The organism is Mycobacterium sp. IDUB_24 (genome assembly GCF_055419385.1).
The window spans coordinates 283,397-395,201 of sequence record NZ_JBVAXO010000005.1 but is presented as its reverse complement, the minus strand read 5'-3'; the positions used below and the strand labels follow the sequence as shown (position 1 = coordinate 395,201).

Annotated in this window: 120 protein-coding genes, 1 pseudogene and 1 riboswitch; of the genes and pseudogenes, 46 read left to right on the top strand and 75 right to left on the bottom strand. The window is 66.7% G+C overall.

What is annotated here, in order from left to right:
• Positions 1 to 120: 120 nt before the first annotated feature.
• Both ACZYZF_RS19910 and ACZYZF_RS19905 read left to right on the top strand, forming a co-directional pair.
• Positions 121 to 1,182, top strand: a complete 1,062-nt coding sequence (locus ACZYZF_RS19910) for a 2Fe-2S iron-sulfur cluster-binding protein (RefSeq protein ID WP_463836589.1) — start codon at positions 121 to 123, stop codon at positions 1,180 to 1,182.
• A gap of 28 nt (positions 1,183 to 1,210) precedes the next feature.
• Positions 1,211 to 1,780, top strand: a complete 570-nt coding sequence (locus tag ACZYZF_RS19905) for a hypothetical protein (RefSeq protein ID WP_463836634.1) — start codon at positions 1,211 to 1,213, stop codon at positions 1,778 to 1,780.
• Positions 1,781 to 1,787: 7 nt separating this feature from the next.
• Here ACZYZF_RS19905 and ACZYZF_RS19900 read toward each other — a convergent pair whose 3' ends face one another.
• On the bottom strand, positions 1,788 to 2,249 hold the full coding sequence (locus ACZYZF_RS19900; RefSeq protein WP_463836588.1) for a hypothetical protein: 462 nt from the start codon (positions 2,247 to 2,249) through the stop codon (positions 1,788 to 1,790).
• A gap of 60 nt (positions 2,250 to 2,309) precedes the next feature.
• On the opposite strand from ACZYZF_RS19900, the gene ACZYZF_RS19895 reads away from it, so the two are divergent.
• Positions 2,310 to 2,951, top strand: a complete 642-nt coding sequence (locus tag ACZYZF_RS19895; protein WP_463836587.1) for a TetR/AcrR family transcriptional regulator — start codon at positions 2,310 to 2,312, stop codon at positions 2,949 to 2,951.
• On the opposite strand, the gene ACZYZF_RS19890 is transcribed toward ACZYZF_RS19895, so the two are convergent.
• Positions 2,940 to 5,069, bottom strand: coding sequence for an acyl-CoA dehydrogenase (locus tag ACZYZF_RS19890; protein WP_463836586.1), 2,130 nt, complete (start codon positions 5,067 to 5,069; stop codon positions 2,940 to 2,942). The genes ACZYZF_RS19895 and ACZYZF_RS19890 overlap by 12 nt on opposite strands.
• A 273-nt stretch (positions 5,070 to 5,342) precedes the next feature.
• Here ACZYZF_RS19890 and kstR point away from each other — a divergent pair, with 273 nt between their 5' ends.
• On the top strand, positions 5,343 to 5,948 hold the full coding sequence (gene kstR / locus ACZYZF_RS19885) for a cholesterol catabolism transcriptional regulator KstR (protein ID WP_164480958.1): 606 nt from the start codon (positions 5,343 to 5,345) through the stop codon (positions 5,946 to 5,948).
• A gap of 3 nt (positions 5,949 to 5,951) precedes the next feature.
• The gene (gene otsB / locus ACZYZF_RS19880) at positions 5,952 to 6,701 is read left to right on the top strand and encodes a trehalose-phosphatase (RefSeq protein WP_463836585.1); all 750 of its coding nucleotides are present in this window, start codon (positions 5,952 to 5,954) and stop codon (positions 6,699 to 6,701) included.
• Here the strand turns inward: otsB and ACZYZF_RS19875 are convergent.
• The 4 genes from ACZYZF_RS19875 to ACZYZF_RS19860 are packed head-to-tail and all read right to left on the bottom strand — an operon-like array spanning position 6,698 to position 10,417.
• Positions 6,698 to 7,798 carry a LacI family DNA-binding transcriptional regulator gene (locus ACZYZF_RS19875; protein ID WP_463836584.1) on the bottom strand — a complete coding sequence of 367 codons (1,101 nt, stop codon included), beginning with the start codon at positions 7,796 to 7,798 and terminating at the stop codon, positions 6,698 to 6,700. The genes otsB and ACZYZF_RS19875 overlap by 4 nt on opposite strands.
• Before the next feature lie 11 nt (positions 7,799 to 7,809).
• Positions 7,810 to 8,691: a metal ABC transporter permease gene (locus tag ACZYZF_RS19870; protein ID WP_463836583.1), complete on the bottom strand. Its 882-nt coding sequence runs from the start codon at positions 8,689 to 8,691 to the stop codon at positions 7,810 to 7,812.
• Entirely contained in the window at positions 8,691 to 9,467 is a 777-nt protein-coding gene (locus ACZYZF_RS19865; RefSeq protein WP_463836582.1) for a metal ABC transporter ATP-binding protein, read from the bottom strand. Before ACZYZF_RS19865 ends, ACZYZF_RS19870 begins: the two co-directional genes overlap by 1 nt.
• Positions 9,467 to 10,417: a metal ABC transporter solute-binding protein, Zn/Mn family gene (locus ACZYZF_RS19860; protein ID WP_463836581.1), complete on the bottom strand. Its 951-nt coding sequence runs from the start codon at positions 10,415 to 10,417 to the stop codon at positions 9,467 to 9,469. Before ACZYZF_RS19860 ends, ACZYZF_RS19865 begins: the two co-directional genes overlap by 1 nt.
• Before the next feature lie 57 nt (positions 10,418 to 10,474).
• On the opposite strand from ACZYZF_RS19860, the gene ACZYZF_RS19855 reads away from it, so the two are divergent.
• On the top strand, positions 10,475 to 11,605 hold the full coding sequence (locus tag ACZYZF_RS19855; RefSeq protein ID WP_463836580.1) for a GTP-binding protein: 1,131 nt from the start codon (positions 10,475 to 10,477) through the stop codon (positions 11,603 to 11,605).
• Between the two features lie 122 nt (positions 11,606 to 11,727).
• On the opposite strand, the gene ACZYZF_RS19850 is transcribed toward ACZYZF_RS19855, so the two are convergent.
• A complete protein-coding gene (locus ACZYZF_RS19850; RefSeq protein WP_463836579.1) occupies positions 11,728 to 11,856 on the bottom strand; it encodes a hypothetical protein in 129 nt (42 codons plus the stop codon).
• Between the two features lie 253 nt (positions 11,857 to 12,109).
• On the opposite strand from ACZYZF_RS19850, the gene bluB reads away from it, so the two are divergent.
• From bluB to ACZYZF_RS19835, 3 genes are read left to right on the top strand one after another with little or no spacing between them, the layout of a single operon-like run.
• The gene (gene bluB / locus ACZYZF_RS19845) at positions 12,110 to 12,769 is read left to right on the top strand and encodes a 5,6-dimethylbenzimidazole synthase (RefSeq protein WP_463836578.1); all 660 of its coding nucleotides are present in this window, start codon (positions 12,110 to 12,112) and stop codon (positions 12,767 to 12,769) included.
• 9 nt (positions 12,770 to 12,778) lie between these two features.
• Positions 12,779 to 13,540, top strand: coding sequence for a LamB/YcsF family protein (locus tag ACZYZF_RS19840; protein WP_463836577.1), 762 nt, complete (start codon positions 12,779 to 12,781; stop codon positions 13,538 to 13,540).
• 42 nt (positions 13,541 to 13,582) lie between these two features.
• The gene (locus tag ACZYZF_RS19835) at positions 13,583 to 13,765 is read left to right on the top strand and encodes a hypothetical protein (protein ID WP_463836576.1); all 183 of its coding nucleotides are present in this window, start codon (positions 13,583 to 13,585) and stop codon (positions 13,763 to 13,765) included.
• Here ACZYZF_RS19835 and ACZYZF_RS19830 read toward each other — a convergent pair.
• Genes ACZYZF_RS19830 through ACZYZF_RS19730 form a run of 21 tightly spaced genes read right to left on the bottom strand, consistent with a single transcriptional unit; the run spans position 13,726 to position 35,059 of the window.
• Complete coding sequence (locus ACZYZF_RS19830) at positions 13,726 to 14,937, bottom strand: MlaD family protein (protein ID WP_463836575.1); 1,212 nt, start codon at positions 14,935 to 14,937, stop codon at positions 13,726 to 13,728. The genes ACZYZF_RS19835 and ACZYZF_RS19830 overlap by 40 nt on opposite strands.
• Entirely contained in the window at positions 14,934 to 16,058 is a 1,125-nt protein-coding gene (locus ACZYZF_RS19825; protein WP_463836574.1) for an MlaD family protein, read from the bottom strand. The genes ACZYZF_RS19830 and ACZYZF_RS19825 overlap by 4 nt, the downstream gene beginning before the upstream one ends.
• Positions 16,055 to 17,170 (bottom strand): MCE family protein, encoded by a 1,116-nt coding sequence (locus ACZYZF_RS19820; protein WP_463836573.1) that lies wholly within the window; start codon positions 17,168 to 17,170, stop codon positions 16,055 to 16,057. Before ACZYZF_RS19820 ends, ACZYZF_RS19825 begins: the two co-directional genes overlap by 4 nt.
• On the bottom strand, positions 17,167 to 18,177 hold the full coding sequence (locus tag ACZYZF_RS19815) for an MlaD family protein (RefSeq protein ID WP_463836572.1): 1,011 nt from the start codon (positions 18,175 to 18,177) through the stop codon (positions 17,167 to 17,169). Before ACZYZF_RS19815 ends, ACZYZF_RS19820 begins: the two co-directional genes overlap by 4 nt.
• Positions 18,170 to 19,255 (bottom strand): MlaD family protein, encoded by a 1,086-nt coding sequence (locus ACZYZF_RS19810; protein WP_463836571.1) that lies wholly within the window; start codon positions 19,253 to 19,255, stop codon positions 18,170 to 18,172. Before ACZYZF_RS19810 ends, ACZYZF_RS19815 begins: the two co-directional genes overlap by 8 nt.
• A 12-nt stretch (positions 19,256 to 19,267) precedes the next feature.
• Complete coding sequence (locus ACZYZF_RS19805) at positions 19,268 to 20,737, bottom strand: MlaD family protein (RefSeq protein ID WP_463836570.1); 1,470 nt, start codon at positions 20,735 to 20,737, stop codon at positions 19,268 to 19,270.
• Positions 20,738 to 20,748: 11 nt separating this feature from the next.
• The gene (locus tag ACZYZF_RS19800) at positions 20,749 to 21,561 is read right to left on the bottom strand and encodes an MlaE family ABC transporter permease (RefSeq protein WP_463836569.1); all 813 of its coding nucleotides are present in this window, start codon (positions 21,559 to 21,561) and stop codon (positions 20,749 to 20,751) included.
• 1 nt (position 21,562) lies between these two features.
• Entirely contained in the window at positions 21,563 to 22,399 is an 837-nt protein-coding gene (locus tag ACZYZF_RS19795; RefSeq protein ID WP_463836568.1) for an MlaE family ABC transporter permease, read from the bottom strand.
• Complete coding sequence (locus ACZYZF_RS19790) at positions 22,396 to 24,024, bottom strand: fatty acyl-AMP ligase (protein WP_463836567.1); 1,629 nt, start codon at positions 24,022 to 24,024, stop codon at positions 22,396 to 22,398. Before ACZYZF_RS19790 ends, ACZYZF_RS19795 begins: the two co-directional genes overlap by 4 nt.
• Positions 24,021 to 24,305: an acyl carrier protein gene (locus ACZYZF_RS19785; protein WP_463836566.1), complete on the bottom strand. Its 285-nt coding sequence runs from the start codon at positions 24,303 to 24,305 to the stop codon at positions 24,021 to 24,023. The genes ACZYZF_RS19790 and ACZYZF_RS19785 overlap by 4 nt, the downstream gene beginning before the upstream one ends.
• 7 nt (positions 24,306 to 24,312) lie before the next feature.
• Positions 24,313 to 25,083, bottom strand: a complete 771-nt coding sequence (locus ACZYZF_RS19780) for an ABC transporter permease (protein WP_463836565.1) — start codon at positions 25,081 to 25,083, stop codon at positions 24,313 to 24,315.
• Positions 25,080 to 26,027: an ABC transporter ATP-binding protein gene (locus ACZYZF_RS19775; RefSeq protein ID WP_463836564.1), complete on the bottom strand. Its 948-nt coding sequence runs from the start codon at positions 26,025 to 26,027 to the stop codon at positions 25,080 to 25,082. The genes ACZYZF_RS19780 and ACZYZF_RS19775 overlap by 4 nt, the downstream gene beginning before the upstream one ends.
• Before the next feature lie 7 nt (positions 26,028 to 26,034).
• On the bottom strand, positions 26,035 to 26,787 hold the full coding sequence (locus ACZYZF_RS19770) for a hypothetical protein (RefSeq protein WP_463836563.1): 753 nt from the start codon (positions 26,785 to 26,787) through the stop codon (positions 26,035 to 26,037).
• Positions 26,784 to 27,290 carry a hypothetical protein gene (locus ACZYZF_RS19765; protein WP_463836562.1) on the bottom strand — a complete coding sequence of 169 codons (507 nt, stop codon included), beginning with the start codon at positions 27,288 to 27,290 and terminating at the stop codon, positions 26,784 to 26,786. The genes ACZYZF_RS19770 and ACZYZF_RS19765 overlap by 4 nt, the downstream gene beginning before the upstream one ends.
• 12 nt (positions 27,291 to 27,302) lie before the next feature.
• The gene (locus ACZYZF_RS19760; protein WP_463836561.1) at positions 27,303 to 27,962 is read right to left on the bottom strand and encodes a hypothetical protein; all 660 of its coding nucleotides are present in this window, start codon (positions 27,960 to 27,962) and stop codon (positions 27,303 to 27,305) included.
• The gene (locus tag ACZYZF_RS19755) at positions 27,959 to 29,458 is read right to left on the bottom strand and encodes a pyridoxal phosphate-dependent decarboxylase family protein (RefSeq protein WP_463836560.1); all 1,500 of its coding nucleotides are present in this window, start codon (positions 29,456 to 29,458) and stop codon (positions 27,959 to 27,961) included. The genes ACZYZF_RS19760 and ACZYZF_RS19755 overlap by 4 nt, the downstream gene beginning before the upstream one ends.
• Complete coding sequence (locus tag ACZYZF_RS19750) at positions 29,455 to 30,780, bottom strand: aminotransferase class III-fold pyridoxal phosphate-dependent enzyme (protein WP_463836633.1); 1,326 nt, start codon at positions 30,778 to 30,780, stop codon at positions 29,455 to 29,457. The genes ACZYZF_RS19755 and ACZYZF_RS19750 overlap by 4 nt, the downstream gene beginning before the upstream one ends.
• Positions 30,780 to 31,841 carry a fatty acid desaturase family protein gene (locus tag ACZYZF_RS19745; protein ID WP_463836559.1) on the bottom strand — a complete coding sequence of 354 codons (1,062 nt, stop codon included), beginning with the start codon at positions 31,839 to 31,841 and terminating at the stop codon, positions 30,780 to 30,782. Before ACZYZF_RS19745 ends, ACZYZF_RS19750 begins: the two co-directional genes overlap by 1 nt.
• Positions 31,838 to 32,818, bottom strand: a complete 981-nt coding sequence (locus ACZYZF_RS19740; protein ID WP_463836558.1) for an NAD-dependent epimerase/dehydratase family protein — start codon at positions 32,816 to 32,818, stop codon at positions 31,838 to 31,840. The genes ACZYZF_RS19745 and ACZYZF_RS19740 overlap by 4 nt, the downstream gene beginning before the upstream one ends.
• Positions 32,818 to 33,939: an N-acetyltransferase gene (locus ACZYZF_RS19735; protein ID WP_463836632.1), complete on the bottom strand. Its 1,122-nt coding sequence runs from the start codon at positions 33,937 to 33,939 to the stop codon at positions 32,818 to 32,820. The genes ACZYZF_RS19740 and ACZYZF_RS19735 overlap by 1 nt, the downstream gene beginning before the upstream one ends.
• 13 nt (positions 33,940 to 33,952) lie before the next feature.
• On the bottom strand, positions 33,953 to 35,059 hold the full coding sequence (locus ACZYZF_RS19730; protein WP_463836557.1) for a hypothetical protein: 1,107 nt from the start codon (positions 35,057 to 35,059) through the stop codon (positions 33,953 to 33,955).
• A gap of 182 nt (positions 35,060 to 35,241) precedes the next feature.
• Here ACZYZF_RS19730 and ACZYZF_RS19725 point away from each other — a divergent pair, with 182 nt between their 5' ends.
• The 3 genes from ACZYZF_RS19725 to ACZYZF_RS19715 all read left to right on the top strand — a co-directional run bounded on the left by ACZYZF_RS19725 (position 35,242) and on the right by ACZYZF_RS19715 (position 36,743).
• Positions 35,242 to 35,817 (top strand): Mce protein, encoded by a 576-nt coding sequence (locus ACZYZF_RS19725; protein WP_463836556.1) that lies wholly within the window; start codon positions 35,242 to 35,244, stop codon positions 35,815 to 35,817.
• A gap of 18 nt (positions 35,818 to 35,835) precedes the next feature.
• Entirely contained in the window at positions 35,836 to 36,357 is a 522-nt protein-coding gene (locus ACZYZF_RS19720; RefSeq protein ID WP_463836555.1) for a hypothetical protein, read from the top strand.
• 131 nt (positions 36,358 to 36,488) lie between these two features.
• Complete coding sequence (locus ACZYZF_RS19715; RefSeq protein WP_463836554.1) at positions 36,489 to 36,743, top strand: hypothetical protein; 255 nt, start codon at positions 36,489 to 36,491, stop codon at positions 36,741 to 36,743.
• Between the two features lie 21 nt (positions 36,744 to 36,764).
• Here the strand turns inward: ACZYZF_RS19715 and ACZYZF_RS19710 are convergent.
• Positions 36,765 to 36,848, bottom strand: a pseudogene (locus tag ACZYZF_RS19710) (DUF1490 family protein); the annotation flags it as partial.
• 79 nt (positions 36,849 to 36,927) lie between these two features.
• On the opposite strand from ACZYZF_RS19710, the gene ACZYZF_RS19705 reads away from it, so the two are divergent.
• Both ACZYZF_RS19705 and ACZYZF_RS19700 read left to right on the top strand, forming a co-directional pair.
• Entirely contained in the window at positions 36,928 to 37,938 is a 1,011-nt protein-coding gene (locus tag ACZYZF_RS19705) for a permease (protein WP_463836553.1), read from the top strand.
• Positions 37,935 to 38,663, top strand: a complete 729-nt coding sequence (locus ACZYZF_RS19700; protein WP_463744000.1) for a TIGR03943 family putative permease subunit — start codon at positions 37,935 to 37,937, stop codon at positions 38,661 to 38,663. Before ACZYZF_RS19705 ends, ACZYZF_RS19700 begins: the two co-directional genes overlap by 4 nt.
• A 3-nt stretch (positions 38,664 to 38,666) precedes the next feature.
• Here the strand turns inward: ACZYZF_RS19700 and ACZYZF_RS19695 are convergent, their stop codons facing one another.
• From ACZYZF_RS19695 to rpmB, 8 genes are all read right to left on the bottom strand, one after another.
• Positions 38,667 to 39,332: a (2Fe-2S)-binding protein gene (locus tag ACZYZF_RS19695; RefSeq protein WP_463836552.1), complete on the bottom strand. Its 666-nt coding sequence runs from the start codon at positions 39,330 to 39,332 to the stop codon at positions 38,667 to 38,669.
• Entirely contained in the window at positions 39,329 to 40,114 is a 786-nt protein-coding gene (locus ACZYZF_RS19690) for an ABC transporter ATP-binding protein (protein WP_463836551.1), read from the bottom strand. The genes ACZYZF_RS19695 and ACZYZF_RS19690 overlap by 4 nt, the downstream gene beginning before the upstream one ends.
• Positions 40,111 to 41,127 carry a FecCD family ABC transporter permease gene (locus ACZYZF_RS19685; protein WP_463836550.1) on the bottom strand — a complete coding sequence of 339 codons (1,017 nt, stop codon included), beginning with the start codon at positions 41,125 to 41,127 and terminating at the stop codon, positions 40,111 to 40,113. The genes ACZYZF_RS19690 and ACZYZF_RS19685 overlap by 4 nt, the downstream gene beginning before the upstream one ends.
• A complete protein-coding gene (locus tag ACZYZF_RS19680; RefSeq protein WP_463743996.1) occupies positions 41,127 to 42,098 on the bottom strand; it encodes an ABC transporter substrate-binding protein in 972 nt (323 codons plus the stop codon). Before ACZYZF_RS19680 ends, ACZYZF_RS19685 begins: the two co-directional genes overlap by 1 nt.
• A 43-nt stretch (positions 42,099 to 42,141) precedes the next feature.
• Positions 42,142 to 42,274, bottom strand: a riboswitch (cobalamin riboswitch).
• Entirely contained in the window at positions 42,275 to 42,538 is a 264-nt protein-coding gene (gene rpsR, locus ACZYZF_RS19675; protein WP_463743995.1) for a 30S ribosomal protein S18, read from the bottom strand.
• Positions 42,538 to 42,843, bottom strand: a complete 306-nt coding sequence (gene rpsN, locus ACZYZF_RS19670; protein ID WP_463743994.1) for a 30S ribosomal protein S14 — start codon at positions 42,841 to 42,843, stop codon at positions 42,538 to 42,540. The genes rpsR and rpsN overlap by 1 nt, the downstream gene beginning before the upstream one ends.
• The gene (rpmG, locus tag ACZYZF_RS19665) at positions 42,843 to 43,007 is read right to left on the bottom strand and encodes a 50S ribosomal protein L33 (RefSeq protein ID WP_463836549.1); all 165 of its coding nucleotides are present in this window, start codon (positions 43,005 to 43,007) and stop codon (positions 42,843 to 42,845) included. The genes rpsN and rpmG overlap by 1 nt, the downstream gene beginning before the upstream one ends.
• Positions 43,007 to 43,243 carry a 50S ribosomal protein L28 gene (rpmB, locus tag ACZYZF_RS19660; protein ID WP_463743993.1) on the bottom strand — a complete coding sequence of 79 codons (237 nt, stop codon included), beginning with the start codon at positions 43,241 to 43,243 and terminating at the stop codon, positions 43,007 to 43,009. The genes rpmG and rpmB overlap by 1 nt, the downstream gene beginning before the upstream one ends.
• A gap of 72 nt (positions 43,244 to 43,315) precedes the next feature.
• Here rpmB and mrf point away from each other — a divergent pair, with 72 nt between their 5' ends.
• From mrf to ACZYZF_RS19640, 4 genes are read left to right on the top strand one after another with little or no spacing between them, the layout of a single operon-like run.
• Complete coding sequence (gene mrf / locus ACZYZF_RS19655; RefSeq protein WP_463743992.1) at positions 43,316 to 44,494, top strand: ribosome hibernation factor-recruiting GTPase MRF; 1,179 nt, start codon at positions 43,316 to 43,318, stop codon at positions 44,492 to 44,494.
• Positions 44,491 to 44,745: a type B 50S ribosomal protein L31 gene (locus tag ACZYZF_RS19650; RefSeq protein WP_463743991.1), complete on the top strand. Its 255-nt coding sequence runs from the start codon at positions 44,491 to 44,493 to the stop codon at positions 44,743 to 44,745. The genes mrf and ACZYZF_RS19650 overlap by 4 nt, the downstream gene beginning before the upstream one ends.
• Positions 44,746 to 44,760: 15 nt before the next feature.
• Positions 44,761 to 45,681, top strand: coding sequence for an MBL fold metallo-hydrolase (locus ACZYZF_RS19645; protein ID WP_463836548.1), 921 nt, complete (start codon positions 44,761 to 44,763; stop codon positions 45,679 to 45,681).
• Positions 45,654 to 46,913: an SLC13 family permease gene (locus tag ACZYZF_RS19640; RefSeq protein WP_463836547.1), complete on the top strand. Its 1,260-nt coding sequence runs from the start codon at positions 45,654 to 45,656 to the stop codon at positions 46,911 to 46,913. The genes ACZYZF_RS19645 and ACZYZF_RS19640 overlap by 28 nt, the downstream gene beginning before the upstream one ends.
• Here ACZYZF_RS19640 and ACZYZF_RS19635 read toward each other — a convergent pair.
• The 6 genes from ACZYZF_RS19635 to carD are packed head-to-tail and all read right to left on the bottom strand — an operon-like array spanning position 46,900 to position 51,567.
• Positions 46,900 to 47,520: a GIY-YIG nuclease family protein gene (locus ACZYZF_RS19635; protein WP_463743989.1), complete on the bottom strand. Its 621-nt coding sequence runs from the start codon at positions 47,518 to 47,520 to the stop codon at positions 46,900 to 46,902. The two genes, ACZYZF_RS19640 and ACZYZF_RS19635, sit on opposite strands and share 14 nt — an antisense overlap.
• 3 nt (positions 47,521 to 47,523) lie before the next feature.
• On the bottom strand, positions 47,524 to 48,465 hold the full coding sequence (gene rlmB, locus ACZYZF_RS19630) for a 23S rRNA (guanosine(2251)-2'-O)-methyltransferase RlmB (RefSeq protein WP_463743988.1): 942 nt from the start codon (positions 48,463 to 48,465) through the stop codon (positions 47,524 to 47,526).
• Entirely contained in the window at positions 48,466 to 49,902 is a 1,437-nt protein-coding gene (gene cysS, locus ACZYZF_RS19625) for a cysteine--tRNA ligase (protein ID WP_463836546.1), read from the bottom strand.
• 19 nt (positions 49,903 to 49,921) lie between these two features.
• Entirely contained in the window at positions 49,922 to 50,398 is a 477-nt protein-coding gene (ispF, locus tag ACZYZF_RS19620) for a 2-C-methyl-D-erythritol 2,4-cyclodiphosphate synthase (RefSeq protein WP_463836545.1), read from the bottom strand.
• Entirely contained in the window at positions 50,395 to 51,075 is a 681-nt protein-coding gene (ispD, locus tag ACZYZF_RS19615; RefSeq protein ID WP_463836544.1) for a 2-C-methyl-D-erythritol 4-phosphate cytidylyltransferase, read from the bottom strand. Before ispD ends, ispF begins: the two co-directional genes overlap by 4 nt.
• Positions 51,076 to 51,078: 3 nt before the next feature.
• A complete protein-coding gene (gene carD / locus ACZYZF_RS19610; protein WP_003930663.1) occupies positions 51,079 to 51,567 on the bottom strand; it encodes an RNA polymerase-binding transcription factor CarD in 489 nt (162 codons plus the stop codon).
• A 273-nt stretch (positions 51,568 to 51,840) separates the two neighbouring features.
• Here carD and ACZYZF_RS19605 point away from each other — a divergent pair, with 273 nt between their 5' ends.
• The 3 genes from ACZYZF_RS19605 (at position 51,841) to disA (ending at position 55,029) form a co-directional block, all read left to right on the top strand.
• Positions 51,841 to 52,416: a copper chaperone PCu(A)C domain-containing protein gene (locus tag ACZYZF_RS19605; RefSeq protein ID WP_463836543.1), complete on the top strand. Its 576-nt coding sequence runs from the start codon at positions 51,841 to 51,843 to the stop codon at positions 52,414 to 52,416.
• Positions 52,417 to 52,482: 66 nt separating this feature from the next.
• Complete coding sequence (gene radA, locus ACZYZF_RS19600; protein WP_463743983.1) at positions 52,483 to 53,874, top strand: DNA repair protein RadA; 1,392 nt, start codon at positions 52,483 to 52,485, stop codon at positions 53,872 to 53,874.
• A gap of 75 nt (positions 53,875 to 53,949) precedes the next feature.
• On the top strand, positions 53,950 to 55,029 hold the full coding sequence (disA, locus tag ACZYZF_RS19595; protein WP_463744194.1) for a DNA integrity scanning diadenylate cyclase DisA: 1,080 nt from the start codon (positions 53,950 to 53,952) through the stop codon (positions 55,027 to 55,029).
• Between the two features lie 3 nt (positions 55,030 to 55,032).
• On the opposite strand, the gene ACZYZF_RS19590 is transcribed toward disA, so the two are convergent.
• A complete protein-coding gene (locus tag ACZYZF_RS19590; protein ID WP_463743982.1) occupies positions 55,033 to 55,797 on the bottom strand; it encodes a hypothetical protein in 765 nt (254 codons plus the stop codon).
• 73 nt (positions 55,798 to 55,870) lie between these two features.
• The gene (locus ACZYZF_RS19585) at positions 55,871 to 56,491 is read right to left on the bottom strand and encodes a carbonic anhydrase (RefSeq protein ID WP_463743981.1); all 621 of its coding nucleotides are present in this window, start codon (positions 56,489 to 56,491) and stop codon (positions 55,871 to 55,873) included.
• A gap of 25 nt (positions 56,492 to 56,516) precedes the next feature.
• On the opposite strand from ACZYZF_RS19585, the gene ACZYZF_RS19580 reads away from it, so the two are divergent.
• Together ACZYZF_RS19580 and ACZYZF_RS19575 are read left to right on the top strand one after the other, a co-directional pair.
• Entirely contained in the window at positions 56,517 to 57,389 is an 873-nt protein-coding gene (locus ACZYZF_RS19580; protein WP_463836631.1) for an HhH-GPD family protein, read from the top strand.
• Positions 57,390 to 57,489: 100 nt separating this feature from the next.
• Entirely contained in the window at positions 57,490 to 57,756 is a 267-nt protein-coding gene (locus ACZYZF_RS19575; protein ID WP_463836542.1) for a hypothetical protein, read from the top strand.
• Positions 57,757 to 57,760: 4 nt separating this feature from the next.
• Here the strand turns inward: ACZYZF_RS19575 and ACZYZF_RS19570 are convergent, their stop codons facing one another.
• Positions 57,761 to 58,732, bottom strand: a complete 972-nt coding sequence (locus tag ACZYZF_RS19570) for a helix-turn-helix domain-containing protein (RefSeq protein ID WP_463743979.1) — start codon at positions 58,730 to 58,732, stop codon at positions 57,761 to 57,763.
• A gap of 71 nt (positions 58,733 to 58,803) precedes the next feature.
• On the opposite strand from ACZYZF_RS19570, the gene ACZYZF_RS19565 reads away from it, so the two are divergent.
• Entirely contained in the window at positions 58,804 to 59,034 is a 231-nt protein-coding gene (locus ACZYZF_RS19565; protein WP_463836541.1) for a hypothetical protein, read from the top strand.
• Here the strand turns inward: ACZYZF_RS19565 and ACZYZF_RS19560 are convergent.
• The gene (locus ACZYZF_RS19560; RefSeq protein ID WP_463743977.1) at positions 59,017 to 59,778 is read right to left on the bottom strand and encodes an alpha/beta fold hydrolase; all 762 of its coding nucleotides are present in this window, start codon (positions 59,776 to 59,778) and stop codon (positions 59,017 to 59,019) included. The genes ACZYZF_RS19565 and ACZYZF_RS19560 overlap by 18 nt on opposite strands.
• Before the next feature lie 39 nt (positions 59,779 to 59,817).
• Here ACZYZF_RS19560 and ACZYZF_RS19555 point away from each other — a divergent pair, with 39 nt between their 5' ends.
• Complete coding sequence (locus ACZYZF_RS19555) at positions 59,818 to 60,135, top strand: antibiotic biosynthesis monooxygenase family protein (RefSeq protein ID WP_029108325.1); 318 nt, start codon at positions 59,818 to 59,820, stop codon at positions 60,133 to 60,135.
• Positions 60,110 to 61,474, top strand: a complete 1,365-nt coding sequence (locus ACZYZF_RS19550; RefSeq protein ID WP_463743976.1) for a serine hydrolase — start codon at positions 60,110 to 60,112, stop codon at positions 61,472 to 61,474. Before ACZYZF_RS19555 ends, ACZYZF_RS19550 begins: the two co-directional genes overlap by 26 nt.
• 18 nt (positions 61,475 to 61,492) lie before the next feature.
• Here ACZYZF_RS19550 and ACZYZF_RS19545 read toward each other — a convergent pair whose 3' ends face one another.
• From ACZYZF_RS19545 to ftsH, 17 genes are all read right to left on the bottom strand, one after another.
• On the bottom strand, positions 61,493 to 62,041 hold the full coding sequence (locus ACZYZF_RS19545) for a histidine phosphatase family protein (RefSeq protein ID WP_463836540.1): 549 nt from the start codon (positions 62,039 to 62,041) through the stop codon (positions 61,493 to 61,495).
• A 16-nt stretch (positions 62,042 to 62,057) separates the two neighbouring features.
• A complete protein-coding gene (locus tag ACZYZF_RS19540; protein WP_463836539.1) occupies positions 62,058 to 62,822 on the bottom strand; it encodes a CbtA family protein in 765 nt (254 codons plus the stop codon).
• A 25-nt stretch (positions 62,823 to 62,847) separates the two neighbouring features.
• The gene (locus ACZYZF_RS19535; protein WP_463743973.1) at positions 62,848 to 63,063 is read right to left on the bottom strand and encodes a CbtB domain-containing protein; all 216 of its coding nucleotides are present in this window, start codon (positions 63,061 to 63,063) and stop codon (positions 62,848 to 62,850) included.
• A 208-nt stretch (positions 63,064 to 63,271) separates the two neighbouring features.
• Entirely contained in the window at positions 63,272 to 65,800 is a 2,529-nt protein-coding gene (gene clpC1 / locus ACZYZF_RS19530) for an ATP-dependent protease ATP-binding subunit ClpC (protein WP_463743972.1), read from the bottom strand.
• Positions 65,801 to 66,091: 291 nt separating this feature from the next.
• Positions 66,092 to 66,433 (bottom strand): histone-like nucleoid-structuring protein Lsr2, encoded by a 342-nt coding sequence (lsr2, locus tag ACZYZF_RS19525; protein ID WP_036442478.1) that lies wholly within the window; start codon positions 66,431 to 66,433, stop codon positions 66,092 to 66,094.
• Between the two features lie 131 nt (positions 66,434 to 66,564).
• Positions 66,565 to 68,088, bottom strand: a complete 1,524-nt coding sequence (gene lysS, locus ACZYZF_RS19520; RefSeq protein ID WP_463836538.1) for a lysine--tRNA ligase — start codon at positions 68,086 to 68,088, stop codon at positions 66,565 to 66,567.
• Positions 68,089 to 68,222: 134 nt separating this feature from the next.
• On the bottom strand, positions 68,223 to 69,035 hold the full coding sequence (locus tag ACZYZF_RS19515; RefSeq protein ID WP_463743970.1) for a type III pantothenate kinase: 813 nt from the start codon (positions 69,033 to 69,035) through the stop codon (positions 68,223 to 68,225).
• Positions 69,035 to 69,451 carry an aspartate 1-decarboxylase gene (panD, locus tag ACZYZF_RS19510; RefSeq protein ID WP_463836537.1) on the bottom strand — a complete coding sequence of 139 codons (417 nt, stop codon included), beginning with the start codon at positions 69,449 to 69,451 and terminating at the stop codon, positions 69,035 to 69,037. Before panD ends, ACZYZF_RS19515 begins: the two co-directional genes overlap by 1 nt.
• Positions 69,451 to 70,395: a pantoate--beta-alanine ligase gene (gene panC / locus ACZYZF_RS19505; protein ID WP_463836536.1), complete on the bottom strand. Its 945-nt coding sequence runs from the start codon at positions 70,393 to 70,395 to the stop codon at positions 69,451 to 69,453. Before panC ends, panD begins: the two co-directional genes overlap by 1 nt.
• Complete coding sequence (locus tag ACZYZF_RS19500) at positions 70,392 to 71,363, bottom strand: Rossmann-like and DUF2520 domain-containing protein (RefSeq protein WP_463836535.1); 972 nt, start codon at positions 71,361 to 71,363, stop codon at positions 70,392 to 70,394. Before ACZYZF_RS19500 ends, panC begins: the two co-directional genes overlap by 4 nt.
• Positions 71,364 to 71,443: 80 nt before the next feature.
• On the bottom strand, positions 71,444 to 72,952 hold the full coding sequence (locus tag ACZYZF_RS19495) for a DUF6779 domain-containing protein (RefSeq protein ID WP_463836534.1): 1,509 nt from the start codon (positions 72,950 to 72,952) through the stop codon (positions 71,444 to 71,446).
• A gap of 79 nt (positions 72,953 to 73,031) precedes the next feature.
• Complete coding sequence (locus tag ACZYZF_RS19490) at positions 73,032 to 73,508, bottom strand: DUF3180 domain-containing protein (RefSeq protein ID WP_463743965.1); 477 nt, start codon at positions 73,506 to 73,508, stop codon at positions 73,032 to 73,034.
• Positions 73,508 to 74,044: a 2-amino-4-hydroxy-6-hydroxymethyldihydropteridine diphosphokinase gene (gene folK, locus ACZYZF_RS19485; RefSeq protein ID WP_463743964.1), complete on the bottom strand. Its 537-nt coding sequence runs from the start codon at positions 74,042 to 74,044 to the stop codon at positions 73,508 to 73,510. The genes ACZYZF_RS19490 and folK overlap by 1 nt, the downstream gene beginning before the upstream one ends.
• Positions 74,041 to 74,412, bottom strand: a complete 372-nt coding sequence (gene folB, locus ACZYZF_RS19480; RefSeq protein ID WP_463836533.1) for a dihydroneopterin aldolase — start codon at positions 74,410 to 74,412, stop codon at positions 74,041 to 74,043. The genes folK and folB overlap by 4 nt, the downstream gene beginning before the upstream one ends.
• Positions 74,405 to 75,244: a dihydropteroate synthase gene (gene folP / locus ACZYZF_RS19475; RefSeq protein WP_463836630.1), complete on the bottom strand. Its 840-nt coding sequence runs from the start codon at positions 75,242 to 75,244 to the stop codon at positions 74,405 to 74,407. The genes folB and folP overlap by 8 nt, the downstream gene beginning before the upstream one ends.
• Positions 75,245 to 75,258: 14 nt before the next feature.
• The gene (gene folE / locus ACZYZF_RS19470; RefSeq protein WP_463743962.1) at positions 75,259 to 75,876 is read right to left on the bottom strand and encodes a GTP cyclohydrolase I FolE; all 618 of its coding nucleotides are present in this window, start codon (positions 75,874 to 75,876) and stop codon (positions 75,259 to 75,261) included.
• Positions 75,877 to 75,895: 19 nt separating this feature from the next.
• On the bottom strand, positions 75,896 to 78,226 hold the full coding sequence (gene ftsH, locus ACZYZF_RS19465; protein WP_463743961.1) for an ATP-dependent zinc metalloprotease FtsH: 2,331 nt from the start codon (positions 78,224 to 78,226) through the stop codon (positions 75,896 to 75,898).
• Positions 78,227 to 78,420: 194 nt separating this feature from the next.
• On the opposite strand from ftsH, the gene ACZYZF_RS19460 reads away from it, so the two are divergent.
• The 4 genes from ACZYZF_RS19460 to ACZYZF_RS19445 are packed head-to-tail and all read left to right on the top strand — an operon-like array spanning position 78,421 to position 82,278.
• Complete coding sequence (locus ACZYZF_RS19460) at positions 78,421 to 79,347, top strand: alpha/beta fold hydrolase (RefSeq protein ID WP_463743960.1); 927 nt, start codon at positions 78,421 to 78,423, stop codon at positions 79,345 to 79,347.
• Positions 79,344 to 80,519, top strand: coding sequence for an LLM class flavin-dependent oxidoreductase (locus tag ACZYZF_RS19455; protein WP_463743959.1), 1,176 nt, complete (start codon positions 79,344 to 79,346; stop codon positions 80,517 to 80,519). The genes ACZYZF_RS19460 and ACZYZF_RS19455 overlap by 4 nt, the downstream gene beginning before the upstream one ends.
• Entirely contained in the window at positions 80,519 to 81,529 is a 1,011-nt protein-coding gene (locus ACZYZF_RS19450; protein ID WP_463836532.1) for a zinc-binding dehydrogenase, read from the top strand. Before ACZYZF_RS19455 ends, ACZYZF_RS19450 begins: the two co-directional genes overlap by 1 nt.
• 20 nt (positions 81,530 to 81,549) lie before the next feature.
• Positions 81,550 to 82,278, top strand: coding sequence for an SIMPL domain-containing protein (locus ACZYZF_RS19445; RefSeq protein ID WP_463743957.1), 729 nt, complete (start codon positions 81,550 to 81,552; stop codon positions 82,276 to 82,278).
• Positions 82,279 to 82,358: 80 nt separating this feature from the next.
• Here ACZYZF_RS19445 and ACZYZF_RS19440 read toward each other — a convergent pair whose 3' ends face one another.
• Genes ACZYZF_RS19440 through dacB form a run of 5 tightly spaced genes read right to left on the bottom strand, consistent with a single transcriptional unit; the run spans position 82,359 to position 88,663 of the window.
• Positions 82,359 to 84,584, bottom strand: coding sequence for a molybdopterin oxidoreductase family protein (locus tag ACZYZF_RS19440; protein WP_463836531.1), 2,226 nt, complete (start codon positions 84,582 to 84,584; stop codon positions 82,359 to 82,361).
• A 45-nt stretch (positions 84,585 to 84,629) separates the two neighbouring features.
• Positions 84,630 to 85,208: a hypoxanthine phosphoribosyltransferase gene (hpt, locus tag ACZYZF_RS19435; RefSeq protein WP_463743955.1), complete on the bottom strand. Its 579-nt coding sequence runs from the start codon at positions 85,206 to 85,208 to the stop codon at positions 84,630 to 84,632.
• A 46-nt stretch (positions 85,209 to 85,254) separates the two neighbouring features.
• Entirely contained in the window at positions 85,255 to 86,214 is a 960-nt protein-coding gene (gene tilS / locus ACZYZF_RS19430; protein ID WP_463836530.1) for a tRNA lysidine(34) synthetase TilS, read from the bottom strand.
• Positions 86,193 to 87,293, bottom strand: coding sequence for a zinc-dependent metalloprotease (locus tag ACZYZF_RS19425; protein WP_463836529.1), 1,101 nt, complete (start codon positions 87,291 to 87,293; stop codon positions 86,193 to 86,195). The genes tilS and ACZYZF_RS19425 overlap by 22 nt, the downstream gene beginning before the upstream one ends.
• Complete coding sequence (gene dacB, locus ACZYZF_RS19420; protein WP_463743952.1) at positions 87,281 to 88,663, bottom strand: D-alanyl-D-alanine carboxypeptidase/D-alanyl-D-alanine endopeptidase; 1,383 nt, start codon at positions 88,661 to 88,663, stop codon at positions 87,281 to 87,283. The genes ACZYZF_RS19425 and dacB overlap by 13 nt, the downstream gene beginning before the upstream one ends.
• A 127-nt stretch (positions 88,664 to 88,790) precedes the next feature.
• On the opposite strand from dacB, the gene ACZYZF_RS19415 reads away from it, so the two are divergent.
• The 4 genes from ACZYZF_RS19415 to ACZYZF_RS19400 all read left to right on the top strand — a co-directional run bounded on the left by ACZYZF_RS19415 (position 88,791) and on the right by ACZYZF_RS19400 (position 92,346).
• A complete protein-coding gene (locus tag ACZYZF_RS19415; RefSeq protein ID WP_463743951.1) occupies positions 88,791 to 89,279 on the top strand; it encodes an inorganic diphosphatase in 489 nt (162 codons plus the stop codon).
• A gap of 59 nt (positions 89,280 to 89,338) precedes the next feature.
• Complete coding sequence (locus ACZYZF_RS19410) at positions 89,339 to 89,872, top strand: 2-oxo-4-hydroxy-4-carboxy-5-ureidoimidazoline decarboxylase (protein ID WP_463836528.1); 534 nt, start codon at positions 89,339 to 89,341, stop codon at positions 89,870 to 89,872.
• An 85-nt stretch (positions 89,873 to 89,957) separates the two neighbouring features.
• On the top strand, positions 89,958 to 90,908 hold the full coding sequence (locus ACZYZF_RS19405) for a 2-hydroxyacid dehydrogenase (RefSeq protein ID WP_463836527.1): 951 nt from the start codon (positions 89,958 to 89,960) through the stop codon (positions 90,906 to 90,908).
• Between the two features lie 298 nt (positions 90,909 to 91,206).
• Positions 91,207 to 92,346 (top strand): serine hydrolase domain-containing protein, encoded by a 1,140-nt coding sequence (locus tag ACZYZF_RS19400; protein ID WP_463743948.1) that lies wholly within the window; start codon positions 91,207 to 91,209, stop codon positions 92,344 to 92,346.
• On the opposite strand, the gene ACZYZF_RS19395 is transcribed toward ACZYZF_RS19400, so the two are convergent.
• Both ACZYZF_RS19395 and ACZYZF_RS19390 read right to left on the bottom strand, forming a co-directional pair.
• Complete coding sequence (locus tag ACZYZF_RS19395; RefSeq protein WP_463836526.1) at positions 92,328 to 92,738, bottom strand: hypothetical protein; 411 nt, start codon at positions 92,736 to 92,738, stop codon at positions 92,328 to 92,330. The genes ACZYZF_RS19400 and ACZYZF_RS19395 overlap by 19 nt on opposite strands.
• A gap of 63 nt (positions 92,739 to 92,801) precedes the next feature.
• Positions 92,802 to 93,770, bottom strand: a complete 969-nt coding sequence (locus ACZYZF_RS19390) for a TerC family protein (RefSeq protein ID WP_463836525.1) — start codon at positions 93,768 to 93,770, stop codon at positions 92,802 to 92,804.
• Between the two features lie 228 nt (positions 93,771 to 93,998).
• Between ACZYZF_RS19390 and ACZYZF_RS19385 the strand changes: the two genes are divergently transcribed.
• Genes ACZYZF_RS19385 through ACZYZF_RS19365 form a run of 5 tightly spaced genes read left to right on the top strand, consistent with a single transcriptional unit; the run spans position 93,999 to position 101,606 of the window.
• Positions 93,999 to 97,931, top strand: coding sequence for a Pls/PosA family non-ribosomal peptide synthetase (locus ACZYZF_RS19385; RefSeq protein WP_463836524.1), 3,933 nt, complete (start codon positions 93,999 to 94,001; stop codon positions 97,929 to 97,931).
• Positions 97,928 to 99,265 (top strand): M1 family metallopeptidase, encoded by a 1,338-nt coding sequence (locus ACZYZF_RS19380; RefSeq protein ID WP_463743944.1) that lies wholly within the window; start codon positions 97,928 to 97,930, stop codon positions 99,263 to 99,265. The genes ACZYZF_RS19385 and ACZYZF_RS19380 overlap by 4 nt, the downstream gene beginning before the upstream one ends.
• On the top strand, positions 99,262 to 100,512 hold the full coding sequence (locus tag ACZYZF_RS19375) for an MATE family efflux transporter (RefSeq protein ID WP_463836523.1): 1,251 nt from the start codon (positions 99,262 to 99,264) through the stop codon (positions 100,510 to 100,512). The genes ACZYZF_RS19380 and ACZYZF_RS19375 overlap by 4 nt, the downstream gene beginning before the upstream one ends.
• 57 nt (positions 100,513 to 100,569) lie before the next feature.
• Positions 100,570 to 101,268, top strand: coding sequence for a glycosyltransferase family 2 protein (locus ACZYZF_RS19370; protein ID WP_463744190.1), 699 nt, complete (start codon positions 100,570 to 100,572; stop codon positions 101,266 to 101,268).
• Positions 101,265 to 101,606, top strand: a complete 342-nt coding sequence (locus ACZYZF_RS19365) for a DUF2304 domain-containing protein (protein ID WP_463743943.1) — start codon at positions 101,265 to 101,267, stop codon at positions 101,604 to 101,606. Before ACZYZF_RS19370 ends, ACZYZF_RS19365 begins: the two co-directional genes overlap by 4 nt.
• Here the strand turns inward: ACZYZF_RS19365 and ACZYZF_RS19360 are convergent.
• From ACZYZF_RS19360 to ACZYZF_RS19350, 3 genes are read right to left on the bottom strand one after another with little or no spacing between them, the layout of a single operon-like run.
• Positions 101,603 to 102,184 carry a TetR/AcrR family transcriptional regulator gene (locus ACZYZF_RS19360; RefSeq protein WP_463743942.1) on the bottom strand — a complete coding sequence of 194 codons (582 nt, stop codon included), beginning with the start codon at positions 102,182 to 102,184 and terminating at the stop codon, positions 101,603 to 101,605. The two genes, ACZYZF_RS19365 and ACZYZF_RS19360, sit on opposite strands and share 4 nt — an antisense overlap.
• Before the next feature lie 2 nt (positions 102,185 to 102,186).
• The gene (locus tag ACZYZF_RS19355) at positions 102,187 to 103,968 is read right to left on the bottom strand and encodes an N-acyl-D-amino-acid deacylase family protein (protein ID WP_463836522.1); all 1,782 of its coding nucleotides are present in this window, start codon (positions 103,966 to 103,968) and stop codon (positions 102,187 to 102,189) included.
• A 39-nt stretch (positions 103,969 to 104,007) separates the two neighbouring features.
• Complete coding sequence (locus ACZYZF_RS19350; RefSeq protein WP_463836521.1) at positions 104,008 to 104,949, bottom strand: GDP-mannose 4,6-dehydratase; 942 nt, start codon at positions 104,947 to 104,949, stop codon at positions 104,008 to 104,010.
• A gap of 56 nt (positions 104,950 to 105,005) precedes the next feature.
• Between ACZYZF_RS19350 and ACZYZF_RS19345 the strand changes: the two genes are divergently transcribed.
• From ACZYZF_RS19345 to ACZYZF_RS19315, 7 genes are all read left to right on the top strand, one after another.
• The gene (locus ACZYZF_RS19345) at positions 105,006 to 106,769 is read left to right on the top strand and encodes a hypothetical protein (protein WP_463836520.1); all 1,764 of its coding nucleotides are present in this window, start codon (positions 105,006 to 105,008) and stop codon (positions 106,767 to 106,769) included.
• A gap of 70 nt (positions 106,770 to 106,839) precedes the next feature.
• Positions 106,840 to 107,790: a hypothetical protein gene (locus ACZYZF_RS19340; RefSeq protein WP_463836519.1), complete on the top strand. Its 951-nt coding sequence runs from the start codon at positions 106,840 to 106,842 to the stop codon at positions 107,788 to 107,790.
• A 6-nt stretch (positions 107,791 to 107,796) separates the two neighbouring features.
• The gene (locus ACZYZF_RS19335; protein ID WP_463836518.1) at positions 107,797 to 108,231 is read left to right on the top strand and encodes a hypothetical protein; all 435 of its coding nucleotides are present in this window, start codon (positions 107,797 to 107,799) and stop codon (positions 108,229 to 108,231) included.
• Between the two features lie 34 nt (positions 108,232 to 108,265).
• Positions 108,266 to 109,651, top strand: a complete 1,386-nt coding sequence (locus ACZYZF_RS19330; RefSeq protein ID WP_463836517.1) for an EspA/EspE family type VII secretion system effector — start codon at positions 108,266 to 108,268, stop codon at positions 109,649 to 109,651.
• A 116-nt stretch (positions 109,652 to 109,767) separates the two neighbouring features.
• Positions 109,768 to 110,160: a hypothetical protein gene (locus ACZYZF_RS19325; protein WP_463836516.1), complete on the top strand. Its 393-nt coding sequence runs from the start codon at positions 109,768 to 109,770 to the stop codon at positions 110,158 to 110,160.
• Positions 110,161 to 110,235: 75 nt separating this feature from the next.
• Complete coding sequence (locus tag ACZYZF_RS19320; protein WP_463836515.1) at positions 110,236 to 110,748, top strand: hypothetical protein; 513 nt, start codon at positions 110,236 to 110,238, stop codon at positions 110,746 to 110,748.
• 159 nt (positions 110,749 to 110,907) lie between these two features.
• On the top strand, positions 110,908 to 111,273 hold the full coding sequence (locus ACZYZF_RS19315; RefSeq protein WP_463743936.1) for a carboxymuconolactone decarboxylase family protein: 366 nt from the start codon (positions 110,908 to 110,910) through the stop codon (positions 111,271 to 111,273).
• On the opposite strand, the gene ACZYZF_RS19310 is transcribed toward ACZYZF_RS19315, so the two are convergent.
• Positions 111,270 to 111,800, bottom strand: coding sequence for a hypothetical protein (locus ACZYZF_RS19310; RefSeq protein ID WP_463743935.1), 531 nt, complete (start codon positions 111,798 to 111,800; stop codon positions 111,270 to 111,272). The genes ACZYZF_RS19315 and ACZYZF_RS19310 overlap by 4 nt on opposite strands.
• Positions 111,801 to 111,805 lie beyond the last annotated feature (5 nt).

Sequence of the window (111,805 nt, the reverse complement as noted above, 5' to 3'; positions counted from 1 at the left end):
AGACAGAGATTAGAACACGTTACGATTTGTGTCGAGTAGGGCCTTGTAATGCAGGGCTGGACCTGGGCAAGTACGTTTTTGTAACATGTTCTAGTTATGAAGGATGAGAGGGTTCCAGTCGTGACTGATGAGCCATTGGGCAGCCATGTGCTCGAACTGCAGGTGAGTGCGGTCATCGAGGAGACGGCGGACGCACGCTCCCTGGTGTTTGCCGTGCCCGAGGGATCCCAGATCCCCGCCGAGCGCCTGCGCTACTCCCCGGGCCAGTTCCTGACCCTGCGGGTGCCGAGCGACCGCACCGGCTCAGTGGCCCGTTGCTATTCACTCTCCAGCTCGCCGGTGACAGACGATCAGCTGACCGTCACGGTCAAGCGGACCGTCGACGGCTACGCCTCGAACTGGCTGTGCGACAACGCACATGCCGGCATGAAGATGCACGTGCTGGCCCCGTCGGGCACGTTCGTGCCGCGCAACCTCGACACCGACTTCCTGCTGCTGGCGGCCGGCAGCGGCATCACCCCGATGATGGCGATCTGCAAGTCCGCGCTCGCCGAGGGCACCGGCAACGTCGTCCTCGTCTATGCCAACCGCGACGAGAACTCGGTCATCTTCGGGGCGACCCTCCGTGAACTGGCAGCCAAGTACCCCGACCGGTTCACCGTCGTGCACTGGCTGGAAACCGTCCAGGGTCTGCCCAGCCCGACCGCACTCGCCGGGATCGTCGCCCCCTATGCCGCGCGCGAGGCCTTCATCTGTGGGCCGGGACCGTTCATGGCGGCAGCCGAGCAGGCGCTGCAGCAGGCCGGCACCTCCGACGAGAACATCCACATCGAGGTGTTCAAGTCACTGGATTCCGACCCGTTCGCCGCTGTGGTGATCCAGGAAGACGACGACAGCGACCAGGGCCCGGCCACCGCGATCGTCACCCTGGACGGCACCACCCAAGAGATCCGCTGGCCACGGTCGGCCACGCTGCTCGACGTCCTGCTGGACAAGGGCCTGGACGCACCGTTCTCCTGCCGCGAAGGCCATTGTGGCGCCTGCGCGGTGCTCAAGAAGTCCGGGGACGTCGAGATGAAGATCAACGACGTGCTCGAACCGTCCGATCTGGACGAGGGCCTGATCCTGGGTTGCCAGGCCACGCCGGTGTCGGATTCAGTCGAAGTCACCTACGACGAGTAACGAGCGGATACCTTTCTTGACGATGACGATCAACAGGCTTCCCGCAGCGAGCACGGCAGCAGTGCTGACCGCGGCTGCGCTGGCGTTTCCCACGTCGGCCACGGCCGCCGCCAACTCGGCCGTCAGCTCGATCCCGAGCCCCCAGGGCACGATCGAGATGCACGTCAACGCCGACTGTTCGGGCACCACGTGCAACTTCAACACCTCGGCGAATCTGCTGACCCCGGACGGCCCGACCGGGTTCCCCGGTGACGCCTGGGCGCGGCAGACGATCACCCTGCGCAGTTCCAACAAGGACACGTGGCAGGAAGCGTCCTACAGTGCCCCGGCTGGGATGCCGCGGGAGATCAAGGGCTCCAACCACGACAACGTCCTGTCGAAGTTGTACCGGTCGGTCAACAAAGTCGAGATCTCGGCGACCTACTTCGGCGGCGGTCCGATCGAACGCTTCACCATCGACGGCGTATCGACACCCACCAAATGGCAGACGGGACAGCCGAACACCGCGGACAAATTCATCATCTGCTCGGACATCCACGTGACCTGGGGCGGAGTCAACCTCACCACGCCGAGCGCCTGCGCTACGACCGGGTTCTAACCGGCGCTCACGCGTCGTGTTCTGACATGTGCTTGCCCACGAGCTTGCGCCACCGGCGGTGCCGGTAGGCGTAGATCCCGCGGGCAAGCGCCGCCACCACAGCAGTGAGCCGCCCGGCGTCGATCTCGACGCTGTCGCTGTACCGGCACGACCGATCGGTGACCGCTTCGACGTGCAGTGTGTGGTCCCAGGACCGCAGCACCCCGCCGTACTCGTGGGTGCGGATCGTGCGGGTGGTGACGTCGACATCGCGAACCTCGATCGTGTGCCGGTAGGCCGGGATCACGTGGAAGGCGAACAGCCAGCCGGTGCCCTGATCCCCGGCCCGGAACGGTTCGGTACGCCCGGCCAGGGCCGGCACGCCGAACAAGCCGCGGCAGACGTAGAGGAACGTCGGGACCTGTTGCATGGCCTGCCACACTCGTCCGGTGTCGGTGGGCAGAATCGTTTCAACATGGATGCGCTGCATGTCACCAATTTTCGAGAGGCGCGCGGCGGCTGACTACTCGCTTTTCGTACGGAGGCGACGATGACCCCGACCGACCGGTTTCGTCCCCGTAAGCAGCCCAGACAGCAACGCGCCGTCGACACCCGGCAGGCCATCCTCCAGGCGGCGGCTCGCATTTTCGCCGAGTATGGGTACGCCGCGGGTACCACCAACCGCATTGCCGCAGCGGCGGATCTGTCGATCGGCTCGCTGTATCAGTACTTCCCGAACAAGGACGCGATCCTGTCGGCGCTGATCGACGCACATGTGGACGCCGGTACGGCACTACTGCGCGAGCGCGCTGCCGGTGGTCTGCCCGAATCACTCGAAGACCTGCTGCGGCTGTTCGTCCGGGCAGCCATCGACAACCACCGCGACGACACCCGTCTGCACCGCGTGCTGTTCGAGGAGGCCCCTCGATCACCGGCTCTGCTGACGCGGTTACACCACGCCGAAGCGGACGCGGTAAGCGCCGCGAAAGCCTTGCTGGACAACCACTCTGACGTGGGCGTGCCCGACACCGCATTCGCGGCGCGCATGGTGGTCACCACCGTCGAATCGCTGACCCACCGCCTGTTGGCCTGCGAAGCGCCGGCCGATGCCGAACAACTCGAGGACGGCGTCGTCACGATGCTGGCCGGCTACCTACGGGGGCACCAACCCCGATCTATATCAGCGCGGTAGGCCGAGCAACCGCTCACCGGCGACGGTCAGCAGGATCTGCTCGGTGCCGCCGGCGATCGTCAGGCAGCGCGTGTTGAGGAAGTCATGGACTTCCCGGTTGCGCACCGCACCGCCGCCGTCGGACAGTTCCAGCCGGAACTCCGCCAGCGTCTGCCGGTAGCGCACACCGATGAGCTTGCGGGCGCTGGCCTGTGCACCGGTGTCGTGACCGCTGACCGCCAGCTGGGCGATCCGCTGATCCAGTAGTGAGCCCACCTGAGCCGTCAGGATCAAGCCGCCGAGACGGTCCAGATCGGCGGGGTCCACATCCGACTGCGCACCGAGGGTGCGCAGCAGCTCCTCCATCGGATTGCCCAGTGCCGTCCCGCCGGCCATCGCCACGCGCTCGTTGGCCAGCGTCGTGCGCGCCAGCCGCCAGCCGTCGTTGACGGTGCCCACCACCATCTCGTCGGGCACGAACACGTCGTCGAAGAACACCTCGTTGAACAGTTCGTCGCCGGTGATCTCGCGCAGCGGGCGGATCAGGATGCCGGGCGACTTCATGTCGATCAGGAAATAGGTGATGCCTTTGTGTTTCGGAGCGTCGGCATCGGTGCGAGCCAGGCACACACCCCAGTGCGCCTTCTGCGCCGCCGAGGTCCACACCTTCTGCCCGGTCAGCTTCCATCCCGGCTCGCCGTTGGGGCCTTCTGCCCGAACGGCTTTCATGCGCAGCGCGGCCAGGTCGGACCCGGCACCCGGCTCGGAGAACAGCTGGCACCAGGCCAGGTCACCGCGCAGCGTGGCCGGCACGAACCGGTCGATCTGCTCGGGGCTGCCGTGCTCGAGGACGGTCGGCACCGCCCACCACCCGATCACCAGGTCCGGACGCTCCACCTCGGCCGCGGCGAGCTCCTGATCGATCAGCAGCTGTTCGCCCGGAGTTGCGTTGCGGCCGTAGGGACGTGGCCAGTGCGGAGCCAACAGGCCGGACTCGGCCAGGGCCACCTGCCGCTTTTCGGCCGGCAGCGCGGCCACCTCGGCGACAGCCGCGCTGATCTCGGGGCGCAGGTCGGCCACCGACTCCAGATCGATACGCAGTTCACGACGCACGCCCTGCTGGGTGAGTGCCGAGATCCGGCGGATCCACCGGCGTCGGCCACCGAGCGCATGCGAAATGCCGTATGCGCGACGCAGATACAGATGTGCTTCGTGCTCCCAGGTGATGCCGATACCGCCGAGCACCTGGATGCAGTCCTTGGCGTTGGCCTCGGCTGCGTCGATACCTGCGGCCGCCGCCACCGCAGCGGCGATCGACAGCTGGGAATCATCGGACTCCGACACCGCGCGCGCCGCGTCCGCCGCCGACACCGAGATCTGCTCCGAGCGCAGCAGCATCTCCGCGCACATGTGCTTGACGGCCTGGAAACTGCCGATCGGCTTGCCGAACTGCTCGCGCACCTTGGCGTACTCGGTGGCGGTCTGCAGGGTCCAGCGCGCCAAACCGGCGGCCTCGGCGGCCAGCACGGCCACGGTGATGTCCTCGAACCGCTGCCGGGAGACATCGAGCACCTGCGCGGGCGCGGAATCGAGCACCACCCGGGCCAGCGGCAGTGAGAAGTCGGTGGCGGTGAGCAGTTCGACGCTCACCCCTGCGGCACTCGCGTCGACCAGCACCACGCGATCGCCGGCCGGCAGCAACAGCACGCCGGCGGCGTCGGCCCCCAGGACGTACTCGGCGGTGCCCGACACCGTGTCGCCGTCGAGCGTCAGGTCTGCCCTCAGCGCCGCACCGGCGGTGCGCTCACCTGACACCAGGGCCTCGAGCACGGCCTCGTCGGTGACGATCAGTGTGGCGAGGGCCGTCGTGGCCACCGGGCCGGGCGCCAGTGCGGCGGCGGCCTCGTCGACCATCGCGCACAGGTCCTCGACCGTGCCGCCGGCGCCACCCTGCTCCTCGGAAACCGCGACGCTGAAGATCCCTAGTTCGGCGAGGCCATGAAACGGTGTGCGCCACGCATCGGCATCGTGTTCACCGGATCGGACTGCGGAGCCTGTAGCGGTCGCGGCCGCCCAGCTCCGCACCAGGTCACGGGCGGCAAACTGCTCGTCGGTGATGGTGGCAGATGCGCCGGACATGGTGGACCTCCTAGCCCCTAACGCGAGAAGTCCGTGCTTCCCACTAGAACGTGTTCTAATGGTGACAGTGTTCGACCGTCAAGTCGACCCGCATCACAGCAGGACACGTCCGTGTGTTTACCGGCGCGGAGGTGCGTAGAAGGAGATCGCCGTGCGTATCGTTTTCCACCAGGTACGCGACGAGAGGGGGCCACACACCGCATGTCCAGCGCACCACAGCAGGCAGGCAACGAATCGTCCGGGTCGGACACCCGACCGCGTGAGGTCATGACCGTGGCAGTCCTCGCCGAATCCGAACTCGGCTCAGAAGCACAGCGCGAACGCCGCAAACGCATCCTCGATGCCACGCTGGCCATCGCCTCCAAGGGCGGCTACGAGGCCGTCCAGATGCGTGCCGTGGCCGAGCGCGCCGATGTCGCCGTCGGCACGCTCTACCGCTACTTCCCCTCCAAGGTCCACCTGCTGGTGTCCGCGCTCGGCCGGGAGTTCGAGCGGATCGACGCCAAGACCGACCGGGCCGCACTCGCCGGTGGCACCCCCTACCAGCGGCTGAGCTTCATGGTGGGCAAGCTGAACCGGGCCATGCAGCGCAACCCGCTACTCACCGAGGCAATGACGCGGGCCTTCGTCTTCGCCGATGCCTCGGCTGCCGGCGAGGTCGATCATGTCGGCAAGCTGATGGACTCGATGTTCGCCCGCGCGATGAGCGACGGTGAGCCGACCGAGGACCAGTACCACATCGCCCGGGTCATCTCGGACGTGTGGCTGTCGAACCTGCTGGCCTGGCTGACTCGGCGGGCCTCGGCCACCGACGTCAGCAAGCGACTGGACCTGGCGGTGCGGCTGCTGATCGGCGCCGAGGACAAACCTAAGATCTAGCGGGTGAGCCTTCCCGTCGAACTCCAGGACGCACTGGCCCGGGCCGCACTCATCCCCCGGCTGCTGATCACCTCCGATTTCGACGGCACGCTGGCCCCGATCGTGAACAACCCGGCCGATGCTCGTCCGCTTCGCGACGCTGCCGAGACCCTCGTCGCGCTCGCCGACCTGCCCGGCACGGCGACCGCCCTGATCTCCGGGCGGGCACTCGAGGTGCTGCGGGATCTGTCGGGCATGCCCGCCGCCGTGCACCTCGTCGGCAGCCACGGCGCCGAGTTCGACTCCGGATTCGCCCGCCCCATCGATCGCGCCCTCCTCGAGACGATCGCCGGTGAGCTGCAGGTGATTGCGGCCGACCGGCCCGGGGTGACCGTCGAGCTGAAACCGGCCAGCGTGGCCCTGCATGTTCGCAACGCCGAGCCTGATGACGCCGACTCCGCGCTGGGGCAGGCACGCGCGGCGTCGCAGACCTGGGATGCGGAGCTGACCGAGGGCAAGGCCGTGCTCGAGTTCGCCGTGATCACGACCGACAAGGGCGAGGCGATCGACATCCTGCGCGACGAGCACGAGGCCTCGGCGGTGATCTACTTCGGCGACGACGTCACCGACGAGAAGGCGTTCCGTAGGCTGCGCGACGGCGACATCGGCGTCAAGGTCGGGCCCGGCGAGACCCTCGCCGCTTACCGGGTCGACGAGCCCGAAGATGTTGCGGCAGCACTGAAATACCTGTTCGACGCGCGCAAGACCCCCTAGGCCGGCGGGCCCGACGTCCGCCCACGCACCACCTCGGTTTCCAGCACCTCGATCACCGGCAGACCCGACCGCGGCGGACTGTGCAGCAACTCACCGGCCCGCCGCCCCTTGGCCGCACTGGACTGCACCACCGTGGACAGGCCGCGCCGCAACGCCTCCGGCACCCCGTCGAACCCCGTCACCGTCATCTCCCCCGGCACGTAGATGCCCCGTGAGCGCAGATAATCCATGGCCGACAAGGCCAGTACATCGGCGGTGCACATCAGCGCGGTGATGCGGGGGTTGGCATCCAGGGCCACCTCGGCGGCCACACCGCCGGACGTCGGCAGGTGTTCATAGCTCTCCACCACCGTCAGCGTGTCCGGTGCCAGACCGGCGGCCGTCATCGCGTCGTACACGCCGTGAATCCGTTCGCGCTGCACATGGAAATGCGGCGACAGCATCCGATCTGGATCTGCCAGTGCGGGTTTCGTGCTCTCATGCGGCCAGTCCCGGCCCAGCCGCATGGTCAGTAAGCCGATGTCGCGATGACCCAACTCCACGACGTGCTCGGCCAGTCGCCGCATCCCACCGCGATCATCGATGCTGACCCGCGATACCCCCGGCACGTCTTTTGGTTGATCCACCACCACCACCGGCAACTGGCGCTGACGCACCACCGGCAGATACGGATCGTCATCGGAAGCCGAATACACCACGAATCCGTCAACCCCCGCGGCGAGCACGGCCGCCGCACCGTCCTCGAAACTGCGGTTGGGCCCGATGGCCACCAGCAGCAGCCCCTGCCCCACCGCCTCACAGGATTCGGCAAGTCCGGCAACGAAATCCAGTGCGGCCGGATCGCTGAACGAATAGTTGAGCGGCTCGGTGATGATCAGGCCCACCGCACCGGCCCGGCGGGTCCGCAGCGAACGTGCCACCGGATCCGGTCCGGCGTAGCCCAGCCTCTTGGCCGCATCGAAGATCCGGTCGCGAAGCTCTGTGGACAACTGGTCGGGGCGGTTGTAGGCGTTGGAGACGGTGGTCCGCGAAACCTTCAGTTCGGCCGCCAACGAAGCCAAGGTGGCCCGCCGTGGCGGGTGGGGACTCCTTGGCATGCTTTCCGAGGCTAGTTGATCGCCGAACCCCTCACCCGGTCAACCGTCCACACCGCCAGCCAGATCCCGCACGCGATGGTGACGATCACGAAGCTCGGCGGCATGTTGAAGATCGCCGAGACCGCGAGCCCCGCCCACACCGACACCACGCTGATCGCGGTCGAGATCGTCATCGCGAGAATCGGTCGGGCCGTCACCATAATTGCCGTCGCGGCCGGCGTGACGACCAGTGCGAACAACAGCAGCGTGCCCACGGCCAGCACCGCCATCGTCACCGCGATCCCCAACAGCACCATGAACAGCACCGACAACGCCCGGACCGGCACCCCTTTGGCCTCGGCCACCTGCGCGTTGACCGACGCGAACAGCAGTGGGCGGAAGACGAATACGACGGTCGCGGCCAATACGAAAAGCAGCGCGGTGAACATCAGCAACTGCTGGTGGGTGATGGCCAGCAGGTTGCCGAACAACACATTGGTCAACGTGGACGAATTCTTGGTGGCCAGCGAGTTGAAGAACAGGCCGAAGCCGGTGGCCAGGGCCAACACCGTGCCGGTCGCCACCTCGCGATCGTGGGCCCGGCTGCCCAGCGCCCCGATGACCAGTGCTCCGCCGACGCAGAATGCCCCGAGTCCCAACCCGACCGGAAGCCCGAGCAGCGCTGCGCCCGTGGCACCGGGCAGACCGATGTGCGCCAACGCATGGGCGGCGAACGCGGTATTGCGCACGATGACGAAATAGCCGATGAGCCCGGCCGCCAGCGCCACCAACGTGCCGCCGATCAATGCGTTGCGCATGAACGCCGACGTCAGAATCTGCCACCAGTTGTGCTGATAGCCCAGTGCCAGATTGCCTTGGGCGAACGTTCCAGCAGCAACCAGACCCGCCGGCATCACACGCTCCTCATGTACATCTGCCCCAGCGGGGTGTTGGCCACTTGCACCTGGGTTCCGTAGAGGTGGGTCAGCAGGTCGGCGTCCACTACCTCGTCGATGGCGGCGTGGTGTGCGTGCCCGTCGAGCAGATAGATGGCGCTGTCGAGCACGCTCAGCAGGGGGTTGAGGTCATGCGCGACAACGAGAATCGTCACGCCCAGCTCCTTGTTGAGTTTGGCCAGCAATTGCACGATCTCGTGTTGGTTGCGCAGGTCGAGCGCGGCCAACGGCTCGTCGAGGATCAGCATTTTCGGATGTCCGACAAGGGCACTGGCCAGGGCGATGCGCTGCCGTTGGCCTCCGGACAGCTCCGACAGCCGCATGGTCGCGAACCCGGACGCCTCGACCCACTCCAGGGCCTCGTCGACCCGGACCCGGTCGGCCGCCGAGGTGCGGGTGAATCCCCAACGCCGGCCGGTGAGCCCGAGAGTCACCGCACCGCGGGCCCGGATGGCCTCCCCCGCACCGGCCGCGTAATCCTGGGGGACGTAACCGATCAGATCGTTGTGCTCACCGGGTGCCCCGCCGAGCACCCGCACCGAACCCGAGGCCGCAGGCAACAGGCCCAGCACGACCTGCAGCATCGTGGACTTGCCCGATCCGTTGGAACCGATCAGCGCGACGATGCCACCGGTCGGGATCTCAAAGGTGCCCTCCGACCAGATCAGCCGGCCCCCGCGCACAGCGCTGACGTCGTCGAAGACGAGGGCAGGCGGTTGGGCGGTGTCCGGCACTAGCTCTGGACCCCGAGCGCCTTGGCGAGCGCAGTCAGTTGGTTCACCTGCCAAGCCTCGAACGAATCCGCTCCGGGCGCGACCGTTTCGGTGACATCGACCACCGGAATGCCGGCGCTCTCGGCGGCGGCCCGGACCTGTTTGGGCAGCGAGCCCTCGGTCTGGGTGTTGTAGATCAGCACGTCGACCCCGTGATCGGCGAGCAGGCGCAGGAAGGCGTCCAAATCTGCCGGCGACGGGTCGGTCTCGTTGGACGAGGCGGCCTGATAGCCCGCCGGTGTCTGGTTGGCCAGGCCGACGGCGGCCGCCATGTCATCGAACACCGCTTCGGTGGCCGCGTAGCGCTTACCCGGGGCCTTGGTCTTGATGTCGGTGATCAGCTGTTGATAAGGCTGCATCGAGGTGGTGAACTCGGCACGGCGCTGGGCAAAGTAATCGCGCGCGTCGGGAGCCAACTGGCCCAGTTCCTCGGTGAGTGTGTCGGCGACGCCGGTCACCGCGGCCGGGTTGTACCAGGCGTGCGGGTTGTTCGAGGGCTCGTCGGACTGTCCGACGGCCTGCAGGACGATGGCATCCGGCGCGGTGCTCTGAGCCAGCTTGGCGGCCCACTCGTCGTAGTGCCCGCCGTTGATCACCACCAACTGCGCGCCCTGAAACTTGGCCGCGTCCGCGGGAGAGGGCTCGAAGTCGTGCGGATCGACGGACGAGCCCGCCAGCACAGTCGTCACCTTCGCGCAGTCACCGCCCAGTGCGGACACGATGTCGCCCCACTGGTCGACGCTGACGACCACGTTGACCGGTGTGGTCACGCAGTTTCCGGCGGACTCGGGCTGCTGGGCCTCGTCGGAGCCGCATGCGACGAGAGCGAAGGGGGTGGCCAGCAGCAACGCAGTGGCCGCGGCGCGAAGGTTCAGGGGCAGGAGCACGGCGATAACGATAACCGTTTGCATTAGCCGATGCACGCCAGGATGATGATTTATTGAAAATCATTTTCATTAAGGAGTGCGATGCCCGACCTGCTGCCCGTCACCGTGCTGTCCGGCTTTCTCGGCGCCGGCAAGACCACGCTTCTCAACCACATCCTGGCCAACCGCGAAGGCCGGCGCGTCGCCGTCATCGTCAACGACATGAGCGAGGTCAACATCGACGCCGCGCTCATCGCCGGGCAAGGGCACCTCGACCGCACGGAGGAGAAGCTCGTCGAGCTCACCAACGGCTGCATCTGCTGCACATTGCGCGAGGATCTGGTGGAGGCAGTCGGCGCCCTGGCGCGACAGAACCGGTTCGACCAGTTGGTCATCGAGTCGACCGGCATCTCCGAACCCATGCCGGTCGCGGCCACCTTCAGCTGGGAGTTCGAGGACGGCTTCAGCCTGGGTGCGGTGGCCCGGTTGGACACGCTGGTGACCGTCGTCGACGCATCGACGTTTCTGACCGAGATCGTTCGCGGTGAAGGCCTGGCCGACCGGGATCTGTCCGCCGGCGAGAGCGATGCCCGCAGCATCGCCGACCTACTCACCGATCAGGTGGAGTTCGCCGACGTGATCCTGCTCAACAAGACCGACCTGGTGAGCGCGGCGACCCTCGACACCGTCCAAACGCTGCTGCGCAGGCTCAATCCGACCGCCAAGCTGATCCGGACCGACCACGGCGTCGTCGATATCGGCGAAGTGCTGGGCACCGGGCTGTTCGATCCGGAGGCCGCCGCCCAGACCCCGGGCTGGGACGAAGAGCTTGCGATGGGTCACACACCCGAGACCGAGGAGTACGGCATCAGCTCGATGACCTTCCGCTCTGATCGGCCGTTTCACCCCCAGCGCCTCGGCGACGCGCTCAGCCAGGTGACAAGGGTGTTGCGCAGCAAGGGATTCTGCTGGATCGCCAGCCGCCCGACGATCGCCGCAATCTGGTCGCAGGCCGGCCCGAACCTGTCGATCGAGCCGGCGCAGTACTGGTCGGGCACCGAAATCGCGCCGGGTCAGGAGATCGTGTTCATCGGGATCAGGCTCGACCGGGACAACGTCCACCGGCTACTCGACGGGGCGCTGCTGACCGATGCCGAACTGGCCGAGGGTGAGCAGGCCTGGGTCGGCTATCCCGATCCACTACCGGAGTGGAACGTCACCCACGCGCACTGAGCGCCTTGCAGCCCCACGCTCGATACGTATGCGGCACTGAACCTTTGGTGTCCGCGTGGGTAACGCTGTGGCGGAGATCCGCGTCGCCAATCGCCACAGCGTTACCCACGCGAAGCTTGCGGCTAGTGTTTGTGCCCCATCACACCGCCGAGCTCATTGGGTGCGTGCTCCAGTGTCACCGAGATGCCTTTCTCGCCGGATTCGACATCAACGGTGTGTATCTGCCTGGTGGCGGGGTCGGCGACATACACGTCGTGACCGCGGGCGAACACGCTCGGCCGGGGCTGCTGCCAGTCGTCGGGTTGGTTCGGTCCACGGTCCCGTCACGGCGATGGTCTTGACCGTGCGCCCGGATGCCGGGTCGACGACGTAGAGATTGCCGTCGGTACCGAGAATGAGGCCGTCGGCGTGCGGCCCGCGCGCCAGCGACCGGAACAAGTAGCTGACCGACTGCGGGAGCGGCCGGATGCCCGGCACATCCGACGGCGCACCTAAGCTCGACCTGTGTCTGAGCACGCCTTCAACCGCGACGAGCGCCGCGCCGTCTACCGGGCCATCGCCGAACGTCGCGACATGCGCCGGTTCATTCCCGGCAGCGCGGTGCCGCCCGAGGTCCTCGGCCGGTTGCTGCAGGCCGCGCACGCGGCACCGAGCGTCGGCCTGATGCAGCCGTGGCGGTTCATCCGCATCACCGACGACGCGTTGCGCGGCAAGATCCACGCCCTCGTCGACCAGGAACGCATCCACACCGCCGACGCACTCGGCTCCCGGGGCGACGAATTCCTGGCCCTGAAGGTCGAAGGCATCCTCGACTGCGCCGAACTGTTCGTCGTCGCCCTAGGCGATAACCGTGACCGGCACATCTTCGGCCGCCGCACCCTGCCCCAGATGGACCTGGCCTCGGTGTCCTGCGCCATCCAGAACATGTGGCTGGCCGCGCGCGCCGAGGGCCTCGGCATGGGCTGGGTGTCCATCTTCGAGCCGTTACCGCTCGCGCAGTTGATGGGAATGCCCGATGGCGCCGAGCCGGTGGCCATCTTGTGCCTCGGGCCGGTGCCCGAGTTCCCCGACCGGCCGGTGCTGGAGATCGAACACTGGACCGTTGGACGCCCGCTGCCCGAATTCGTGGCGGAGAACGGCTGGCCGGCCGACGCATCGCCTTAGGCTGAAGGGATGGCTGTCTCCGTCGATCTCAACGCCGATCTGGGCGAGAGCTTCGGCGCGTGGAAACTCGGTGACGACGAGGCCATGCTCAGCTTGGTCACCAGCGCCAACGTCGCTTGTGGATTCCACGCAGGGGACCCGGCACTACTGCTGCGTACCTGTCGCGAGGCGGCAGCCCGCGGCGTACGGGTCGGCGCCCAGGTGAGCTACCGGGACCTGGCCGGATTCGGCAGGCGCTTCATCGACGTCACCCCCGAGGACCTGACCGCCGACGTGATCTATCAGATCGGCGCACTACAGGGCATCGCCCGGGCCGCGGGTACGACGGTGACCTATGTGAAACCCCATGGTGCGCTGTACAACACAATCGTCAGCCATCCCGAGCAGGCCGCCGCGGTAGCGGCCGCGGTGCACGCCGTCGACGCCGGGCTGCCGGTACTCGGCCTGTCGGGATCGGTCTTCTTCGAGGAGGCCGAGCAACGCGGGCTGCGCACCGTCGCCGAGGCGTTCGCCGACCGCGCCTACCAATCCGACGGCACCCTGGTGTCCCGACGCGAAGCTGGGGCGGTGCTGCACGATCCCGCCGAGATCGCCGAGAGGGTGGCCTCGATGGTCATGGCCGGCCAGGTGACCGCGGTGGACGGTTCTGTCATCGGAGTGACAGTGGAATCGGTTTGTGTGCATGGCGATTCGCCGGGTGCAGTGGAGATCGCCACGGCAGTGCGTGAACACTTGATCGCCGGAGGGGTTCAGCTGTCACCCTTCAGCTAGCCTGACTCCCCAGTTGCTATTGGTAATGATTACCATTTCCATATGCCTCGATTCTCCCGTGCCCGCGACCGACTGCAAGTCGCCGCGATGATCTGGTACGTCCGGCTCCTGCGGTCGATCGTGGTCGTCGCCGAGTGGTGGCCCAGTAACTGGCCGACCCGCTCCTCCCGGTCACACACGGGCGATCAGCGCGGCGGCTCGATCGGCAGCGTGGGTCCGCCATAGGGCGTCGGGATGCTGTAACGGCCCTGCGGCGTCGGTTCGGCTGTGGTGGCCAAGTCAGCTCCGGCCGGAGGGCCTGCGGTGTCGTCGCCGGCCGGCCGCGGAGCATTGCGTGCACCGCGAACCAGCAGGCTCGGGTCATCGTCGTGGCAGTACGTGTACAGGAACGGTTCGGGATAGTCGGCGGCCGAGGGTGGGCGGCGGGGTGTGCCGTAATCGCAGGCATACCGCGGATAGATGTCGGCGGTCACCCACAGTCCGTGCTCGTGCATCGTGCTGATGAAGGCCTCCAGCGCCGAACCGCGGTAGTCGGGGAAGAGCGCAGCGAGTGCAGGTACCCGGACGTAGGAAAGCCGCGCAACCGTGGCCAGATTTCCCAGCAACTGCACCATGGTGTCTGAGTTGTCGGTGAAGAGATTGTCGATCGCGCCCAGCGTCGCCGGAGATCGGCCGAGAAGCTCACGATAACCGTCCTGCATTCCGGCCACCCCCGCCAGCGTGTGACGCAGATTGGTTGCCGTGGTGGCGATTCCATTGTTGACATCTACCGCTGAGGACAGCACTATCCGGCTGTTTTTGATGATGCTCACCGTTTCGGGCAGCACTGAATCCAACGTCGACAGCAGGAACGTCCCGCCGTCGACGATCGCGGAGAGCTTCTCCGGCCCGGACCCGCTGAGGCTCAGTTCGGCCTTGAGCCGCTCCAGCTTCTGCGGATCCACCTGCGCCAGCACCCCATCGGCGTTCGCGAGCAGATCGGCCATCGGGACCGGCACGCCGGTCCGGTCGCGGGCGATCACATCTCCGTCCGCCAGATATGGCCCGCCATCGGATGTCGCGGCGAAGTCGACGTACTGTTCGCCGGCCGCCGACAGCGCCGAGACGCGGACCGCGCTCGACGCCGGAATGCGGGCGGCATCCGACATGCGGAGGACGGCCTCCACACCGCTCGGAGTGAATGCGAGGCGCTCGACCTTGCCCACCCGCACCCCGCGCATCGTCACATCCTGATTCGGCAGCAGCCCACCGGATTCCGACAGCTGCACGGTGACTCGGTATGTCGCCGACAGCGGCCTGACTTGCAGCACGCCGACCATCAGGTAATAGACCGACACGACCAGCGTGAGCGCCAAAGCCGACAGGGCAGCCCACGCACTGCGCCGGGTGCCGCTCACGGTTGGGGTCCTCTGCCGACCACCCGTTCCTGCAACCGCCAGAGCACGAACTTGATCGAACCGACCAGCTGGTGCCAGTCGGCCCGTTTGGGACCGTGAAGTCCGGGATCCCCCGAAAATCCGGCGTCGGGAATGGATCCGAGGACGAGCCGGTCGATCCCGGCCGCCCCTGCCATCGATGTGCCCGCGGTCATCTTGATGAACGGCGCATACAGGCGGTTCAGCGAGACCAGACTGGTCTGCGGATCCACCACGACGTCATTGAATGCCCGCGCGATCGCGTCCGCATCGTCGATCACGCTGTGGCCGCTGGAATCGGTTCCGGCGATGGACGGAAACTTGGCGAGGTCCTGCGAGATGTCACCCAGTGTGAGAACGAGATCGGTCACCTGACCGGTGTTACCGGCGAGCGTCTCGGTGGCCGGTGCCGCGGCACTCAGGATCTCACCGACCTCGTGATTCTTGGTTTCCAGCAGCTCGGCCAGGCGCGTTGTCTCGGCCATCGCGGAATCGAGTTGTGCCGACCGGGCATTCACCGTGCCGAGCAGTTGATTCGACTTTGCCACCAGGTCACCGAATGCCCGGCCGTCCGGCCCGGCCGCCTTGCCCATCCCGTTGACTATGTTGGTCAGGTTGTGGACGGCTCCTCCGTTGACGAGGACTGCCGCCGAACTCAACACCGACTCGACCGTTGCCGCCGCAGTCGTGGAGTCGAGCCCGATGCTGTCGCCGTCCCCGAGCTGACGCGTATCGGACCGCTCGGTGCGGGGTGCGATGATCGAAACGAACACATCGCCCAGCGGTGTGGCCGAACGGAGTTCGGCCGTGCTGCCCACCGGAAGCCGGACGTCGTCTCTGATCCGCAGCGTGGTGACCGCGGTGAAGTCGCGCGCCTGCATATCCTCGACCTGACCGATGTCCGCCCCACCGAGCTTGACCTTGGCGCGCTCAGGCAGGTTGAGCGCATTCGCGAACACCACGGTCAGCCGGTAACCGCCCGAGCCGAGGCCCGGCGCGGGCAAGGGCAGGTCGGCCAGCCCGTTCGTGGCACAGCCCGCGGTCAGCAGAACCGCCGACAGTGCGGCCAGCGTCCGCCGCAGACAACCCGGTGCCGCAATCATTTCTGCCCCATCGCCGCGAGGCCGTCCAGCATGTTGGTGAGGCCGAAGTCAGGCCCGTAGTCCTGCAGGGTGCCGGTACTGCACCCGAGCTGGCGCAGACCCATCATGTTGCAGACCTCCTTGGCCATCTGGCCGTCGAACACCATGCGGTCGGCCAGGAAATGCGCACGGATGGCTCCGTTCCGCTGGTCGATCGCGTTGTAGAGGTTGTCGGCCATCAGCGGGAGTACGTCGAAGAACTCCGCGAGCTCGCGTTGCCGATCGTGCAGCGTCCGCATGCTGGTGTCGCCATTGGCTATTCCCTGCTTGATCAGGTCCCGGTTCGCCAACAGGATCTCACCGGTCTTTGCGACGACCTCGTTGAGTTGCCTACCGGTGGTCCCCGACCCGAAGTCCTCCTGCGCCAGGACCTGGCTGAGTTGACGCACGGTAGAGCCGAATTCGCGCAGTTCCGCGTCGTTGCCGGCCGCGGCATCCAGCAGTGAACCGAGGTTGGTGATGATGGTGGTCACCTGTTGTCGGGTGCGGACGCCGCCGTCCGAACTCAACCGCAATGCGCGCGACAGTTCGTCGAGGGCGCCCTTGATCTGCTCGCCGTGCCCGGCAACCACGCCATCCCCTGCGTTCTGCAGGTCGGCGACCGGCCCACCGCCGGTCCCGTCCCCCCGCAGCGACGTCGCCAGCTTGTCGAGCATCCCGAGCACCCGGTCGAACTCGACCGGGGTCTTCGTGCGATGCAGGCCGATGGTGTCGCCGTTGCGCAGAGTCGGTCCCCCGCGATACGGCGGTGACAGCTCGATCTGGCGGTCGGTGAGGATCGAGGTGGACAGGGTCACCGCCTCGACATCCGCCGGTATCGCGACAGTGTCGTCGACGGTGAAGTCGACCTCGGCGTAGCTGCCCTTCGCCGTCACCTTGGTGACCTGGCCCACCGGAATTCCCAGTACCGCCACCACATTTCCGACGTACAGCCCGGCAGCGCTGTCGAACTGGGCGGTCACGGTGATGCTGCGATCGCGGTGGGTGACCAGATGCCGGGACAGTCCGGCAACGACCGCCACCAGGATGATCAGCACGGCCACCAGCGCCAGACGCTTGTGTCTGAAGATCATTTGCAGTCCTTGAGATACGGGATCATCCCGAACTGCTCGGCCCGGCCACTGATGGCGCACATCCAGGAATCGATCAGGGCACCGGCCGGGGCGTTGGTCTCGATCGCGTTGCCGAAGCCGGTGGCATTCGCGATCTGTCGGATCGGAACCGGCGCGATCTGCAACAGGTTCCGGAAGAGCGCATCCTGCTCGGCGAACTTTCCGCTCAGCTGCGCCATGGTGGACAGAACGTCGTCGAGTGCGGCGCGGTCGTGCACCGCGATGGTGTGCAGCGAGTCGACCACGGACCGCAGGGACTGCATCAGCGCGTGGAATGCAGCTGAGCGGGCCACGAATTCGCCGACCAGTTCCTGCCCCTGGCGAATGAAGGTTCCGATCTCGGACTGCTGGCGGCGCAGCATGCTGGTGACGTGTTCGGTGTTCACCAGCAGATTGCCCAGCTGGTCCCGTCGCTGCGCGATCACCGATGAGAGCGCGCGCACGTTGTCCATCGCCTGGGGTACCACCGCGGGTAGTCCGTCCAGTTGCCGGCTCAGCACGTCGAGGGAAGCAGCAATCCGGTTGGCGTCGACCTGTTCGAAGGTTCTCGTCGAATCGGCAAGCGCGGCTTGTAGATCGTAGGGAACCTCGGTGTGGGCCAGGTCGATGGTCCGGTCCTCGGGCACGCCGTCGCCGCCGGGGCGCAGGTCGAGATAGCGGGAGCCGAACAGTGTGGTCACCTTGATCGCGGCGCGGGTGTCACGGCCCACCGGGACGTCGTCCCGCACGCGCATCTCAGCCTCGACATGGTCCCCGGAGAGGCGGACGGCGGTGACCGTTCCCACCGGGATTCCGGCGACCGCCACGATGTCGTCGGCGCGCAGGGCCGCCGCCTGAAGGAATTTCGCCGTGTAGCGGTGATATCCGATGCCGGCCTCCTTGACGAGCAGCATCGCCGCGATCAGACCTCCCACCGTGAGCACGGCCAGCAGTCCGAGCCAGGCCTTCCTGGACGTCTGGTCAGCCATTGACCATGCTCCTGCACTTGGGGGTGTGCTTGGCGGTGCCGCCCGGCGTCGCGGCATCGACGATGATCGGCACGACATCGTTGAGCCCCGGAAAGAACCCGTAGGCGTTGACGTCACACGCATAGGCGTTCATATAGGCGCCCTCTCCGAACACCCGCGACAGTCCCTTCAACAGCAGTGGGGTATTGAGCCCCGTGTAGGCGATCTGCGGTTCGATGTCGAGCATGTGCCGGGTGTAGCCGGGCTCGCGGTTGAGCATGTCCCGGATCGCCGGTTGCACGTCACGCGCGATCCGCGACAGATTGCCGGCCACCGCAGTCATCGTGCCAAGGGACGACACCAGCGGTTCGCGACGATTATCGAACGCTGCCACGGCATTTCGCGCCGCGGTGATCGTCCGCTCGAAGTAGTCGTTCTGGCCGGCCAGATTGCCGACCACGCCGTCCATCCCGGCGATGACCCGGTCCAGGGTGCGGTCTTGACCCACGAAGGTCTCGGTGAGAACCGACGTCTGGTCGACCAGCTGGGTGATGGCCGCGGTGTCACCCTGCAGGGATCCGACGACCGCGTTGGTGAGGTTGTTCACCTGCTCGGGGTCCAGGACGGCGAACAGCGGCTCGTAGCCGTTGAGCAGCGTGCCGATGTCGAAGGACGGCTCGCTGCGGTCCAGCCCGATCACCGCCCCGGCCGGGAGCTCGGTGGCCGGTCCGTCACCACCGCGGTCCAATGCGAGATATCGCTGTCCGACGATGTTCTGGTAGTTGACCGATGCGACGGTGCCGCTGGTGAGGCGGTGGCCGGCCTGCACGATGAACGACACCTTCGCCAGGGTTCCCTGCAACTCGATTGTCTGTACGCGGCCGACCCGGACCCCGGCCACCCGGACATCGTCGCCCTCACGCAACCCGAAGACGTCGGTGAACACTGCGGAATAGGACGCGGCAGGGCCGCTGACATCCCGCCGCAGCGTGACATAGACCAGCCAGGTCAGCACGGTGGCCACCACCAGGAACAGGCACAGCCCCAGCAGCGGGCCGCGGCGTCGTATCGACTCGACCCCCGGGACAGAACTGGACATCGGAATGTTCTCCTACCGCTTGGGTTCCGCCGCGGGCAGCGGCGCTCGCGTGACTACCGTCCCGCGCGCGACGGGACCGAGGATGAGTTGGGTGGCCACCGTCGCGGGTTCACCGGTGAGCTCGCCCAACCGGTCGCGCTCATGACCGCTGCCGACCGGGCCGACGTTGCCTCCGAACGAGGCAGGTGCCGCGCTGCCGGGTACCGGCGGCGCCGGGGAGATACCAGGCGGGAGAGGCGGATACGGATCCACCGGCGGCACCTGTGAGGCCAGCAGCGGCGGACCGACCGCGACGAGGTTGCCGTTCTCCCCGACAGCTGTGCCCGGCGGTGGCGCCAGATCCGGTGGCGGCTGGTAGTTCTGCGGCATCAGGACCTCGGGAAGGTCGGCCCGCACGGGCACCTCGGGGGCTGTGGAGCAGCTCGGCCCGGGCAGCGCACCGTAGCGCGGACAGTCGGCGCGGGTGTAGGTATAGGACGGCGTGAACGACAGGTTCACCCGGCCGCGCGCCGTATCGAGCTCGGAATCCCAGACCTCGGCGAAGAAGGTGTCGGAGAACCTGGTCATCCGCTGGCTGATCGGCACGAAATGCTGGGAATTCTGCGCCAGCACGCCGAGCACCGGCGTCAGATCGGTGGTGATGTGGACCAGTCGGTCGGTCTGATTGTGCAATGACTCCACGCTGGTAGTCGTGGTGTGCGCAGCGGCCGCCAGGAAATCCTCGAGGCTTCTGCGCTGCTCGACCAGGGTCCGCATCGGCTCCACTGCCTCGTGCAGTGCTTCGATGAGGTCCGGTGCCGTCGCCGACAGCCCGCGCGCGGCTTCGGACAACGCCGAAATCGTCGATGGTCCCTCGTCGGTCGCGACGACGGCGTTGAGCTCATCGATCAGCCGGTTGAGTTCGGACGCCGACGTGAGCAGTTGCCCGCGGCGGTTGTTGGTGGCCGCCGCAACGGCGGCGAGCACACCGATGGTGTGGTCGTCGCGTCCGCGCCCCGCTGCCGCGAGGATGTCGCGCAGTTTGGTGATGGTGGTCTGGAACAACACCGTCGGCAGGGTGGTGTCCTCGGTGATCCGTCCACCGTCGCGGATCGGTCCGGCCGAGTCGTTGACGGTCTCGACCAATTGCAGCGAAGACACCGCGAAGGCATTACTGGGCACCACCCGGGCCGCGACGCCGGCCGGTATGCCCTGTGCGTAAACCGAATCCAGCCGGATGTGAACGTGACTGGGCTGTGCGCCGGTCCCGGGCGTGACACTTTCCACCGCGCCGACGAGTACCCCGCGAAACTTCACATCCGATCGGGCCGGCAGGCCGTCGCCGATGTTCCGCAGCTCTGCCACCACATGCAGGCTGCGGTCGAACATCCCGGTCGATTTGACCAGCAACGCCGATGCCACCACACCGACCACGACGAGCGCCACGGTTCCACGCCGGATCAGCTGCCTGCCGGTGAGGTGGTTTCCGTCCAGATCGACCATGCTCGCCACCGTCAACCACCCAGCCTTGCACCGGAATTCACGCTCCACAGCGCCATCGTCAGCAGCATGTTGACGATGATCACCACGGTGATACTGGCCCGCATGGCGTGCCCCGCGGCGATGCCGACGCCCTCCGGACCACCGCCGGCGCAGTATCCGTAGTAGCACTGCACCGTTGCCGCGATCCAGACGAACACGACGGCTTTCACCATCGAGTACAGGATGTCGGTTCCACTGATCAGCAACGTGAAGTAGTGCAGATAGGGCCCGAGCGATCCCCCGCTGATGAGGCCCACCATGATCTGGCACGACAGGTAGCAGATGCCCAGGCACGCCGCGTACAGGGGAATGATCGCGACCACCGAGGCCAGCAGGCGGGTGGTGACGAGGTACGGAATCGGCCTGATCGCAAGCGAGTTCATCGCGTCGATCTCCTCGGAGATCCGCATCGAGCCGATCTGCGTGGTGAATCGGCAGCCCGCCTGAACCGCGAACGCCAAAGCAGCCATGATCGGTGCCAGCTCGCGGGTGGTGACCAACGACGAGATGATCCCGGTTGCCGGACCGAGTCCGAGCAGATTCAGGAAGTCGTACCCCTCGACCGCGATCAGGGCTCCGGTGGTGATGCCGAGGACGAGGATCACCCCGGCGGTGCCGCCGCCCACGACGATCGATCCGTTGCCCCAGGTGATGTCAGAGACCAGTCGGAGGAACTCCCGCCGGTACCGGCGCAGGGCGAGTGGCGCACCCGCGAGGGCGTGGGCGGAGAATGCGACGAAGTGGCCGAAGCGCGCCACCGGCCGCGTCATCACGGGCTGGGTCATCTCACAATCCCGTCCGCGGGAAGAGCATGGTGTAGAGCTGGCTCACCGCGACATTCACGGTCATCAAGACCAGAACCGATTCCACGACCGCGGCGTTGACGGCGTTGGCGACACCGGCCGGCCCCTGCCCGGCGGCGAGCCCTTTCTGGCAGGACACCACCGCGACGATCGCGCCGTACACCGCCGACTTGAACAATGCGAGCAGCATGTCTCCCGTGGTGGCGAACGACGCGAACGTGGCGATGAAACTGCCGGGCGCACCGCCCTGGACGTAAACGTTGAACAGGTAGCTCGACAGAAAGCCGACAAAGCACACCACCCCGGTGAGTGCTATGCCGATGACGATCGCGGCCGCGAAGCGGGGCACGACGAGCCTACGGACCACCGAAACGCCCATTACCTCCATCGCGGCCGTCTCCTCGCGCATGGTCCGGCAGCCCAGATCCGCAGTCATCGCGGCGCCCACCGCCGCCGCCAGTAGCAGCGCAGAAACCAGCGAGGCGGCCTGTCGCACGACGGCCAGTCCGCTGGCAGCACCGGCGAGCGATGTCGCGCCGACCTGTCCTGCCAACAGTGCGAACTGGATCGACAAGGTGACCCCGATCGGCAGCGCCACCAGGACCGTCGGCATGACGGCCGCGCCGGCCATGAAAGCCGCCTGCCGAACGAACTCGGCCCACTGAAATCGCCCGGTCACCAAGTCGGAGACGCAGAACCGGATCGTCTTCAACCCGAGTACCACCTGCTCGCCCACCGTGGCCAGCGCCGCTACCGGATGACGCCGCAGATATCCCGCACCCATCTGGACAACCCGGGCACTGTTGTCCCGCACAGTCATCTGACGAGTTCACGCTCCCCGGGATATCCCGGCCCGCCCAATCGCGCCGTCGTCTCCAACCGTCGCAGCTTGCCCGACGAGGTCTTCGGCAGCCAACCGGCCGGGACCACGTGCACGGCCCTCGGGCTGATCCCGAGTTGTCGATAGATTCGATCGGCGATCTCGGCACGGATCCGCGCGGTCTCGGTGCCGTCGGCGTGCAGTACCGACTCGGCCACCATCGAGAATCCCTCGCCCGCGGCCGCGGTGGAAAGTCGCACCGCGGCAACGCCGCCCGAGCGCACACCGTCCACTCCGGACGCGCTTCGCTCGATGTCTTCGGGATGGACGTTGCGGCCCGAGATGATCAGGATGTCCTTCTTACGGCCGCAGATGACGGGTTGGCCGTCGTCGGTCAGATAGCCGACGTCCCCGGTGCGGAACCATCCGTCGGCGTCCGTGACGGCCTCGATCCCCTCGGCGGTGCGGTATCCGCGGGTCACGTTCTCGCCGCGGATCTCCAGTTCACCGATGGCCAGGGACTCGACCACCGAGCCGTCCTCGGCCACCACGCGAACCTGGCATCCCGGCAGCGGCTGCCCGAGTGCCACCCGCTGCTCGCACACGCGGTATTCGTCGCCCGGGCGCACGAACGACACTCCCAGCGTCGCCTCGGCCATTCCGTAGGCAGGCACGATGGCGTGCTTGCGCAGGCCGAACCGGGCCCCCGCAGTGGTCAACCGGTCCAGCGTCGCGACATCGATTGCCTCGGCACCACTGAGCGCAAACCGCAGTGTCGACAGGTCGTAGGCGCCATCGGCAACCTTGCGAAGCCTGCGCGCAAGCACCGAGTAAGCGAAATTCGGTGCCGCGGTCATGGTTCCGCGATACCTGGTGATCAGCTCGGCCCACAGCAGCGGATCGCCGAGGAAGTCGACCGGCGTCACCTTGACGGTCTCGATGCCCAGACACATGGGCGTGATGAGGTAGCCCATCATCCCCATGTCGTGAAAGAGCGGAAGCCAGCTGACCACCACATCGGTCTGGGCGTCCGCTCCTGAGGCGGCGGCCATCCCGACCAGGTTGGACTCGATGTTGCGGTAGCTGATCGCGACGGCCTTGGGCCTGCCGGTCGATCCCGACGTCAGCTGTTGGAAGGCGATCGCATCCTCGTCCGAATCCACGATCTGACCCGGTGTCGCCTCGAGCAGTTCGGTCAGCAGCAGAGTCCGCACGCCGGCGGCGGAAAGGGCTTCGCCGGCGGCGAGGAACGGGCTACCGACAACCACGGTCGCGGCACCGATCGTCGACAGCGTCGGCCCCAAGTCCGCCGCCCACGCCGAGATCTCGGTCCGATGGGTGGGATGGTGCAGCATGGTCACGGCAGCGCCCGACATCCAGATGCCCTGCACCAGTGGGGCGATCTCCCCTGGTGCACCGGCCAGCACGGCCACCGCGTCTCCCGGCAGCACCCCCGCCTGCTGCAACCCACCCGCGACGGCGCGGCCGGACCGGTGCACCCGTGCCCAGGTCGCCGTCGTCAGCTGGTCGAGGCGCGATCGGCCGTCGGGGTCGACCGGTGCCGCGGTGAGACCTCGTGAGGTGATCTCGGCCCCGGCACGCAGTCTGTCCAGGATCCGGTTCACGGCTGTCCCGGCGGGTTGCCTGCCGTGCTCACCGCACCGGAGGTGGCAAGCCGGCGGTTCTCCACCAGTTCGACCAGGGCGCCGACGGTCTTGCACTCGAACACATCGTCTTTGTTGAGGACGACGCCGAATCGGTTTTTGATCTCGGATACCCCTAGGGCGAACGACAGTGAGTCGAAACCCAGGTCCCCGACCAGTTCCGAGAAATCGTTGACGTCTTCGGCGGGCAGCTCGAGCTCGTCGGTGATGAACTCGATGAGAAATTCCCGTACTTCTGACACGGCCTGACTACCTTCCGATCTTGCGGCGAATCACCATGTGGATGGGTATTTGGAGGACGGCGAACATGCCAACGGCGACAAGACAACCCGTCACAACGGTCCCGGTGTCGAACTCGCCGTACATGATCGTCGACGCGGCCGCCACGATGTGTGAGAACGGGTTCAGGTTGATGCTGAACCGAAGCCAGTCCGACAGGAACACCGACGGCATGAGCGCCTGGCTGATGAACAGCACCGGCAGCGCAAGCGGCAGCATCGCCACCGGTGCCTGCGGGTTGAGCGTGCGCAGCGCCACCAGATAGAACAACGAACTATAGGCCGCCGACCACAGGAACATCAGCACGACAAGGAATGCGCCAGTGAGGATCCCGGCCCGCAGCGGGGCATCGAGCAGGGCCAGCAGGGCGATCACGATGACCGCCGCAGGCAGGATCCGGAACATCTCGAATCCGAACTTGGCCGCCATGATCTGCCTGGTCGACACACCGTAGAGACGGAGTCGGTCGGTGAAGCCGGACCTGATCTCATCGATCAGCGTGCCCGCGCCGTACCCCGCGCCGAGCATCGGGATCAGCATGATGAGGCCTGGGGCGATATAGGCGGTATAGGACGACAGCGGGAATCCGGGCAGATCGGCGACCCGCTGGAACATCGATCGCACGAAGATCACCAGGACCACGGGAAAGACGATCGGGAAGATGAAACCGAAGACCGGCTGCCGCAGGCCCACAACGACATAGCGGCGGAACAACCGCAAGGTGTTCGACAACGAGTTCATCGGGTGGCCTCCAGGAACGCGTCACGCAGCGAGGTCGACCGGACCTCGATCTCGGCCTCGCCCAGTCCGATCCGCTCCAGTTCGGCGCTGAGCCTGCCGAGCGCGGAGGCCGACGCCGACTCAAGCGTCGCCGTCAGCGCGGTGTCGGTGGTGCGCTCCACGGGATAGCCGGTGGTGGCCAATGCCTGCACCGACGCGTCCGGTATCGGCACGTCCGATGAGATCGCCGCGACGAATCCGTGGCTTCTGGTGAATTCCTGGGTCGATCCGGATGCGACCAATCTGCCGTCCTTGATGATTCCGACTTCGTCGGCCAGCGAGACCGCTTCGTCCATGTCGTGGGTGGTCAGCACCACCGTGCGGCCCTGCGAGCGCAGGGAGCGGATGGCGTTCCACACCTCTTGCTTGCCCTCGATGTCGAGGCCGCTGGACGGCTCGTCGAGGAACAGCATCTTCGGGTCGTGGGCCACCGCCAGCGCCACGTCGACCCGGCGTCGCATGCCTCCCGACAGTGCGCCCACCTTTCGGGTGAGGTACTTGCCCAGCCCGAACTGCTCGACGAGTTCGTCCTCCCGCCTGCGCCTTTCGGATTTCGGCCAGCTTGCCATCGCCAGGCTCATGCGGATCTGTTCGATCGGCGACATCCAGAGGTCGAGCGCTACCTCCTGCAGCGCCACGCCGATCAGCGGCCGGAGCTCATCGGTTTCGGCTACGGGGATGCCGAGCACTTCCAGCCGGCCGCTCGTCGGCGCGAGCAGCGTCGTGGCCATGCGGATCGTGGTGGTCTTGCCCGCACCGTTTCGGCCGAGCAGGCAGTAGACCACCCCGCGGGGCACCGTCAGACTGAGTCCGTCGACAGCACTGTTCTGTGCACCGGGATAGGACTTGGTGACGCCATCGGCGAGCAATGCCGGTGACGGATTGTCTTGTTTTTCTTCAGACATGGGTCGTTCAATCTCCGACTCTGGGAAGGACGTGGCGCTCCAGCTCTTCGGTCAGGTGGATTCCCTGTGCGGTGAGGTCCACCTTGAGCTCGGTGTAGAGCGGAAAACTGCCGCCCTTGGGCGTGTCGTTGACCTGGTGGATGGTGCCGGTACTCACACCCATCACGTTGAGATCGACTACGGTGCGGACCAATTCGACGGGCTTGCCGCGCCAGGTGCCCTGCCGGCTGCCTTCTGAACGCACGCTGCCCGCGACCGTCGCACCGCCACCGCAGGACCCGGTCACCTCATGCGGCTCACCGGTGCCGGCCAAGTCGATTCCCCCGTTCACCGCGCATTGCAGCGACACGCGTGAATCGAGCGGGTTGACGATCGTGATCGCATCCAGGGTGCCGGCCGCGGCCTCGTCGGACCCGGTGGACACGATGCCGGCCTCGTACGGGAATCGGTCACCGATGTAGTACTGCTCGACTTGCATCTCACCGCGCCGCGGCCCCGGGCCGATGGTCAGCACACCCGAGGTGGGCAGCGATGTCGTCTCGTCGAGATAGGTGACCGAGCCCGAAATCTCCAACGGATACGTTCCGTAGGGAGAGTCGGGGCGGGGTTCGGCCGCCGGTTCGGCCGCGGCATCGGGATACTTCAGCAGTGCGTAGGCGTGCCCGACCGGCTTTCCGGCCGCTTCGTTCACCGATGTACAGCCGGCCAGCAGACCGGGCCCGATCACACACGCACCGGCAGCCGCGAGAATCCGCTTCACCGCGCCGTGCCCGCACCGGTCAGGGTTCGGCTCAGCCTGCGGTGCCGATGGCTGAAAAAGGCCGACAGGACCCGGCTCATCACTTTCCCCCAACCCGGGATGAGCCCCATCGGCGCCTGTGGGGCCAGCGTGATCTCGTCGGTGACGATCGTCTTGTCCCCCAACGGTTCCAGGGTGCGGTGATGAACCCAGATCCTCATCCCGGTCATGATCGACTCTTCGCGGAACATGCGTCCGGCATCGATCTTGGCGATGGTGATGTCGTCGAACCCGAACGGCACGATGCCGAACAGCAGAAGGAAGCTTTTACCGATCCGGGTTCCGGGAGTGACGTCGGCGATCGATTGTCCCCGAAACCGGCGGGGCATGGTCATCTTGAGATAGGGGCCCATCTCGTCATTGATGCCCTCCTGGGTGGTCACCCGGTCCCACACAAGGTCGACGGGACAGTCGATCTCGCTGACCTTGCGGAAGACGTGTTCTTGCGTGTGAATGGATCGCATGTCGGTGTTCCTCTAATTGCTTGACGGTAAAAGGGTTCGGTTGGCATCCGCGATGAACGATCCACTGATGTCGACGACGGCCGGAACGCTGTCGGCCCCGATGTAGTCGGGCATGATCTCGCCGATCTGGTGGATACGCGTCGAGAACAGCTGGCTGTACCACTCGAACAGCGGGACCACGAGCGCCACGGTGACGAAGTCGACACCGTCGGCCGCCAGGCTGCCGAAGAACGCCTGCCAGATCTGCTCGATCATGCCCACGCGCCGGTGCTTCTTGCACACCCCCTGGGTAGCGAGCTCGGCGATGCGCTCCGGTGCGATGTCCTCGAAGAACGAATTCCACTCCGGGTACAGGAAGTTTCGCGCCGGCCGGCCGGCCACCGCGTAGCTGCGGCCGTCGCGCAATGTGCTGAAGCTGTCCAGGCCGAGTTCGGTATCTGCCCGCAACGCCCGCAGGACTCCGACCGGTTCATCGGAATCCTCGCTGAGCCCCACGAAGATCTCCGAGGACCGTTCCCACTGCTGGTAGTGCACCATTTCGCCGGCCGCGGTGTCCGAGTCGCTCGCCCAACCGTTCTCCAGCCCGAAGATGGTGTATTCCACACCCTTCGCCCAGCCGAACCGCGCATCGTCAGGGCGCACCCGGTCGACACGAAGAAGTTCTGTACTCATGCGTTGGTGAATTCCCTTCCGCAGGCATGGATCCGGTCGCCCTCGCCGCAGATGGCCGCGATGACGTCGGCAGCAGCCTCAGGACTTACCAGGGGGTTGACGAAGGTGAGCTTGAGCGCCTGACTGCCGGCCGCCGTCGACCGGCCGATCACGGCGCGCCCCGAATCGGCCAGCGCGATCCGGATCTGCTGGTTCACGTCGTCGCACTCGGCGTCGGACAGGTCGGCATGGTGCCAGCGCACCACGACGGTGTTGGTCGCGACGGGCGCCACCAGAGCCAACCCCGGGTGATCCGCAACCGCAGCCGCAGCCGCAGCCGCGGCCGCACAGGTGGCATCGATCATCTCGCCGACCCGCTGTCTCCCGAGTGCGCGCAATGTCACGAACACCTTCAGGGCATCGAACCGCCGGGTCGTCTGCAACGACTTCCCGACCAGATTGACCACATCTTCGGCCGAATCCTGAAGCGGGTTCAGGTAATCGGCATGATCAGCCAGTATCTCGAATGATTCGCTCCGGCGTACCAGTAGCGCACTACAGCTGATCGCCTGGAACAGGAGCTTGTGGAAGTCCACGGCCACCGAGTCGGCCATCTCGACCCCTCGAAGCAGATGACGATGGGTGGCGCTGAACACTAGGCAGCCACCTGCGCAGGCGTCGACGTGGGTCCAGATGCCGTGTTCGCGCGCAACGGCGATCGCCTCCGGCAATGGGTCGATCGCCCCGAAGTCCGTTGTGCCGGCGGTGAGTACGAGCGCCATGATCGGCGTGCCCGCCGCAGCCGCCCGATCAATACAGTCGATCAGCCCGTCCATCCGCATCCGCCCGGCCGCATCGGTCGGCACCTCGACCACGGCGCCCGACAGGCCGAGGATCCTCAGCGCCTGCCGCACCGAGAAATGGGCCTGGCGGGTACACAACACGCGCCAGGAGCCGGCCTCGGCCGGCAGCCCCGCAGACAGGTCGGATCCGAACCTGTCGCGAGCGAACAGGTCTCGGGCCATCATCAGCGCCTGCAGGTTGGATTGGGTTCCCCCGCTGGTGAACGTGCCGTCGGCGCCCTTGTCGTAGCCGAGTGTGGCACACAGGTCGCCGATGACCTTCTGTTCGATCGCGGTGGCGGCCGGCGCCTGGTCGAAGGAATCCAACGACTGATTGAAGGAGCTGACCAGGATCTCGGCGGCCAGCGACGACAGCGTAGGAGGGCAGTGCAGATGTGCCAGATAACCGGGATGGGTCACGATCGCGGACTGTCCGGACAGCAAGCCGGCCGCCTCGCCCAACGCGCGTGGCAACCCGATCCCCTCTGCGGAGTCGAGTTCGAACCCCTCGACGACCTTGTTCAACTCTGCGTAGCCGGCCACCAACCCCGGCCGGTCCGGATCACGCAAATCCGTACCGGCCCAGATGGCTGCCAGGGTCAACGCTTCGCGATAGCCGCTGAGTCCGGTGGCAGTGAGAAAATCAGCGGCGAACGGATTCCTATCGGTTGTCACTGCGCCCCCATCAGGACGTCGCAGGTCGCACGCTTCCGACCCTCTTGTCGCACAGCGGCTTCGAAGGCAGAGAGTGCAGCCGACATGTCGACCTCATTGATGGTCAGCGGCGGCAGGAAGCGCACCACGTTCCCGTACTGGCCCCCGGTTTCGACGATGAGTCCGTGCTGCAGACAGGCCAGTTGAATGCGTCGAGCCCGTTCCGCGTCCGGCGCCGCAGCGCCGTGTTGTCGCGGCAGCATCGGATCGACGATCTCGGCTCCGAGCATCAGCCCAGCCCCCCGCACGTCACCCACGATGTCGGACTGCGCCGCGACGGACTTGAGGCCGTCGAGAAAAGCGGCGCCCGTCGTCTGGACACGGTCCGCCAAATCTGTCTCGACAGCGAAGCGGATCACCGCACTCGCCGCGGCGAACGCCATCGCATTGCCGCGAAACGTTCCGGTGAAAGCGCCGGGCTCCCATACGTCATAGCGTTCCCGGACCACCAACACCGCGATGGGCAGTCCGGAACCGAGGCCTTTCGAGATCACCATCATGTCGGGCTCGACGTCGCAACGCTGAAATGCCCAGGCCGGACCGGTCCGGAACATCCCGGCCTGCACCTCATCGGCGATCAGCGGAACATCGAAATGGCTTGCCGTGTCCCGCAACGCGTTACCCCACCGGTACGGTGCCGGGATCACACCGCCCTCCCCCAGCACGAACTCCGCCAGGACGGAGGCCGGCGAGGTGATGCCGGAGTGAGGCCGAGACAGGTTCTCGACCGCGGCCACCGCCAGATCGATACCGCGCTCTCCACCGACCCCGAACGGGCACCGGTAATCCTGCGGATAGGGCAGGAAGGTGGCCCGTGGAGCGAGCACCACCGGTTGACGGCGCAGTCCGCCACCGGAACTGGCCGCCCGCGCGGCCCGGGTGCAGCCGTGGAAACCGCCTTGGACACCGATGTGCTCACGTCCGCCGGTGGCGATCTCGGCGAGCATCAGCGCCGCTTCGATCGCACTGGCCCCGCTCGGCGAGCACAGGTGCACCCGGCCGTCACGTGCCAGTCCCGGTGGCAGGATGGTCAGCAGGTCCTCGACGAATCGTTGTCTGGTCGGGGTGTGAAAGTCGAGCGACTGCCACGGCTCCCCCGATTCGAGGGTCTTGATCACCGCCTCCCGGACAACGGGATGATTCCAGCCGAGAGACATCGCGCCCGCCGCCGCCAGACAGTCGATGTACCAGCGTCCGTCGGCGTCACGCAGCCGGGATCCGACCCCCTCGACGGGCCGGATCGGCAGCCGTCGCGAATATGTCGCCGCGGCCGAATCTCGCATCACAGTGCCTCCCTGGGATGCGCGAGAAGCCTCCACAGAGAGGTGGTCAGCGAACGATCCTCGGTGGTCCAGAATCCGCCGTCACGGGGAATCGCCTCGGCCAGGCGGCGGCGAGCCTTTCCGAGCTGGTGGTAGGGCAGCTTCGGAAAGAGGTGGTGCACCGCGTGATAGCGGAGTCCGAGCGGCGCCCACAGCTCCCCGAGGATCGGCATGGATGGATGGTCGATCGAGTCGAGGACCTGCTCGGGAATCGTCATCCGCTCGTTGCGGCTCTCATAACGATGCGCAGCCAGCACCCTAATCCAGTTCACGAACAGCACCGCCGCGACGATCACATAGGCCTCGGCGAGACGGTTCGGTGAATACACCCCGCCGACAAGCAGTGCCAGCATCGCCACCAGGTAGGCGAAGCAGGCGAACTCCTGCACCAACCAGGATCGTGGCGTACGCCCGTCGGGTAGCTTGCGGACGAAGTCGGCGTCGATCATCAGCGCCGACGCCCGGGTCAGGACGTAGGACCGGATCCGCGGGGCCAACCAGGAAAGCGGCGCCAGCACGAGAAACCTCAGCACGAAGACGAGCGGGCCGAGCAGCGCGGTGAACGGTAATGCGATCACCCGCCAGCGCGGTTCGGTCGCATAAGGGACGTACTCACCATCCTCGGCGGTGCCGTAGGTGCGGGACCCATGATGTTCCTGGTGGAACTCATAGGTGAACTGCGGTACCAGCAAAGGAATTCCGCACACCACGTGCCACACCACCGAGAACCAGCGCAGCTCTTCGGGTGCATGGACGATCTCGTGGACGAACAGCACCGCGCGGTAGAAGGCCAGCGCGGCGATCACCATACAGCCGATCGCGATCGGCGAGAGCAAGCGGTCGGCCGGGCACAGCACGAACGCGGCATAGCCGATCACCACGCACGCGATGAGGTCGACCCAGTAAATCCACCGGCGTCGCGCGGTCAGGTCGGCGATCAGCGACCGTGCTTCGGCCATCGAGATGCCGAGCGCGTCTTTGGAACCCGACCCGGTCGCTTTCTGGCGGATATCGGTAGTCATCGGACGAACTCCGTGATCAATTCGACGGCGGGCATTCTCGAAATACCGAGCTCTCGCTCGGCTTTGCCGGAGGCGTAGTACAGGTGGCGACCCATCAACTCGACGTTCTCGGGCACCAGCGCATCGTCGTGGCGGGGATTGCCGATCAGGTCACGCATCACGCGGTTCCCGGCTCCGACGGTGCGGAACAGACCCATCGGCAGGGTCCGGACAGAGTGGCTGCGGCCGACGGCTTCGACGAGCAATTCCGCGATCCGGCGGTAGGTGAGGTTCGTGCTGGAGAGGATGTACCGCTCCCCGGACCCGCCCTTGACCATGGCTGCGGTGGCTCCGGCGACGAAGTCCCGGGCCGAGCACACCGCGGTCCCACCCGGGGGCACGCCCCGCAGTAGACCGCGCCGCGCGGCCACCAACAGTCCCTGCCAGGATCGCGAAGGACCGGACGCGGGTGCGAAAACCGCAGCGGGATTTACCACCACGACATCGAGACCTCGTTCGCCGAAGTCGAGCATCACGCGTTCTCCGGCCCGTTTGGTGGCGGCATATACGTTGTCGAGCACCGAGCCCCCGACGTCGAACCGCTCGTCGGCCACCACACCATCGGGTGGATAGCCGATGGCGGCTGTCGACGACACATGGACGACGCGCCGGACTCCGTGGTGCAATGCGCTCTGCGCCACGTAGTAGGAACCCAGCACGTTGGCGTTCCAGATGGAATGGGCGAGACGGGAATTCGGAGACGCAATGCCAGCGAGGTGATACACATACGACATACCGCGCATGGCTGCATCGACACTGTCCGAATCGGTGATATCGGCCCGGACCACCTCAACCCCCCGGCCCAAACCCCCCGGTTGGGCCGCACGGTCGTCAGGTCCGGTCATGACAGTGACTGCTTCACCGTTACGAACCAGCTCTGCCACCAGCTCGCTGCCGAGGTACCCGGCGCCCCCGGTGACGAGGATTCGGCCGGCCATCACAGTGCCTTCTGGTAGACGCGGTGCCGTTTGTCCGGCTCGGTCTTCATCTGCGCGGCCAGGGAATTCGACCAGACGTTGTCTTCGTGTACCCAGGTGGTCGCCACCGACGAATATCCGCTGCCGGTACTGGCCCTGACGATCTCGCCGGCCAGGATGCGGCCGATTCCCGCCCCGAACTGGGTTTCGACGGCACCGATGAGGACGACGACCGCGGTGTCGATACCGCGGATCCGTCCCCCGCGCTTGGCTGCCATGCGCAGCAACATCGACGGGGTGAGCCGGCCGGACTGCCCGGAGATCTCATTCACGTCGGGCAGCATCAACAAGAACCCGATGGGAGATCCGGCCGCCTCGACGATGCGGACGATGCGGGAATCGATCAACGGCCGCATTTCCACAGCCATCCTGGCGAACACCGCCTTGCTCAGCGGGACGTTCTCTGGATGGCGGGCGAAGGAATCGTTGTAGAGGCCCCGTAGAGTTTCCAGCTCGTTGCTGAAATCCTTCATACGAACGGACCGCACCGTGGCGCCCTGCGCGTCCATCACCGCGTCGGCACGTTTGACGAGGCGCCGCTGAACAGCGCTGCCTGACCCGGTATTCCAGCGATACGAGGCACTGTCGAATTTCTTTTGGTACCCGGCAGACTCGACGAGCTGCAGGTAATACGGCGGGTTGTACGGCTGCATCAGGGTCGGCGGGGTGTCGTAGCCCTCGGCGAGCAGCCCTACTTCCTCCCGCGTCGAATAGCTGTAGGGTCCGATCATCTTGTCCATGCCACGACGACGTGCCCAGTCCTCCGCAGTTTCCAGCAACGCGCCGGCCACAACCTCGTCAGGTGAGCTCTCGAAATGTCCGAAGAACCCACAGCCGCCGTATCGCTTGACGTACTCGGAGTCGATACTGGCCGAGATCCGCCCGACCGGCCTTTCTCCTTGGTAAGCAACGAAGTTGGCGACCTCGACCTCGCGGTACAGCGGATTCTTGCGGGCGTCCATCTTCGTCCGCATGACCCGGCGCAGCATCGGCCTCCACCGAGCATCGCCGCAGTAGAGGTGCCACGGAAGGTCGACGAACCGTCTGGCTTCCGCGGGTGAGGTGACCTCACGGACGTCCAGCGATGTCTTCAGGTCACTTGGCACGAACGATTCCCAAGTCGTAGGCCAATTCCGGATTACCCTTGCTCTTCCATAGCGCGCCGTCCATGTAGAAGTGGTGCAACACGAACATCAGTGGCACAGCGAAGATGACGGTGTCCAGCTGTCCGGCGAGGATGCCCAGCAACGCCAGACCTGCCACATAGAGCGGAAGTGCCTTGCGTGTGGAGAGCCGGGCCAGCAGGAGCTTCTTCTCGCTGGGGTCGGTCGATGCCGCGAACCGGGTGTTGTTCCTGGTCCAGTTGATCAGGTGGTACTGCAGACTGTGGGTGGTCGTCGCGATCAGGATGAGTGCGAACAGGTCCGACACCAGCAGGTAGGACAGGTTGTACGACAGTGTCGCGATGATGAACGTGGCCACTGCCATCGGAGGCAGCGTCGTCTGCCCATCGCGACGCAGCTTGATCTGCTCGGCGACCGCCAAGGCGAGCAACACCGCGGCGACCGCGTACGCGACGACGATGAGCGCGTTGGGAATCGGCGGTACCGGGACACTCAGGTTCGAGAACGGCAGCCGGTGGCCGAACACCTCGTACTCCGAGAAGTCCAGTCCATGGCTCGCCCGGTAGACAACGGGCGCCAGACAGGCGGCATACAACGCGTACTTGAGCCGGTTCCGCGGCCCCTTGTACCCATTCTTCGCGGCGTAGATGTTCATGATGCCGAAGTGCTGCTTGAGGACGTGGAAGACCTGCCAGTAAGCCCAGATCGCCAACAGCGGCACCAACCACCCACCGAACCAGAGCACCCCGACGATCGTGGCGACGACGGCGAAGCTCAGCACATAGTGCAACCGGTACCGTGACCGCTCCCGCGGGTCGAGCCACACCCGCACGGTTGTGGTCAACACGTGCGGAAGGTCGGATAGCAGCGAAAAGGCGACCGCCCCAACCAGAAACACGCCCTTGTGACTCTCGGCCGCGAACAGGATCGCTGACAGTAGTGCGCCCAGGCCGAACACGAAGTAGATGTCGACTCGACGACTGACGAACCAGCCCGGCTGGTGCTCGCCGTCTTTCAATCGCGGCTGTCGAGTTCCCGCGGCAGTACCGGCCGTCCCGACTGGCGTTCCAGCGACCATCCCAACCCCTCCTCGCGGCCCAAAAGCCTGTCTTAATGACAATGGTTATCGTTATCGACATAACGTAGGGTGAGCGCAAGCCTCTGTCAACGCCGGTTTCACCGGAGTTGCCGAAATGTGGCGGCCGCCACAGAGGCGCGGTAAAAGCCTGCCCACAAACAAGATTCGACAAGGGATACGCCGTGACGGCACCGATCGACGACGACACAACCGCTCAGGACGCGGCCGCCGACCGCGACATGAACGATGAAGCCGACGAGGACAGCCCCACCACCGTGGGTCGTCTCGGCCGGTTGACCGTGGCAGGCGGCGCAGCCGTCCTCTTCGCCGCCGCAGTGGTAGCGGCATTACTGGGCGCGCAGGTGTGGCACCACCACCAAGTCGATACGGTCGGCGAGCAAGCCAGGTCGACAGCCACCGCCTACGCCGAGACGTTGACCAGTATCGACAGCGACAAAGTCGACGACAACTTCACCCGCATCCTCGGCGGCGCTACCGGCGAGTTCAAGGACATGTATACCCAGTCGAGCGTTCAACTCCGCCAACTGCTGATCGACACGAAGGCGACTGCCCATGGGAGCGTGGTCGATTCGGCGATCCAGTCCAAGTCGCTCGACGAAGTCGTAGTCCTGGTCATGGTCGATCAGGCGGTGACCAACAGCGCCCGGCCGGATCCCCGAATTGACCGCAGCCGGATGAAACTCACCATGAAGAACGTCGACGGTCGCTGGCTCGCCGCCAAGGTCGAGCTCCCGTAGGACCAGACAGGAGCAAGCATGCCGGAACAGAACATCGACGACACCGAAAGCAGCGCTCGGAGGCGGCCACACAGGGCATTGAAGCCAGTCGCCGGCTTGACTGCCATCGCCATACTCACCGGCACGGCAATCGTCGGTTGGCAGTGGAAGCAGCAGCGCGACACCGACATCGCCGCACGCGAAGGCCTGGGCGCGGCACAGCGATTCATCGGCGTGCTGACCAACATCGACGGCAACAAGCTCGATGAGAACTTCGCCGCGGCGGCGGAAGGCTCGACGGGCGAGTTCAAGGACAACTACGCGCAGTCCAGCGGGCAGCTGCGCAGACTGCTGGCCGAGAACAAGGCCGCGGCGCACGGCATGGTGGTCGAATCGGCCGTCAAATCAGCCTCACCCGACTCCGTCGAAGTGCTGATGTTCGTCGATCAGTCGGTGAGCAACGCGGCGCACCCGGAACCACGGCTGGATCGGAGCAGGATCAGGATGACCATGAGCAAGGTCGAAGGGCGTTGGCTGGCAAGTAAAGTCGAGCTCCCGTGACTCTCGGCCGCACCCATACAAACGAACCTTTCATGGTCGCCTTGTGCGTGTGTTGCTCCTCGTCCGGTCTCCGGTCTGCGCTGGTGCACATGCTGCGAAACGTCGTACGCCAGTGCCCACATGGCGTTCTGGTGAGTACTCAGTGCTTGCTCGGAGAGTTCACCTGCGCGACCAGGCGTGCCAACCTCAGCCCGGTACTTGTGCTGCAGCCCTGCTCGACAGACCGGGTCCCCAGCGCACCCGCGATCTGGATCGGGCCGATCGCCGCCGACGCCGACGCTCAACGCGCGTGTGAGTGGATCGCCGCCGGCCAGTGGGATTCCGCGCGCCTTCCCCCGCACCTACGGGCCGACGTGAACCTCATCCAGGCGAGTTCTCGAAACTGAGCTCTGATCGAGCTCATAGCTACGTAAGCCGTCGTACGCCGCCGCCCCGACCGCGCCGGTGACGACCGTTGTCGCTGCCTTCGCCAGCAAGCCTTGGCACAGGATCCGCACAGCCTAACCCCACCGAATGAAAATGATAGTCATTTGCATGCCACCCAGCTGAGCACCAACTGCGGCTGGCATCATGTCCGCCGTGGCCACAACTTTGGCAGCACTACGGTGGCGGCCGAGTTCCATGCAGGTTCTCGTGTTCGGGATCATCGCGTTGGCACTGGCGGGCAACACCTTGCGGGCGTTCGTCGAGGGCACTCCCGATGTGGCGACGGCAGCCACGGTGTTCTGCGGCGTGTTCGTCCAAGCGCTGCCGTTTCTGGCACTCGGCGTGGTGATCAGCGGGCTGATCGCGGTTTTCGTCACGCCCGAGCGGCTGGCCCGCTGGCTTCCCCGACGTCGGAGCGCGGCGATCCTGGCTGCCGGTGTCGGCGGCGCGGCGCTGCCCGGTTGCGAATGTGGTTCGGTGCCGGTGGCGCGCCGACTTTTCGGCGACGACACCCAGGATGGCACCGTGGGTGCGGCGGCGCTGACGTTCATGCTCGCCGCACCGGCCATCAACCCTGTCGTGCTGGTGGCCACCGCCGTCGCATTCCCCGGCCACCCGCAGATGGTGGCCGCCCGGTGTGGGGCATCGCTGTTCACCGCGCTGATCATGGGAGCGCTCTGGGCCAGGTTCGGCAGCCCGGAGTGGATCACCCGCCGCCTGCCGAGGTCGCACGACGGTGAGGGTTCACGGTGGGCCGTCTTCACCGAAGCCGCGCGTCACGACTTCCTTTCGGCGGCCTCGTATCTGGTGGTGGGTGCGGCTGCCGCGGCCGCCCTTCACGTGTTGGTTCCGCCCTGGGTGTACGAGCATCTGGCAGGGCAGATCGTGCTGGGAGTGATCACCATGGCGGCGCTGGCGGTGGTGCTGGCGTTGTGTTCGGAAGCCGACGCATTCGTCGCAGCCAGCCTCACCATGCTGCCGCTGCTGCCCCGACTGGTGTTCCTGGTGGTCGGGCCGGCGGTCGACATCAAGCTGTTCGCGATGCAGGCCGGAATGTTCGGCCGTGCGTTCGCCGTCCGGTTCGCACCCACCACCTTCGTGGTCGCCACGCTGGTGGCGACCGGCGTCGGCCTGCTGATTCTGGGGCCGCAGTGAGCCGCGAGACCGAGAACGCACTGCTGCTGCTGATCGGGGTCAGCACCGCGATCATCGCCATCACCGGCACATTCACCCGCTACGTCAAGCCAGGACTGCTGCCTTACCTGGCCGTCACCGCGGTGCTGCTCATCGCGCTGGCCCTCGCTGCGATCGTGCGCGATATCCGGCACGGCCGCCGCGACGACGATAGCGAGGACGGCACCCACCAAGCTCACGATCACCCGCACTCCCCCGGCGTCGCATGGCTACTGCTCATCCCGATCGCGCTGCTGGCCTTCGTCGTACCGCCCGCGATACGTCCCGGCGCCGCATCGGTGACCGCGGTGTCCACCGATGTGCTGCGCCGTCCGTTTCCGCCCCTGCCCGACGGCACTGCTCCGGAGATCTCCCTGCCCGACGTATTGATCCGCGTGGCACAGGACTCCGCGGGCACCCTCGACAACCGCACGATCACCGTCACCGGTTTCACCATGAGCGACGGCGACCGGAGCGACCTGGCCCGGGTGGTGATCATCTGCTGCGCGGCCGATGCTCAACTGGCCCGCATTCGTCTCTCCGGACCGGCGGCGGCCCAATTGGCCGGCTATCCGGACAACACCTGGATCAAAGTGGTCGGCACGATTCCTGCGGGACAAAGCGATTCGAGCCGACAGGCCATCCCGATGATGACGGCGGTCAGCGTGACTCGCACCGATCCCCCGGCGCATCCCTACGCCTACTGATACCTAACCGCGTGGTCTCGTGAGGGAACAGTCACCGCAGTTCGATCCGCCGGGTACCCGGTAGAAGAGGCAACAGCTGCGTCGCCGGAAAGTGAGACCGCTCAGGTCTCCGGTGCCGGCCAGATCCTCGGTGGACAAGAGGGTTTCGGTGACCGCGATGACCTCGTCGCAAAATTCCGGGCTGACGCGGGTCAGCTCATGCGCGGCTGCCACCAAAGCGGCCGCGGCATTGCCGTAGAGCAGCCGCGGCGCCATCTTGACCCGCAGCCCGTCGGCCAGCGGTTCGAGGTGCTCAGTGACCACCCTCCGGTACAGCTCCCGCGCGGTGGACTGTCCGGGCTCGACGGGTTCGCCGACCGGCACCGGCAGCCTGAGCTCGGTGCCGGAAGTATGGCGTTGCAGATCGGTGAGGTCGGGCAGCACGCCGTGGCGCAGGGCGCAGGCCAGCAGCGGGGACCACAGCCGCGAGGCATGACTGAACTGCACCAGGGAGGCACCGACCCGAAGATCGGTCGTGCGGTATCCGGCGGCGGTTTTGGCGACGAGGTCGGCGCAGCCCTCGTCATAGCAGCGTTGCACTGGGATCCAGTCGGTCGGATCGCCGCCGACAGTGATCGCGAAGAACCCTCCGTACGAGGCGATCTCGCCGAGTTGCGCATCGATGTTCACCGCCTCACCGCCACCTTTGGCGCGACGGTGACCTGCGGCCTGCCGGTATCGGGATCAATGGCGATCCTGGCCTCGACCTCGTACACCTCGGACAGCAAGTCCTCGGTGAGTACCGCTGCCGGTGTGCCGGCGGCGACCAGCCCGCCACCGTCGAGCACGCAGATCCGATCGCAGTATGCCGCAGCAAGATTGAGATCGTGCAGCGCGGCGATCACCGTCGCACCGGTCTGCCGCAGCAGATGCAGGGCCTCGTGTTGATGACGCAGATCCAGGTGGTTGGTGGGTTCGTCGAGCACGATGACGTCGGTGCGCTGCGCGAGCGCGCGGGCGATGAGCACGCGTTGCTTCTGCCCTCCCGACAGCCGCCCGTAATCGGTTCCGCCCAATTCGGCGATGTCCAGTGCCGACAACGCCGCACCGATGATCTCGCGGTCCTCGACGTTGTCGGCCTCGAAGGATCGCTTGTACGGAGTCCGCCCCATCGCCACCATGTCACACACGGTGAGCCCGAAATCGCCAGTCGCTTCCTGCAACACCGCGGCGACGCGGCGCGCGGCCTGCTTGCCCCGCAGCTTCCACACGTCGGCGCCGTCGACCAGAACCCGGCCGGCACTCGGCCGCTGCGCCCGGTACAACGTGCGCAGCAGTGTGGTCTTGCCCGCGCCGTTGGGACCCACGACGGCCAGCATCTCACCCGGGGCGACCGACAACGAGACGTCGGCGATCAACGGCCTGCCGTGCACCGACACCGAGACCGTCTCGAACGACACCCGCGCCGTCACGTCTCCGCCTTCCGCCGCATCAAACAAAGAAAGAACGGCCCGCCGACCAGCGCGGTCAGAATCCCCACCGGCAGTTCCTCCGGTGCGGCCACGGTCCGAGCCACGATGTCGCACAGCACCAGAAACGCTGCGCCCAACATCGCGGCGGCCGGCAGCGCCCGGCGGTGATCGGCACCGACCAGCAGACGCACCACATGCGGCATGATCAGCCCGATAAACCCGATCGTGCCACTGACCGCGACCATGGCTCCGACCATGAGCGCCACGACGACGAACATTCCCGCCCGGAACCGGTGCACGTCCAGCCCGAGCGAGGCCGCCGCCTCCTCACCGGTGTAGAGCAGGTTCAGCGACCTGGTGACGGCCAGCAGGACAACGACGCCGACGAGTACCGCCACCGCGGGCACCCAGACCATGCGCCAGGTGGTGCCGCCGAGCCCGCCGAGCATCCACCGCACGGCCGCCTGGGTCTTGTGCGGATCGTCGGAGGTGATGATCAGCAGACTGGCCACCGCGGACAGCACTTCGGCCCCCGCCACGCCGGCCAGGATCAACCGCGCGGTCGTCATGCGCCCGCCCGAGCGGGCCAGGAAGTACACCGCGACGAGCGCAAGGAAGGCGCCGAGGAAGGCCGCCAGCGGCACGGTGAACGCCTGCAGCGCACCGGCGCCGAACACCAGAATCACCACGGCACCGACCGATGCCCCCGAGGAGACACCCAACAGCATGGGATCGGCGAGCGGATTGCGCACCACGGCCTGCAGTGCCATGCCGCACGCCGCCAGACCGGCCCCGACCACTGCGCCCAGCACGACCCGGGGCAGCCGGGCGTCGAGCACGATGGATTCCCGTACCGCAGGCCAACTCTGCTCGACGAGACCCGGATGCACGGAGTGCACCACGATGGCCCACACCTGCCCCGGCGGGATGGACACCGAACCGATTGCGACACCGGCGGTCATCGCCATCAGCAACACTCCGGCCAGCGCAGCGAGGGTCAGCCGGTAGGGCATCACACAAACCGGTCCGGATGCAGCTGCCGGGCCAGGGCGTCCACCGCCCGGCTTACCCGGACCCCAACCACCACCGACGACAACGGGAGCACCGCGAACCGCTGCTGAACAACAGCCGGAACATGCTGCAGCAGAGGGTGTTCGGTGAGGAATCGCTTCTTGTCGGCGACCGGCTGGTCTCCGTAGTCATAGATCACGATGACCTCAGGCGCCCGCTCGGCGAACTGCTCGAACGACACGTCGCCCCACACCTTGGGCACATCGGCGAACACGTTGACACCACCGGCGGCCTCGATCATCAGGTTTCCGATGCCCTTGCCGCCCGACGTGAACACCGTCGCCTCGCCGCTGTCGTAGACCGCGACCCGCACGGGCTGCACGCCGCGCAGCTTCGCCTCGGCCTGCGTCAGCTCACGATGAAGCTTCTCGATCTGTTGCTCGGCCCGGTCGTTGATGCCGAAGATTGTTCCGATGCTTCGGATTTCGTCATCCACCGTGGATATCGTGACGGGCTCGGACCGGCAATCTTCGATGTTGAGGTAGGTGTGAACCCCGGCGTCGGTCAGCCGTTGTCTGCCGCGGCCCTCCTTCTCGTCGAACGCGCTGTCCCAGCCGCCGTAGATGAAATCGGGTTCGACGGCCAGCAGCGACTCATAGGACGGATACTCCTGGGCCAGCACCGGAACGCTGTCGTAGGCGGCCTGATATTCGGGCAGGATCCGGTCGTCAAGGTAGGACGTGCCGACCATGGAATGCTCCAGGCCCAGCGCCAGCAGCGTCTCGATCGCATGCTGATTGAGCGCGACGGCACGGGTCGGCGGCCGGTCGTATGTGGTGCTGACACCGCAATTGTCCACGGTCACCGGGAATCCCGGCGGGACGTTGCCCGCGGTCTCAGGCGCTGTGGTCGAGGCGCACCCCGATACCAGTAGCGCCGACGCCAGTCCGGCGATCAGCCAACGAGCACCCATGGGCGTACCCGTCCTCTCCGGGGAGATCCGCCCCAGTACGTGCGAGGTGGCGACTGCGGTGCGTATCTGGCTCTCGACTACCAGCAAGGCTGGTCGATCGATCACAGTGGCGGGACCGCGCCGGATTCACACCGGCTTCCACGATCCGCAGTCGCCCTATCGCCGTCGATGGTAGATCAGGCCGGGCCGGCGAACGGCAGCAGCGCCATCTCCCTGGCGTTCTTGATCGCCGTGGCGACCTGGCGCTGCTGCTGCGGGGTGAGCCCGGTGATGCGCCGGGACCGGATCTTGCCCCGCTCGCTGATGAAAGTGCGTAGTAGGTGGACGTCTTTGTAGTCGACCTCGGTCACGCCGAGGGCGGTCAGCTGATTGCGCTTCGGCTTCTTGAGATCGGCGGCCGGGGGGCGCTTCTTGTTGTTCTTCCTGGAATTGGCCGCCATCACCAGCTCGACTTCCGCACGCCGGGCAGTTCACCGCGGTGCGCCAGTTCGCGCACGCGGACCCGCGACAACCCGAATTTGCGTAGGTGCCCTCGCGGGCGGCCGTCGACCGCGTCGCGATTGCGCAGCCGCACCGGACTCGAATCACGGGGCAGGCGTTGCAGCGCCGATACGGCGGCGGCCCGCTGCGCCCGTGAGGTAGCGGGATTCCGGATGGTCTCCTTGAGCTCGGCCCGACGTTCGGCGTAGCGCTCCACGAGTTTCCGGCGCTGCTCGTTCTTGACGATCTTGGATCGCTTGGCCATCAGCGTTCCTCGCGGAAGTCGACGTGACGGCGGACGACGGGGTCGTACTTGCGCAGCACGATCCGGTCCGGGTCGTTGCGGCGGTTCTTGCGGGTGACGTAGGTGTAGCCCGTCCCCGCGGTCGATTTCAGCTTCACAATCCGCCGGATATCGGTGCTGGCCATCAGATCTTCTCCCCTCGGCTACGCAGGCGGGCCACCACGGCCTCGATGCCGTCGCGGTCGATCACCTTGATTCCCTTGGCGCTGACCCGAAGTCGGATCCGGCGGCCCTCGCCTGCCAGGTAGTAGGTCTTGTTCTGAATGTTGGGGTTCCAGCGTCGGCGGCTGCGCTTGTGCGAGTGCGACACCGTATTGCCGAACCCGGGCGAGCGCCCGGTGACTTGGCAGTGGGCAGACATCGGTCTCCTTCGGATGGGGTAGCCTTACGATAATGATAATCGTTTTCAACAACAAATTCTCAGGGAGGTGCCGTGCGAACCCCTGTGGTGCTGATCGCCGGCCAAGGTGACAGCGACGGCGTAGCGGAAGAGTTGGCACGCAGGCCCGGAACAGTGCTGGTGCGCCACGCCTTTGACGGCCAGGTGGTCCTGCGGACCGTGTCCGACAACGGTGGGACATCCGAACTCGCGCTCGAGCTCGCCCACGGTTGCGTGTCCTGCACGGTCCGCGACGACCTGCTGATCCTGTTGCGACGGCTGCACCGTCGAGGCGACGTGGAGCGCATCGTCGTGCAGTTGATGCCGTGGCTCGAGGCAGAGGCGGTGTGCTGGGCGATCAACACCATCCGGGTGCACGTCGGGCCCGGTTACATCGACGGACCCGCCGCCAGGGACGTCGCGATCGACGCGGTGATCGCGTGCCTGGACGCGACGGTCTGGCTGCAACAGTCCGTCGGCGACGAGGAACTCCCCGACGGACGCACGGTCGCCCAGGTGGTCGTCGGTCAGGCCGAGTTCGCCGACATGCTGGTACTCAACGAGCCCGACGCCACCACACTGGCAGTGCTGCGCCGGCTCGCACCTCGCGCCCGCATCACCGTGGGCCCCGACCACGTCGAGCTCGGCCTCGCCCATCTGGAGCCGAACAGCCGGCGCGGACGCACCGCCACTCCGCACGATCCACTCCTGGCCGGCGAACCCCCGCTGGAACCCGACGACGAGGTCATCATCGTCGAATTCGCCGCGCGCCGGCCGTTTCACCCGCTGCGTCTGCACGACGCCGTAGACCTCCTGCTCGACGGCGTGGTGCGCACCCGCGGCCGGGCCTGGCTGGCCAACCGCCCGGCCGATGTCATGTGGATCGAATCCGCCGGCGGCGGAATGCACTTCAGCAACGCCGGAAAGTGGCTGGCGGCAATGGATTCCACCGAGCTGGCCTATACCGACCCGGAACGCCTGGCAATGGCCGCGATCGATTGGCACCACAAGTTCGGCGATCGTCACGTATCGCTGACGGTCCTGGCCTGCGGCGCCCGGCCCGGCGATGTCATCGATGCATTACGCGGCGCACTGCTCACCGACGACGAGCTGGCGCGGCCCGAGCAGTGGACCGACTACCCCGACCCCTTCGGCGATTGGCACGAAGAACCCTGCCAGCCCGGAATCGACGAACCGGCTACATCCGCATATCAGGAAGGGGAATCCCAGTGAAACCAGCAATCCACCCCGACTATCACCCCGTGGTGTTCCAGGACGCCTCGACCGGCACCCAGTTCCTCACCCGGTCGACGGCAACCAGTGAGCGCACCATCGAGTGGCCCACCCCGGACGGGATCCAGGCCTACCCGCTGATCGTCGTCGACGTCACCAGCGATTCACACCCGTTCTGGACCGGGTCGGCCCGCCATATCGACTCGGCCGGACAGGTGGAGAAGTTCCGGCGGCGTTACGGCCGCCGCTAGCCATAGGGTGGGGCCATGCGGCTCAAGCCCGGCAGGCCCGCCCTTGCCCCCTATGCGCGGTATTTCGATGCGCCGGCGGCCACACCGCAATCCGCGGTCACGGTCACCTGGGCCGGGGTCAGCACCCTGCTGGTGACCGACGGCTCCTCGGCCGTGCTGACCGACGGGTTCTTCTCCCGGCCGGCGCTGCCGAGCGTTGTCCTGGGCAAGCTGGCACCGTCACTGCCCCGCATCGACGGCAGCCTGGCCCGCCTGGGCGTCGACAAGCTCGAAGCGGTGCTGCCGGTGCACACCCACTTCGACCACGCCATGGATTCGGCTGTAGTGGCCGAGCGCACCGGTGCCCGACTGGTGGGCGGCACGTCGACCGCTCAGGTCGGCGCCGGGGGCGGACTGGCACCCGATCGGATCGTCACGGTCACCTCCGGTGAAGCCGTCCCCCTGGGCAGCTACGACGTGACGCTGTTCGAATCCGAGCACTGCCCACCAGATCGCTTCCCCGGCGTCATCACCGCACCCGTCGTGCCGCCGGTGAAGGTCTCGGCGTACAAGTGCGGTGAGGCCTGGTCCGCCCTGGTGCACCATCGGCCGAGCGACCGCCGCCTACTGATCATCGGAAGCGCCGGCGCGGTGCCGGGCGCCCTTGACGGGCAGCGGGCGGAGGTCGTGTACCTCGGAATCGGCCAGCTCGGGCTGCAGTCCGAGCAGTATTTCGAGAGCTACTGGACCCACACGGTGCGTGCGGTCGGGGCACGTCGGGTGGTGCTGATCCACTGGGACGACTTCTTCCGCCCACTGCACAAGCCGTTGCGCGCCTTGCCGTATGCCGGTGACGACCTGGATGTTTCAATGCGGCTGCTGACCAGGCTGGCAGAGCAGGACGGGGTGAGCCTGCACCTGCCGGCCGTGTGGGAACGGTCCGACCCCTGGCGCTGACCTTCGCGCTCGTCGCGCTGGCCGTGGTCCTGGCTTTCGCGATGGCGCGCCCCAACGGCTGGCCCGAAGCGGTCGCGGCGGTGCCCGCCGCCGGACTGCTCATCGCGTTCGGGGTGACCTCGGGAGCCGACGCCCTGGCCGAGGTGAATCACCTGCTACCCGTGGTCGGCTTCCTGGCGGCCGTCCTGGTGCTCGCCCACCTCTGTGACGACGAGGGACTGTTCCACGCCGCGGGCACGCTGATGGCGCGCGCCAGCAGGGGCGATTCCCGGCGGCTCCTGACCCGGGTGTTCGTCATCGGGGCGACGACGACGGCCGTGCTGAGCCTGGATGCGACCGTGGTGCTGCTGACGCCCGTGGTGCTGGCCACTGCCCGCGCCCTGGCGATACCGCCCCGGCCGCATGCCTACGCCAGTGCGCATCTGGCCAACTCCGCGTCGCTGTTGTTCCCGGTGTCGAATCTGACCAACCTGTTGGCCTTCACGGTGGCGGGGTTGTCCTTCACCCAGTTCAGTGCGGTGATGGCGCTGCCCTGGCTGGCCGCGATCGGCGTCGAATTCGTCCTACTGCGTTGGCTTTTCCGCCAAGAGTTGAATCGGCCGGCCGCCGAGGTGGCGCCGCCGCCACCCGAGGTTCCGGTGTTCGTGCTCGTGGTGCTGGGTTTGACGCTGGCGGGATTCGTCATCACCTCAGTCATTGACGTGTCCCCCGCGTGGGCGGCACTGGCCGGGGCGGTCGTGCTCGGTGTGCGCAGTCTGGCCCAGCGCCGCAGCACGATCGGCGGCATCGCACGCGCGGTAAACGTGCCGTTCCTGGCGTTCGTGCTGTGCCTCGGTGTGGTGGTGGACGCCGTCGTGCAGAACGGCCTCGGCGACGTCATGCGCGGGGCGCTTCCGGCCGGGGACTCGTTGCCCGCGCTGTTGGGCCTGGCGGCCCTGGCGGCCGTGTTGGCCAACCTGGTCAACAACCTGCCCGCAGTGCTGGTGCTGCTTCCGTTGGTGGCCGGCGCCGGACCGGCCGCCGTCTTGGCCGTGCTGATCGGAGTCAACGTCGGCCCCAACCTCACCTACGTCGGCTCGCTGTCAAACCTGCTGTGGCGCACTGTTGTTCATCGCGAAGGCCTGCCGGCGCGTTTCACCGAGTTCACCCGCGTGGGGCTGGTCACCGTGCCGTTGACCCTGGTGGCCTCGGTATTCGGATTGTGGATCAGCCTGCGGCTCACCACTCTTTGAGCACGCGCAGCTTGTTCGCGTTGTTCATCGCGACGCGCCGCAGGCGCTTCAGTTCCGGGTAGAAGGCATTGCTCTTGTTGGCCTCCTGGCCGTTGAGCGGCAGATCGAACGCGGCGATCAGTTTGTCCTCTACGAACCATGGCTCGGGGTGAATCATCCACGACACCAGGGCATTCTCGGCCATCCACTGGGTCAAAACGGATTCTCCCGCGGCAAAGGTCCGCTTGTCGCCAGCGCCGATACGGCGCAACTTGAAGCCGAGCTCGTCGGAGAGCAGGATGCCGAGCGTCTTACGCAGCGTCGAGCCCTCAGCGGTGGCGTTGGCGGCGCCGTAGTGGTACTTCACCCGCTTGCGCAGATTCTGGGTGCTCGGCGGCTTCCCGCTCACCGGCGGTCTGGTGGGGCTGATCCCGACGTAGAGAAGTGTCAGGCCGTCGCGCTGCTCACACGCCGAAGCGTCGATGCCCGCAGGTACGGTGCGAAACCACCAACCGTAGGCACCGGATTCGTCGGGAACCGGGCACGGCTCGCTGAACACTTCCTCCCGGCTGAACGGCCGAGAGGCGAGAAAGCCTGCCGGGCTGCTGGCGCTTCGCCCTTTTGACATCGGCTAACTCCGGCGCTGACGGGCGATCTCGGCCAGCACCACACCGGCCGCGACCGAGGCATTCAGCGACTCCGTCGGCCCCGCCATCGGGATCGACACCACCGCATCGCAGTTCTCCCGCACCAGCCGGGACAGGCCCTTGCCCTCCGAGCCGACGACCACGATCATCGGGCCGGTGCCCTCAAGCTCGTCGAGCGAGGTGTCGCCACCGGCATCCAGACCGACAATCTGCAGACCCGCATCGGCGTAACTCTTCAGCGTCCGAGTCAGATTCGTCGCCCGCGCCACCGGCGTACGGGCCGCAGCCCCGGCGCTGGTGCGCCACGCCACTGCCGTCACCGACGCCGAACGTCGCTGTGGGATCACCACGCCGTGTCCACCGAACGCGGCCACCGAGCGCACGATGGCACCCAGGTTTCGCGGATCGGAGATGTTGTCGAGGGCCACCATGAGAGCGGGCTCCCCGGAACTGCGGACCGTCTTCAGCAGATCGTCCGGATGTGCGTAGTTGTAGGGCGGAACCTGCAACGCCAGTCCCTGGTGCAGCGCATTGGAGCTCATCCGGTCGAGGTCGTGGCGCTGCACCTCAAGGATCGAGATACCGCGGTCAGCGGCGATCTGGACGGATTCGGTGAGGCGCTCATCGGCTTCGGTACCCAGCGCGACATACAGCGCGGTGGCCGGAACCTTGGCCCGCAGGCACTCCACCACCGGGTTGCGGCCGAGCACCAACTCGGTGTCGTCGGTCTTCTTGTGCCGGCCCTGCGCCTGACGCGCCACCTTGGCGGCCTTCTTGGCAGCCGGATGGTGCGGACGCTGATCCGCGCGGGGTGTGGCCCCGCGGCCCTCCAGCCCACGGCGACGCACACCGCCGGACCCGACCGTCGGTCCCTTCTTCGTCCCCGGCTTGCGCACTGCGCCGCGCCGCTGCGAATTCCCGGCCATCTATGCTCCGTTCCCGTCCACCAGTGCCCACTGAGGACCGTCAGCGGTGTCGGTTACCTCGATGCCGGCCGCTTTGAGCCGATCTCGGATGGCGTCGGCCGCCGCCCAGTCCCGGTTGGTCCGGGCCTCTGCCCGGCCTGCCAATGCCCACTGCACCAGTTCGTCCACCGCGGCCAGCGCAGCCGACGTCTCGTCGCGGGACTCCCAGCGCTCATCAAGCGGGTCACAACCCAGGATGCCCATCATCGCCCGGATCGCGGTGGCCTGCGACATCGCGCCCTCGTGATCACCGGCATCGAGGGCACGGTTGCCCTCGGCCCGCGCGGCATGCACCTCGGCGAGCGCGATCGGCACCGCGAGGTCGTCGTTGAGTGCGGCGGCGAACTTCGGCGTCCAGTCGCCGACGGCAACGGCGCCGACCCGGTTACGCACCCGGTGCAGGAAGTCCTCGATGCCGCTGTACGCCTTGACCGCGTCCTGCAGCGCGTTCTCGGAGAACTCCAGCATGGACCGATAATGCGCGCTGCCCAGGTAGTAACGTAGCTCGGCAGCCCGAACCCGTTGCAGCACAGCAGGAATCGAGAGCACGTTCCCCAGCGACTTGCTCATCTTCTCGCCGCCCATGGTGACCCAGCCGTTGTGCAGCCAGTACCGGGCGAAGCCGTCACCCGCGGCCTGCGCCTGGGCGATCTCGTTCTCGTGGTGCGGGAACACCAGGTCCATTCCGCCGGCGTGGATGTCGAACTCCGCGCCCAGGTAGGCCTCGCACATCGCCACGCACTCGGTGTGCCAGCCGGGGCGACCCCGACCCCACGGCGTCGGCCACGACGGCTCGCCCGGCTTGGCGCCCTTCCACAGCGTGAAATCACGCTGATCGCGCTTTCCGGTTGCCGCACCCTCACCCTGGTGTACATCGTCGATCCGGTGGCCGGACAGCGCGCCGTAATCGGGCAGGCTCAGGACGTCGAAGTAGACGTCGCCGCCCGCGGCATAGGCGTGGCCCTTCTCGATCAGCCGGTCGATGAGCTCGACCATCTGGGTGATGTGGCCGGTGGCGCGAGGCTCGGCCGACGGCGGGAGCACCCCCAGCGCGTCATACGCGGCGCTGAACGCCCGCTCGTAGGTCGCGGCCCACTCCCACCAGGGCTGGCCCGCATCGGCAGCCTTGTTGAGGATCTTGTCGTCGATATCGGTGACGTTGCGGATGAACGCAACGTCATATCCATTGGCGGTCAGCCAGCGGCGCAGCACGTCGAACGCGACTCCGCTACGGACATGACCGATGTGCGGCAAGCCCTGGACGGTGGCACCGCACAGGTAGATCGAAGCGTGCCCCGGCCGCAGCGGTACGAAGTCTCGTACGGCACCCGCCATGGTGTCGTACAGCCGCAAATCGGAGGCAAACCCCGACGCGACGGCTTGAGCGCGATCGGTCACGACGTGCCAGCTTACCGGCCTATTCCGCAGGAACCACCAAAGCGCTGGCTATCGCGGCCAATCCTTCACCGCGGCCGGTCAGACCGAGGCCGTCGGTAGTGGTGGCCGACACCGATACCGGCGCCCCGATCAGCTCGGAGAGCAGCCGCTGGGCCTCCTCCCGCCGTGGCCCGATCTTGGGCCGGTTGCCGACCACCTGCACCGTGGCATTGCCGATCTCGAAGCCCGCCGTCTCGACCAACCCGCGGACATGCCGCAGCATGTCGGCGCCGGTGACTCCCCGCCATTCCGGCCGGTCGGTCCCGAACACTCCGCCGAGGTCGCCGAGGCCCGCCGCGCTGAGCAGCGCGTCACACAATGCATGGGCAGCGACGTCGCCGTCGGAATGGCCGGCGCAGCCGTCGGCGCCTTCGAATTCCAAGCACAGCAGCCAACACCGGCGTCCCGGCTCGATCGGATGGACGTCGGTACCCAGCCCGACCCTGGGAATGCTCACGTGGCACGCGCCATGACGGCCTCGGCGAGCAACAGGTCCAGCGGCGTCGTGATCTTGAATGCCATCGGATCGCCCTCGACGATCTGAACCGGCGTACCGATCTGTTCGACGAGCGAGGCGTCATCGGTGACCACACCGGCCCCCGCCCGTTCATAGGCGCGGCGCAATACGTCTGTGTGGAAGCCCTGCGGGGTCTGTACCGCCCGCAGACCGGCCCGCTCGGGCGTACCCAGCACCGCGCCGTTGGCGTCGACGGCCTTGATGGTGTCGGCCAGCGGAAGGCCGGGTACGACGGCAGCGTGCCCCTCAGCCAATGCCGCAACCACCCGGGCGATCAGCGAAGGAGGGGTTAGTGCCCGGGCAGCGTCGTGCACGAGGACGAAATCGACGTCGCCTGCGGCTGCTACCGCATCCAAGGCCAGCGCCACCGATTCGGTTCGGTCGGCTCCCCCGGCCACGATCTGCGCACGCCCACCGAAGACCAAGGTGGCCTCATCGGTGAGCGCGGGCGGAACCGCGACCACGACCTTGTCGATCACCCCTGAGGCCAGCAACCCGTCGAGGGCGTGCTCCAAGAGGGGTTTGCCCCCCAGTTTGACGAACGCTTTGGGTCTACCCGCGCCTAGCCGCTCACCTGAGCCGGCGGCCGGGACGACCGCGACAGTTGTTGCCACCACGCGTCAGGACGCGGCGGCCAGAACCTCGTCGAGGATGGTCGATGCCTTGGCGTCATCGGTGTTCTCGGCCAGCGCAAGCTCGCCGACCAGAATCTGCCGGGCCTTGGCCAGCATTCGCTTCTCACCCGCGGACAGACCGCGTTCCTGATCGCGACGCCACAGATCCCGGACAACCTCGGCAACCTTGTTCACGTCACCGGAGGCCAGCTTCTCGAGATTGGCCTTGTAGCGGCGCGACCAGTTGGTCGGCTCTTCGGTGTGCGGAGCCCGCAACACCTGGAAAACCTTGTCGAGACCTTCCTGGCCCACGACGTCGCGGACACCGACATACTCGGCGTTGTCTGCGGGTACTCGAACGGTCAGATCCCCTTGGGAAACCTTCAGGACGAGATATTCTTTCTGCTCGCCTTTGATAGTCCGGGTTTCGATCGCCTCGATCAACGCAGCACCGTGGTGTGGATAGACGACGGTGTCTCCGACCTTAAAAATCATCTGATTCGAGCCCCTTTCGCTAGTCCATCCTAACACGGGCCCAGATCACACGTGCACCAACTATGCAGGTCAGGGGCACTGCAGGTGAAGAACAGGGGTTGACATGGTGACGAAACCGTGCAACCACCCGGCGCGCCGAGCACCCGAAACGGCTGCCCCCGCAAAGGCGTTGCGGGCCCGAGACGGCCGTAGCCGAGCCCTCGCATTCCGCCGGCCGACGCCACCTACTACTGTGCATAGTCGAAGTACGCCGACCCAGCTCAGGAGGCTTGAGTGAACCGCTTCGCAATGCGTGCCTCGGCCGGTCTCGCCGCATGTGGCCTGACCGCAGCCGTTCTCACCGGGTGCAGCGCAGGCCAGGTCTCCCAGACGGCGACCCAGGAGCCCGCAGTCAACGGCGCCAGCGCACAGTCCGGCGCAATCGCGCTGCGCAATGTGCACCTGCGCGCGCCGCAGCAGAAGGACTACGTCGAGCCCGGCTCCGAGGCCGAACTGCTGTTCGTCGCGGCCAACGGATCCACCGAGAAGCCCAACAAGCTCGTCTCGATCACAACCACTGTCGGCGACGTGGCACTGACCGGGGACCAGACCATCCCGGCGGGCGGCGTCCTCGTGGTGGGCGAGCCCGACGGCCAGCTGAAACCGCTGGAGAAGACCGAGGCCGCCGACGCCGTCACCGCGAAGGTCAACCTGACCAAGCCGCTCACCAACGGCCTGCTCTACGACTTCACGTTCAAGTTCGAGAACGGTGAGACCACTGTCGCCGTGCCGATCTCGGCAGGCGAAGCGCCACGGCGCGACAAGTCCGGCGAGTCTCCTGCCGAGGGCGGCGAAGCCGGCGGTCACTGACCCGAGGCCCCTGCCGACCGGCGGTGCCTGACCGCCGATGTCGGAGGCAGCCGTTACTGTCACGGCGTGGCCGCTTCGAAAATACGTTCGCAATACCGCTGCTCGGAGTGTCAGCACGCCACCCCGAAATGGGTGGGCCGCTGTGCAAATTGCGGCACCTGGGGCACGGTCGACGAGGTATCGGTGCTCGCTTCGGTGGGCAGCTCAGTCCGCCGCTCGGTGGCCCCTACCTCACCCGCCGTGCCGATCTCCTCGATCGATCCGGGCATCACCCGGCATTACCCGACCGGGGTCAGCGAGCTGGATCGCGTTCTCGGCGGCGGCCTGGTGGCCGGCTCGGTCACGCTGCTGGCCGGAGATCCCGGCGTCGGCAAGTCCACCCTGCTCCTCGAGGTCGCCAATCGGTGGGCGCACACCGGCCGCCGCGCGCTGTACCTGTCCGGTGAGGAATCCGCGGGCCAGATCCGGCTTCGCGCCGAACGCACCGGCTGCACGCACGACAACGTGTATCTGGCAGGCGAATCCGATCTTCAGATCGCACTGGGCCACATCGACGAGGTCAAACCCAGTCTGGTGGTGGTGGATTCGGTGCAGACCATGTCCACCACCGAAGCTGACGGGGTGACCGGCGGGGTCACGCAGGTGCGCGCGGTGACCACGGCGCTGACCGGCTATGCGAAAACCGCTGTCGGGGACCCGGCGGTGGCCATGATCCTGGTCGGGCACGTGACGAAGGACGGCGCCATCGCGGGCCCGCGTTCCCTGGAGCATCTGGTCGATGTGGTGCTGCACTTCGAGGGGGATCACACGTCGAGCCTGCGCATCGTGCGCGGGGTCAAGAACCGGTTCGGGGCCGCCGACGAGGTCGGCTGTTTTCAGATGCACGACAACGGGATCGAGTGCGTGAGCGATCCGTCCGGTCTGTTCCTCGACCAGCGTCCGGCAGCAGTTCCCGGCACCGCAGTGACCGTCACCCTGGACGGCAAGCGCCCGATGATCGGCGAAATACAGGCGCTGGCCGTACAGCCGGCCGGCCCGCCGCGGAGGGCGGTCAGCGGTGTCGACTCGGCCCGCGCGGCGATGATCAGCGCGGTGCTGCAGACGCGCTGCGCACTGCCGATCGGCGGCCACGACCTTTACGTGTCGACCGTCGGCGGCATGCGGCTGACCGATCCGTCCTCGGACCTGGCCGTGGCGGTGGCCATCGCGTCGGCCTACCTCGACATCGCGTTGCCGATGAACGCCGTGGTGATCGGGGAGGTGGGGCTGGTCGGTGATCTGCGCCGGGTCACCGGCATCGACCGCAGGCTGGCCGAGGCCGCGCGGCTGGGTTTCACGATTGCCGTGGTGCCGCCCGGCGTCACCAGCGCGCCCGCTGGGCTGCGCGTCATCACCGTCGATCACATCGGGGCGGCATTGCGGGCACTCAAGGACATCGCGATTGCCAGCAATCAATAGGATCACGGACAATAGCGGCCGACCCAAGGAGAATTGATGGCCGTGAACTCCGGTGCCAGAACCAGCCGCACCGTCGTGCACCTGGCGCGGCCGACGTTGCGGGAAACGCTCGGCCGCCTGGCGCCCGGCACCCCGCTGCGCGACGGCCTGGAACGCATCCTGCGCGGCAAGACCGGCGCGCTGATAGTTCTCGGCTACGACGACAGCGTGGAGGCCATCTGCGACGGCGGGTTCGCCCTCGACGTGCGTTACGCCCCCACCCGGCTGCGTGAGCTGTCCAAGATGGACGGTGCGGTGGTGCTGTCCAGCGACGGAGGCCGGATCGTGCGGGCCAACGTCCAATTGGTGCCAGACCCGTCGATCCCCACCGACGAATCCGGCACCCGCCACCGCTCCGCCGAGCGCACCGCGATCCAGACCGGTTATCCGGTGATCTCGGTGAGCCATTCGATGAGCATCGTGACGGTCTACGTTGCCGGGGAGCGCCACGTGATGCCCGATTCGGCGGCCATCCTGTCGAGGGCGAACCAGACCATCGCCACCCTGGAGCGCTACAAGGGCCGGCTAGACGAGGTGAGCAGGCAGCTGTCCACCGCCGAGATAGAGGACTTCGTGACTTTGCGCGACGTCATGACGGTGGTGCAGCGCCTGGAGATGGTGCGCCGGATCAGCCTGGAGATCGACGCCGATGTAGTCGAACTCGGTACCGACGGACGCCAGCTCAAACTGCAGCTCGACGAACTCCTCGGCGACAACGAGGCCGCGCGGGAGCTCATCGTCCGGGATTACCATGCCCTGCCGGACCCACCGACCGCCGCACAGGTCGCGTCGACACTCGATGAGCTGGATGCCCTTACGGACAGTGACTTGCTCGACTTCACCACGCTGGCAAGGGTTTTCGGATACCCGTCGACGTCAGAGGCCCAGGACTCGGCGATGAGTTCACGCGGTTACCGCGCGATGGCGGGGATACCGCGACTGCAGTTCGCCCACGTCGATCTGCTGGTCCGCTCGTTCGGCTCGCTGCAGGGCCTGCTGGCCGCGAGCGCCGACGATCTGCAGTCGGTGGACGGCATCGGGTCGATGTGGGCCCGGCACATCCGCGAAGGTTTGTCCCTGCTGGCCGAGTCGACCATCGCCGACCGGTTGGCCTGAGCGCTAGTTACCCGGCGCCGGCGCCTCAGCCGGTGCGTCGCCCTCGGCCGGCGGCCCGGGCTGCTGCGGATTGGGCTGGGCCAGGATGAACGGCACCGGAGCCGATCTGAGATTGCCCAGCTGCACCATCAGGTTGTACGTGCCAGGCCCGATCGGCTGACGCGGCATCGGGCACTGCGGCGCCGAGCTCATGCCGGTCCAGGTCACCTCGGTGGTCACCTGCTCCCCCGGGTTGAAGGTCTTGACCAGGGTCTCATTGGACGGCGCGCAGTCCAGGTTCGACCACAGCCGGTTGTTGTCGAGCGCGTACACGTAGGCGGCCAGCACCGCGGCACCCACGTCACGCTTACAGGCGACCAGGCCGATGTTGGTCACGACCATGGTGAACTTCGGCTGCTCACCCACCACGTACTGGGGCTGACTGGTGATGCCCTTGACCGCAAGGGTCGAATCCGGGCAGTCATCGCCTTCCTTGAGCAACGGCGGCGGGGTGACCGCGGCCGTCGGCGTGACCGTCGGCGGCGGCGCATGCTGAGCGGGCGGCACCACCGGGGTCTTGACCTCGGGATTCTCTCCCGGCAGCGGGGGCGGCGCGGCGGCCGCCGGTTCATCGGCGGGCTTGGTCTCGGCTCCGGAGCTGCTGGTCATGATCACCGCGACGATCGCGGCGACGATCCCCACGACGACTACCGCGATTCCGATGGCCAGCGCCCGGCGCCGCCAGTAAATCTGCGAGGGCAGTGGCCCATGAGGTTCGAGATCCAACACGGCTTTCACGGTAAGCCCAGGTCATACCCAGTTGCCCGAGGCGCCCCGGCGTGTCGGGGCGGCAGCGAAATTCTCAGGCTTCGCCGATGTTGCCCAGGTGGCTGCGCAGCTCCACGTGTCCGTCGGACAGGTGGTAGGTGGCACCGACGATGGCCTGGGTGCCCGCGGCCAGGCCCATGGCGATCGCGGACGAGCGCGCCTGAAGCTGGGTAACCGTTTCCTTGACGTGGAAGGCCTCGAACTCGTCGACGCGGGTCAGGCCGGAATGCCGCCCCATCAGGATCGACGGGGTCACCCGCTCGACGATGTCGCGCACGTAGCCGCCGGGCATCTCGCCATCGTCGAGAGCGTTGATGGCAGCCTTGACCGCGCCGCAGCTGTCATGGCCCAGAACCACGATCAGCGGCACGTTGAGGATCGACACCGCGTATTCGATCGAACCCAGCACAGCGTTGTCGAGGACGTGACCGGCGGTGCGCACGACGAACATGTCGCCCAGGCCCTGGTCGAACAGCAACTCCGCGGCCACGCGGCTGTCGCCACAGCCGAACACCACCGCGGTCGGCTTCTGCCCATGGGCCAGGCTGGTCCGGCGCGTGATGTCCTGGCTTGGATGCTGCGGTTCGCCCGCCACAAAGCGGGCGTTACCGTCCTTGAGTGCCTTCCAAGCGGACACCGGATTCGAGTTGGGCATGCCAGCCATTCTGCATGAGGCGCCGATGAGCATCGACCCCGGCGAATTAGTAGGTTGGTATGAAAATGCCCAGCGTGACCTGCCATGGCGCCGACCAGGCGTTTCTGCGTGGCAGATCCTGGTGAGCGAGTTCATGTTGCAGCAGACGCCGGTTGCCCGGGTCGAGCCGATCTGGCTGGCCTGGATCGCGCGGTGGCCCACCCCGTCGGCCACCGCGGCCGCCGGATCGGCCGAAGTACTGCGCGCCTGGGGCAAGCTGGGCTACCCGCGGCGGGCCAAGCGCCTGCACGAGTGTGCTGTGGTGATCGCGGGCGAATACGGCGATGAGGTACCCGCCGACGTCGAGACGCTACTGACGCTGCCCGGCATCGGCGCCTACACCGCGCGTGCGGTGGCATGCTTCGCGTATTCGGCCAGAGTTCCGGTGGTCGACACCAACGTGCGCCGCGTCGTCACCAGGGTGTTGCACGGCGAGGCCGACGCGCCCGCCCGGGCCCGCGACCTGGACAACGTGGCCGCACTGCTGCCGCCCGATACCACCGCACCGATCTTCTCGGCCGCCCTGATGGAGTTGGGTGCAACTGTGTGCACCGCCCGCGCGCCGCAGTGTGGTGGCTGCCCATTGAGCCAGTGCCGTTGGCGCACCGCGGGTTACCCCGCCGGAACGATCGCCAAGCGGGTGCAGCGTTACGCCGGAACCGATCGCCAGGTCCGTGGCAAGCTGCTGGATGTTTTGCGCGACAGCAGTTCTCCGGTCACCCGCGCCAAACTGGACGTGGCTTGGCTGACCGATACCGCCCAGCGCGACCGGGCGCTGGACTCACTACTGGTGGACGGCCTGGTGGAACAGACCGCCGACGGCCGGTTCGCGCTGGCGGGCGAAGGCGAAATTACATGAGCTCGGCATGAATCCGGGCTGCAGCACACCCTTTTGGAGCTGCTTCACATAAAACGGATCTATGTCAAGCAAAATTCTGGCGACGTTTGCGTGTACGGCGATGAGCCTTGGAGTGGGCCTGAGCCTCTCGGGGCCGGCCAACGCGGCACCGTCCGGCCCCGGATCGGCCCTAGACGCCGTGCGCGATCTGGAGAGCCGGGGGTATCACGTGCAGGTCAACTCCAACGCCAACACAGGCCTGTCGAATTGCCGGGTGACCGGCGTGCACGGTCTTGCCGACTCCAACATCGACGAGGGCGGGTACCGGATCGATCCGTCCCGGCACACCACGGTCTACGTCAACGTCGCCTGCCAGCCCGACGGCTGACACATCATGCCGTGACGGCCTCTTCGTCTGCACCACAGGCGAATTGGCGTCGATAGTCCGAGGGCGTCAGTCCGATGACGCGGCGGAAATGATGGCGCAGCAGCGTCGCGGTACCGAACCCGGCCTGCCCGGCGATCCGGTCGACATCCAGATCTGTCTCCTCGAGCAATCTGCGTGCGTAGAGCACCCGCTGATCGGTGATCCACTGCATGGGCGTGGTGCCGGTCTCCTCGACGAACCGGCGGGCGAAGGTACGCGTGGACATCGCCGACCGCCTGGCCAGCGTGGTCACGGTGTGCGGCTTGTCCAGGTTGGTCATGATCCAATCTAGGTGCGGGGCAAAGCCTTCCGAACATCGGACTGGAATCGGCTGGTCGATGAACTGGCGCTGCCCGCCGTCGCGCTGCGGTGGGACCACCATGCGCCGGGCGATCTTGTTGGTGACCTCGCTGCCGAGCTCACGGCGAACGAGGTGCAGGCACGCATCAATGCCGGCCGCGGTGCCCGCGCTGGTGATCAAATTACCGTCGTCGACGAACAGGACGTTGCGATCAACCTTTGCGGTTGGGTATTTCCGCGCCAGCTCGTCGGCGTGCATCCAGTGCGTGGTGCACGGCCTACCGTCCAACAGGCCGGCCGCTCCGGCCAGGAACGCCCCCGAGCACACGGTCAGGATGATCGATCCCGCGTCGGCTGCGGCACGCACGGCCTCGAGAGCCTCGGGCAGGTAGTCCGTACCACCTATCGCGGGGATCGCGACCAGGTCCGCACCCTGGAGTGCATCCAGGCCGTATTCGGGGGCAAGTGTCGCCCCGACGGATGTTCGTAGCGGTTTACCCGCTTCGGGCCCGCACACCTTGAAGTCGAAGTTCGGCACCCCGTCAGCGGACCGATCGATCCCGAAAACCTCGCAGATGACCCCGAACTCGAAAACCGCCAGGCCGTCGAGCACCAGTGTGGAGACACTTCTCAGCATGGCAGCATTTTATCGGAAGGTGTCAGCGCTGCCACTGTTGGCGGTATATTTTCCTCACAACAATTACTGCCATGACCGTTGCACTAGCCCTGATCATCCTGCTCTCGCCCTTCGCGGTGGCCGTCGCGGTTAGCTGGGCGGCACAGCGCAGCAACGTCCTGCGTTTCCGCCTGGATCTGTTCGATCTCGACCAGCCCGATTACGAGACGTACCGCGCGGACCACGATCTCGACGCGATTCGCAGCCGCTTCGAGCGCCGGCCTTCGTGGCCGAGCGCGGGTGCCCTAGGCGAGCGTCGCTAGAAATCCCGTCACGGCTTCCCGGTACACCTCGGGCGCATCGTCGTGGATGAGGTGACCCGCACCGGGCACGTGCAGATACCTTGCGTCTTGACCGATTTCGGCCATCCGGCCCATCTGCCCGGGAGGCGCGACCGAATTGCCCGCCTCCATGAGCAAGGTCGGCGCACCCACATCCCGCCACTGCTGCCAGTAGTCCCGAGTTCCCCATTGAGCGGCGATGTCCAGCCACCACTGCGGGTGTCCGTGCAGTCGCCAGCCGGTGGCCGTCCGGTCGAAGGCCTCCAGGAAATACTGTCCCGCGACGGGCCCGAACTCGTCGTAAACCTCTTGAGCCGAACCGAACTCCACCGGAAGGGCGTGCACCCACGGCTCCCAGGGCCCGGTGGTACGCCCCCGGAAGTCGGGGGCCATGTCCTCCACCACCACCGCCTTGACCAGTTCCGGGCGGGCCGCGGCCAGACACCAGGAATGCAACGCACCCATGGAATGCCCCACCAGGATCACCGGCCGACCCAGCGCGGCCACGGCATCACCGAGATCCGCCACGAAACGCTCGGTGCTGATCGGGCTGGAATCGACCACATCACGCCCGCGGTGCCACGGTGCGTCGTAGGTGTACACCGCGCCCAACTCGGTCAACCACGGCAATTGGCGTGACCAGGTGCTGCCGCGGCCCATCAGGCCGTGCACCAGGACAATGGGCTCGCCGCGCCCCCCTCTGTCGGTGAGAAGATCTGTGACCATCCCGTTATCTTGCCGGGCAGCCACGGTAACCTGAACACCATGCCCGTCGTGAAGATCAACGCCATCGAGGTCCCGCCAAACGCCGGCCCGGAACTGGAGAAGCGGTTCGCGAACCGTGCACATGCCGTCGACAGTCAGCCCGGTTTCCTCGGCTTCCAGTTGCTGCGCCCGGTCAAGGGTGAAGACCGCTACTTCGTGGTGACGCAGTGGGAAACCGAAGAGGCCTTCCAAGCCTGGGCTTCGGGCCCGGCGGTCGAGGCACACAAGGGCCAGCAGGCAAAACCTGTGGCCACCGGCGCATCGCTGCTGGAGTTCGAGGTTGTGCTGGACGTTGCAGGACCCGCTGCCCAGGCGTAGCCGCGGCCGGACGCTGCGCCGCACGGTTGGCCTGACGGCCATCACAGCGGTCGCCGCTGCCCTGGCTTGTGGCTGTTCGCCGAGTGTCGCGCCCGCGGCTGAAGTGTCCTACGGCGCGCACATCGACACCATCACCCCACCCGGTCTGCGGGCCAAGCAGACCATGGACATGCTGAACTCCGACTGGCCGATCGGCCCCATCGGCGTTCGCACCCTGGCCGCTCCCGAAAAGGTCGACCTGGTCGGCACCAAGATGGACTCGATCTGGTGGGATCGACCGTTCAAGCTCACCTCGGTGGACATCGGGGCCGCGCAGGCGACTTTGCACGTGCTGACGTCGTACAACGTGGCCCAGGACATCGAACTGAGGACCAACGACGTCGGACTGGTCGACCGCTTCGACGTCACGCTGGTGCCGCCGAAGATCGACAAGTGGTCCGATATCGACACCGAGCTGACCAAGTCGGGCGCGCGCTACTCCTACCGGGTGTCCAAAGTGGTCGACGGCAAGTGCGAGCAGGTGGCCGGCACCAACACCGATCTGTCCTTACCGCTGGCTTCGATCTTCAAACTCTATGTGCTGCTTGCAGTTTCAGACGCCGTCAAGGCCGGGACGGTGAAGTGGGACGACCACCTCACGATCACCAAGGAAGGCAAGAAGCTTGGCTCGGCCGGGCTGGACAAGCTGCCGCCGGGGGCGCAGATCACCGTGCGGACCGCCGCCCAGCAGATGATCTCGGCCAGCGACAACATGGCCACCGACCTGCTGATCGGGCGCGTGGGCACGGGCGCGGTGGAACACGCCCTGGTCACCGCCGGTCACCACGACCCGGCCAGCATGACCCCGTTCCCGACCATGCACGAGGTGTTCTCGGTCGGCTGGGGCGAACCCAACCTTCGCGACCAGTGGAAGAACGCGTCGGCCGCCGATCGGGTGGCGCTACTCAAGCAGACCAATTCCCGACCGTATGAGCCGGATCCGTACCGCACCCACACCCCGGCCTCCAATGACGGCCTCGAGTGGTTCGCCACCGCGGCCGACATCTGCCGGGTGCACGCCGCGTTGCAGGCTTCGGCCGTCGGACCGGCCGCACCGGTGAAGGACATCCTCTCGGCGCTACCCGGCATCGATCCCGACCCGGCGAAGTGGGGCTACATCGGCGCCAAGGGCGGTAACCTGCCCGGCGACCTGAGCTTCAGCTGGTACGCGGTGGACCACACCGGACAGCCGTGGGTGTTCAGTTTTCAGCTGAACTGGCCGAAGTTCCGTAGCCCCACTGCCGCGGGCTGGTTGTTGCAGATCGCCAAACGGGCGTTCGCCATGGCACCCGTGGGCTAGCTCGGGCAGCGCGGCAGGCTAACTGCTGCGCAGTGTCCAGGCCTGACCGCGGAAGTGCATCACGGTCCGGCTCATCGGTGCGATGTCGATGCGCCAGAACGACTTTGGCGGGGCATCGAGGGCCACCAGGATGGCAGCCCGGATCACCGCAGGGTGGGTGACGGCGACCAGCCGTCCCCGCGCCGAGGCCAGGCTGTCCATCCAGCCGCGCACCCGCTTGACGAGATCGACCACGGATTCGCCGCCGTGTGGCGCCCGGGTCGGATCAGTCAACCAGACCGCCAGATCCGCAGGCTGCACCCTGCCCAGTACACCGCCGCGCCAGCTCCCGAAATCCAGATCGGCCAGCCGGGGTTCGACCACCGCCGGCAAGCCCAACAGTTCGGCCGTCTGACGAGCCCGTTTCTCCGGGCCGGAGTACACAACGTCGACGACGCCCAGTTCGACGGTCGCATCGGCTTGGCGATGACCCAACTGGTTCAGCGGCTCGTCGGTGGGGAATCGTCCGGCCGCTGTGGCGCCGGTCATGGCATGAGACACCAACGTCAGCCGGACGACCTCACTCATCGAAAGTCACCCGAAATCACGCGCTGACGGACTGCTTCTTCTCATCGAGTACCTTCGCCGCCAGGGCACCGAACACCAGCCCGATCGTCGCCCAGATCACCACCTGGGTGCCGAGCGAGTACAGCCGGAACTCGTAGAGGTCGTCGGCCGGGAACGTCGACGGGGTCTCATGGATACCCGGCAGGATCAGGAAGACCACGGCCATCGACACCACGTAGTCCGCGGCGCCGATCAGGTTGGCGTTCCATGCCCCCAGCTTGGGCGTGAGACGACGTGCCAGGAGGACTGAGCCAACCAGCAGCCCCGCCGAGAGCACAACCAGCAGCAGGTACAGCAGGGTCCGCTGCTGGATGGTCTCGTCGAGGCTGACCGCGGGCGGATTGGGCGGGTACTTGACTGCCGGGACGATCCACAGGGAGACCAGCATGCCGCCGGCGGTCAAGGCGGCCAGCGCCCGCGCCGAGAGGTTGACCCGGCCGTAGACCACGCAGAACACGACGGCCAGCAGAGCGCCCATCGCGACACTGAAGATCAGGACACCAAGGCCCATCCCGATGTTGGATTGCACACCGCGGGTGAACACCTCGGCGCCCTCACCGCCATGGGAATGCCCTCCCGCACCATGCGTATGTTCGGCGGCCTCATGTGCTGCGCCGACACCGTTCTCGAAGTCGATCGCGCGACCGATGACCGGTTCGATCAGCAGCTTCGCCCAGATGAAGGCGAGCACGCCGGCGAGGGCGCCGGCCAGAATGCCGCGCCCGATGAGTTGCTTTTCCATTTTGTTCTTCGATCTCCGCTGCGTATCAGTGGCAGGGGAAACCGAGCAGGTGACGTGCGTCGTGCACGAATTCGTGCACGTAGGTGTTGTTGCCCAGAACCGAGGTCGCGCCTTGGTCCATCCCGACGAAGTAGAGGGCCAGCAGCGCGACGAACGCCGTCAGCGTCAGCCAGAGCACCGCCTTGGTCGCCGACAGATCGAGCGGCCGGGCGTGGACCTTGCGTGCCTCGGTGGTAGTCATCTACGTGCCTTTCCGGGAATTCGCGTCCCAGTCCGTGTCGTGACAGGTCGGGTCTGACTGTTAACAGTGGCGCGGCCGTTCTGGACTCTCACCAGATTCCATTGCCTGTCGATTACACCAGCATCCTAACTATCCCCGCTGGAAAACCCTCCACCGGTAGGCGCGAAAATGCCCCCACCGAAACGGTGGGGGCATTTGTCGTCGGACGTTATTCCGCGGAGGCTCCGGCCTTGGCCAGATCCGGACCTTCGGGGGTGGTCGCCTTGGGTGCACCGGCGAACGTGAACTTCGCGTCCTCGCCGGCACCTTCGCCGTCCCAGCCCTCGACATCGACCGTCACCAGCTGACCGGGGCCGAGCTCCTCGAAGAGGATCTTCTCGGACAGCTGGTCCTCGATCTCGCGCTGGATGGTGCGGCGCAACGGCCGCGCTCCCAGCACCGGATCGAAGCCGCGCTTGGCCAGCAGGGACTTGGCCTTGTCGGTCAGCTCCATCGCCATGTCCTTGGCCTTGAGCTGTTTTCCGACGCGGCCGATCATCAGGTCGACCATCTTGATGATCTCGTCCTGCGTCAGCTGGTGGAAGACGATGATGTCGTCGATGCGGTTGAGGAACTCCGGCCGGAAGTGCTTCTTCAGCTCGTCGTTGACCTTCTGCTTCATCCGCTCGTAGTTGTTCTCACCACCGCCCTGGGTGAAGCCCAGGCCGACCGCCTTGCTGATGTCGGAGGTACCCAGGTTCGACGTGAAGATCAACACGGTGTTCTTGAAGTCGACCGTGCGACCCTGACCGTCGGTGAGACGACCGTCCTCGAGGACCTGCAGGAGGCTGTTGTAGATCTCCTGGTGGGCCTTCTCGATCTCGTCGAACAGCACCACGCTGAACGGCTTGCGGCGCACCTTCTCGGTGAGCTGGCCGCCCTCTTCGTAACCGACGTAGCCCGGAGGGGCACCGAACAGCCGCGAGGCCGTGAAGCGGTCGTGGAACTCGCCCATGTCGATCTGGATGAGTGCATCGTCGTCGCCGAACAGGAAGTTGGCCAGCGCCTTGGACAGCTCGGTCTTACCGACACCGGAGGGGCCGGCGAAGATGAACGAACCGGACGGGCGCTTCGGGTCCTTCAGGCCGGCACGGGTGCGGCGGATGGCCTTGGAGACAGCCTTGACGGCATCCTCCTGCCCGATGATCCGCTTGTGCAGCTCGTCCTCCATGCGCAGCAGCCGAGTCGTCTCCTCCTCGGTCAGCTTGAACACCGGGATGCCGGTCCAGTTACCGAGCACCTCGGCGATCTGCTCGTCGTCGACCTCGGCGACAACGTCGAGATCGCCTGAGCGCCACTGCTTCTCACGCTCGCCACGCTGAGCGACCAAGGTCTTCTCACGATCACGCAGGCTTGCCGCCTTCTCGAAGTCCTGCGCGTCGATCGCAGATTCCTTCTCCCGGCGCGCGTCGGCGATCTTCTCGTCGAACTCACGCAGGTCTGGCGGAGCGGTCATCCGGCGGATGCGCATCCGAGCACCGGCCTCGTCGATCAGGTCGATCGCCTTGTCCGGCAGGAACCGGTCGTTGATGTAGCGGTCGGCCAGGGTGGCCGCGGCCACCAGCGCGCCGTCGGTGATCGAGACGCGGTGGTGCGCCTCGTAGCGGTCGCGCAGACCCTTGAGGATCTCGATGGTGTGCTCGACCGTCGGCTCACCCACCTGGACCGGCTGGAACCGACGCTCCAGCGCGGCGTCCTTCTCGATGTACTTGCGGTACTCGTCGAGGGTGGTGGCACCGATGGTCTGCAGCTCACCACGGGCCAGCTTCGGCTTCAGGATCGATGCGGCGTCGATCGCGCCCTCGGCGGCACCTGCACCCACCAGGGTGTGCAGCTCGTCGATGAACAGGATGATGTCCCCGCGGGTGTTGATCTCCTTGAGCACCTTCTTGAGGCGTTCCTCGAAGTCACCGCGGTACCGCGAGCCCGCCACCAGGGACCCGAGGTCCAGCGTGTAGAGCTGCTTGTCCTTGAGCGTCTCGGGGACCTCGCCGTGGACGATGGCCTGCGCCAGGCCCTCGACGACGGCGGTCTTACCGACGCCGGGCTCACCGATCAGCACCGGGTTGTTCTTGGTGCGCCGGCTCAGGACCTGCATGACCCGCTCGATTTCCTTCTCACGGCCGATGACCGGATCGAGCTTGCCCTCCATGGCGGCGGCGGTCAGGTTGCGGCCGAACTGGTCGAGGACCAGTGAGGTGGACGGGTTGCCCGACTCACCGCCACGACCACCGGTGCCGGCTTCGGCGGCTTCCTTGCCCTGGTAGCCGCTCAGCAGCTGGATGACCTGCTGGCGCACACGGGTCAGCTCGGCGCCGAGCTTGACCAGCACCTGCGCGGCCACGCCTTCGCCCTCACGAATCAGGCCGAGCAGAATGTGCTCGGTGCCGATGTAGTTGTGGCCGAGCTGCAGCGCCTCACGCAGGGACAGCTCCAGCACCTTCTTGGCGCGCGGCGTGAACGGGATGTGACCGGACGGCGCCTGCTGGCCCTGCCCGATGATCTCCTCGACCTGGCTGCGGACACCTTCCAGTGAGATGCCCAACGACTCCAGCGACTTGGCGGCTACGCCCTCGCCCTCGTGAATCAGACCCAACAGGATGTGCTCGGTCCCGATGTAGTTGTGGTTGAGCATCCGGGCTTCTTCTTGCGCCAGGACGACGACCCTGCGGGCACGGTCGGTGAATCTCTCAAACATCGGTGGTTACCTGCTCTCCATCGCTAGCGATACCCGCGTACGGCTACATCTATCGGTTTTCCTCATAGCCCGCACGTAGTACCTACCGTCCACTCTAATGGGCGGCCGTCTCGGGTGCGGAGGTTGGACCCAGGACAAGCTGTTCACATCGAGTGCTGCAGATGAGCAACGCCGCCGGTAGACGATTCGTTTCCGAAAACCGGTCGATTCGGGTTCGCCACTAGCGAAAAACTCCGGACCGGGAATTCTCACCGGTCCGGAGCTGGCAACTATCGGTTACGTTGCGGTCGTCTATGTCGCGGCGTGGAAGGCGTCGATGACATCAGCGGGGATGCGGCCACGGGTGGACACGTTGTGCCCGTTGCGGCGGGCCCATTCGCGGATGGCGGCACTCTGCTCGCGATCGATCGCGCCGCGGCCACGGGCCGGCCCTGCCGCCCGTCCGCGCCGACGCCCACCGACGCGACGCCCGGCCTCCACCCACTGCTTCAGGTCGTTACGGAGCTTGGTGGCGTTTTTGGAGGAAAGGTCGATCTCATAGGTGACACCGTCGAGGCCGAATTCGACCGTCTCGTCGGCCGTGGCTTCGCCGTCGAAATCATCGACCAACGTGACGGTCACTTTCTTAGCCATTACCCCGCACCGAACCCTTCTGCATACGCATTGGTGACTTACGCCTGAGTATCCTGCATCCGCGCCCCAATGTGCCACAAAACGCGCACATTTCCAACAACGCGTGGATCGCGGAGGTTCAGTGCGGTGACTCAGTTACCGTGACGACGAACAATCGGGAACAAAACCGTCTCTCGAATAGACAACCCCGTCAACGCCATCAACAAGCGATCGATACCCATTCCGGTGCCGGTGGTCGGCGGCATCGCATACTCCAATGCGGCAAGGAAATCGTCGTCGAGAACCATTGCTTCGTCGTCACCGGCAGCCGCCGCACGGGCCTGGGCCTCGAATCGTTCACGTTGGATTACCGGGTCGACGAGTTCGGAATATCCGGTGGCGAGCTCGAAACGCCTGATGTAGAGGTCCCATTTCTCGGTAACCCCGGGAATGCTGCGGTGAGCGCGAGTGAGCGGCGAGGTCTCGACGGGGAAGTCGCGGACGAACGTCGGGGCCCACAACTTCTCGCCTACACTGTGTTCCCAGAGTTCCTCGACTAATTTTCCGTGCCCATAGCCGCGGTCACGCGGAATCTCCACCTCGAGCCGATCGGCAATAGCCCACAAGTAGTCCACTGATGTCTCCGGCGTGATCTCCTCACCCAGCGCCTCGGACAACGAGGGATACATTTTCAATGTCTCCCATTGTCCGTCGAGATCGTAGATAGTGCCATCGGGCAATGGCACTTGCCTGGTGCCGATCGCCTCGTCTGCAACCTCTTGAATAATCTCCCGGGTGACTACCGCGGAATCGTTGTAGTCGCCGTAGGCCTGATATGTCTCCAACATCGAGAATTCCGGCGAGTGCGTGGAATCAACACCTTCGTTGCGAAAGTTCCGATTCAACTCGAAAACCCGGTCAAAACCGCCGACTATGCAGCGCTTGAGGAACAGTTCGGGCGCGATCCGCAGGTACAGATCCACATCGAGCGCATTTGAGTGGGTAATGAACGGCCGGGCTGCCGCCCCACCGGCCAGGGTCTGCAGCATTGGCGTCTCGACCTCGAGGAAATCCCGGCGTTCCAGTGCCGACCGCACCGCCCGCACCACCGCCACCCGCTGACGCGCAATACTGCGCGCCTCAGGACGCACGATGAGATCCACGTAGCGCTGACGCACCCGAGTTTCTTCGCTCATCTCTTTGTGAGCAACGGGCAGCGGGCGTAGGGCCTTGGCCGCCATCTGCCACGAATCAGCCAGCACGGAAAGCTCACCGCGCTTGGAGCTGATCACCTCGCCGTGGACGAACACGATGTCGCCGAGGTCCACGTCGGCTTTCCACGCATCGAGCGACTCCTGCCCCACCTGCGCCAGGCTGATCATCGCCTGCAGTTGGGTGCCGTCGCCCTCCTGCAACGTCGCGAAGCACAACTTGCCCGAATTGCGCGCGAACACCACTCGGCCCGAGACACCGACCATCGCGCCGGTCTGGGTGTCGGCGGCCAGGTCCGGATAGGTGCTGCGCAGCTCAGCCAGAGAATGCGTACGCGGAACGGTCACCGGATAGGGTTCGCGCCCCTCGGCCAGCAGCCGCTCCCGCTTGGCCTGACGAATCCGGAACTGCTCGGGAAGGTCGGCCTGGGACTGGGACGCGTCGTCACGATCGGCTGGGCTCACAAAATGCCAGCTTAAATGAACACGCGAGCGCACAATTGCACCCCGACAGGCCGGCGGGGCCTATCCGCATCCTGACGGGGACAGACTGCCGCCCAGGTGTGCACAACCTCACAACAACGGCGAATTGGTTCGGCCTATTTGGCGGGCTTGAGCCGGCGCTGGGTGTCACGGTTGCGCTCGAACACCAACCGCAGGCCGTCAAGGGTGAGGTGGGGGTCGTAGTGCTCGACCGTGCGCAGATCCGGCAACACCAGCGGCGCGGTGTAACCGGTCGCCACGACCGCGACGTCGTCGCCGGCGAATCCGTCGACATCCTGGCGGATCCGGTGGACCAGCCCGTCGACCAACCCGGCGAACCCGAAAACCGCCCCGGCCTGCATGCACTCGACGGTGTTCTTGCCGATCACCGAACGCGGACGGGTCAGCTCGACCCGGCGCAGGGCCGCCGAGCGGGCCGCGGCGGCATCCGAGGACACCTGCACACCGGGGGCGATCGCCCCACCCAGGAATTCCCCCTTCGCCGACACGACGTCGACACAGATCGACGAGCCGAAATCGACGATGATCGCTGCAGTGCCGTATTTGTGATAGGCGGCAAGGCAATTCACGATCCGGTCCGCGCCGACTTCCTTGGGGTTGTCGACCAGCAGCGGAATGCCGGTACGTACACCGGGTTCGATCAGTACATGCGGCACCGTCGGCCAGTACTGCTCGAGCATGAGGCGCACCTCATGCAGCACCGAGGGCACCGTGGACAGTCCGGCGGCGCCGGTCAGACTCTCGGAGTCATCCCCGATCAGGCCGTCGATGGTGAGCGCCAGCTCATCGGCAGTCACCTCTGATTCGGTCCGGATTCGCCACTGCTGCACCACCTTCGCGTGGTCGCCCGAACCGGAGATCAGCCCGACGATGGTGTGGGTGTTGCGGACGTCGATGGCGAGCAGCATCAGCGCGGCGACATCAGTTCGGACGCGTCCTCGGGAACGTAGGCCGGGTCGTTGCCGTGCTCACCGAGGTCGATCTGCTTGTTGTCCGCGTCTACGAACACGATTCGCGGCTGGTAGACACGAGACTCGGCATCCTCCATCACCCCGTAGGCGATCAGGATGACCAGATCGCCCGGGTGGATGAGATGTGCTGCGGCGCCGTTGATCCCGATCACCCCGGTGCCGCGCTCGCCGGTGATCGCGTAGGTCACCAGGCGGGCACCGTTGTCGATGTCGACGATCGTCACCTGCTCGCCCTCGAGCAGGTCGGCCGCCTCCATCAGGTCGGCGTCAATGGTCACCGAGCCCACGTAGTGAAGGTCGGCCTGCGTCACCGTGGCGCGGTGAATCTTCGATTTCAGCATGGTGCGCTGCATCAGTTCCTCCAGGGCAGTTCGTGATTGTCGCCGTCACCGACGCGGGGGTGTCCGTCGATGCCTGCCGACGCTCCGATGTCGACAGATATGTTGTCCAGCAGTCTGGTTCGGCCCAGCCGGGCGGCCACCAGCAGCCGGGCCTGACCTTCGCCCGGCGCGGGACCCAACATCGGGTCGCGTACCTCCAGGTAGTCGACGTCGATGGCGGGCACCTCGTCGAGCACCGCCCGAGCCGCGTCCACGGCCGCCGAAGCCCCGCCCGCCGCCGCGTACTTGCCGGCCAGCAGGGCCGCCGACAACGCTCCGGCCTGCTCGCGCTCATCGGCATCGAGGTAGCGGTTGCGCGACGACATCGCCAGTCCATCGGATTCGCGGACGATGGGCACTCCGACGATCTGTACGTCGACGTTGAGGTCGGTGACCATCTGCCGGATCAACGCCAATTGCTGATAGTCCTTTTCACCGAAGAAGGCCCGGTCGGGGCGGACGATCTGCAGTAGCTTGAGCACAACGGTGAGCACACCGGCGAAATGGCCGGGGCGCGACGCGCCTTCCAGTTCGCTGCCGGCCGCCCCGGGCTGGACACTGGTGCGGGGGCCGTCGGGATACATGCCCGAACCGGTTGGGGTAAACGCGATTTCGACACCCTCGGCCCGCAACGCAGCCAGGTCCTCATCGAGGGTCCGCGGGTAGGCGTCGAGGTCTTCGCCCGCTCCGAACTGCAACGGGTTGACGAAGATCGACACCACCACAACCGCGCCGGGAACCCGCCTGGCCGCCCGGATCAATGTCAGGTGCCCCTCGTGCAGCGCACCCATGGTGGGCACCAGGGTGATCCGACGCCCACTCGTGCGCAGGGCGCGGGTGACGGCGGCGACATCGGTGGGTGCCGAATAGACGTTCAGCTCACCGGCGACGAACTTGGGGGTGGTGGTTGGGGTCATCCGTGACTCGTTTCGGGACTGGTTTCCGGGCCTGTTTCCGACAGAGCTGCGAGCACTGCGGCCGGCGCATGTGCACGTTGGGCGGTACGCAGTGAATCGGCCCGATACGCCTGGGCCAGTTGAGGATCCAGCGCACGCAGGGCATTCAGGTGAGCGGTCACCGCAGCGGCGTCACCACGGGCCACCGGGCCGGTCAGGGCGGCCTGGCCGCGCTGCAGCGCGTTCTCCAGTGCGGCCAGAGCAAGCGGGCCCACCACCCGCTCGGGCAGACCGCCGGGCGCATCGCCGACGAGTTCCTGACCGAGCAGCTCCTGGCCGCGCAGCGCGGCCCGCAGCGTGTCGACGGCGTCGAGCACCAGCGTGACCAGGTGGTTGCTGGCATGCGCCAACGCCGCGTGGTACTGCGTCCGCGCGTGCTCGGGCACCCGGAACGGCTCACCGCCGATCTCCAGCACGAGCGACTGACCGATCGCATAGCCGACTTCGTCCGCCGCGGTGACACCGAAACAGGTATCGGGCAGACGCGTGATGTCCTCGTCGGACCCGGTGAACGTCATCGCCGGATGGATCGCCAGCGGAATGCACCCCAGCTCGGTCAGCGGCGCCAGCACCCCGACCCCGTTGGCACCGGAGGTGTGCACCACGATCGTGCCGGGCCGGACCGCACCGGTGGCGGCCAGACCCGACACCAGGGACGTCAGCTCCGCGTCCGGGACTGCCAACAGCAACAGTTCGGCCCGCTGCGCCACCTCGGGGATGGGAAGGACGGAGGTTTCGGGTAGCCGGCGCTGCGCCCGCAGCCGTGACGCCTCGGATATCGCGCTGCACGCCACCACCACGTGCTCGACGCGTTCCAGCGCATAGCCCAGCGCAGTACCTACCCGACCGGCGGAAATGATGCCGACGCTGAGCCTGGCCGGACGCAATCCCTCAGGAGGGGACCACCCGTTTGCAGGGGGCTGCTGCATCGCAGACGACCTCACAGGTTGAAATGGTTTTACGTTCCAGTCCCGCGTTGCGGGTACCGGACGGTCGCCACGAGACTAGCTCACTCCTCGCGGCGCCTGCGACGGCCGCCTTCGGTGGGAGCTGCCTGAAACCGCGCCAGGAGATCATTCACCGACTGCCCATCGGCATGGTGCCCGTTCGGCGGCTCGGGTTCGTCGTCGCTGCGGTGCCGCGAAGCCCGCCGCGGCGGTTCGGGTGGTTGGGAGGATTCGGTGGCCAACGCCGGGGACGGCTGCGCCGGGGTGTGCCGGCCGAGGTCGGCAACCTCACCCGCAGCGGAGTGACGGCCACGGGGCGGCGGCTCGGGAGCCTGACCCGGTGACATCGCTGGCGCCGGAGTCGGCGCCGGCTCAGGTGCCGGCTCGGGCGCCGGAGTTGATTCGGCCGTGGGTTCCGGAACTGCTGTGGGTGTCGATTCTTGGGCACGTCGCCGGCCGACGTACTCGTTTGCGGCCTCGTTTGCGGCGCCGTTCTGGGCTGCCGGTGTAGCCCAGTTGCTGCCCGGTGCGCCCGCGGGAATCCACTGTCCCTCGGCCGGCGCCGGTTCCCAACCCGTGGCCGCGGGTTCGGCGGCGGGCGGCGTGCTCGGGGGCTCGGGTTCCGGGGCTTCGATGGTGGGTGACGGCTGCATCGGTGGCATGGCCGGTGGCGGTGGGGGCGGCGCCCAGGTCGACGGGGGTTCGGGCTGCCGGCGGGCGGCCGGTTGCGGCTCAGGCCGGGATTGAGGTTGCGGCTCAGGCCGAGGCTGGGGTTGCGGCTCGGGGCGAGACACCGGTTGCGGCTCGGGCCGCGGCGGCGCCTTGGGCTCCTGCGGCCGCGGGGTATCGGGTTGGCGGGCAGTGTCCGGTTGGCGGGCGGTGTCCGGTTGGCGCCGGCGGCGACGCGGCTGCTCACCGGCGGGCACCGGCCGCGACGGCAGCCGGTGCACACCACCGGAGGTCGCCCAGTCGTTCTCCGGCGGATGCGGCACGGCCGGGACGTCGATGATCGGGCTTTCCTGGGTACGCGACATACGGATGTCGGTGACCTCGACCGGCGGTATGTCCAACCGGCTGGCGGTGACCCGGCCGGCGGTACGCACCGCGCTCTTGTCGGTCTCGATGGCCGGGCGGTGCACCAGGTCGGTGTCGAACAGGATCTCCAGGTTCGCCCGCAATGCGGCAAGCTCGGAGCGCAGCGCGGCAACCTCGTCGGCCGCCTGGGCGCGCAGCTCCGAGGCCAGCTCCCGGCGCAACTGGGTTTCGACGGTCAGCTCGTACTCCCGCCGCGCCGAGATCTCCCGATCCAGCTGCAGGTCGTAGACGAACTTCAGATCGCGGGCCTTGGCCTGGTCGAGGTCACTCTGGCGCCGGTAGATCACGGAGACGAAGGCCGCCACGACGGCGGCCCACAGGGCCAGGATGACTGCGAGTTTCAGCAACTCGACGCGATCGGTGAACACCAATGCGGAACTGGCCAGAATGGCGAGCACCAGCAATACCGTTAAGAGCAGCCAGCCCGGCCTTCGGCCGCCGCGCCGTGGCCGACCACCGCGGGGCAGAACGGTCATGCGCCGACTGTACCCGTCACGGGTCATCTAACCTGGGGACCGCTGCGGCGATTCGGCCAACTACCTGGCCGATAATCGTTCACTCGGTCGCGGTATCACCGTTGTCCTGAGGTTCCTCGGGAGACTTGCAGCAATGCTGTAGCCACACCGCCGCGACGATCAGCGCCAGCGCGCTGATGGCAGCAACCACCGCGCCGGGAGTGTCCTCGCCGGCCACCCTCAGGTCGCCGCGCCGGGGCCACAGGTACACCAGCACCCCTATCCACCAACCCGCCACGATGGCGCCCACCCAGGCCGAGGCCTTGGCGATGACGACCGACCGGGCCACCGTCAGCGGGTGCAGCCGGCCGGCACCGACTCCGATCTGCCCGTCGTTGATCTTCGCCCGCACATAGAACGCCCAGCCCGCCTCGGCGATCGCAACCGCCAGCAGTGAGAGTCCGGTCCAGATCGTGAGCGGCGGGAACCACCGGTAGAGCACACCGACCAGCACGTAGCCGACGATGGCGACGACCGCCACCGCGCCGGCCAGGTCGCGCTTGCGCGTCGGGCCCATCAGTCGGCCGCCGGTTCGGTGCGGAAGTCCAACGCCAGATCAGTGCGCCTGACACCGGCTCGCTCGGCCGGGTCGATCTCCTCCAACAGGTTCGCGACCCGGCGGGACCGGCCGACCACCGTCAGCGTGGCATCCGGATCCACCGCCAGCCACGGGATCAGCACGAATGCGCGCAGGTGAGCCAGCGGGTGCGGCAGCGTCAGGTCGGCATCGCGAGACTGCACCTCGACGTCACCGTCATGGCACGTGACCAGGTCGACGTCGAGGGTGCGCGGGCCCCACTTCTGTTCCCGGACCCGGTCCGCCGCCTGTTCCAACTGCTGGCCACGTCGCAGCCAGCCGTGTCCGTCGAGGCCCGGATCGTCGGCGAGCAGTACCGCGTTCAGGAACGGACCCTGCTCGACGCCGCCCCAGGCGTCGGTCTCGAAGACCGGCGACACCGCACGGACCGCACTCCCGAGGCCGTCGACCACCGACTGCAACCGGGCCAGCCGGTCGCCGAGATTCGACCCGATCGAGAGAACGGTTGACGTCATTGGGAACCCCGTCGGGACCGCCTGGCGACCACCGCGACATCGTCGAAGGTCAGCGGAATCGGGGCGCTCGGCTTGTGCACGACGACCTCGACCGCATGCAGACGCTCGTCGGCCATGATGGCGTCGGCGATCTCGGCCGAGACCGTCTCGATCAGGTTCCGCGGCGGGCCCGCGACGATATCCGCTGCCCGCTGGGCCAGTGCGCCGTAATCGAGGGTGTCGGCGAGATCGTCGGTGGCTGCTGCCCGGCGCAGGTCCACCCACGCCGTGATGTCGACGACGAAGTCCTGCCCGTCCCGGCGCTCGTGGTCGAACACGCCGTGATTGCCACGAACCCGTAAGCCGCGCAACTCAATTCGATCAGCCAACCCGACCTCCAGATTCCCAGGCTTCCAGTACGGCGAGCGCGTCGACGGAGGCCACCACATCGTGCACGCGAACACCCCAGGCCCCGTGCTGGGCCGCGAGCACCGAGATCACCGCGGTGGCGGTCTCGCGACCGTCCGGTGGGCGCAGAGTCCCGTCCGCCCCAGCCAGCAAGGCACCGAGGAAGCGTTTGCGTGAGGCGCCGACCAACACGGGGATCCCGGTTGCGATGAATTCGGGCAGAGCGTGCAGCAGGGCCCAATTGTCCTGCGCGGTCTTGGCGAATCCCAGACCCGGATCGATGATCAGCCGCTCCGGGGCGACACCCGCAGCGACCGCGGCGTCGACCGCGGTCAGCAGTTCAGCCCGAACCTCGGCCACCACATCGCCGTAACCCGGAGCGCGGTGCGGCTGCGCGGCGCCGACCGAACGCCAGTGCATCAGGATCCACGGCACCTTCGCCTCGGCGAGCAGCGGTGCCATGTTGGGATCGGCCAGGCCGCCGGACACGTCGTTGACGATCTGCGCGCCCCTTTCCAGGGCCACTTTCGCCACATCGGCGTGCATGGTGTCGATACTGACCGTGATGCCTTGGGCGGCAAGCGCTTCGATGACCGGGGCGACCCGGGCTGCCTCCACCGCGGGGTCGACGCGCACCGCACCGGGCCGGGTCGATTCCCCGCCCACGTCGATGATCGCGGCCCCGGCAGCGGCCAGTGCCAGCCCGTGTTCGACGGCGCGGTCGCGGTCGATGAACTTGCCGCCGTCGGAGAAGGAATCGTCGGTGACATTCACCACCCCCATGACCTGCACGCGCGCTCCGCGAGGGACCATCGGCCTGGCTGGGTTCACTTCCGCAGGATCAGTTCCAGCGCCTCGGCCCGAGAAGCCTTGTCGGTCTTGAACTGTCCACGTACCGCGGAGGTGGTGGTGACCGCACCCGGCTTGCGGACGCCCCGCATGGCCATGCACAGGTGCTCGGCCTCGATCACCACGATGGCTCCGCGCGGATCGAGCTTGCGCATCATTGCGTCGGCGATCTGGGCGGTCAGGCGTTCCTGCACCTGCGGGCGCTTGGAGTACAGGTCGACCAGCCGGGCGATCTTCGACAGACCGGTCACCCGGCCGTCCACCCCGGGGATGTATCCGACGTGGGCCACCCCGTGGAACGACACCAGGTGGTGCTCACAGGTGGAGTACAACGGGATCGACTTGACCAGCACGAGCTCGTCGTGTTCCTCGTCGAAGGTGGTGTTGAGCACCGCATCCGGGTCGGTGTAGAGACCGGCCATCAGCTCTTTGTACGCACGCGCCACGCGGGCCGGGGTATCCACCAGACCCTGACGATCGGGGTCCTCACCGATGGCGATCAGCAGCTCACGCACGGCCGCCTCGGCACGGGGTTGGTCGAATACCCGCGTGGCCGTATCGGTGTTGTTGTGATGCTCGCGCAACGACTGCGCCATCGAAGCCTCCGTTCTCGGATCAGCCGTGGGCCGGGGGGTTGGGCCGGTCGGACCGGTCAGGCCGCTCAGGAGCACGATCCTGACCCGCCTCCTCGTTCGGCGTATTGGGCTGGCCGGGATGAGGATAAGGCTGATAGGGGTACGGCTGGGGCTGTTGCCATCCCGACGGATGCGGCGGCGGGTACCAGTAGCCCTGCTGTTGCTGGGGCGGTTGGTATCCCGGCTGCGACGGCGCGGGCGGCCAGCCCGGCGCATGCCAGCCGGCCGGTGCGCCGTAATCGGGCTGGGTCGTACCGTTCTGGTTCGCCCCGTTCGGCGGCGCGCCGTTGGCTCCGGAGCCGTTGGTCTCGTTGGCCCGCTCGGCCTCCCGGCTGGCGGCGGCGATCGCAGCCTTGAACGCCGGCTCGGGCACCGGCGGCGGCCACGGCTCACCGCGCTCGATGGCAATCTCACCCGGCGTCTTGATCGGCGGCTTGTCCGACGGCACCCGGCCACCGAAGTCGTCGAACATGGTCAGCCGGGGACGCTTCTTCACGTCGCCGAAGATGGCCTCCAGCTCGACGCGGTGCAACGTCTCCTTCTCCAGGAGCTCACCGGCCAGCGTGTCGAGCACGTCGCGGTACTCGCTGAGGATCTCCCAGGCCTCGGTGTGCGCGGCCTCGATGAGCTTGCGCACCTCGTCGTCGATGTCGCGGGCCACCTCGTGGCCGAAGTCGGCCTGGGTGCCCATGGTGCGGCCCAGGAACGGATCACCGTGCTCGGTGCCGTAGCGCACGGCCCCCAGCTTGGAACTCATGCCGTACTCGGTGACCATCGCGCGGGCGATCTTGGTGGCCTGCTCGATGTCGGACACCGCGCCGGTGGTGGGCTCGCGGAAGACCAGTTCCTCGGCCGCGCGACCACCCATGGCGAACACCAGGCGGGCAATCATCTCCGAGCGGGTCATCAGGCCCTTGTCGTCCTCGGGCACCGCCACCGCGTGGCCGCCCGTGCGGCCACGGGCCAGGATGGTCACCTTGTAGATCGGCTCGATGTCGGGCATCGCCCACGCGGCCAGGGTGTGCCCGCCCTCGTGGTAGGCGGTGATCTTCTTTTCCTGCTCGCTGATGATGCGGCCCTTGCGGCGCGGGCCGCCCACGACACGGTCGACGGCTTCTTCCAGCGCGGCACTGGTGATGACGGTGCCGTTCTCACGAGCGGTCAGCAGTGCGGACTCGTTGATGACGTTGGCCAGGTCGGCGCCGGACATGCCGACGGTGCGCTTGGCCAGGCCGTCCAGGTCGGCGTCGGGGGCGATCGGCTTGCCCGCCGAATGCACCTTGAGCACCGCGCGACGGCCGGCCAGATCGGGATTGGACACCGGGATCTGCCGGTCGAAGCGGCCCGGACGCAGCAGCGCCGGGTCGAGGATGTCGGGCCGGTTGGTGGCCGCGATCAGGATGACGCCCTGGCGGTCGCCGAAGCCGTCCATCTCGACCAGCAGCTGATTCAGGGTCTGTTCGCGCTCGTCGTGACCGCCGCCCATGCCCGCACCGCGCTGACGGCCGACGGCGTCGATCTCGTCGACGAAGATGATGCACGGGCTGTTGGCCTTGGCCTGCTCGAACATGTCACGCACGCGGGAGGCGCCGACGCCGACGAACATCTCGACGAAGTCCGAACCCGAGATCGTGAAGAACGGGACGCCGGCCTCACCGGCGACGGCGCGGGCCAGCAGGGTCTTGCCCGTTCCGGGCGGGCCGTACAGCAGCACGCCCTTGGGGATCTTGGCGCCCAGCGCCTGATACCGCGACGGGTTCTGCAGGAAGTCCTTGATCTCGTAGAGCTCCTCGACCGCCTCGTCGACGCCTGCGACGTCGGCGAACGTGGTCTTGGGCATGTCCTTGCCCAATTGCTTGGCCTTCGACTTGCCGAAGCCGAAGCCCATCCGGCCGCCGCCGCCCTGCATCCGGGAGAACATCACGAACAGGCCGACCAGCAGCAGCAGCGGCAGCATGTAGATCAGCATCGAGCCGAGGAAGCTGCCCTGGTTGACAGTGGTGCCGAACTTGACGTGCTTGGCGTCGAGCTGGTCGACGAGCTTCACCGCATAGCCGGTCGGGTACTTCGTGATGACCTTGTCGCTGTTCTCGGTCTCGTCCTTGCCGCTCTTCAGATCGAGCCGCAGCTGTTGCTCGCGGTCGTCGATCTGGGCGCTCTTGACGTTGTCGGCACCGATCTGGGCCACCGCTACCGAGGTGTCGACGGGTTTGTAGCCGCGGGTGTCGTCGCTGAAATAGAAAAACGACCAGCCCAGCAACAGCACGACCGCGATCACGGTCAGCGTACGGATCACATTTTTGCGGTTCATCGATCACTCGGCCGAGTTCGGCCCGGTCCTTCCAACGTGCGCAGTTGAGGGTTTTAGGCTACCGCTAGACCAACGTCCGGCAGTTCCCGACGGTATCTAGCCGAGCGCGGGCCGCTGTGCTTGGGTGAGATCGTGCTCACATTTCACCGGATTGCTCCTCGCGTGAGCGCCGCCCTATTGCTCCTCGCGTCCGCATGACCGAGCGGTTAGTCGACACCAATGGCGTGACATTGAAGGTGATCGAGGCGGGTGAGCCCGGAAATCCGGTGGTCGTGCTGGCCCACGGGTTTCCCGAGCTGGCCTATTCGTGGCGGCACCAGATGCCCGCGCTGGCGGCCGCCGGCTATCACGTCCTGGCTCCTGACCAGCGGGGTTACGGTGGCTCGTCGCGGCCCGAGAGCATCGATGCCTACAACATCGTGGAGCTGACCGCCGACATCGCGGGGTTGCTCGATGATGTCGGTGCCGAGCGGGCGGTGCTCGTCGGGCACGACTGGGGCTCGCCCGTCGTCACCAACTTCCCGTTGTTCTTCCCCGATCGGGTCGCGGCGGTGGCCGCGCTGAGCGTGCCCCCGGTCCCCCGGGCGTCCGGACCGCCGACGCAGATCTGGCGCAAGATCGTCGGCGACAACTTCTTCTACATCTTGTACTTCCAGGAGCCCGGTGTCGCCGACGCCGCACTGGGCGCCGATGTCCGGCAGTCGCTGCGCCGCATGATCGCGATGGAAGGCATCAGCGCTCCCCCGGACAGCCTGTCCGACCGACCGCTACCGCCACTGCCGGACTGGATCACCGCCGACGAGTTCGAGCACTACGTGCAGGCCTATGCCGAGACCGGCTTCACCGGGCCGCTGAACTGGTACCGCAACTTCGACCGGAACTGGGAGCTCACGGATCCTGATTCGGGAACCACCGCGCACCAGACCATCACGGTCCCGATGCTGTTCGTGGCCGGCACCGCCGACCCGGTGCTGGGCTTCACGCCGCGGGACCGGGTGCGGGACGTGGCCACCGGTGACTACCGCGAGGTGCTGCTCGACGGCGCCGGGCACTGGCTGCAGCAGGAACGTCCCGATGAGGTGAACAAGGTGCTGTTGGAGTTCTTGGAGGGCCTGAAGTGAGTCCGTTGAATTTCGGCGTTTTCATCACACCGTTTCACCCGGTCGGCCAATCCCCGACCACCGCACTGCAATACGACATGGACCGGGTGGAGGCGCTGGACCGGCTCGGTTACGACGAGGCCTGGTTCGGCGAACATCATTCCGGCGGTTACGAACTCATCGCCTGTCCCGAAGTGTTCATCGCCGCCGCGGCCGAACGGACCAGACACATCCGGCTGGGCACCGGCGTGGTGTCGCTGCCGTATCACCACCCGCTCATGGTGGCCGACCGGTGGGTGTTGCTCGACCACCTCACCCGCGGCCGGGTGATGTTCGGAACCGGGCCGGGGGCACTGCCGTCGGATGCCTACATGATGGGCATCGACCCGGTGGATCAGCGGCCGATGATGCAGGAATCCCTTGAGGCGATCCTGGCGTTGTTCCGCGCCGCACCCGATGAGCGGATCGACCGCAAGTCGGACTGGTTCACCCTGCGCGACGCCGCGCTGCACATCCGCCCCTACACCTGGCCCTACCCCGAAATTTCCACCGCGGCAATGGTTTCCCCCTCCGGTCCGCGACTGGCCGGGGCATTGGGCACCTCGTTGCTGTCCCTGTCGATGTCGGTGCCCGGTGGCTACGCGGCCATCGAGACCACCTGGGACACGGTGCGTGAGCAGGCCGCCAAATCCGATCGGCCCGAACCGGACCGAGCCAATTGGCGGGTGCTGGGCATCGTCCACCTCGCCGACACCCGCGAACAGGCCATCGCGGACTGCACTTACGGCCTGCAGGATTTCGCCAACTACTTCGGCGCCGCCGGCTTCGTGCCGCTGTCCGAGAAGACCGAGGCGACGGATTCCGCTTACGAGTTCGTGGAAAACTATGCGGCAGGCGGCAATTGCTGTATCGGCACCACCGCCGACGCAATCGCCTACATCCAGGACCTGCTGGACCGCTCCGGCGGGTTCGGCACCCTCCTGCTCCTCGGCCACGACTGGGCACCACCTGCGGCCACCTTCCATTCCTACGAACTGTTCGCCCGTGAGGTGATCCCGCATTTCAAGGGCCAGCTCACGGCCGCGCGGGCGTCGCACGACTGGGCCAAGGGCATGCGGGATCAGCTGTTGGGTCGCGCCGGACAGGCCATCGTCAACGCGATCACCGAACACACCACCGAGGGGAAGAGTTGATGCGCGCCGCGGTGCTGCGTGACGGCCGGATGATCGTTCGCGATGACGTGCCCGAACCGGTGCCCGGCCCGGGGCAGGTGCTGGTCAAGGTGAAGGCCTGCGGAATCTGCGGGTCCGACCTGCATTTCGCCACCCACGGCGCCGACATGCTGGCCGCGGGCGCCGATCTGGAGGGTGTGCCCGACATGGACATCGACCTGGCCGGCGACGTCTTCATGGGCCATGAGTTCAGCGCCGAGATCCTCGATGCCGGACCGGGAACCGAGGCAGCCGCCGCCGGCACCCTGGTGACCTCGGTACCGGTGCTGATCTCCGCCGGCGGGATCGCGCCGATCGTGTACAGCAACACCACCGTCGGCGGTTACGCCGAGAAGATGCTGCTGTCGGCGCCGCTGCTACTGCCGGTTCCGAACGGACTGAGCGCTGAACACGCCGCACTCACCGAACCGATGGCCGTCGGTCTGCATGCAGTCAATGCGTCGCGCATCGAACCCGGCGAGACGGCACTCGTCGTCGGCTGCGGCCCCGTCGGCGTCGCGATCATCGCGGCCCTGAAACTTCGGGGCGTGGAAACGATTGTGGCGTCGGACTTCTCCGCCGTCCGACGCGACCTCGCTGCCACCATGGGCGCCCACGTCACGCTGGATCCAACGGAGGACTCACCGTTCCATCACTGCACGCCCGCGGTGGTCTTCGAGGCAGTCGGCGCACCCGGGATCATCGACGACGTATTGCGTCGCGCACCCGCGGGCATCCGGCTGGTGGTGGCCGGAGTGTGCATGCAGCCCGATACCGTGCACCCGTTCTACGCGATCACCAAACAGATCAGCATCCAGTTCGTCTTCGGCTACGACCCGACCGAGTTCGCGAACTCGCTGCGCGCCATCGCCGAGGGTGCGATCGACGTCGCACCGATGATCACCGGGAACGTGGGCCTCGACGCGGTGAGCGCCACGTTCGACGAGCTCGCCTCCCCTGACCGGCACTGCAAAGTCCTGGTGACGCCGTGACGTCCCGGTAGGGTTCGGGCATGCCGATCGCTGGGAATGCGAAATTACGGGTACTCGGTCTTGCCGCCGCGGGATTGATCGCCGTCAGCACAAGCGCGTGCGATGCCACCTCGGGTCCTGCCGCCGGGGGCGCACCTGACGGGGCCCGGCAAGTGACGGTCGTCGGATCCGGCCAGGTGCAGGGCGTGCCGGATACCCTGACCGCCGACGTGGCGATGGAGTTCATCGCCCCGGATGTGTCCGGCGCCCTCAACCAGTCCAGCCAGCGGCAGCAGGCCGTGATCGATGCGCTGGTCGGATCGGGCATCGACCGCAAGGACATCAGCACCACCCAGGTCAGCGTGCAACCTCAATTCAACGACAACACGATCTCGGGTTACCGCGCCGGCAATGCCATCAAGGTCAAGATCCGGGATACCGCCAAGGCCTCGCAGACCCTCGCCCTGATCGCAAGTACCGGAGGAGATGCCACCCGCATCAACTCGGTCGACTATTCGATCGAGGACGATTCGGACCTGGTGCGCGACGCCCGCGCCCGGGCGTTCGACGACGCCAAGAACCGCGCCGAGCAGTACGCCGGATTGTCCGGACTCAATCTGGGCAAGGTGATCTCGATTTCCGAACAGTCCGGCGGCTCGACCCCGCCCACGCCCACCCCGATGCCGCGTGCCGCGATGCAGGCCGTCCCGCTCGAACCCGGTCAGCAGACGGTCGACTTCTCCGTGACGGTGATCTGGGAGCTCACCTAATTTTCCGCCGAAACGGCATTCCGGCAGCGAAAGTGCGAGTGAGGCACTGCTGGAATGCGGTTTCGGCGCAAAGAGGGGGCTCAGCCGGCGGGCGCGATGTCGACGGGAATGCCGTTGAGCACCGCGGTGCCCGACAGTGGGTCCAGATGAGTTCCGTCGTTGAGCTGGTTGACGTTCACCCCGGGCCGGCTCGCCGCGAGCTCCTGACCCGTACCGCCCCGGTCATGACCCCAGCCGTGCGGTAGCGAAACCACGCCGCGCCGCATGCCGTCGTCCACCTCGATCGGGGCCAGCAGCTCACCGCCGGGGCCCTTGATCACCGCGATCTCGGTGAGCCCCAGCTCCGCTGCATCGTCGGGGTGGATCTGCAGCGTGCAGCGATTGGAGCCGCCCGACAGCGCGGGGAGGTTGTGCATCCAGCTGTTGTTGGAGCGCAGATGACGCCGGCCGATCAAGAGGAAGCCCCCCGCCGAGCGGTCGAGAGCGTCGCGTAGCCGCGCCACATCGGCAACGATCGGCTCCGGCGCGAGTTCGATCCGGCCACTCGGGGTTCGCAGGATCTCGGGGATGCGCGGACGCAGCGGGCCCAGGTCGATGCCGTGCGGGGTGGCCTTCAGGCGCTCCATGGTGAGTCCGTCGGGTTTGGCGCCGAAGGCGTCGCCGTAGGGACCGAGCCGCAGCATCATGTCGAGCCGACGCTCATATCCGGGGCCCGGATAGAGCATGGCGGTGAGCTCGTTGACGTCGCGCCCGGCCACCGGCGAATCGGGGTTGCCCGTCTCTTTCGCCAGAGTCGTCGCGATCACCTGTACGTCGACGAGTGCGGGATCACCGTCGGCGCCGATGCCGTAGAGGATGAGGGCGAGCCGGGACAGGATCTCGGGCTCGTCGGGCCGGCCGTCGAGTGGGAGCGCAGGCGACGAGTACCGCACGTTGTTGCGGACCGCGAGGTTGTTCAGCGCGACGTCGAAGTGGGCGCTGTAGGCCGGCGGGGGCGGCGGCAGGATGACATCGGCGTGGCGGGTGGTCTCGTTGAGGTAGGGGTCGACGCTCAGCATGAATTCGACGCTGTCGAGCGCCTTGTCCAGCCGGTCACCGTCGGGCGCGGACAGCACCGGATTTCCGGCGATGGTGATCATCGCCTTGATCTGCCCTTCGCCCGCGGTGTCGATCTCCTCGGCGAGTGCGGCGGCCGGCAACTCGGAGAGCACTTCGGGATATCCCGAGACCCGGCTCGCCCACCGTCCCGTCCTGAAGCCGCGACCCGGTTTCGGCGGACGCGGCGCGGGGGCTGCCGCGCCGAGTGCGAACATCGCCCCGCCGGGACGGTCGAGGTTGCCGGTGAGAATGTTGATCACGTCGACGAGCCAGCTGCCGATGGTCCCGAACTCGACCGTGGACGTCCCGATCCGGCCGTAGACGGCCGCCGTCGGAGCTGCCGCGAGCTCGCGGGCCAGTTCCCTGATCTCGTCGGCGCCCACCCCGCAGGCCGCGGCGACGGCCTCGGGTGAGAACTCGTCGGCCAGCGCGCGGATCTCCTCGACACCGGCGACGTGCTCGGCCAACTCACCGAGGTCGACGAGGTCCTCACCGAACAGCACGTGCACGATCGCGAACAGCAGTGCCGCGTCGGTGCCCGGCCGCGGCGCGAGGTGGCGGTCGGCCAGTTCGGCGGTGCGGGTGCGGGCCGGGTCGATGACGACGAGCCGGCCACCGCGCTTGCGCAGTGCCCGCAGCTTGCCGGGGAAATCGGCGGCAGTGGCCAGGCTCCCGTTGGACACCATCGGATTCGCGCCGATGATCACGAGGTAGTCGGTGCGGTCGAGATCGGGGACGGTGAACGCGACCGGGCTGCCGAACATCAGGCCCAGTGCGACGTGCTTGGGCATCTGATCGAGTGTGCTCGCGCTGAACACCTGCCGGGTGCCGAGGCCCTTGATGATCAGCGGCGCATACAGGCTGCCGGCGATGGTGTGTGCGTTCGGATTGCCCAGATACACCCCGACCGCACCGCCGCCGTGCTCGGCGATCACCGCGCCGAGGCGCTCGGTGATGACGGCGTAGGCCTCATCCCAGGTGGCCTCGGTCAGCGCGCCGTCGCGCCGGATCAAGGGGCGCGTCAGTCGGTCAGGGTCGTTGTCGAGCTCGCCGAAACTGGCGCCCTTCGGACAGATGAATCCCGCGCTGAACACGTCGTCACGATCTCCGCGGGCAGCGGTCACCCGACCGTCGGAGATGGTGAGTGTCAGACCGCAGGTGGCCTCACAAAAGGGGCAGATCCGAAGGGCCGTGCGGGTATCAGCCATGCCTGCGATTGTGCGCCGGTCCTCGGCCATTTGTAAGCCTCCGGCTTACGGCCCTTCGTACACCTTTGGATCGAGAGTTCCGATGTAGGGCAGGTCGCGGTAGCGCTCGGCGAAGTCCAGACCGTAGCCGACGACGAACTCGTTGGGGATGTCGAAGCCCACGTAGGCGACGTCGAGTTCGGTCTTGACGGCCTCGGGCTTGCGCAGCAGCGTGCACACCCGCAGCGAGCGCGGATGACGGGTGGCCAGGTTGCGCAGCAACCAGGACAGGGTCAGCCCCGAGTCGATGATGTCCTCGACGATCAGCACGTCACGGTCATTGATGTCGCGGTCGAGGTCTTTGAGGATGCGTACGACGCCCGAGGACGAGGTGGACGAGCCGTAAGAACTGACCGCCATGAACTCCAGCTGCGTGGGCAGCGGGATGGTCCGGGCCAGATCGGTGACGAACATGACCGCGCCCTTGAGGACGGTGACCAACAGCAGGTCGTCGTTGCCCAGGTTGTCTCGATATTGCTCAGCGATCATCTCGGCGAGTTCGGTGGTGCGGGTCCGGATCTGTTCCTCGGACAACAGCACCGATTTGATGTCTCCCGCGTACAGCTCGGCAGAGTCGACAGCCACACCGAACAGCGTGCCATGCGAGGGGGCCGCATTCCAACGCGGATCGCTAGACCGGTTCGGTGTGCATTCTCAGCACGCCGCCGCGCCGCGCCGCGAACAACCGCTGTTTGCGCAGCCCGGACCCGACGGCCACCCCGCCCTGTCCACGCCAGGCCGTCACGAACCGGTCCACCGCACGGATCTGGATGTCGGTCAGATCACACGCACCGCCGTCGAGCAACCAGGCCCGGATCACCCGGCGCCGCAGTGCGTCGGGCAATGCCGACAACCGGGCCGTGTCCAGACCGCCGGTCTCGGTGCGCGTCCCGGCCAGGGCCTCACCGGCCAGGGCGTCGAGTGTCTCGGTGTCCTCCCGCAGCGCGGTGGCGGTGCGGGCCAGGGCCTCGGCCACCCCACCGCCGAGCACGTCCTCGAGCAGCGGCAGCACCTCGTGCCGCAACCTCACCCGGGTGAACCGGGGTTCGGCATTGTGGGGGTCCTGCCACGGACTGAGGCGAAGTTCCTCGCAGGCCGCACGGGTCAGAGTGCGACGCACGCCCAGCAGCGGCCGGTGCCACGGCGGGTCGTGGGGGCGCATGCCGGCGATCGAGCGCGCACCGGACCCCCTGCCCAGTCCCAGCAGCACCGTCTCGGCCTGGTCGTCGAGGGTGTGGCCGAGCAGGACCGGGGCACCGTCCCGAGCCGCGTCCAGCGCCGCGTAGCGCGCCTGACGCGCGGCGGCCTCCGGGCCGCCGGCACGCCCGACGTCGACCGAAATAACCTGAGCTGTAACACATCCCAGCGCCAACGCCTGACCGCGTGCAGTGTCGGCGACAGCATCCGAACCCGCCTGCAGCCGGTGGTCGACGATCAGCGCAGTGGTAGGTCGCATACCCGCCGCGACTGCGGCCAAGGCCAGGGAATCCGGGCCGCCGGACAGCGCCACGCACCAGTTCTCGCCGTCGATCCGCTCGCCGGCGGCCGCCACCGCTTGCCGCAGCGCGGCTACAGCACCCGTTCGATCCATCGTTGTGGTTCGTCGATCTCATCGGGCTGCGGGAGGGTGTCGGCGCTCGACCAGATGGTGTTGAACCGGGCCATGCCCACGGCTCCCACGACATGGTCGACGAACGCCTTACCCCGGGTGTACTGGCTGATCTTGGCGTCAAAGCCCAGCAGGGCGCGCACCAAGCGTTGCAGCGGTGGCTGTTTGCGCTGCCTGCGTTCGTCGAAGCGACGGCGGATGGTCGAGACCGTGGGCACCACCGCCGGGCCCACCGCGTCCATCACGTGATCGGCGTGGCCTTCCAACAGGGTGCCCAGCACCAGTAGCTGATCCAGTGCACGACGCTGGGGCTCAGCCTGCACGGCACGCATCAGGCCGAGCACACCGGCCGAATTGGGATCCGGCGTTGCCCCATTGCGCTGATTCCGGACAAACTCCGCGAGTCGCCCCACCATCTCGGTGACGTCCTCGCCGGCATCCTGGGTCAGCACCGCCAGGGCCTGTGACATGTGGTCGGCCAGCCAGGGATTGGCCCGGAACTGCACCCGGTGGGTGACCTCGTGCAGGCACACCCACAGCCGGAAATCGGCTGGGGAGACACGCAACTGGCGTTCCACCGCGATGACGTTGGGATACACCAGCAGCAGCTCGCCACCGTCGGGGCCGAACGGGTCGTACTGGCCGAGGATGCCCGTGGAGATGAAGGCCAACACCGCACCGGTCTGTGCGCCGGTCACCCGCCCGGTGATGAATCCCGGCTGGCGCGCACGCGAGGAGCAATCGGGCTGGTGGTCACTTTCGTCACCGGGTTTGATGCCGGTGGTCATCACCCGCATGGACCGGGTGGCCGCCCGGATCCACTCCGGACGGTCGACCACGCGGGCCTCGGGTACCTCCGCGCCCTCGATCAGACCCGTCACCTCCCGCACCGGCAGCTCGGCGGCCTTCGAACTCACCGAGAGCTGCTCGATCACCTGGTTGCGGGTGTAGTCCGTGGACGGCGGGGACGACCGGGCCAGCTTCGCCCCGACCGTCGCGGCGAAGTCCCAGTCGACCGCGCGGCCCGCGGTCATCTCGACCCGATCGCTCACGTGCCACATCCACACGACCGCAGCACCGCGGCCAGGTCGTCGATCGCGGTACGTCCGGTCGGGCCGGCGTTGTTCGAGATCAGTGCGAACGTCAGCACCCGGCCGTTGTAGTCGGTGACGATGCCGGCCAGCGCATTGGTGCCGGTCAGCGATCCGGTCTTGGCCCGTAGCCAGCCCGCGGCGTCACGTCCGGCGTCGGTGTCGAGGTAGCGGTTGGACAGCGTGCCGCTGCCGCCGGCGATGGGCAGCAGATCCACCAGCGGCCGCATGGCGGGTTCGGTGTTGCCTGCCGCGATATTGACCACCTCATCGAGGATCCGGGCGGTCAGCCGGTCGTCGGTCGACAGGCCGCTGGAATCGACCAGCTTGGCGGCCGACATGTCGATGCCGACGCCCTCGAGTTGGCTCGTCACCGCGTCGACGCCGCCGTCGAAGCTCTGCGGCCGGTGCAGTTGGGCGGCGACCTCGCGGGCGATCGACTCGGCCATCACGTTGTCGGATTCGTTCATCATCTGACGCAGCCGCTCGATCAGGGGGGCGGACTGCACCGCGGCGATCTGCCTGCCGCCCGAGACCTCGGAGGGCAGCACCGTCACCGTCGCGGGGTCCACCCGGAGTGCGGTGGCCAGGGCCCTGCCGGCGTCGAGCGCCGGTGTCGTCGACCGTCTGGATTCCACCGTCGTCGGCTGGATACGCCCGCCGTCGAGCATCACCGGTTCCATCGGTGCGATGTCGCCGCCCTCGATATCAGCGGGATCCCAGCCGGGCGCCATCATCGGGCCGCTGTAGTCGCTGGTGTCCACCCGCACCGCGGTGACCGTGACCCCGCTGCCGCGTACCTGCTGGGCCAGGTCACTGATTCGGGCCGCACCCTTGTACCAGGTGTCGGTGTCATCGGGCGCCGCCGAGAGCGTGGTGTCCCCGCCGCCCTTGAGGACCACCAGCCCGGGCTGCGAGTCGACGGCCACGACCGTGGTGGCCAGCCGGGCGTTGCGGTCCAGCGTGAGGAGTGCGGCGGCCGTCGTCAGCACCTTGTTGACCGAGGCCGGCTGCATCGGCAGCCCGGAATTCTGTTCCCACAGTTCGGCGCCGGTCTCGCCGTCGGTGATCCGGCCGGTCACCTGACCGAGATCCGGATTCGCCAGCGCCGGTGCCAACGCCGCGGCCAGGCCGCCCACGGTCGGAGTCGGCGCCGACATGTCCACCGGGACGATCTCCGGGCTGGCGGTTGCCGGCGGAGGAGCAGGAGTGACCGCCGCGGCATCGCTGGAGCGGTGCCCGGTGAGCACGGCAGCAAGCGCGACGACGCCGGCGACCAGCACCAGGACCACGACGCCAACCGCCACATGGGTGGACTGCCGCCACCGAGTGGGCCGCATATTTCTCCTGCTCTGCCGGTGGTGGGGACGAGCCACCCGTTTAGCCCAGACTATCGCTCGATTAGGGTTGACCCGCGTCGTCGCCCGACGACCAAAGACTGACCGCAGATGCGAAGGAGCCGCGACGGTGAAGTTCGACGTCGTCATCGAGATCCCGAAGGGTTCGCGCAACAAGTACGAGGTTGACCACGAGACCGGCCGGGTCAAGCTCGACCGCTACCTCTACACATCGTTCGGTTACCCCGCCGACTACGGGTTCTTCGAGGACACCCTCGGCGAGGACGGCGATCCGCTGGATGCGCTGGTGCTGCTGCCCGAGTCGGTGTTCCCCGGCTGCACCGTCGAGGCCCGCCCGGTGGCGATGTTCAAGATGACCGACGAGGCCGGCGGCGACGACAAGTTGCTGTGCGTGCCCGCCGGGGATCCGCGCTGGGACCACATCCAGGACCTCGGAGACGTGTCGCAGTTCGAACTCGACGCGATCAAGCACTTCTTCGTGCACTACAAAGACCTCGAGCCGGGCAAGTTCGTCAAGACCGCCGACTGGGTGGGCCGCGAAGAGGCCGAAGCCGAGCTGCAGCGTTCGATCGAGCGGTTCAAGACCGAAGGCCACTGATCCGGCCTGAATTAGCCTCGCCGTAACACGAGGTAACCTCGGCGCCCCATCCGCGCCCGATGATTGACAAGGTGTTGATGCATCAGGGCCTGGGGCTTGAGGCGTACAACGCATTGCCGACACGGCGTGCGGTGCACGCGGTGTACGAGTGCTGCTACAGCGTGGTGCTCGCGACCGATCTGGCCGGTGGACGGCCGTTCGCCGACCATGCCGCGCTGTTCCGGCAGGCCGATGCCCTGCTGTTCAGTCTCGGTGAGGATTCCATCGACCGCGTACTGCAGGCCTATCCGCACATCGGGCGGCGCCCCCGCAGCCCGAAGTCGGTGTGCGAACAGTGCTCGGTGTGGGACGACGATCCCGCGGTGATGACCCAGCTCAACACCGAGGTCGTCCACTACGGCGAACGGTTCGGATTCGGCTTCGTGATGTTCGTCGAGGATTGCTGCGCGCACCGGGCCATGGCCGGTATCTCCGACCGGTTGCACAACGACCATGAGACCGAACGCAAGGTCGTCCGCAACGAGTTGGCCCGCATCAACCGGGCCCGGCTGGAGCGCATGCTCGGGCCTGAGGGCGGCTACTACAACTGGTAGCCGACGCTACCCCGGTGACATCTGACGTAGCGTGGTGCAGCAGAGGCGATTTCACAAGCCAGACGCGCACCGACCGAGGACAGCCATGCCCATTTCCGCACACCGCATCCTGCAGATCGGCCCGCTGAAGCCGTCACTCGCGGTGACCCTGCGCACCGATTACCAGGCCTACTCCCTGCCCAACGGAGACGAGCGCGGTGCGTTTCTGGCCGAACACGCTGCCGAGGTCACCGCGGTGGTGGTCTCGGGTGTCACCCGCGTCGACCCGGATCTGATGGCGGCGCTGCCGAATCTGAAAGCGGTGGTGAACTTCGGCGTCGGGTACGACAACATCGACGTGGCCGCGGCCACCGCCCGCGGTATCGGCGTCAGCAACACCCCCGACGTGCTCGACGACTGCGTCGCCGACACCGCGGTGGGCCTGCTCATCGACACCCTGCGCCGATTCTCGGCCGCCGACCGTTATCTGCGGGCCGGACGCTGGGCAGTGGACGGTAATTATCCCCTCACGCAACAGGTTTCGGGATCCCAGGTGGGCATTCTCGGTCTCGGCCGGATCGGTGGGGCGATCGCCACCCGGCTGACGGCGTTCGACTGTGCGATCAGCTATCACAACCGCAGGCAGATCCCCGACAGCCCGTACCGCTACGTCGACTCGCCTGTCGAGCTGGCCCGCCAGGTCAAGGTGCTGGTGGTCGCCGCGGCGGGCGGTCCCGGTACCCGTCACCTCGTCGACCGGGAGGTGCTCGATGCGCTGGGTTCCGACGGCTATCTGGTCAACATCGCGCGCGGCTCCGTGGTCGACCAGGACGCCCTGGTCGAAGCGTTGACGCTGGGCCGGCTTGCCGGCGCAGGGTTGGACGTGTTCACCGACGAACCGAACGTCCCCGAGGCGTTGACGAAACTGGACAACGTGGTGCTGCTGCCCCATGTCGGCAGTGGCACCGTGGAAACGCGGGCGGCCATGGAGGCCCTGGTCCTGGCGAATCTGGACCGTTTTCTGCAATCCGGTCAGCTGGTCACGCCGGTTCGCTGAAACGCGGCTCTAGCGCACGTTGCAGCCGGTACCCATGTTGTGGCAGTGCGCGCCGGAACTGCACGAGCCACAGCTACACCCGCAGGCGACCTTGGACTGCGGCCGGACCGCGGGCTGCGGCGGGTAGAAAACATCGACGTCCCGGTCTCGACGCGGGCGATCACGACGCGGCATGAGTGGCTCCCCTCGCTGACTTCGGTCTATACAGAGGCTATGCTGCCGGCGCCCCCGACACAGGCGGATTCGTCTTCGCCGCAATCGCGCCCGCGACGGCTATCGGTCCGGCGATGATGTCCCGATGGATGACCTCGTACACGGCCACTGCGACGACCGCTTCACTCCGATCCGTGACGCGTTGGCAGCGGCGATCGCCGGCGGAGAGGAGACCGGCGCAGCCATCGCGATCGACATCGACGGTGAACTCGTCGTCGACATGTGGGGCGGGCACGCCGACGCTGCGCGGACCCGCACCTGGGACGCCGACACCATCGTCAACGTCTTCTCGTCCACCAAGACGGTGACGGCACTGGCCGGACTCATGCTGATCGACCGTGGCCTGATCACCGCCGACACAAAAGTAGCCGACCACTGGCCCGAGTTCGCCGCAAACGGCAAGCAGGACATCGAGTTTCGACATCTATTGACCCACAGCTCAGGGCTGTCGGGATGGGACCAGCCGTTCAGCATCGAAGACAGCTACGACTGGGAGAAGTCCACGGCCGTGCTGGCCGCCCAGGCGCCGTGGTGGGAGCCGGGGACCGCGTCGGGCTATCACGCCCTGACCCACGGCCACCTGATCGGCGAGGTGCTGCGGCGGGTCACCGGAAAGACGTTGAAAGAGTTTGTCCGCGAAGAAATCTCGGGCCCCTTGGGCGCCGACTTCCAGATCGGCGCGCAACCCGAAGACCACCACCGCACTGCCGACATCATCGCCGCCGACGAACCCCTCGACATTCCACTCGACCAGATCTCCGAGATCGCGCTCAAGACCTTCGTGGGGACGCCGTCACCGGAGATCGCGAACACCGCGGCCTGGCGCGCCGCCGACATCGGTGCGGGCAACGGGCACGGTAATGCGCGGTCGCTGGCCCGGATCCTGTCGGCCATCTCGTTGGGTGGCACGGTGGATGGCATCGCCCTGCTCAAACCCGAGACCGTCGAGTCGATCTTCGAGCCGCAGCTCGAAGGTCCCGATTTGGTGCTGCTCGGCCACCCGCTGCGCTGGGGACTGGGGTTCGGTCTGCCGGAAACGAAAACCGTGTCCTATGTCCCTGACGGCAAGATCTGCTTCTGGGGTGGCTGGGGTGGCTCGTGGGAGACGTGCAACCCCGATCACCGCGCCACGTTCGCCTATGTGATGAACAGGATGGGTCCCGGCGTCGAAGGATCCGAACGCACGGCCCGCTACCTCAACCTGTTTTACGAAGCTCTGGCCTGAGAGCGCAGCTCCAGCCGCCGGAACACCTCGGTGCCCAGCGCCTGCACATCCTGCCCGCCGGCAGCCGGGATCAGGGTGACGCCGTCGGCCACCTCGGCGGCCTCGATGTCGGCGATCAGGCCGGCCAGGCCGTCAACCGTCCCGATGTAGCGCACCTGCGCCTCGGGGCCGGCCAGCTCGAGCCATCTGCGCACCGAGCGGTAGGCGGAGCTGAACTCTCTGGCCACCGCGACGGTGACGTCGAGGATCACCGAGACGTCGTCGTGCTCGGACTTGAGACCGGATCGGATCCGGCGCGCCTGGGCCAGGTCGGGCGCGGAGATCCGCGCCGTCGGCGCCTCACCATCGGTCAGCTCGGTCCACGCCTCGGCCTCAGCCACGAATATCCGCACCCGGCCACGATAGAGATACGTCGTGCCGGGCCGAATAGTTACGTTCAGCCGGAATCCAAGGGACTACCGGGCGTCCCGCACCCGGGTCTTGTACAGGCTCGCGGCGGTCGTGATCGCCAGCGTCACGACGATCACGCCGAGGCTCGCCAGGGTCGGGATCTCCGGTACATGCACCGGCTCGCCGCCGTTGATGAACGGCAACTCGTTCTCGTGCAGCGCGTGCAGCACCAGCTTCACGCCGATGAAAGCCAGGATGAACGCCAGCCCCTGCGACAGGTAGACCAGCCGCTTGAGCAGGTCACCGAGCAGGAAGTACAGCTGCCGCAGACCCATCAGGGCGAACACGTTGGCCGTGAACACCAGGTACGGCTCCTGGGTCAGCCCGTAGATCGCCGGGATCGAGTCCAGGGCGAACAGCAGGTCGGTGGTGCCGAGCGCCACGATCACCAGGAACATCGGTGTCATCAGCCGCTGCCCGTTGTCATGCACCCACAGCTTCAGGCCGTCCCACTTGTCGGTGGTGCGCAGGTGCTTACGGGCGAACCGCACCACACCGTTGTCGCCGTCGTCGTCGTGGTTGGTGTCGCGCACCAGGTTGACCGCGGTGTACACCAGGAACGCACCGAAGATGTAGAACACCCAGGAGAACTCGTTGATCGCCACCGCGCCGAGCGCGATGAAGATGCCGCGGAAGATCAGCGCCAGGATGATGCCGACCAGCAGGGCCTGCTGCTGGTAGATCCTCGGCACCTTGAAGCTGGCCATGATGATCAAGAAGATGAACAGGTTGTCGACCGACAGGCTGTATTCGGTGAGCCAGCCGGCGAAGAACTCCAGCCCGAACTGGCTGCCGTGGAAGAACCACACCCATACGCCGAAGGCCACCGCCATGCCGATGTAGATCGACAGGTATGTCGCGGTCTCGCGGGTGGTGGGTTCGTGTGGGCGTCGCCCGATCACGACGACGTCGAACAGCAGAACGGCGATCGTCACCGCCAGGGTGATGATCCATTCCAGCTGGGTTACCTGCATCGAGAAATCCTCCGGTCGTCAAAACGCCGGAGGTCTCTTCCACCGGTGACCGGCACCGGCCCGCGACACCGATCGATCCATAGACGACCGACGTGATGACGACATCGCAGCGAAGGAATACTCCCCTCCGCCGACCAGTCTGCCTGACCGGACCCTCGAATCGAAATCGAACCGGCACGCCGCACCGACCGGCGAGCCGTCGCGCCACGGGCTTAGTAGTTTGTAGTCGTGACAGCTGCCGCCAGTGCACACGAGATTCCACCGCAATACGTGCTATCCCCACTGGCCCCCGAGCCACGCACGCTTGTCGACATCCTGCAGGACACGGCCAGGCGTTTTCCCGATGCGCCGGCCCTCGACGACGGCTCCGTGCAGCTCACCTACTCCGAGTTGATCGCCGATGTCTCCGACAGCGTGGCCTGGTTGGCGGCGCGCGGTATCGGCCGCGGCGACAAGCTCGGGATCCGGATGCCCTCGGGCAGCTATGCGCTGTACGTGGCGATCCTTTCGGTGCTGGCCTGCGGCGCCGCCTACGTGCCGGTGGACGCCGACGACCCCGATGAACGGGCTGAGCTGGTGTTCGGCGAGGCCAACGTGGTCGGCGTGATCACCGAGCAGGGGCTGGTCCGTGGACCGGGTTCGTCGCGCGGCTGGCGCGCCGCCGAGCCGCTGGGGCGCGATGACGCCTGGATCATCTTCACCTCGGGCTCGACCGGCACCCCTAAGGGTGTGGCCGTCACCCATCGCAGCGCTGCCGCGTTCGTCGACGCCGAAGCACGGATGTTCCTGCAGGACAACCCGATTGGACCTGGCGATCGGGTGCTTGCCGGGCTGTCCGTCGCGTTCGACGCATCGTGCGAGGAGATGTGGTTGGCCTGGCGGCACGGCGCCTGCCTGGTGCCCGCCCCACGCTCATTGGTGCGCAGCGGCATGGATCTGGGCCCGTGGCTGGTGAGCCGGGACATCACCGTGGTGTCGACGGTGCCGACGCTGGCCGCGCTGTGGCCGGCCGAGGCGCTGGAAGCGGTCCGATTGCTGATCTTCGGGGGCGAGGCCTGCCCGCCCGAGCTGGCCGCCCGGCTGGCGGTCGACGGCCGCGAGGTGTGGAACACCTACGGCCCCACCGAGGCGACCGTCGTGGCGTGCGCGGCACAGCTGGACGGCCAGGGCCCGGTCAGCATCGGCCTGCCGCTGGCCGGCTGGGACCTCGCGGTGGTGGACAAAGACGGACTGCCGGTGGCGATCGGCGACGTCGGCGAGCTCGTGATCGGCGGCGTCGGGCTGGCCCGCTACCTCGACCCGGAGAAGGACGCCGAGAAATACGCGGCTATGCCGACACTGGGCTGGAGCCGGGCCTACCGCAGCGGCGACCTGGTGCGGTTGGAGACCGACGGCCTGTACTTCCAGGGCCGCGCCGACGACCAGGTCAAGGTCGGCGGGCGGCGCATCGAGCTGGGTGAGGTCGACAACGCGCTCGTGCATCTGCCCGGGGTGAGCGGCGGCGCGGCCGCGGTGCGCAAGACCGCGAGCGGCACCCCGCTACTGGTCGGCTATATAGCCAGTGCCGATCCGGACTTCGACCTGTCCGCGGCGCGGGCCGCACTGTCCGAGTCGCTGCCGGCCGCGCTGGTGCCCCGCCTGGTGCTGCTCGACGAACTGCCGACCCGCACGTCGGGCAAGGTAGACCGCGACGCACTGCCGTGGCCGCCGCCCGGAGGTGCCGATCAGACCGCCCCCGAACTCGACGGCACCATGGGCTGGCTGGCCGGATTGTGGCGTGACGTGCTGGGCACGGCAGTCGAAGGTCCGGAGGCCGATTTCATCGCGCTGGGCGGCGGCTCACTGTCCGCGGCACAGTTGGTGGCCGCGCTGCGCCGGCGCTACCCGCTGGTGACCGTCGCGGACCTCTACGACCACCCCCGGCTCGGTTCACTGGCCGGCTATCTCGACGAGCTCAAGCCGCCGCCGCAGATCCATACCCGCGAGGTGAAACCGACCCCGCTGCCGACCCAGGCCGCACAGGTCGCACTGTCGCTGCCGTTGGCCACCCTGACCGGCATGCAGTGGGTGGTGTGGCTGGCGCTGCTGAACAACCTGGCCGCCGTCTCGGGAATCGTGTCGTGGGCACACCCCCTCAGCTGGTGGTGGGTGCTGGCCGGGTTCCTGCTGTTCGTCACGCCGCTGGGCCGCATGGGCATCGCGGTGCTGTTCGCCCGGATGCTGCTGAGCGGGCTCGAGCCCGGCACCTACCGCCGCGGCGGCGCGGTCCACCTCCGGGTCTGGATCGCCGAGCGACTGGCCGACGCCAGCGGCGCGGAGAACCTCGCCGGTGCGCCGTGGATGGTCTACTACGCCCGCGCCCTGGGCAACAGCGTCGGCAAGGGCGTCGACATGCACTCGGCTCCGCCGGTCACCGGAATGCTCAAGATGGGCCACCGCGCGTCGGTCGAACCCGAGGTGGACCTCACCGGGCACTGGATCGACGGAGACCTGTTCCACGTCGGGCCGGTCTCCATCGGCAACGACGCCACGATCGGCGCCCGCACCACGCTGCTCCCCGGGGCGAGCATCGGCAAGAACGCCGATGTCGCACCCGGCTCAGCAGTGACCGGCAAGGTCAAGAACGGTCAGTTCTGGAAGGGCTCACCCGCCGTGAAATCCGGCAAGGCCCGCCACCCGTGGCCCGATCACCGGCCGGGCCGCGCTCCGGTGTGGGTCGCGGCGTACGGGGTGACCTCCCTGCTGCTGGCCGGCCTGCCGCTGCTGGCCCTGGCCGCCGGTCTCGCCGTGATCGCCTGGGGCGTGCACGGCACCGCCTCACCCGCCGATGCCCTGTTGCCTGCCCTGGCGTGGACTCCGGCCGCCGCGTTGGTTTCACTGCTGACCTACGCCGCGCTGACCGTGATCGGGGTGCGTCTGCTCTCGGTGCATCTGTCGGAGGGCTACCACCCCGTGCGCAGCCGGGTGGGCTGGCAGCTGTGGACCACCGAACGACTGATGGACGCGGCCCGCAATTACCTTTTCCCGATCTACGCCAGCCTGCTCACCCCCTGGTGGCTGCGCCTGCTCGGAGCGAAAGTGGGCAAGGACACCGAGATCTCGACGGCCCTGTTCACCCCGAAGTTCACCGAGGTGCAGGACGGCGCGTTCCTGGCCGACGACACCATGGTGGCCTCCTACGAACTGGGCGGCGGCTGGATCCATGTCGCCAAAGCCACGATCGGCAAGCGGGCCTTCCTCGGCAACTCCGGCATCACGCAGCCGGGCCGCAAGGTGCCCAACGACGGACTGGTGGCCGTGCTGTCGGCCACGCCGCACAAGGCCAAGGCCGGCTCGTCCTGGCTGGGCAGCCCACCGGTCCGGTTGCGCCGCAACGCCACCGCCGCCGACGCGCTGCGCACGTTCCATCCGTCGGTCCGGCTCAAGATCATGCGCTCGGCGGTCGAGACCTGCCGGTTGATCCCGGTGATCGTCACCTTCGCGATCGGCATCGCGGTGCTCGGTGCGATGCAGGCGGTGACGATCCGGTTCGGCTTCCTGTGGGCGGCATTGTCCGCCGGCGTGGTTCTGCTGGCCGCCGGCGCGGTGGCCGGAACCATCGCGGTGATCGCAAAGTGGTTGGTGGTCGGCCGGATTCGCGCGGTCGAGCATCCGCTGTGGTCGTCGTTCGTGTGGCGCAACGAGGTGTCGGACACGTTCGTCGAGACCGTCGCCGCACCCTGGTTTGCCCGGGCCGCCAGCGGCACCCCGGTGATGAACCTGTGGCTGCGTGGGCTGGGCGCCTCGATCGGGCGCGGCGTGTGGTGCGAAACCTACTGGCTGCCCGAAGCCGATCTGGTGACGCTGGGGACCGCGTCCACCGTCAACCGCGGCTGCGTGGTGCAGACCCACCTGTTCCATGACCGCATCATGCGGTTGGACAGCGTTGTGCTCGAAGAAGGTTCGACGCTGGGACCGCACTGCGTGGCACTGCCCGCGGCGCGCCTGGGTTCCGGCGCCACGGTCGGGCCGGGCTCACTGGTGATGCGGGGCGACGAGGTACCACCTTCGACCCGCTGGCAGGGCAACCCGATCGCCCCGTGGAACATGTTCGGCAAGAAACGTGCCGCCGACAAAGCCTCGGACAAGACTGCCAAGAAGACAGAAGACCCTGCCGCGTGACCCGATCGAAGAAGGCCGCAAAGAAAGTGACGCCCGCACCAGTCATCGATCCTTATCTGCCTAACAACGGCAACTTCGGGTACCGGGTGTCGCGCTACGAACTCGACCTGGAATACAAGGTGGCGATCAACCGGCTGGCCGGGACCGCCACCATCACCGCGGTGACCTTGGCCGCGGTGCGCACCTTCACCCTCGACCTGTCCGACGCACTCACGGTGTCGCGGGTTTCGGTGAACGGCCGCCGCCCCGCCCAGTACCGATGTTCGGGCGGGAAGTTGTCGGTCACCATGTCCTCGGCACTGCCGGCCGGCGCCGCGATGACCGTCGTCATCCGCTACAACGGAACCCCGCGCCCCATCGAATCCTTTTGGGGTGAAGTAGGTTTCGAGGAACTGTCGAACGGCGCCCTGGTGGCAGGCCAACCCAACGGGGCGGCCTCCTGGTTCCCGTGCGACGACCATCCCAGCTCGAAGGCCAGCTACCGGATCCAGATCAGCACCGACAGCCCGTACTACGCCCTGGCGAACGGCGAGTTGATCTCCCGGAAAGCCCGCGCCGGCCACACGGTGTGGACCTACGAGCAGGCAGAACCGACGTCGAGCTACCTGATCACCCTGCAGATCGGACAGTACGAGAGCCAGCGGCTGGCCAAGACGCCGGTACCGATGCACGCGGTGTTGCCTGCCCGCTTGCGCCGCAATTTCGACCACGACTTCGAAGATCAGCCGCAGATGATGAAGCTCTTCATCAAGATGTTCGGCCCCTATCCGCTGGCCAGCGGCTACACCGTGGTCGTCACCGAAGACGATCTCGAGATACCGCTCGAGGCCCAGGGCATCTCGATCTTCGGGGCCAACCACTGCGACGGGCACCGCGGCGCCGAGCGGCTGATCGCCCATGAACTGGCCCACCAGTGGTTCGGCAACTCGGTGACGGCGCGACGCTGGCGGGACATCTGGCTGCACGAGGGATTTGCCTGCTACGCGGAGTGGCTGTGGTCCGAACACAGCGGCGGGCACACTGCCGCGGAGTGGGCCGAGCATTATCACGCGCGGCTGCGCGACAAGCCCCAGGACCTGCTCCTGTCCGATCCCGGGCCCGAGGACATGTTCGACGACCGGGTCTACAAACGCGGGGCACTGACCCTGCACGCGCTGCGCAGCCTGATCGGTGATCGCAATTTCTTTGCGCTGCTGAGGGATTGGACGGCCCGCTACCGCCACAGCACCGCATTCACCGACGATTTCACCGGGCTGGCCGCCGGCTACACCGACGAGCCACTGCAGCCGCTGTGGCAGGCCTGGCTGTATTCCAAAGAGCTGCCGGACCTGTGACCGATGCCGGCGGAGCACCCGCCACCGGCCCTGTCACGCGCAGCAGTGTCGCCCGGGTCGGACTGGCGACGGCGATCAGCGCGTTGTGCGGTTACGCCGTGCTGTACCTGGCCGCCCGTGACCTCGAGCCGGCCGGCTTCTCGATCTTCAGCGTGTTCTGGGGCGCATTCGGCCTGGTGACCGGCGCCGCAAACGGTCTCTTGCAGGAGGCCACCCGAGAAGTCCGTTCCTCTCGGCACCGGGACCTGAGCGGCGCACCCACCACCCACCCGATGCGAATCGCCGCGCTGGTCGGCATCGCCGCGGCCATTGTGATCGCGCTCAGCTCACCGCTGTGGAGCGCGCACGTATTCGCCGAGTCTCGGGCGCTGAGCATCGTGCTGCTCAGCGTCGGGCTGGCCGGATTCTGTCTGCACGCCACCCTGCTCGGCATGCTCGCCGGAGTGAATCGTTGGACCGAGTACGGCGCCCTGATGGTCACCGACGCCGGAATCCGGGTGGCCGTCGCCGCCGCGACGTTCGTGCTCGGCTGGGGGCTGGCGGGGTTCCTGTGGGCCACTGTCGCCGGCGCGGTGGCCTGGCTGATCATGCTGATCGCCGCGCCGGCAGCGCGTCTGGCCGCCGGGCTGCTCACCGCGGGCAGCCCCGCGACGTTCCTGCGTGGGACGGCGCATTCGATCGCCGCGGCCGGCGCCGGCGCGATCCTGGTGATGGGGTTCCCGGTGCTGCTCAAGGCCACCTCGGGTGATCTGGGCGCGGCCGGCGGTGTGGTGATCCTGGCCGTGACGCTGACGCGTGCGCCGCTGCTCGTTCCGCTGACCGCGATGCAGGGCAACCTGATCGCGCACTTTGTCGACCAACGCGACAAAAGACTGCGGGCGTTGCTGGCCCCCGCTGCTGCCGTGGCCGCGCTGGGCGCCGTGGGCGTGGCCGCGGCCGGACTCCTGGGTCCGTGGCTGCTGCGGGTGGGGTTCGGCGACGAGTACCGCGCCGGCGGTCCCCTGCTGGCTTGGCTGACCGCCGCCGCCGTCGCCATCGCGATGCTCACCCTGACCGGTGCCGCGACCGTCGCCGCTGCCCTGCACCGGGCCTACGCCCTGGGCTGGATCCTCGCCACCGTCGCGGCCGTCGCACTGCTGCTGCTACCGGTGGAGCTGGAGATGCGTACCGTCATCGCGCTGCTGTGCGGACCGCTCGTCGGGATCGCGGTTCACCTGGGCGCGCTCGCCCGTGCGGGGCGTGGGTGATGACGGAGCGGCTCCGGCCGGGGCATGAGGCCGCGGTGTAGTTTGGTGCCCATCGACATGCGCTTTCACGACATTTGGATCATCATCCCCGCCTTCAACGAGGCGAGCATCATCGGCGACGTCATCTCCGACGTGCGCTCGGTTTTCCCTAACGTGGTCTGTGTCGACGACGGCAGCCGCGACGGCACTGCCGACCTGGCCGTGCGGGCCGGCGCGCACGTCGTCCCGCATCCGGTGAATCTCGGTCAGGGTGCGGCAATCCAGACCGGCGTCGAGTACGCGCGCAGCCGGCCCGGCGCCCGCGTGTTCGCCACCTTCGATGCCGACGGTCAGCACCAGGTCAAGGACGTGGTGCGGATGATCGACCGGCTCGACACCGACGGTGCCGATCTGGTCGTGGGCACCCGGTTCGCCAACCCGGATGCCCACGCGGTGACGCACACCCCGCCGCTGAAGCGGATCATCCTGCGGGCAGCGGCATTCCTGAGCCCGCAGAGCCGCGCCTTCGGACTCACCGACGCGCACAACGGCCTACGGGTGTTCAACAAGCTGGTGGCCGACGAGCTCAACCTCACCATGAACGGCATGAGCCACGCGGGTGAGTTCATCTCGCTGGCGTACGAAAACCGTTGGCGCGTACTCGAGGAACCGGTCGAGATCCTCTACACCGACTACTCGAAGTCCAAGGGGCAACCACTGCTCAACGGGGTGAACATCCTCTTCGACGGGCTGTTACGCAGAAGGATGTCCCGATGAACTGGATTCAGGCACTACTGATCGTCGCGGTGCTGGTGCTGTTGGCGTACCTGCTCGGGTCGCGGCGCAGCGCCCGTTCCAAGGCGTGGGTGAAGGTCGGTTTCGTGTTGTTCGTGGCGGCGGGAATCTACGCGATCCTGCGACCCGACGACACCACCGTGGTGGCCAATTGGCTTGGGGTGGACCGCGGTACGGACCTGATGGAGTACATGCTCATCATCGCGTTCGTATTCGTCACGCTGTCGACGTACCTGCGGATCAAGGATCTCGAGCTGCGCTATGCCCGGCTGGCCCGGGCCGTGGCCCTGCAGAACGTGCGGGTGCCCGACGAAATCTAGCGGCTGAGCAACGCCGCCAGCATGGCGATCCGGGCGTCCTCGAGTTCGGGCAGTGGCAGCACGCGGCGCACCATGGCCGCACCGTCGAACGTGTTGAGCAGGACGGCCAGTATGACGCTGAACGAGTCCTCGGGGAATTGATCGACCCCCGGCGTGGTCTTGGCGACTTCGTGGATGTTCTCGATGTATTCGGCAAGCACGGTTTGCAGTGGGCCCCGCAGCTTCTCATCGGTGCGGGCCGCCATCAGCAGCTCATGCCACACGGTGTTGGTGTCGCTGCCCGCGATATCCCGCAGAATCGTCAGCACCGCCGGCAACGGCGGCTGCTCGGCGGCGATGTCTGCTATCAGCTTGCTTCCCAACTCCAACTGACGGCGCGCCACCTCTCGCGCCGTGGCCGCCATGAAGTCGCTCATGGTGGGGAAATGCCGGAACAGCGCACCGTCGGAAACCTTGGCTCGCTTGGCGATCACCGCCGCCGACGCCCGCGCGTACCCCACCTCGACAATGGTGTCGATGCCGGCGTCGAGTAGGCGCGCCACGGTTTCCTCACGACGCTGCTGCTGGGTTCTCGCCATGACTAGACGGGCGTGCGGTCCAGTTGCTCGGCACCGGCCCGCAGGTACCGGCCCGATTTCACCGATTCGCCGTAGCCATCGCGGAACTGGCCGTTGCGGAACACCACCGCACCGTTGACGGCGGTCGCGACGACGGCGTCGTCGCTGCGATTCACCATGCGGCTCAGCCCGCCGTAGAACGGGACCGACTCCTCGTGGTAGGCCTCCACTGTGTCGTTGAGGCCGGCCGGGTCGATCACCACGAAGTCGGCACGATCACCTTGACGCAGCGTGCCGGCCGGGACACCGAACCAGTCGGCCACCTCGCCGGTCAGCCGGTGGACGGCATGTTCGGTCGTCATGAACGGCCGTCCGGCCAACTGAGCGTCACGCACCCGCTTGAGGAGCTTCACCGGGTAGTTGTAGAACGCCATGTTGCGCAGGTGCGCACCGGCATCCGAGAAACCCATGTGCACCGACGGTTCCGTGGCCAGCTTGTCGAGGAACTTCGGCCGGTCGTTGGCCACGATGGTGGTCCAGCGAACGTTGCGTTCACCGTTGTCGACCAGCACGTCGAGGAAGGCGTCGAGCGGGTGAATGCCGCGCTCGTCGGCGATCTGCCCGAAGCTCTTGCCGATCAGCGCCTTGTCAGGGCATTCGACGATCCTGGCGTCGTGGAAGTCGCGGTGCCACAAGGTCGGTCCGAGCACCCGTCGGTCGAACGACTTGCGGAACCGGCGGCGGTACTCGGGGTCGGCGAGCAGCTTGTTGCGCTCGAACTGATCCTTGAGGTGCAGGGCCGCGGTACCTGCACCGAACTCCTCGAACACGGGCAGATCGATTCCGTCCGAATACAATTCGAACGGCACAGGCAGGTGCTGGAAGCGCACCTTGGCACCGAGGATCCGGTTGAGCAGCCGGACGCCGGGCCCGAGCACACGCACCGCTCCGGGCGAGGACTTGGCGTCGGCCGATACCAGCAGGCTCATCCGTACATCCCGGCGTCGGCCGAACTGGCCGCTGCTCTCCAGGAAGAAGTTCAGTGCCTCATGAACTTTCGCCACATTCGGCGCGCTCTGCAGCATCCGGCCGCGCTTACGCAAGACCTTGATCAGACGCCGGCGCTCACGCCAGGTCGCGAACGTCGACGGCAATGCGCGGGACCGGAACCGGTCCCCGTCGAGCTTGTCGATCGCCGCGTCCATCCCGGACATCCCGAGCATGCCGGCGTCGAGGGCCTCGTCGAGCTTGGCCGCCATGGTTTCCAGTTCGGCGTCGGTCGGGGTGACGCCACGGGTGGTGGCCCGGTCCAGTCCCAGCACCGAGGCCCGCAGGTCCGAATGCCCCAGCAGCGACGCGACATTCGGGCCCAGCGGCAGGTCGTCGAGGACCTTCACGTACTCGGCTGGACCCGACCAGGTCTTGTGCTGCTCCAAGGCGCCCAGCACGAACTGACGCGGCACCGCCTCGACGCGGCTGAACAGGTCGGCGGCATCCTCGGCGTCGGCATACACGGTCGACAGCGAGCACATGCCGAGCAGCACAGTGGTCACCCCGTGACGCACGGATTCCCGCAGGCCCGGGTCGAGCAGGACCTCGGCGTCGTAGTGCGTGTGCACGTCGACGAAGCCGGGCACCACCCATTTGCCGCCGGCGTTGATGACATCCGGGCAGTCGGTCTCGTCGAGCGGTGTGGCCGATACCGCGACCACCGCCCCGTCGCGAATTCCCAGCGTACGGACCTGCGGCGGGGCGCCGGTGCCGTCGAACCACAGGCCGTTGCGAACGATGACGTCGTAGGACATGACGCAACGCTAGAGCAGAAAGTGAGTACTCACAATCTTTTAGCGGGAATTACTCCGAAAGAATTCGACCGTCCTGGGGATTCCCGCGGCCAGGTCCACCTGGGGCTGCCAGCCCAGCACCTCACGCGCCCGCGTGATGTCCAGACGGGAACGACGCAGGTCACCGAGCCGCGGCGGATGCATCTCCGGATCGTCCGCCGCACCGACGGCGACGGCGATCGCGGTGTGCATCTCGCGGGTCGAGGTCTCCACCCCGGTACCGACGTTGAACCGCTGGCCACCGCCCTCTGATCCCGACGCCTTCACGAAGGCATCCACCACGTCATCGACATAGACATAGTCGCGGGTGTCGCTGCCGTCACCGAAAATCTTGGTGGGCCGCCCGGCGAGCAGGGCCTGCGCGAAGATCGCCACCACGCCGGCCTCGCCGTGCGGATCCTGGCGCGGGCCGTAGACGTTGGCCGGCGCGATATGTGAGCAATCCAGGCCGTACAGATTGCGGAACATGTTGAAGTAGACCTCGCCGGCCACCTTGCTCGCCGCGTACGGCGACGCCGGATCCGCCGGAGTGTCCTCACTCGTCGGGTACGACGGCGGAGTGCCGTACACCGAGCCGCCTGACGACGTGTGCACCACCTTGCGCACGCCCGACTGCCGGGCTGCCTCGGCCAACCGGACCACACCCACCACATTCACCGTGGAGTCCAGCTGCGGGTCGTCCACCGAACGCTTCACCGAGATCTGCGCGGCCAGATGGAAGATCACCTCAGGCTGGGTGTCTTTGAACAAGCCCAGCAGATCCGCGTCGACGATGTCTGCCTTGACGAACTCGAAGTTGTCATTGTTGTCGGCGCTGCTGAGGTTCTCCGCCCGGCCCGTGCTGAGGTCATCGAGCCCGACGACGCTGTGTCCGTCCGCCAGCAGCCGGTCAACCAGCGTCGATCCGATGAAACCTGCCGCTCCAGTAACCAGTGTTCGCACGGCCTCACCATACCGACGGCAGATTGGCCCCCGCTGGGTCCGTACAGTCGGCAAGAGTGAACAAGGTCGCCCGCATCGCCGCCGCGCTCATCGCGCTGCACCTGGTGGTCCGGGCGGTACTCGCATTCGGCGGCTATTTCTACTGGGACGATCTGATCCTGATCGGCCGGGCCGGGACCCAGGATCTGCTGTCGCCGTCATACCTCTTCGACGATCACGACGGCCACGTCATGCCCGCGGCGTTCCTGGTATCCGGCGCCGTCACGCGGGTGGCGCCGTTCTCCTGGGTGCTGGCAGCGGTGAGCCTGGTGGTGATGCAACTGCTGGCCTCGCTGGCGCTGGTGCGGGCACTGTGGGTGATCCTCGGCTGGCGCCCGGTGCTGCTGATCCCGCTGACCTTTGCCTTGTTCACGCCGCTGGCGTTGCCCGGGTTCGCCTGGTGGGCGGCGGCATTGAACTCCCTGCCCATGCTGGCCGCCCTGGCGTGGGTCTGCGGTGAGGCCGTGCTGTTGGTGCGGACGGGAGCTACCCGGCACGCGGTCCTCGGCGTACTGGTGTTCTTCGGCGGTCTGTTGTTCTTCGAGAAGGCCGCGGTGATCCCGTTCGTCGCGTTCGCCGTCGTCACCCTTCTGGGGTACGTCACGGGGACTTTCGGCGTACGCGACGTGTGGCGACGCGGCCTTCGGCTGTGGGTCGGGTGCCTGGGACTGACCGTGGCATGGATCGGGGTGTACCTCGTCGTCGTCGATCAGAAGCGGTGGAGCTTCGACCTGGCGATGACCTGGGACCTGCTGAGCCGATCGTTTACCCACGGCATCGTGCCCGGGATCGTAGGCGGGCCGTGGTCCTGGCAACGCTGGGCGCCCGCGTCCCCGTGGGCCACCCCGCCCGTCTCGGTGATGGTGCTGGGCTGGGTCGTCCTCGTTGTCGCTGTCGCTGTGGTGCTCGTGCGCAAGAACCGCATCTGGCCGGTTCTGGTCGTGGCCCTGGGCTACGCCGTCGCGTGCCAGATCCCGATCTATCTGATGCGCTCGTCTCGTTTCACGGCGTTGGAGCTGGCGCAGACGCTGCGCTATCTGCCGGACCTCGTGGTGGTGCTGGCGCTGTTGGCGGCGGTGGGATTCTGTGCGCCGAACCGGGATTCACGGTTCGCGTCCTATCTCTCGGCGTCACGCACACGCACTGCTGTATGTGTCGGTGTCGCGGTACTTTTCGTGGTGAGCAGTCTCTATTCGACGTTCACCTTCCTGAAGGTGTGGCAGGACAACCCGGTGCCGGCGTATCTGAACAATGCCCGCGCATCTCTGGCTTCCACCTCATCCGCCGCACCGCTGCTGGACCAGGAGGTCGATCCGCTGATACTGCAACGGGTGGCCGCTCCGGAGAACCTGGCCAGCCACATGTTCGCGCTCGCGTCACCACGGCCCGAATTCGCCTCGGCGACAACCGATCTGCGGATGTTCGACCGGACCGGCACACTTCTCCCCGCCAAGGTGACCTGGGTGCGCACCATCGTCGAGGGCCCGGCGCCCAGGTGCGGCTTCCTGGTGCAGCCCGACGAACCCGTGGTCATGCCGCTCGACGGGCCACTGCTGCCGGCCGATTGGACCGCCGAGATCAACTACCTGGCCAACAGCGACGGTTCACTGACCATGGCCCTGGCCGAAGGCCCCGAGGTGAAGGTGCCGGTGCGCCCCGGGCTCAACCGGGTCTTCGTCCGGCTGCCCGGGGCCGGCCAGTCGATTGCCGTGCAGGCCAACACCGCCGCGCTGTCGGTCTGCATCTCCCCCGGACCTGTGGGATTCCTGGCACCGAAGTAGTTCAGCTGCTGAGATACTGACGGTTGACTGTCGGGATCCTGGTGGGGGGACGTTCTGTGAGCAGACAGCGATGACAACGCTGCGCCGCGAGGGGCGTCGACACATCTGTGGGCTCACATTGGCCATGGCTCTCCTCGCACTCGTCGGATGTAATTCACGCGCCGAACCCACACTTCCCTCAGATACAGATCCCGCCACAATCTCCGACCGGGTCAACCGAGCCGACGGTCCAGAGTTCCTGCGGGACATCACGTCCGCGGCGTGGCCCGACGACGGCCGAGGTGCGGCCGAAGTCTTCGTATGGATTCCGCGCGATGCGCATTCAACCGATCACACCGCAGCGACTCGCGCCGGCCAAACGGCGCACGCCATCGCTTCGTTCATCGCCGACAACAAGGGCGAACCTGCGAATACCCCTGCCAATCCCCCTCTTTGGCAAGCCTTTGCCCGCAGCCTCGCCCCTTACGTCGGCGCGATGGTCGGCGACGCGACGGGAGTCGAGGGCTTCGGCTCGTTGGACGGCCCGGGTTCGCAGATGCGGCGTACCGCGGCCCTGTTCGGCGCAATGACCAAAGACAACGACGCCAACCAAGTCTTGATCGACGCGGTCTCAGAGCGCGCGCACAGCTACGAGGTCGCATTCGCCAAAGCCGCGGTGGCCGAACCATTGTTGGCCGACCGAGGGGCCGCACAACAAGCGGACCTGCTTCGCGCCGCTACCTTGCGCAGTCTCGTCGCCACCGGAGCGCATCTGGCGGGGAAGAGTCCGCCTCCGACACCCGCGCATGCCCAGACTGAACTCGCTTATCAGGTCGCAGTGCTCACCGCTCGCCCGGGTGATCCTCACATCAATGATGGGTTCTTCAGCGGTGGACAGCTTCTGCCCCCGAGTGACATCGCCGAGGCCGACTGGAGCATCTACGACACTCAGCTGACGGTCTATCTGACACCGTGGCCGCGCATCAACGACGCGATCCGTCAGTTCGGCGATGCGTACGACATTATCGCTCGTGGGCAGTGACGACAGGTGGTCAGCACGGTGATCCGCCAACTAGCCGTCACAGCATTGGTCGCCTGCCTGCTCGCTGGTTGTGGACTCTTCGGCGGCCCGAGTCCACATCACGACCGCTTCGCGCGACCGGACCATCTGAAGGACTCACCGTCCGGGCAGTATGCGGTGGCGGTGGACATGGGACCGAATCAGAACGGTGTCGACACCTGGGTGGCAGTGATCCGGGACAAAACAACGGGCGCCGAGGTGTTCCGCGACTCGTACGCCTACAGCAGTCGCCACGGCGTCGGCATCACCTGGCTGTCCACCAGTGACCAATTATGGTTGCTCTCCAGCGATGCCGGAACTGCGCACGTCGACCGGAAACCCGATGGGACCTGGATCAAGACCAGCATCTATCCGGAAACAGTCGGCGACATTCCCGAAGAGATCACAGCTCTCGGTGGCTGAGCATCGCGGTCGATGAGTGCTGAGATACTGACCGGTGACTGCCAGGATCCAGTCGAGGGGGAGTTTTGTGAGCGCGCTTGATGGCTTCTATTCCACGTGGAACAAAGCGCGGGCAACCTTCGGGGTCGGTACGCCCGTCGACGGCTCCCAGCACGACGGCAGCTCCCAGCTACTGCGGATGAAGGGCATGGTCGAATCGGCCGCCCAGCACGATGGCTGGCAAGGAAAGGGCGCCGAGGCCTATGCCGCTGCTAACAGAGAGCATGCAGCCGTCTACCAGAAACTCGCCGACCTCGACAAAAAGATGGCTGCCGAGGTCACGAATGCCGCGAACATCGTCACCAACGGTCGCACTCAACTCGACACCACAAAGTCCTGGGTCGACAGCGCCGTGAACTCACTGCCCAGCTCGCTCAGCCCCCAGGCTCGCGAAAACAGCCTGATACCGATCGCCAATCAGGGCATCACCCAGGTCAAAAACACCGTCAGCAATGCCAACGGAGACATGCTCAAGATCGGTTCTCGCATCACCGACATCAAGAACCAGTACGACGAGCTGCAGAACCAGAAGCTCGGGCCGGACAAGGACGGCAAGGATTCGAAGGACCCCGACGGCGGCGAGGCGCCAGCCGAGCCTGGATCGAAACCCGGTGAGCCAGGCGGGCCTGAGTTTGTCATCGGACCTCCTACGAAACCCGACATCTCCTGGGACGAAGACTTCAAATACGGTTCCGCTGAGCCCGGGGTCGGTGATTACCTGAAGCGAGCCGAATGGGAGGCAAAGCTTGCGGGTGGTCGTTTGCTGCGAAGCGACCTCGACGACGCGACTCAGATGTATCGGCACTATTGGGATAACGACGGAAAACCAATCGAATTCGATTACGAAGAGGCCTACCGGGAGGACCCAGGTATCCGCGCCAACGTCGACGATCAGATCAGCCGAGCCCAACGTGGGGCTGAAGAACTGATCCGGGGCGGCAACACGTCATTCTCGATGACCGGCGATGCGACACAGACCGCGAACTACCCGACCACTGAAAATTGGCAGAAAGCAGTTGGCGGATACCAACAATGGAGCAGTGCGGACGTCAAGGTCGAAGGCAACAAGGTCACGATGACGGTGACAGTGCACGCCGAAGACCACTACAACTTCAATCGCGGTCAATCCGACATTGGGACCGGAGCGTCCGACAACGACAACGGTAGGTTCACCGAGCTGGGATGGGCCAAGCCGTTCGATTCCCACGGGGAAGTCACCCGGACAGTTACCTGGGAACTCGGGAGCGCGCCGACAGCCGATCAAGGGAGCTCACCCCAATTCAATCCGGGACGGGAAGACCGGGTGGACGGCAGAGGCAGCCCAGGTGGAATTCGAGTACCCGATAACAATCGCAACACCGGAGGTGTGACACTGCCGTGACGAATTCTTTTGGGGCGAAAAGGATCAGCGCTGCAGCCCTGTCATTGACCTTGCTCATCTTCGCGCTTACAGCATGTTTTCCCAGTTCGCATGATCGGCAACCGATGGAGGGCACCGTGAACACCCCTGCCGCCAAGACCACGTCAAATCCGGTCCGGCACGAACTGGAGCCATTGACCAAACGCTTCCCCGCGCTCGGGTCACCAGTCACCGCCTCGTGGGTTAGCGGAGACATGGGTGATCCGCAGGCCCCAGGGCCGTCGTTGTACTGGATCGACAGCATCGTCGAACTTAGCCCGGCAGTCGCGAACGATCTGAAAACGAGGTATCGAGCCGTTCCGACTGCCAACCAGCCCGATGTCTGGGAAACGCTGAGAGGAGTACTGCCACAAGGCGGCCTGCTCGGCAGCGAGCAACTCAACGCGGCGTTCACCTCTACCAGGATCAAATCTAAGGCCTACCTAGCCGAGAATTCGCCGGTCATCGTCATTACCGCAATTGGGGAGTAGACGGGAAGTCAGTTGACCTCAAATCCGCCACACACTGGTGGTACGCCGATGAAAACTAGAATTTTCGTCGCCATCATGACCGGGCTCTGCCTGACCCCCACCGCCTGCACCGCCGAAGGTTCATCCGTGAATGCTGTTGTGCCCCAATCGCAACAACAAACCCAGGACACACTCATGAGCTACCTGAAGCGCACCCTGCACGGGCTGCCGGCAGGCACCGTCATAGACGCCACCCGATACGGTTCAGCTGGCTCAACCGGGTACTGCGACGATAACGACAGCACACCCACCGCTCCGAGGAATTTCAGCACCATCGGTGAACTGCAATCACCCCCGGGAATCGACAACGATGCCACCGTGAGGAAGGTCGGCGAGATCTGGCGCAGCTGGGGATGGAAAGTAATCGAGCGCGACGAGTTCCGGAAGCCCAACCAGTTCGGATATGGCCCTGATGGCTACCGCCTCCAGATCATTTCTGCATCACCGACGAGTTTCCCGCCCACCGTAGATGCAATCTCGCCTTGCTACCCGGGGACGATCGCCCGCGATGACATCGTCTTCCCGATGAAGATTGCATCGGGCAGTTAGTCGGTGACCGTGCCCCGCCGACAATTGGGGCAGTCGGCGAGCCCGCCGTGTTCGCCATTTCACTTTCGCTGGCCGCCGCGGCGGCGGCAACGACGGCTCCCGTGTCGTCATCACCCCACCGGCGAGTAACTCGTCTGAGCACATGCCAAGCTGGCAGGCATGACTGATGTACGCGAACAGGGTCTGCGTGTCCTCCGAGAGATGGTGCCGCACCTGCCGGCCGACGTTGTCGAACCCGACGGCAGCTTCGGCGATGAGCTGCTGGCGATCGGCGTCGACAATGTCTTCGGCCGGTTGTGGAGCCGTGACGGGTTGAGCCGGCGTGACCGCAGCCTGGTCACCATGGGCATCTTGATCGCCCTGCGTGCCACCGATGAGTTCGAGTCGCACGTCAGGATCGGCCTCCGCAACGGCCTCACCGAGGACGAGATCGCCGAAGTCATCTACCACGCCAGCGGTTACGCGGGATTCCCTGCTGCGAATACAGCCCGCAACGTCGCCCGCGATGTACTGACCAGAGACTAGAAGACGCGGCTTCCCTGCCCCGACAGCTCGAAGCCGTGGTCGCCCACCACGCAGACCGTGCTCACGTCGGTGACGGCACATGTTCCGGTATCGGGGTAGATGAGCTTGCTGCCCGCGGGAAGCAGCTTGTAGTCGGCCGGATCAACTGTGCGGTCACGCGGCGCCTTGTAGTCCGTGTACTTCTCCATGGCAGCCAGATCTCCGGTGGAAAATGTCGCCGGATCAAGTGACATGGCCGCGAAGACGCTGACCATGTTGCTCGATGTACCGGGCAGCTCGCCCCAGCAGCTGGCCTGCTTCATCGGTGGATTGGCGCGGCCGGTGTAGGTGATCCGGCATCGGTATCCGTCTGGACTGACGAACTGCGCGCCGTTGGTCGTCGGGTAGTTGTAATACGTGCTGTAGGGGTGAACATCCACCGCGGTGTAACCACCGAGATCAGGAATTTGCCCCGGATCAGCCCCCGCCACCGGAGCTGTCAGCGAAACCGCTGCCAGGAGAGCCGCACCCACCACGATCCGTGCCATGGCGG

Bases quoted from the DNA above. Each gene is read 5' to 3' on its own strand.
- ACZYZF_RS19860 (WP_463836581.1), bottom strand. From the start codon at position 10,417: ATGCAAACGGTTATCGTTATCGCCGTGCTCCTGCCCCTGAACCTTCGC.
- ACZYZF_RS19340 (WP_463836519.1), top strand. From the start codon at position 106,840: ATGACAACGCTGCGCCGCGAGGGGCGTCGACACATCTGTGGGCTCACA.
- ACZYZF_RS19765 (WP_463836562.1), bottom strand. From the start codon at position 27,290: ATGCGATCCATTCACACGCAAGAACACGTCTTCCGCAAGGTCAGCGAG.
- ACZYZF_RS19820 (WP_463836573.1), bottom strand. From the start codon at position 17,170: ATGATCTTCAGACACAAGCGTCTGGCGCTGGTGGCCGTGCTGATCATC.
- ACZYZF_RS19570 (WP_463743979.1), bottom strand. From the start codon at position 58,732: ATGCTGAGAAGTGTCTCCACACTGGTGCTCGACGGCCTGGCGGTTTTC.
- ACZYZF_RS19390 (WP_463836525.1), bottom strand. From the start codon at position 93,770: ATGCAGGTAACCCAGCTGGAATGGATCATCACCCTGGCGGTGACGATC.
- ACZYZF_RS19490 (WP_463743965.1), bottom strand. From the start codon at position 73,508: ATGGGCCCGACGCGCAAGCGCGACCTGGCCGGCGCGGTGGCGGTCGTC.
- ACZYZF_RS19645 (WP_463836548.1), top strand. From the start codon at position 44,761: ATGCGGCTCAAGCCCGGCAGGCCCGCCCTTGCCCCCTATGCGCGGTAT.
- rpmB (WP_463743993.1), bottom strand. From the start codon at position 43,243: ATGTCTGCCCACTGCCAAGTCACCGGGCGCTCGCCCGGGTTCGGCAAT.
- ACZYZF_RS19775 (WP_463836564.1), bottom strand. From the start codon at position 26,027: ATGTCTGAAGAAAAACAAGACAATCCGTCACCGGCATTGCTCGCCGAT.
- ACZYZF_RS19500 (WP_463836535.1), bottom strand. From the start codon at position 71,363: ATGCAGCAGCCCCCTGCAAACGGGTGGTCCCCTCCTGAGGGATTGCGT.
- ACZYZF_RS19855 (WP_463836580.1), top strand. From the start codon at position 10,475: ATGCCCGACCTGCTGCCCGTCACCGTGCTGTCCGGCTTTCTCGGCGCC.
- ACZYZF_RS19355 (WP_463836522.1), bottom strand. From the start codon at position 103,968: ATGTCCTACGACGTCATCGTTCGCAACGGCCTGTGGTTCGACGGCACC.
- ACZYZF_RS19565 (WP_463836541.1), top strand. From the start codon at position 58,804: ATGACCGTTGCACTAGCCCTGATCATCCTGCTCTCGCCCTTCGCGGTG.
- ACZYZF_RS19870 (WP_463836583.1), bottom strand. From the start codon at position 8,691: ATGCCGGCGGGTCTGGTTGCTGCTGGAACGTTCGCCCAAGGCAATCTG.
- tilS (WP_463836530.1), bottom strand. From the start codon at position 86,214: ATGGATCGAACGGGTGCTGTAGCCGCGCTGCGGCAAGCGGTGGCGGCC.
- ACZYZF_RS19795 (WP_463836568.1), bottom strand. From the start codon at position 22,399: ATGACTGTGCGGGACAACAGTGCCCGGGTTGTCCAGATGGGTGCGGGA.
- ACZYZF_RS19805 (WP_463836570.1), bottom strand. From the start codon at position 20,737: ATGGTCGATCTGGACGGAAACCACCTCACCGGCAGGCAGCTGATCCGG.
- folK (WP_463743964.1), bottom strand. From the start codon at position 74,044: ATGACGTCAACCGTTCTCTCGATCGGGTCGAATCTCGGCGACCGGCTG.
- ACZYZF_RS19400 (WP_463743948.1), top strand. From the start codon at position 91,207: ATGGATGACCTCGTACACGGCCACTGCGACGACCGCTTCACTCCGATC.
- ACZYZF_RS19685 (WP_463836550.1), bottom strand. From the start codon at position 41,127: ATGCCCTACCGGCTGACCCTCGCTGCGCTGGCCGGAGTGTTGCTGATG.
- ACZYZF_RS19315 (WP_463743936.1), top strand. From the start codon at position 110,908: ATGACTGATGTACGCGAACAGGGTCTGCGTGTCCTCCGAGAGATGGTG.
- ACZYZF_RS19545 (WP_463836540.1), bottom strand. From the start codon at position 62,041: ATGAGTGAGGTCGTCCGGCTGACGTTGGTGTCTCATGCCATGACCGGC.
- panD (WP_463836537.1), bottom strand. From the start codon at position 69,451: ATGCAGCGCACCATGCTGAAATCGAAGATTCACCGCGCCACGGTGACG.
- rpmG (WP_463836549.1), bottom strand. From the start codon at position 43,007: ATGGCCAGCACCGATATCCGGCGGATTGTGAAGCTGAAATCGACCGCG.
- ACZYZF_RS19460 (WP_463743960.1), top strand. From the start codon at position 78,421: ATGACCGAGCGGTTAGTCGACACCAATGGCGTGACATTGAAGGTGATC.
- ACZYZF_RS19555 (WP_029108325.1), top strand. From the start codon at position 59,818: ATGCCCGTCGTGAAGATCAACGCCATCGAGGTCCCGCCAAACGCCGGC.
- ACZYZF_RS19495 (WP_463836534.1), bottom strand. From the start codon at position 72,952: ATGACCGTTCTGCCCCGCGGTGGTCGGCCACGGCGCGGCGGCCGAAGG.
- ACZYZF_RS19760 (WP_463836561.1), bottom strand. From the start codon at position 27,962: ATGAGTACAGAACTTCTTCGTGTCGACCGGGTGCGCCCTGACGATGCG.
- ACZYZF_RS19800 (WP_463836569.1), bottom strand. From the start codon at position 21,561: ATGACCCAGCCCGTGATGACGCGGCCGGTGGCGCGCTTCGGCCACTTC.
- ACZYZF_RS19730 (WP_463836557.1), bottom strand. From the start codon at position 35,059: ATGGTCGCTGGAACGCCAGTCGGGACGGCCGGTACTGCCGCGGGAACT.
- rpsN (WP_463743994.1), bottom strand. From the start codon at position 42,843: ATGGCCAAGCGATCCAAGATCGTCAAGAACGAGCAGCGCCGGAAACTC.
- rpsR (WP_463743995.1), bottom strand. From the start codon at position 42,538: ATGGCGGCCAATTCCAGGAAGAACAACAAGAAGCGCCCCCCGGCCGCC.
- ACZYZF_RS19635 (WP_463743989.1), bottom strand. From the start codon at position 47,520: ATGTCAAAAGGGCGAAGCGCCAGCAGCCCGGCAGGCTTTCTCGCCTCT.
- ACZYZF_RS19840 (WP_463836577.1), top strand. From the start codon at position 12,779: ATGGCTGTCTCCGTCGATCTCAACGCCGATCTGGGCGAGAGCTTCGGC.
- ACZYZF_RS19410 (WP_463836528.1), top strand. From the start codon at position 89,339: ATGATTGACAAGGTGTTGATGCATCAGGGCCTGGGGCTTGAGGCGTAC.
- ACZYZF_RS19680 (WP_463743996.1), bottom strand. From the start codon at position 42,098: ATGGGTGCTCGTTGGCTGATCGCCGGACTGGCGTCGGCGCTACTGGTA.
- ACZYZF_RS19360 (WP_463743942.1), bottom strand. From the start codon at position 102,184: ATGGCGAGAACCCAGCAGCAGCGTCGTGAGGAAACCGTGGCGCGCCTA.
- rlmB (WP_463743988.1), bottom strand. From the start codon at position 48,465: ATGGCCGGGAATTCGCAGCGGCGCGGCGCAGTGCGCAAGCCGGGGACG.
- ACZYZF_RS19575 (WP_463836542.1), top strand. From the start codon at position 57,490: ATGAGCCTTGGAGTGGGCCTGAGCCTCTCGGGGCCGGCCAACGCGGCA.
- ACZYZF_RS19310 (WP_463743935.1), bottom strand. From the start codon at position 111,800: ATGGCACGGATCGTGGTGGGTGCGGCTCTCCTGGCAGCGGTTTCGCTG.
- ACZYZF_RS19815 (WP_463836572.1), bottom strand. From the start codon at position 18,177: ATGGCTGACCAGACGTCCAGGAAGGCCTGGCTCGGACTGCTGGCCGTG.
- clpC1 (WP_463743972.1), bottom strand. From the start codon at position 65,800: ATGTTTGAGAGATTCACCGACCGTGCCCGCAGGGTCGTCGTCCTGGCG.
- ACZYZF_RS19320 (WP_463836515.1), top strand. From the start codon at position 110,236: ATGACCGGGCTCTGCCTGACCCCCACCGCCTGCACCGCCGAAGGTTCA.
- ftsH (WP_463743961.1), bottom strand. From the start codon at position 78,226: ATGAACCGCAAAAATGTGATCCGTACGCTGACCGTGATCGCGGTCGTG.
- ACZYZF_RS19370 (WP_463744190.1), top strand. From the start codon at position 100,570: ATGCGCTTTCACGACATTTGGATCATCATCCCCGCCTTCAACGAGGCG.
- ACZYZF_RS19425 (WP_463836529.1), bottom strand. From the start codon at position 87,293: ATGTGGCACGTGAGCGATCGGGTCGAGATGACCGCGGGCCGCGCGGTC.
- ACZYZF_RS19750 (WP_463836633.1), bottom strand. From the start codon at position 30,780: ATGCGAGATTCGGCCGCGGCGACATATTCGCGACGGCTGCCGATCCGG.
- ACZYZF_RS19780 (WP_463836565.1), bottom strand. From the start codon at position 25,083: ATGAACTCGTTGTCGAACACCTTGCGGTTGTTCCGCCGCTATGTCGTT.
- ACZYZF_RS19450 (WP_463836532.1), top strand. From the start codon at position 80,519: ATGCGCGCCGCGGTGCTGCGTGACGGCCGGATGATCGTTCGCGATGAC.
- ACZYZF_RS19890 (WP_463836586.1), bottom strand. From the start codon at position 5,069: ATGTCCGGCGCATCTGCCACCATCACCGACGAGCAGTTTGCCGCCCGT.
- ACZYZF_RS19560 (WP_463743977.1), bottom strand. From the start codon at position 59,778: ATGGTCACAGATCTTCTCACCGACAGAGGGGGGCGCGGCGAGCCCATT.
- folP (WP_463836630.1), bottom strand. From the start codon at position 75,244: ATGGTCCCTCGCGGAGCGCGCGTGCAGGTCATGGGGGTGGTGAATGTC.
- folE (WP_463743962.1), bottom strand. From the start codon at position 75,876: ATGGCGCAGTCGTTGCGCGAGCATCACAACAACACCGATACGGCCACG.
- ACZYZF_RS19405 (WP_463836527.1), top strand. From the start codon at position 89,958: ATGCCCATTTCCGCACACCGCATCCTGCAGATCGGCCCGCTGAAGCCG.
- ACZYZF_RS19580 (WP_463836631.1), top strand. From the start codon at position 56,517: ATGAGCATCGACCCCGGCGAATTAGTAGGTTGGTATGAAAATGCCCAG.
- ACZYZF_RS19810 (WP_463836571.1), bottom strand. From the start codon at position 19,255: ATGTCCAGTTCTGTCCCGGGGGTCGAGTCGATACGACGCCGCGGCCCG.
- ACZYZF_RS19585 (WP_463743981.1), bottom strand. From the start codon at position 56,491: ATGCCCAACTCGAATCCGGTGTCCGCTTGGAAGGCACTCAAGGACGGT.
- ACZYZF_RS19720 (WP_463836555.1), top strand. From the start codon at position 35,836: ATGCCGGAACAGAACATCGACGACACCGAAAGCAGCGCTCGGAGGCGG.
- ACZYZF_RS19895 (WP_463836587.1), top strand. From the start codon at position 2,310: ATGACCCCGACCGACCGGTTTCGTCCCCGTAAGCAGCCCAGACAGCAA.
- carD (WP_003930663.1), bottom strand. From the start codon at position 51,567: ATGATTTTTAAGGTCGGAGACACCGTCGTCTATCCACACCACGGTGCT.
- lsr2 (WP_036442478.1), bottom strand. From the start codon at position 66,433: ATGGCTAAGAAAGTGACCGTCACGTTGGTCGATGATTTCGACGGCGAA.
- ACZYZF_RS19515 (WP_463743970.1), bottom strand. From the start codon at position 69,035: ATGCTGCTCGCCATCGACGTCCGCAACACCCACACCATCGTCGGGCTG.
- ACZYZF_RS19825 (WP_463836574.1), bottom strand. From the start codon at position 16,058: ATGATTGCGGCACCGGGTTGTCTGCGGCGGACGCTGGCCGCACTGTCG.
- ACZYZF_RS19745 (WP_463836559.1), bottom strand. From the start codon at position 31,841: ATGACTACCGATATCCGCCAGAAAGCGACCGGGTCGGGTTCCAAAGAC.
- ACZYZF_RS19705 (WP_463836553.1), top strand. From the start codon at position 36,928: ATGTCCGCCGTGGCCACAACTTTGGCAGCACTACGGTGGCGGCCGAGT.
- ACZYZF_RS19540 (WP_463836539.1), bottom strand. From the start codon at position 62,822: ATGGAAAAGCAACTCATCGGGCGCGGCATTCTGGCCGGCGCCCTCGCC.
- dacB (WP_463743952.1), bottom strand. From the start codon at position 88,663: ATGCGGCCCACTCGGTGGCGGCAGTCCACCCATGTGGCGGTTGGCGTC.
- ACZYZF_RS19835 (WP_463836576.1), top strand. From the start codon at position 13,583: ATGCCTCGATTCTCCCGTGCCCGCGACCGACTGCAAGTCGCCGCGATG.
- panC (WP_463836536.1), bottom strand. From the start codon at position 70,395: ATGACCCCAACCACCACCCCCAAGTTCGTCGCCGGTGAGCTGAACGTC.
- ACZYZF_RS19740 (WP_463836558.1), bottom strand. From the start codon at position 32,818: ATGGCCGGCCGAATCCTCGTCACCGGGGGCGCCGGGTACCTCGGCAGC.
- ACZYZF_RS19365 (WP_463743943.1), top strand. From the start codon at position 101,265: ATGAACTGGATTCAGGCACTACTGATCGTCGCGGTGCTGGTGCTGTTG.
- ACZYZF_RS19535 (WP_463743973.1), bottom strand. From the start codon at position 63,063: ATGACTACCACCGAGGCACGCAAGGTCCACGCCCGGCCGCTCGATCTG.
- ACZYZF_RS19445 (WP_463743957.1), top strand. From the start codon at position 81,550: ATGCCGATCGCTGGGAATGCGAAATTACGGGTACTCGGTCTTGCCGCC.
- ACZYZF_RS19440 (WP_463836531.1), bottom strand. From the start codon at position 84,584: ATGGCTGATACCCGCACGGCCCTTCGGATCTGCCCCTTTTGTGAGGCC.
- ACZYZF_RS19875 (WP_463836584.1), bottom strand. From the start codon at position 7,798: ATGCCAAGGAGTCCCCACCCGCCACGGCGGGCCACCTTGGCTTCGTTG.
- ACZYZF_RS19900 (WP_463836588.1), bottom strand. From the start codon at position 2,249: ATGCAGCGCATCCATGTTGAAACGATTCTGCCCACCGACACCGGACGA.